A 115343-nucleotide genomic window follows, 5' to 3' on the forward strand; every position below is an offset into this window, starting at 1 on the left:
CTAAATGCACTATTTTGTAATTCAAATCCGCAAACACTCATAGCGCCTTGGGTATTGCCATGATATGAGTTTTTAGCAGCTATTATTTCACTTCTACCAGTATATCTTTTAGCTAGCTTTAAGGCACCTTCAGTTGCTTCTGTCCCAGAATTAGTAAGGTATACTGTTTCTAATGGTTTAGGTAAATTTTTAGCGAGTAACTTTGCAAGATTAACTTGTGGCTGTTGAATAAACTCTCCATACACCATAACATGTGTATATTTTTCAACTTGCTCTTTTATTGCTTGTATTATTTTAGGATGGTTGTGCCCTAATGTATTTGCTGAAACACCAGCTATAAAATCTAAATATGATTTGCCATTAGTATCATATATAAAGCTTTCATTGGCATGGGATATTTCAATGGCCAATGGATGATTGGAAGTTTGTGCTTGATATTTAAAGAAATCTTCTTTCAATTTTTTTCTAAATCTTTCTTTTTAGTTGTTATTATTTTATGAATAAAAATGTCTTCTTTTGTTAAAGGTTGCTCATCTTCTCTCCACTTAAATCCTTTAAATAATTTTTCATTGGGATTTAATTTTTCAAATTCAGAAGGAGGATACGTTTTACCTTCAATCATGTCGTAGTATTCAATAAAACTAAATTCGTTATTTTCTAATCCTATAAAAATATTTTTGCTACATTTTTTCTTGTCAATACCTATAAGTTTTTGATTTTCATCTCTTAGAAATAAAATAGATTCACTATTTCCAATAACTTTTAAGGATTTCAAATCGTTGTTTTTAAATTTACCATACATATATTTACCCTTTAATTGACTAAAGCCGCTAGAATCTTTTTTAATCATAAATGCATTGTTTAAAATTTTTAAAGAGTCAAGTTTCTCAGTTTTTAAGTTCGAGATTAAATAAATAGTATCGCCTGTTATTTGATTACCTTCAGCCCATAAAATAGGATTTTTAAATAATTTAGTAATTCCTAATTTTTCATTTGAAACCAGAGAGTCACATTTCCCTTGCAAATCTGATTTAAAAAATTTAACACGATTAAAAGTTCTTATAATACGGTCATTAACTTTGCCTGTAACCATAATTGTATCTCCATGAATATAAAGTGAATCTTTTTCCATTTTAGAAATTGCCACAGCTCTTTTTGTTATGAATAGAGAATCTTTTAGTTTGAAAATCTCAGCGTAACCTCCTTTAATTACGGTATTGTTTACAGTATCAACAACTTTTATGTTTCCTGTTGCAGAAGCAAAATCAATATTTTTATCGTAGTATAAGCTATCTCCTTTGATTGTTCTATCTCCATAAAAAATCTTTGATTTTTTTAAAAAATAGGAAATGTTTGTTTTTGAATTATGATGCCCTCTTTCAGTATAAATAGAGTTTTCTTCACTTGTAATGGTTGATGGGCCATACAGTTCGGCAATACCTGTATCGGTATAATAATCTAAATGATTTGAGACTAGTTTACTATCCTTATTAACAACATCAACATCAGTAAAAGCCTGAAATTTATTAGTTTTCAAATAATAATTACCAATTTTACTTGTTAAAACGTTGGTGGTATCTTTAATTGTGCCTCCACTTTTATAAAATAAATGTTGGAGAATTCTATCAAACCTTAGCGTATCAGTTCTTAACTCCATAAATTCATCTTTTAAAAATACATTTCCCCAAGAGGTCGCTATTTTTTTATTACCATCATAATCAGTGTATTTACTATATTGAATTATAGTATCACCTTGATTGATGATTACATTCCCCATTGCTTTTATTAATTTTTGTTCTTGATAAATGTAAGCTTTATCACAGCGCAATGTTGCGCCTTCATGTTCAATAAAAACGTTCCCTAACGATATTGTAGCTCCAGGAAATTCAGGTTTAACAAATGTATTATCAGCATGTATAATTTTAATTTTTTTTGACTGGGAATATGCAATAATACTAGATAGTATAAAAAATATATGTAGTAATTTTTTCAAACTTTTTTTTATTTGTTACAAAACTAATGAAAAAGTAATAAGGGAAGTTATAAAAGTGAGTTAAAAAAAACGTCATTATAAAGTGAGGAAAAGATAAAAAAAACTGTTTAACTACAGTAATATTGTTTCATCTTATTTATAATGACGCTTTGCCATCTTATTGTTTATCTTATAATCGTTTGTTTTCTGTCAGGGCCAACAGAAACAATTTTAACAGGAACTTTTACAAAATCTTCTATAAATTGAATATATTCAATCAATTCTTTTGGTAGGGTATTAGCAGTAGTCATAGATGTTATATCCTCTTTCCATCCTTTAAATTCTTTGTATATTGGAGTTACATTATGTTTTTCAATATTGTAAGGAAAGTGCTTAATGTTGTTTCCCTTGTAGTTATATGAAGTACAAATTTTTAGCTTTTCAAAGCCAGAGAGCACATCTCCTTTCATCATCATTAATTGAGTAACGCCATTAATTTCAACGGCATATTTTAAAGCAACCAAATCTAGCCAGCCACACCTACGAGGGCGACCTGTTGTAGCACCAAATTCATGACCAATTTTTGCCATGTTTTTTCCATCTTCATCAAATAATTCTGTAGGGAAAGGACCAGAGCCTACACGTGTAACATAAGCTTTAAAAATACCAAATACTTCACCAATTTTATTAGGGGCAACACCTAAACCTGTACAGGCACCTGCAGCAGTTGTGGTTGAAGATGTTACAAAAGGGTAAGTACCAAAATCAATATCTAAAAGTGAGCCTTGAGCACCTTCAGCTAATATAGTTTTTTTATTTCTTATAGCATTATTTAGATATTCCTCACTATCAATAAAAGTTAATTGTTTTAAAACTTTTATTGCTTCAAAGAATTCAGTTTCAAGTTCATTTAAATCATATTGAATATCAACATCAAAGAAATTTAACATTTTAAGATGTTTCTTTGCTAATAATTGGTATTTTTCTTTCCAATTATCCAATTCTAGGTCACCAACTCTTATGCCATTTCTACCAGTTTTGTCCATATATGTTGGACCAATACCTTTTAAAGTAGATCCAATTTTTGCTTTACCCTTAGCAGTTTCACTAGCTGCATCGAGTAGGCGGTGTGTTGGTAAAATTAAATGTGCTTTTCTAGATATGAGTAATTTATTTTTAAAATCTAGCTTAAATGAAGATAGATTGTCTAATTCTTTTTTGAAAATAACAGGATCAATTACAACACCATTACCAACAATATTTATCGCATTTTTATGAAAAATACCTGAAGGAATAGTGTGTAAAACATGTTTATGACCGTTAAATATTAAGGTGTGTCCGGCATTTGGACCGCCTTGAAATCTAGCAATAATATCATAATTAGAGGTAAGAACATCAACAATTTTACCCTTTCCTTCATCTCCCCATTGTAGTCCTAATAATAAGTTTACATTCATTTTACTTAATGTGTTAGTTGTTTTTTGTTTTTTTTGTTCCGTAGAAATAAAGGGAATGGTTGTGAATATCAATATTAAAAGTTTCTTCTATTGTTTTTTTAATTATTTGAATTCTAGGATCACAAAATTCCAGCACTTCGTGTGTATCTGTTAAAATAATATGGTCATGTTGTTTATCGAAGTACGATTTTTCATAATGTGCTTGGTTTTGTCCAAATTGATGTTTTCTAACGAGTCCAGAATCTAGAAGTAATTCTATGGTATTGTATAGTGTTGCTCTACTTACTCTATAATTTTTATTTTTCATTTGAATATAAAGAGATTCTATATCAAAGTGATGATCTAAATCATAAATTTCTTGTAGAATAGCAAATCTTTCAGGAGTTTTTCTATGGCTGTTTTCTTCTAAAAATTTAATAAAAACATTTTTAACAATTTTTTGATTTTCAATACTCATAAAAATAATATTTGAGTTGCCAGTCTATTGTAGCAAAGTTAATTTTTATTTTTTAATATAGTAAATGTCACTTGTATATTTATTAACTTTAATTGTGAATAAAATTAATGTTTATAAATTCTTTTAACAGTATCAATTCCTTCAATTTTCTTTATGCTATCACTTAATTTTTGAAGTTGAGATTGATTTTGAACACTTACTGTTATATCACCTTCAAAAATACCATCATGACCTGAAATATTTAATCCATGAATATTAACATTCATGTTTTTTGAGATAATTTGAGTTATTTCGTTGACCATACCTACGTGATCTGCTCCATAAATTTTCAAAATTGCTTTAAATTCTTGTTTGGTTGAGTCAATCCATTTAGCCTTAATTATTCTATAGGCGTAATTAGATTGCAAGCTTATAGCATTTGGACAATCTTTTTTATGTATTTTAATTCCATCGTTTATGGTAATAAATCCAAATACTTTATCACCAGGAATAGGGCTACAGCACGGAGATGTTTTATAATCTAATTGTTCTTCTTCTTTCCCAAAAACTAAGGAGTCATATTTGTCAATAATTTCTTCATTATCAATAGTTGCAGATTTATTAGGGTTACGTTTTATCCTATTTTTAAAGAAACTAACAAAAGCATTGTTACGTTTGGAAATAAAATCTTTAAGTTGATTATTGTCAATAGAACCATTACCCATTCTATAAAATAAATCTAAGCTTGTTTTTAATTTAAAATAGCTTACTAATTCGTTTATAACTTTTTCGGATAGTTTAATTTTTAAATGTCGAAGTTTTCGAGTTAAAACTTCTTTACCTTCTTCAGCAATTTTCTTCTGATCTTCTTTTAATATATTTTTTATACGAGTTCTAGCCCTAGCTGTAACAACAAAATCTAACCAACCAATATTTGGTTTTTGATTTTTGGATGTTATAATTTCAACTTGGTCTCCACTTTTTAATTGATGACTAATTGGCTTTAATTTCCCATTAATTTTTGCACCCCTACAATGCATTCCAACTTGTGTGTGAATTGCAAAAGCAAAATCCAACGCAGTTGCATTTTTAGGCAGTGCTTTTAAGTCTCCATCAGGTGTAAAAACAAAAATTTCTTTTGCATACAAATTTAATTTGAAATCTTCAACAAAATCAATAGCATTTCCATCAGGATTTTCAAGACTTTCTTTAATTCTGTTTAGCCAATCATCTAAACCACTATCCCGTTCATTCTGATTTTTATATTTGTAATGAGCAGCATACCCCTTTTCTGCAATTTCATTCATTCTTTCCGATCGAATTTGTACCTCAACCCATTTTCCTTTTGGTCCCATAACAGTAATATGGAGTGATTCATAACCAGTAGACTTGGGCTGGCTAATCCAATCTCTTAACCTACTAGGGTTAGGAATGAAATTATCGGTTACAATAGAATAAATTTTCCAAGCATCAAATTTTTCATTCTTTAATGTTGATTGATAAATTATTCTAATCGCAAATTTGTCGTAAATTTCATCATAAGTAACTCCTTGCGTAAGCATTTTTTTTCGAATAGAGTAAATGGACTTTCTTCTACCTTTTATATAATATTTAAAGCCTTCTTTGTCTAATGATTCTTTAATAATATTTGAAAAAGATTCAATGTACTTATTTTGTTCTTCAGTACTTTGTGTAATTTTTTCGGCAATATCATTATAAACTTCAGGTTCAGTATATTTTAGTCCAAGGTTTTCAAGTTCAGATTTAATGTTGTAAAGCCCAAGTCTATGCGCAAGAGGAGCGTAAATATACAGGGTTTCTGAAGCTATTTTTATTTGTTTATCAGCAGGCATTGCATCCATAGTTTGCATATTGTGTAACCTGTCTGCAATTTTTATTAAAATAACACGTACATCATCACTTAAAGTCAATAGCATTTTCCTAAAATTCTCAGCTTGAATAGATGAGTTTTTATCTTTCTTTAAGTGAGAAATTTTGGTTAATCCATTTACAATTCTTGCAACATTTTCACCAAATAAACGTTCAATATCCTCAATGGTATATTCAGTATCTTCAACAACATCATGTAATAATGCGGCAATAATTGAAGTAGTGTCTAAACCAATTTCGTATGCAACAATTTTGGCTACAGCAATAGGGTGAAATATATAAGGCTCACCAGTTTTTCTGCGTTGGTTACTGTGAGCTTCAAGAGAAATATCAAATGCTTTACGGATCTCTTTTTTATCAGCACTAGTAAAAGTTTGATAAGCTCCTTTTAGCAAATCTTTATATCTCCTCGCTATTTCCTTATTTTCTTCTTCTGAACTTAAGTTATATGCCATAGTTTAAAAATAGTATTTTAAAATTGACTTTCAAATAGAAAAGTTTATTTTTTTAAGTTTAAAATTCGTTGTAGTAACGTTGGGTGAGAATAATGAATTTTTACATACAAATTGCTAGGAGTTAAATTACTTAGACTGTTTTTCGATATTTTTTTTAACGATGAAATTAAATATTCTGGATTGAAATTTTCTTTTGCATAATTATCAGCTTGATATTCAAATTTTCTAGATAAAGCATTCATAAGTAAATTAGCTATTTCAGAGATAGGGCTGTATAAAATTACAAAAGCTATTAATCCAATATGAAAACTTGGAGTTTGAACATTCAATGCTTGAGATAGGGTTAAATTACCAACTAATAGAGATAAAATATATAGAGTTAAACCTGTTATACTAATTGATAAAATTAGGTTGTATATAATGTGTTTTCTTTTGTAATGTCCTACTTCGTGAGCTAAAACGGCAACAATCTCGTTTGTGTCTAAATCATTTATAAGAGTGTCAAATAATGTAATTCGTTTTTGTGAACCAAATCCCGAAAAATAGGCATTTGCTTTTGTTGAGCGTTTTGAACCATCTATCACAAAAATATTATCTAATTTGAATCCTATTTTTTTTGCAAAATTTTCAATAGCATTTTTTAATTCTCCTTCTTCAAGAGGTTTTTGTTTATTAAAAATAGGAACTACTAATTTGGAATAAAATAAATTTATAAAAATGGTAAAAATTGTAATTACACCCCAAGTATAAATCCAAAAATTTGTAGTTGTTAGTTCATAAAACCAAGTAATAAGAGATATTAATCCTCCTCCAATAATTAACAGCATAAACCATCCTTTAAATTTATCGAATACAAATGTTTTAATTGAAGTTTTATTAAATCCAAATTTATCTTCAATTACAAATGTTTTGTAATATGAAAAAGGAATCGCTAAAATGTCACTTGCAAAAAAAATAATTCCAAAAAAAACTAAGGTAATTACTATGGTATTGTTAGACACGCTCCTTGCTAGTTCGTCAACAAATTTAAATCCATCTAGAAAAAAAAACAATAATGTAGTTAAAACGGAGAATAGACTAGAAATTAGTGAAAATTGATAATTTTCTTTTTTATACTTTTGAGATTTTAAATATTCACGTTCGTTATAAATTCCTTTTAATTCTTCAGGAATGGGATCATTAAAATGCTTTGAATTTTGAGCATTAATATAGGTATCAAATAGAAATTTAATTAGAATGATAGCTATTAAAATATAAAATAGTATTTGTGGATTCATGAAGTGTATATTATAAATTTCGTTGTCTTACGGCTTCAAAGATAATAATTGCGGCACTAACTGATACATTCATTGAATCAATAGCTCCACGCATTGGAATTAGTATATTTTGCGTGCTATTTTGAAGCCATTCATTAGAGAGGCCTGTTGATTCAGTACCAACAACTATTGCTGATGCTTTTTTGTAATTTATAGTTTGATATGCTACAGAAGCGGTTAAAGCAGCACTATATATATGTATGTTATTTTCTTTCAAAAAAGATATAATTTCTGAAGTTGTTCCTGTAGCAATGGTTGTGGTAAATACGCAACCAACACTTGAGCGAATTATATTTGGATTGTAAATGTCTGTTTTTGGATTAGCAATAAAAACGGCATCAACTCCAGCAGCATCTGCAGTGCGTAAAAGTGCTCCAATATTTCCTGGCTTTTCAGGAGCTTCTGCGATTAAAATTAAAGGATTTTCACTTTTTAATTGAATAGAACTTAAAGATAAATTTTTACTTTTTGCAATAGCTAAAACACCTTCGGTAGAATCTCTTATGGCTAATTTTTTATAGATATCTTTAGAAATTTCAATAATTTCAATAGTTGAATTTACGTTGTTTAATAATTTTTCAATTTCTTTATTGTTACTAACTGACGAAGCAATTAAAATTGTTTTAATTTGATAGTCTCCACGAATAGCCAAAGCAATTTCGCGAAATCCCTCAATTAAAAAAGTATTTGTTTTTTTTCTAAGACGAGATTTTTCTTTTAACTGAACAAGTTCTTTAATGTATGAATTTTGTGGACTTGTTATTTGTTTATACATACTTAATTAAATAAGGTGACAAAGATACAAATAATTAAAATTTTAAATAAAGTAGGTCTTCTAAAAAGTAATTTTTAGGCGATTTTTTTTTGAATATTTATCATCCAATTTTTCATATTGATTATTCATCTAAAATTGCAATAAGAAAAAAGTAAACTCTCTATAGAGTGTTAAATTATACTTTTTAAGGTTATACGCCATTGCAATTAGCACTATTCCTATGTTTACTTTACCATACGGATAGGACTTTTTGCGTTGCGTCCGTTATTTAAACAATAGTTGTTTACTAATTCATCGTAAATAAAATAAAATAAATATTAGTGTCCGATAAACATTTTTAAAAGCAGGATTTCCATTTTGGATTTCCTGCTTTATTTATATCTTGATTTTTACTACAAAATTGAGATATGAACAAAAGTACACACTTTAGCGGAACTCCCATAATTAAACAAATTTTAAAGTATATCCCACAAGAAGATATTACTCGGACAGCCAAAACCTATAATAGCGACAGATATTATAAAAAGTTCAAAACCTACGACCATTTAGTCACGATGCTATATGCCACAATGAGCGGAGTATCCTCACTTAGAGAGTTGTCGACCGTTTTATTAGCCTGTGAAGGACGTATCAGTCATTTAAACCTAAAACATTTTCCAAAACGAAGTACATTATCAGATGCCAACAGGAAGAGAACCAGTGAAGTCTTTGGCGCAATTTATTCAAAACTATTGCAACGCTATGCTCCGTTTTTATCGGACAGCAGTCCATTAAAACCAACAATAAAGAATTTAAAAATTGTAGATTCTACCACAATCAGCCTATTTAGTGATATTTTAAAAGGAGTTGGTCGTAATCCTCTTAATGGCAAAAAGAAAGGAGGTATCAAGATGCACACAATGATAAATGCTTTGGAAGATGTACCTTGTCTGATACGTTTTAGCAGTGCTGCTACTCACGACCACACCTTTTTAAAAGAGTTAAATTTAGAGAAAGATTCTTTTGTAGTTTTTGATAAAGCATACAATGATTATCTCCAATATTTAGAGTGGACTTTAAATGATATTTACTTTGTAACTCGCCAAAAAGACAATGCTGTCTATAAAAGCATTAAAGAATTTGATTTAGCAGACAAAACAAGTGATGCAGTGCTAAAAGATGAACTTATATTGATAAAAAAAGACGATACATCTATTCAAATAAGAAGAGTTGCTTATTGGGATGCTACACAAGAAAAAGTGTATGAGTTTATCACCAATAATGTAGAAATATCTCCAGACCAAGTAGCCGATATATACAAACACAGATGGCAGATTGAAACAATGTTTAAAAGACTTAAGCAGAACTTCCCTCTTAAATATTTTCTTGGAGATAATCAAAATGCAATAGAAATTCAGATATGGTCAGCATTAATTATTCAACTCATTATACTAGTTATTCAACGAAAAATCAAACGGAAATGGGCATATTCAAATATGATTTCTGTGATGAGATTTCATCTGATGACCTACATTGATCTGTTTAAATTTCTCGAAAATCCAAACAAACAATGGTGGGAACTAACATCTAAACCTCCAGATATACAACTGCAACTTTTTAAGTAAGACACCTTGCTAAATCAAAAAGAAAAATATAAAGCGTATTTATTGGGATCAAAGATGGGTTTAATTAAAATTCGTAGTTTTATCGGACACTAATGTAAAATAAAATAAAATCAATTCATTGATTTTTCTAAGAAGATTATCTTTCGGTACAATTAAATCCTATAAATCAGAATACGCACTTAATTGAATTTTTTACTACTGGAATAACATACTTAGGGATTTGTTAATCAATATAAAATAGGTAAAAAAAGGAGTGAAAATAATACGGTTATCACTCCTTTTTATTCAACTTTTTAAGATGCTTTTCAGTTCACTTCTTTTCAGACAGCCTCTTTTTAGTAGGTAATTTACGATTCCAAAAAGAGTGTGACTTAAAAATTATTTTTTCTTATCAGATCTCATCAAGAGAAAAAGCGCCACCACTAATCCCAAAAATATCAAAAACATAAAGGCAGCACCAATGATACCCCAATTCCAATTAAATAATGCTATGCTGTTTATTAAATTCATAATATAAAAGTTTTAAAACAAATATAACGAGTAGGTTAGACTTTTTTTATGATATCTATCATTCTTTAACTTTTGTTACAATAAACGAAATAAAACAACTACTTTTGCAGCTTCTAAAAAATAAGAAAATGCAATCTATCAGAAACATAGCAATTATAGCCCACGTAGACCATGGGAAAACTACTTTGGTTGATAAAATTATTGATCAAGCTCATATATTAGATGAGCGTAAGGTTAGAACAGATTTATTATTAGATAATAATGATTTGGAACGAGAACGTGGTATTACTATTCTATCTAAAAATGTTTCAATCATTTATAAAGGTGTAAAAATTAATATTATAGATACACCAGGTCACGCAGATTTTGGAGGAGAAGTAGAGCGAGTATTAAAAATGGCTGACGGAGTATTATTATTAGTTGATGCATTTGAAGGCCCAATGCCTCAAACTCGTTTTGTTTTAGGTAAAGCATTAGAATTAGGATTAAAACCCATTGTTGTTATAAATAAAGTAGATAAACAGAACTGTACTCCAGATATTGTTCATGAAAAAGTATTTGATTTAATGTTCGCTTTGGATGCAACAGAAGATCAATTAGAGTTTGATACTATTTATGGTTCTGCTAAACAGGGTTGGATGAGTACTGATTGGAAAAATGAAACAGATAACATAGTTCCTTTATTAGATTCAATTTTAAAAAACATACCTGAAGCTCCATACTATGAAGGAACTCCTCAAATGCAAATTACATCGTTAGATTTCACATCTTTTGTTGGACGTATTGCTATTGGACGTGTTTTTAGAGGTGATTTGGTTGAAGGTAAAGATTATATGTTATGCAAATCTGATGGAAGTTTTAAAAAAGTTAGAATTAAGGAATTACATACTTTTGAAGGATTAGGTAAAGACAGGGCAACTAAAGTTAGAAGTGGAGATATTTGCGCTATAACTGGGATTGAAGGATTTGAAATTGGAGATACTATTGCTGATTTAGAAAATCCAGAGGTGCTAAAAAGACTAAAAGTGGATGAACCTACAATGAGTATGTTGTTCACAATTAACAACTCTCCTTTTTATGGTAAAGAAGGTAAATATGTAACTTCTAGACATTTAAGAGAAAGGTTGTACAAAGAGACTGAAAAAAATCTCGCTTTGAGAGTTGAAGATACAGACTATGAAGATAAGTTTAATGTTTTTGGTCGTGGAATTTTACATCTATCGGTTTTAATTGAAACAATGCGTAGAGAAGGCTATGAATTACAAGTGGGAAGACCTCAAGTAATTATGAAGGAAATAGATGGCGTTAAATGTGAACCTTATGAAACATTGGTTATTAATGTTCCTGAAGCTTTAGCTAGTAAAGCAATTAACTTAGTTACTATTAGAAAAGGTGATATGTTAGTTATGGAACCAAAAGGAGATATGCAACATTTAGAGTTTGATATTCCTTCGCGTGGTTTAATAGGCTTACGTAACAAAATATTGACAGCAACTCAAGGTGAAGCAATTATAAATCATAGGTTACGTGGATTCGACACTTATAAAGGAGAAATTTCAACTTCTAATAATGGAGCTTTAATCTCTGGAGATACTGGTAAAGCAACCGCTTATTCTATTGATAAATTAGGTGATAGAGGTATTTTCTTTATAGATATTAATCAAGAAATTTACAAAGGACAAGTTGTTGGAGAAAATAATAGACAAGATGATATGTCTATTAATTTAACAAAAGGTAAAAAATTAACAAACGTTCGTAAATCAGGTACAGATACGGCTGTTAATATTGCTCCTAAAAAAGAATTTTCATTAGAAGAATGTATGGAATACATTAAAGATGATGAATATTTGGAAGTTACGCCTTTGAGCTTACGTATGCGTAAAATTTCATACAGATAAATTAAGTAACAATATAAAAAGTTAAAACGCTTCCATTATTTTGGAGGCGTTTTTTTATACAATAATATATAGTTTTGGTTGTAATAAATGTTACTATGTGTGGTAACTTTTATTACAACCTTTTAATTTTTTGGGAATGACTTTTGCTTTTCATTAAAAGTACAAAAGAAATGTAAAAAACTAAAAAAATGAAAAAATTAACTTTATTGGTATTGGCATTAACAGCTTTAATAAGTTGTTCAGATGATGAGAATGATGTAATTACTGAATCAACAACTTTATCTCAGCTAGAAATAGATGACTTGTTATTTTTAAGAGAAGAAGAAAAATTAGCAAGAGACGTTTATCTATTTTCATACGACAAGTATGGAGAAACTATATTTAATAGTATAGCTCAGAGCGAACAACAACATATGAATAGTGTGTTAACATTATTAAATACCTATGGAATTGCTGATCCTGCATCTTCTGAAAGAGGTGTTTTTACAAACCAAGCTTTACAAAGTTTATATGCTGATCTTACTAATCAATCAAATATATCATTTTTAGAAGCTTTAAAAGTAGGTGCAACAATTGAAGATTTAGATCTTAATGATATACATGAAGATGAATCTAACACAACAAAAGAAGCTATTTTAGATGTGTATGAAAAATTGAGTTGTGGTTCTAGAAATCATTTAAGAAGTTACATAAATCAACTTGTTTTAAATGGAGAAAACTATGTTCCACAATTTATTTCATTAGCTGAGTTTACAGAGGTAATTAATAGTGAAAGTGAAAGATGTGGTTATTAAATAAATGTATATTTGTATCAATTAAATAAAAATATATGAAAATAAATAATTTGGCAGTATTAATGCTTACATCAATAGCTTTATTAAGCTGTAACACAACAAAAAAAGAGGAGAAAAAGTTAGAAAATAAAGTTATTTCCAAAGAAATAACAGAAGGATACACTTTATTAAAAAATAATTGCTATGCTTGTCACTCTGTAATTAGTAAATCTCATGATGAAATTATAGCTCCTCCAATGGTAGCTGTTAAAAGAAGATATAAAATGGCATATAATTCAAAAGAAGATTTTGTTAAAGCAATGGTGTCTTGGGCAATTGATCCTAAAGAAGAAAAGGCTTTAATGCGGGGTGCTGTTAGTCAATTTAAAGTAATGCCTAAGCAATTATTTAAAAAAGAGGATTTAACAAAAATAGCTGAGTATATTTACGATAATGAAATTGAACAACCAGCCTGGTTTGAAAGTCATTTTAAAACTATGCACCCTAATGGTATGGGAAGTAAAAAAGGAATGAGAATGAATAATTAATTTACATTTTCAAAAATTTTAGAATAAAAAAGGTCTGAATTTAAATTTTGACCTTTTTCTATTTACATTATATCATAAAATATTTAGTGATGGTGGTGATGATTTCCATCACAGTTACATCCAGACTTGTCATGTGAAATAGGGGACACAGCTTCTAATGTGCCATTAATTAATTTATGAATAGCCTTATCTGGATCTGTTTCTTCAATTTTATAACAAGCTACATTATGATTTGCTAGTTTTTGAATAGCTCCATTTCCAATACCTCTTGTTAGTAATATATCAACATCAAAAAGAACACTACCTTTAGTATTGCCATGAAAAACATTGTGTAAAGACTCTTCTTTAGGTAGTTTTAGTAATTTTTTATGTTCTATAATATTATTATTAATTGTGTAGATCAAAAAATTTGTACACCTTCCAGCGTGTTCAAAAACTGTTTTTCTATTTTGTGCAGTAACAGCTACAATTGTTTTCATTTCTAATAATTTTAGTACAAATCTAGTTTTAATACTTAAATTAATTTGCAACCAAAGTTACTGCAAAATGAATTGTCAGATACTAAAAATCTGATATCAAATGTGCTATTTTAAATGAATAGATTGATACTTATTAACAATTTAAGATTTTATTTTTTTAAAAGCGTTATTTTTTTATTCTCATTAAAATTAATACAGTCATATCTAATTTTTTGAATAAAAACAAATTTAAAAATTACTGTAACCCTTTGAAAATAAGGGTGTATGTAAATTAAATATTGAAATAACAATATTCAATTATATTTTATTTTACGTAAATAACACCTATATAAATGGTTAAAAGTTGAAATTAATTCAAAGTTTTTAACAAAAAAATTTGTTTGTTTTAATAATTGTATATACATTTGACGTATATACGATAGTAGTATAGATAATTGTTGTCCCCCACAAGTTGAATAAAAATGATAAAAAGGATGAGTTAAACTTACCTGAATTTACAATTGAAAATATATTGCAAACAGGTAACTGGATGAATGAAAATTTTTCAGATCATTTAAAACAATACGCTTTATCGATTCAACAATACAAAGTTTTACGTTCTTTAAAAGATTTAAATGGAAAACCTACCGACCTTTTAACTTTGCAGTCTCAAATGGTTAGTAAAAATAGCAATACTACACGTTTGGTTGAAAAATTAAGATTAAAAGGGTTAATCACAAGGCTGCAAAATGAAGAGAATAGGAGGAAAGTAGATATTAATATTACTGAGCTAGGTTTAAATTTATTAGATGAAATAGCTCCAGCTCAATTAAAATTTGAAAAGAGCATTGTAGGTAATTTGTCAAAAAAAGAAATTTTAAGTCTTAATACATTATTAGAAAAAATTAGGAATAAATAAATCAACCCAAGATAAAAGGTTATTTTTTAATTCAAATATTTAACCCCTAAATATTTTGTTTGAAAATAGCTTACAATTAGAATAGTAAGAATGAATAATTAGTAAGAGATTATGAAAAAGTAAATCAACCCTTAGAGGTAGTCACACTGTAGTCACATACTTATAAAGCAGTCCGAAAAGTGCTTTAATAATGTTAGATGGTTAGTAAGAACTTTGTTTCTACCTCTTTTTTTAAAATTAAATTAGTATAAAAAGAATAGATTAACCCAAACGAGCCAAAACCCCAATTTATGATACCAATTGTTATCACTATCACCATGGCTATTATGTTCTATAATAGCAAGTTTCAAAATAGAAAGAACATTTCTAAACGTTTGAAACATTTATATGCAATAATTTTAGCTGATTTAAGCAATTTTTCAAGTGAAAAATTAGCTGAACCTATGTGCATAGTTAAAAGCAGTCGCAGCATAATTATCAAACCACACCATTCCCACAACGGTTAGTAAGAAGGTAATAGTTGCGACTGTATTTTAAATGTATAACCCCTAAAACCCCAAACTAGCATGAAAACAATTCATTTTAAACTAGTATTAATTATTATAATTAGTAGTACTGTACTAGCCTCGTGTGCTAAAGAAGATGATGGTATTTATTTTAATGAAGTAAATGAAATTAAGGTTTCTTATTCAAAGATAGAGTTAGAAATACTAGACTTAGTAAATAAACACAGAAATTCAATAGGATTAGAGTCTTTAAATAAACTTGATGTAATTTCATCTGTAGCACGAAGCCACACATCTTATATGGTTGAAACTGGAAATGTTAATCATTTTAACTTTTCAAAAAGGCAAGAAAATTTGGTAGTTAATGCAAATGCAAAAACCGTTGGCGAGAATGTAGCATATGGATTTAATTCATCACAAGGTGTTGTAGAAGCATGGTTAAAAAGTGAAAGCCATAGAGCTTTAATAGAGAGTGATAGTTATACTCACTTTGGAATTTCTACAGAAAAAAATGCAGATGGAAGAAATTATTTTACACAAATGTTTATAAAACGTTAATTAAAAAATATAAATCATGATTTTAATTGAAAATACACCTATAAGAATTAAAAAATCAAATTTGTATATAAAATCAAAGAGTAAAATATACATAAATACATTAGTTCCATACTTTGAGTTTAAAAATAAAATTGGAAGAATTATTAAGGCTAAAAATAATTGTATCTGCTTATAAAGTAGAGAAACTGTTGTCCCCATTATAGTTACAATAAAAAAACAGTTGCAAAAAATCTTTTTGTAATTGTCGTCCCCACAACGGTAGTGTAATAAGATTCTTTATTTACAACTGTTTTTATGTAACACAAGTATATTAATTAAAACAGCCGCAATATTTTGAAAAAAACTGTCGTCCCCACGATAATTTTTTAAACTCAATCAATCACGACTGTAAGTTTTTTAGCCGTATTATTACAAACATGGTTAAAAAACAAAACATTCTTGAACTTTTTAGGTTTCGTAAATGTAAAATATAACATTCATAAATCCAACTATTTTTAATTGTAAATATTTAAACATTTCAACAACTTATTAAAGAAATATTCTTTAAATAGTAATTAGTTTATATTTAATTGTTAATATTGTTTTGATGCATAAAAAAATATTCTCTTTCCAATTAACTATAACTAAAGATGTAATAGATGTTTTAAACCATGTAAACAATGTTTATTATTTGCAATGGGTACAAAATGCTGCTCAAAAGCATTGGGATTTGTTAAGCACCTCAGATTTAAATAATAAGTATGTTTGGATTGTTTTAAGGCATGAGATTGACTATTTATATGCTGTAAAGTTAAATGATGAGATAACAATAAATACTTGGATAGAAAATATTTACGGTGTTAAATCTGAACGTATTGTTGAAATTAAAAAAGGAAATAAACTTGTTGCCAAAGCAAAAACTACTTGGTGTTTATTAGATAAAAAAACTATGAAACCTATTCGAATTCCTTCAGAAATAATAAAACTATTTAAAGCTGTTTAAGTATAACTTTATATTAAAAAAATCTTTTAGTTGTTTTTTTCTTCTATCCATTTTGAAAAATACTTTGTACTATTTAAAGTATGATGCATTAATATTGTTCCTGTAAAATTATTTAGCCTGTGTTCTATAATTTGTTTTTGGAGAAAGTTAATTTTGTTAATAAGCTTCTTACCATATTTATTTTTTGAATAGCATTTATGAAGTATTTTAATCCCATTTTGTTGTGAATTTCTCCATATTAATTCATCGTTATATAATTTAACAGATTTTAAGGCAAAATCTGCAGGGTCATTTGTTATAAAACCATTCCATGGTAAATTATTATGCATAGCTTCTGCACCAATTGTGGTAGTAATACTTGGAGTTCCATACTTCATTGAATCAATTAACTTACCTTTTAATCCTGCGCCAAATTGAAGAGGAGCAATACAAACCCTAGCATTTGTAAAAACTTTTTCAATACTTTCAGCCCATCCTTTTATTAAAAATCCATCTTTAATACTATGTAGTTGTTGTATTTTTTGAGTTGAATAGGCTCCGTATATGTATAATTTAGTACCGGGCAAATCTTTTCTTATCAATGGCCAAATATTAGTTTTTAGGTACATAACTGAGTCTAAATTTGGAGCGTGTTTAAAGTTTCCTATTGCAATAAAATTTTCTCTTTCAGTAAAAGACGGATATGAGTTGGGTAAAACTACTTTTTGAAGAAGAAAAGGAACATAATGTAAAAGAGATTTGTCAACGCCAAAAAAACGCTTCAGTAATTTAATTTCATATTTTGAAATAATAAGTGTTAAATCGCACCTGAAAATACTTGCAATTTCACGCTTAGTTATATCATTTTTCAATAAATTTTCAGAGATAGGAATCTTTTTTTTATAAGCCATTTGTCTTGCATTTCGTAAAAAATGTAGATCCTCTGTATCTAAAATTCTAAGCGCATTAGGACAATTTTCAGCAACTCTCCATCCAAATTGCTCTTCTGTTAAATAACGATCAAACAATACCAATGTAGGGTTTAACTGTTTTATTAATTCATCAAAACTACTGTTGTTTAGCTCAATATCAAATGTTTGAATATTTAATTTATTCAGGTTAAATGATTTATTTGTTTTAGAAGCAGCGCAAACGAAAGTTATGTTGTACTTATTATCTTGAAATAATTCAATAAGTTGTAACATTCTTGAGCCTGCAGCTGTGGTGTTAGGTTCGGGCCATACAAATCCAATAATTAATAGGTTCTTCATAAGAAGTAAAAATAATAAAGTTATGCTACAATATAGGAGTTTACACAAAGTGATTAGATACTGTAATTTATGAATTTAAATTTTATCTTTGTACAAAGATGTTATTAAATGCCAGATTATAAATTTATAGAATATTTAGAACAGTTTGTTACTAATGACAGAAAAGAGTTGTTTAAGAAAGTAATAAATAACAGAACACGCCATTTTACGGTTGCCATTGAAGATATTTATCAGCCACATAATGCTAGTGCAGTAGTTAGAAGTTGTGAAATATTTGGAATTCAAGATGTACATGTTATTGAAAATAAATACAAATTTTATGCTTCAAATCAGGTAGCAAAAGGAGCTCAAAAATGGCTTGATTTTAAATTTTATAAAGAAAAAGATATAAATAACACACTTGAATGTATTAATAATTTACGAGAGAAAGGATATAAAATTATAGCAACCACACCACATAATGATTCGTGTGTTTTACAAGATTTTGATGTTACTGAAAAATCAGTTTTCTTCTTTGGAGTAGAGAAAGAAGGACTTTCAAAAGATGTGTTGGAAAATGCAGATGGATTTTTAAAAATACCAATGGTTGGTTTTACTGAGAGCTTAAATATTTCGGTTGCTGCAGCAATAATTTTACAACGTATGAATGAAAAATTAAAAGCATCTAACGTAAAATGGCAGCTTAATGAACTAGAAAAAAGTGAATTATATTTAGAATGGCTCGAAAAATCAATTAAAAGTATCAAAAAAATAAGAGAACATTATTATTCTAAAATTATTCAACAGTAATTTTTTCAATAAAAGCAACTGAATCACACCTTTTAACTGTTAGCATAATATTTTTTAAATTATTACGCCCTTGAATATTGTATTGCATACAAGAATCTAATTTAAGTTTATTCCATATATCAACATTTCCATTTTTTAAAATTTGATTTATTGTTGAGGAATCTATTTTTTTTGAATGGATTATTTGTAGTACTTCTGGAGAAAAGATTTGTGGTTTTCTTCGAATACTTTTTAAAACTCTAGCATTGGGTAAATAATCAAATTCTACATTTTTTTTATTAAGAAAAAAATAGACAAGCATAATTCCCAAAAAGAAGCCAATAATATAATAGGGTAAACGTTGTTTAACAGTCATTTTACAAAAACAATAAATTAATATCTCTAAATGGTAAATTAAACCAATCGGCAACAGTTCTATTGGTTAAAATTCCGTGGTAAAAGTACATACCTTTTTGCAAACTTTTGTCTAAACGGGCAGCATTTTCAAAACCTCCTTCTTCTGCAATACTTAATAAATAAGGTGTAAAAATATTACTTATTGATACTGAGGCTGTTCTGGAATATCTGGAAGGGATATTTGGCACACAATAATGAATAACGCCATGTTTCATAAATGTAGGCTTTTTATGGGTTGTAACTTCAGAAGTATCAAAACAACCACCTCTATCAATACTTACATCAACAATTACAGATCCATTTTTCATTTGCTGAACCATTTCTTCAGAAACTATAACAGGAGACCTAGATTTACCTCTTAAAGCCCCAATGGCAACATCACAACGCATTAATGCCTTTTGTAAAGTTTTTGGTTGAATTGTAGAAGTATAAATTGACCGTCCTAAATTACGTTGTAAACATCGCAATTTAGTTATTGAATTATCGAAAACTTTTACATTTGCACCTAAACCAATTGCAGATCGTGCAGCAAATTCACCTACAGTACCAGCACCTAAAATAACAACTTCAGTGGGAGGAACACCACTAATATTTCCCAATAACAATCCGTTACCTTCATTATCATTACTCATTATTTCTGAAGCAATTAAAATTGAAGCTGTACCTGCAATTTCACTCAATGATTTTACAATTGAATAAACACCTTGATCATCTCTAATATAATCAAAAGCAACAGCGGTAATTCTTTTACTAGCAATTGCTTCAAAGTATTTTTTTGTTTGAGTTTTTAGCTGTAAAGCTGAAAATAAAGTACTCTGTGGGTTTATTAGTTTAATTTCATCTAATGAAGGTGGCTCAACTTTTAAAATGATATTGCACTCAAAAGCTTCTTTAACATCATAAGAAATTTTGGCTCCAGCTTCTGAATATTCACTATCAGAAAAGTTTGAACCATCACCAGCGCCGGTTTCAATTATAAAATTATGTCCATGCATTGTTAATGCGGCAACAGCATCAGGTGTTAAGCAAACTCTTTTTTCTTGGTAATGTGTTTCCTTAGGGATACCAATAATAAGTTTTCCTTTTTGTTTTTGAATTTCTAAAGTTTCTTCTTGAGGAAGTAGTTCCTGTTTGCTAAATGGAGAGGTTGCTTTTTTACTCATTATTTTTAAGTTCAATGGTTCGTTGCTGGTTGTTTTTTTTAGTAATTGAAATAGTTACCGACTTTAAAGGTAATAAATTTTCAACTTTATTAGGCCATTCAATCAAACACCAATTATCACTGTAAAAATATTCTTCTATTCCAATATCTAATGCTTCTTCTTCAGTTTCAATTCTATAAAAATCAAAATGAAACACTTTTTTATTTTGAGTTGTATGGTACTCATTTACTAATGAAAAAGTAGGAGAGCTAACTGTATCAATAACTCCAAGTTGTTTAGCAATTTCTTTAATAAGCGTTGTTTTTCCAACACCCATTTTTCCATAAAAAAGCAATATTTTATGGTTGGATAATTTTATAATTTCTTCAGAAATTTTGGGTAATTGTTTTAGCGAGTAATTTTTAAACATATAATAGAATTTAATACTAACTTCAGGTCATTTTTAAAAAAAATTGATTGTTATTTATAGCAGAATTTTTAAATATAATATCTCAATATTAGGACAATTTGACTGCGCTCAATGTGACAACTTTATAAAATTCTCTAACAATGTACTTTTATTTAGGTACAAATATAGCACAAGGAATTATCATTTCCTCTAAAGAAATTCCTCCGTGTTGATATGTGTTTTTGTAATACTTAACAAAATGGTTGAAATTATTTGGATACGCAAAAAATAAATCTTCTTTGGCAAATATAAAGGAGCTATTTATAGAGATAGAAGGTAACCCAATTTCTTTAGGGTTTTTAACTGCAAAAACTTCTTTGTCTTCATAAGATAAACTTCGGCCAGTTTTATAGCGTAAATTGGAACTTATATTTTTATCTCCAATTACTTTTGAAGGAGTTTTAGTATTTATGGTTCCGTGGTCTGTGGTTATAATTAATTTTAAACCTAAATTTTGTGCTTTTTGAATTATTTCAAGCAAAGGAGAATTTTTAAACCAACTATTACTTAATGATCTGTATGCTTTGTCATCACTAGCCAATTCTTTAATAACTTCCATTTCAGTTTTAGCATGTGAAAGCATATCAACAAAATTATAAACAATAACTGTTAAGTCATTTTCTTTTATTGAATTAAAATTGTCAGCCAATTGTTTTCCAGATTTTAAATTAGTTATTTTATAATAGGCCAGTTTTAGATTTTCTCTAAGCCTGTTTAATTGTGCTCTTAAAAAATCTTCTTCGTGTAAATTTTTACCACCTTCATCAGTATCATTTTTCCAATAATTAGGATGTTTTTGCTCCATTTCTAGAGGCATTAACCCTGAGAAAATAGCATTACGAGCATATTGAGTTGCTGTTGGTAAAATACTGAAATAAGAGATTTCTTCTTCTTTTTTATAATATTTTGTAATAGTTTGTTCTAGTATGTAAAATTGATCATAGCGTAAATTATCAATTATAACCAATAAGGTTCCCTTAGATTTTTTTACTTCTGGAAGTATTACATTTTTAAATAATGTATTCGATAAAATAGGCTCATGGTCATCATTATAAATCCAATCGGCATAATTTTTCTTTATAAATTTAAAAAAAAGGGTATTTGCCTCTTGTTTTTGACTTTCAAGTATTTCAATCATACCAGAATCGCTAATATTTTCTAATTCTAATTCCCAATAAACAAGTTTTTTATAAATATCAATCCATTCTGAATAGGAATTAACCATAGCTAAATCCATTGCTATTTTTCTAAATTCTTGTTGGTAATTTGATGTGGTTTTTTCAGAAATTAGCCTAGAATGATCTAAATTTTTCTTTAGACTTAATAATATTTGGTGTGGATTAACGGGCTTAATTAAATAATCGGCTATTTTATTACCAATAGCATCATCCATAATGTATTCTTCCTCACTTTTGGTAATCATAACTACGGGTATGTTTGGCCGTTTACTTTTAATTTTAACCAATGTTTCTAAACCACTTAAACCGGGCATATTTTCGTCTAAAAAAATAATATCATAATTATTTTCATCACACATATCAATAGCATCTGCACCATTATTACAAGTTGAAACGGTATAGCCCTTTTTTTCTAGAAAAAGAATGTGTGGTTTTAAAATATCTATCTCATCATCTACCCAAAGGATGTTTATATTGCTCATATTGTTATCTTTGTTGTAATATTATAAAAATAATTATTTTGATCGAAATTAAAACGAACAAACTTAAAATATTAAACGATCCAATTTACGGTTTTATTACCATTCCAAATACATTAATTTGCGATTTAATAGATCACCCTTATTTTCAACGTTTAAGGCGAATTTCACAAATGGGTTTATCCTATTTAGTGTATCCAGGTGCACATCATACAAGGTTTCACCATGCAATAGGAAGTATGCATTTAATGCAAAAGGCTGTGAGAATTTTAAAATTTAAAGGAATAAATATAACTACTGAAGAAGCAAATGCGCTCTATATTGCTATTTTGTTACATGATATTGGTCATGGTGCTTTTTCGCATGCATTGGAAAACAATATTGTTTCAGGAATAAACCATGAATTAATTTCTTTAAAATTTATGGAAGCCTTAAATAAAGAATTTCAAGGAAAACTTTCATTAGCAATTACAATTTTTAAGGGGAATTATCATCGTAATTTTTTGTATCAATTGATTTCAAGTCAGTTAGATATGGATAGGTTAGACTATTTAAATAGGGATAGTTTTTATACAGGTGTAGCCGAAGGAAATATAAGTTCAGAACGTTTAATTACGATGCTAAATGTTAAAAATGATAATTTAGTAGTTGAAGAAAAAGGAATTTATTCAGTAGAAAAATTTATTGTTGCTCGTAGGCTAATGTATTGGCAAGTTTATTTACACAAAACAGGGTTAGTTGCTGAAAAATTATTAGGAAAAATTTTAAAACGAGCTAAAGAATTAACATTACAAGGCAAAAAATTACCTGCTAGTAAAGCATTTCTGTATTTTTTAAAACGAGATACAGAACTTGAAGAATTTACAGATGAAGCGTTAAAAACTTTTGCGAAATTAGATGATTATGATGTTTTTTCAGCTATAAAAGAATGGATTTCTTGTAATGATTTTATAATTTCAACATTGTCAGAAAGTTTGATAAACAGAAAATTACCTAAGGTAATTCTTCAAAAAGAACCATTTGCTGAAAATCAAATTGAAATTATAAAAAAACAAGTTAAAGAAGCTTTTGATTTGAGTGACAAAGAATTAGATTATTTTGTTTACACCGGTAAAATCCAAAATCAAGCTTATGATGCAACAAAAAATAATATCCAAATACTGTATAAGAAAGGAGTAATAAAAGATGTTACAGAAGCATCAGATCACTTAAATTTGCAAGCATTATCAAATCCAGTAATTAAGTACTATATCTGCTATCCTAAGAAATAGGTAGTCGCCATTTTTTTTTTTACTTTTGCAACTCATGAAATTTACAGCAAATCAAATAGCCGAAATATTAGAAGGTGAAATAGAAGGAAACGAAAATGTTGAAGTATTTAAACTTTCGAAGATTGAAGAAGGTGAAAAAGGCTCTTTAACTTTTTTATCAAATCCAAAATACACACCGCATATATACTCTACAGAAGCTTCTATAACTATAGTAAATAAAGATTTTATTGCAGAGAAAGAAGTAAAAACTACACTTATTAAAGTGTTGAATCCTTATGAGGCTTTTTCAAAACTATTAGAAGTTTATAGTGAGGTTAAATTAAACAAATCAGGTATAGAGTCGCCTTCTTTTATTAGTAAATCGGCATCTATAGGTAAAAATATATATCTAGGGGCTTTTGCTTACATAAGTGATAATGTAATAATAGGGAACGATGTTAAAATTTATCCGAATGTTCATATAGGAGAAAATGTTGTAATTGAGTCGAATACAACCATATTCACTGGCGCAAAAATTTACTCAGAAACTATCATTGGAAAAAATTGTGCAATTCATTCAGGAAGCATTGTTGGTGCTGACGGATTTGGATTCGCACCAAATTCAAAAGGTACATTTAGCAAAATACCTCAAATAGGAAATGTTATTATTGAAGATAATGTAGATATTGGAGCTTTAACAACAATAGATAGGGCAACATTAGGGTCAACTATCATTAGAAAAGGAGTGAAATTAGATAATCAAATTCAGGTAGCACATAATGTTGAAATTGGCGAAAATACCGTAATTGCAGCTCAAACAGGTATCGCTGGTTCAGTTAAAATAGGTGAAAACTGCATGATTGGCGGTCAAGTAGGTATAGCAGGACATTTAGTTATTGGTAATAATGTACGTATACAAGCTCAAACAGGTGTAGGTAGAAATATCAATGATAACGAAATAATTCAAGGGTCACCTGCACTTAATTATTCAGATTATTTTAAATCGTATGTTTACTTTAAAAAACTTCCTGAATTGGTAGCAACGATAAATTTATTAGAAAAGGAAATAAAAGCTTTAAAAGAGAAATAATGAGTAACAAACAAAAAACAATCAAAAATGAGGTAACACTTACAGGTGTTGGTTTGCATACAGGCAATAAAGTTACTTTAACTTTTAAACCAGCTCCTGTAAACCATGGATATGCTTTTGTAAGGATAGACTTAGAAGGAGAGCCTATAATTGAGGCTAGTGCAGAATATGTTGTAAATACTCAAAGAGGTACTAATTTAGAAAAAAGAGGTGTTTTTGTTAATACTTCTGAACATGTTTTGGCTGCTGTTGTAGCAATGGACATTGATAATATTAAAATTGAAATTAGTGCAGCGGAACCTCCAATAATGGATGGTTCATCGAAATATTTTGTAGAAGCACTCGATAAGGCAGAAGTTATTGAACAAGAAGCCGAAAGAGAAGAGTACGTTGTAAAGGAAGTTATTTCGTATAAAGATGAGGAAACGGGAAGTGAAATTATCTTAATGCCCTCTGAAAAATATCAGATAACAGCAATGGTAGATTTTGGCACTAAAGTTTTAGGAACTCAAAATGCAACCCTAAATTCACTTTCAGATTTTAAACATGAAATTGCAAATGCAAGAACATTTAGCTTTCTACATGAACTAGAAACATTGCTTGATAATAATTTAATTAAAGGAGGAGATTTAAATAATGCGATAATATACGTAGATAAAGAAATCTCTAGACAAACAATGTTAAAATTAAAAAAAGCTTTTAAGAAAGAAAATTTAGCAGTTAAACCAAACGGTATACTAGACAACCTTACATTGCGTTGGGCTAATGAAGCTGCTCGTCATAAATTATTAGATGTTATTGGAGATTTAGCGTTGGTTGGTACAAGAATAAAAGGTAAAGTAATAGCGAATAAACCAGGTCATTTAGTAAATACAGTTTTTGCAAAAAAGTTACAAAAAATTATTAAACACGAAAAAAGAAATAGTGTACCCGAATTTGATTTAAACGAGCCTCCGTTAATGGATATTCATAAAATAATGAGTATTCTTCCTCATAGGCCTCCTTTTTTGTTAATTGATAGAATTTTAGAATTATCAGATAAGCATGTTATTGGAATGAAAAATGTAACTATGAATGAGGCTTTTTTTGTAGGGCATTTTCCAAACGCACCAGTTATGCCGGGGGTTTTACAAGTTGAAGCTATGGCACAATGCGGAGGTATTTTGGTATTGAGCTCAGTACCAGATCCTGAAAATTACTTAACATATTTTATGAAAATGGATAAAGTTAAGTTTAAACGTAAAGTATTACCAGGAGACACTTTAATTTTTAAAGCAGAACTTATTACACCAATTAGAAGAGGTATTTGTCATATGCAAGCATGCGGTTATGCAAATGGAAAATTAGTAGTAGAAGCAGAGTTAATGGCTCAAATAGCAAAAAAATCAAAAGAATAATGAATCAACCGTTGGCTTATATACACCCAGGAGCAAAGATAGCAACAAATGTAGTAGTAGAGCCCTTTACTACTATTTATAACAATGTAACAATTGGTGCAGGAACTTGGATTGGTTCTAACGTAACCATTATGGAAGGAGCGAGAATAGGAAAAAATTGTAGAATTTTCCCCGGTGCAGTTATTTCTGCAATTCCTCAAGATTTAAAATTTGATGGAGAAGATTCTTTAGCAATTATAGGTGATAATACTACTATTAGAGAATGTGTAACAGTAAATAGAGGAACAAAAGTATTAGGGAAAACCCAAATTGGTGATAATTGTTTAATTATGGCAACTTCACATATTGCCCATGATTGTATTGTTGGGAATAACTGTATACTGGCAAATGGATCAATAATTGCAGGGCATGTAACCATAGGAGATTATGCAATATTAAGTGGTTTAGTGGCTGTTCATCAATTTATTCATATAGGAGATCATTCATTAGTATCAGGAGGGTCATTAGTTAGAAAAGATGTACCTCCATATACCAAAGCAGGTAAAGAACCTATTTCATTTATAGGTATTAATTCTATTGGCTTAAGAAGAAGAGGTTTTGAAACGCAAAAAATTAGAGAAATTCAAAATATTTTTAGAATTTTATATCAAAAAAATCACAATACAACTCAAGCACTCGAAAAAATTGAAGCTGATATGGAAGCAACAAAAGAAAGAGATCAAATCATACTTTTCATTAAAAATTCTCAAAGAGGGATTATGAAAGGTTATATAGGAGGTTAATATTTATAAACTAGGTTAGATAATTCTACTTAGACTAAAACTTAAAATAAAAATGGCAACAACATCAGACATAAGAAATGGTTTGTGTATAAAACACAATAATGATATTTTTAAAGTAGTAGAATTTTTACATGTAAAACCAGGTAAAGGGCCTGCATTTGTTAGAACTAAATTAAAAAGCTTAACATCTGGTAAAGTGTTAGAAAATACATTTCCAGCTGGAAGAAAAATAGAGGATATAAGAGTTGAAACTAGAAAGTACCAATTTTTATATCCAGAAGGAGACACTTTTCACTTTATGAATACAGACGATTACAACCAAATAACATTAGAAAAAGAAACTCTTGATGCTCCAGATTTGTTAAAAGAAGGAGAAATAGTAACTATAATTTTTAATACAGAAGATAGTATGCCTTTATCTGTAGATATGCCAGCAAGTGTTATTTTAGAAATTACACATACTGAGCCTGGAGTAAAGGGCAATACAGCAACAAACGCAACAAAACCAGCAACCGTTGAAACAGGAGCAAAAATAAATGTTCCTTTATTTATTAACGAAGGTGATAAAGTTAAAGTTGATACTTCAAAAGGATCTTATTTAGAACGTGTTAAAGAATAATTAATTCTGCTTAATTAGTATCATGAAAAATTTAAAATCTGTTGAAGAAATAAATAAGACAGAACAGGAATATTGGGATGAAAATAAGTTAGAGAGAACAAAAATAAAGAAAATTAGGAGACATGCTTTTTTTTATTCTTATAAAAGAGAAAATAGAATATTAAATGATATTATTAAGACTTTTCATAATAAAGAAATACTTGAAATAGGTTCTTATACTTGGGCAAGTTGGATAAAAAATGGGGTAATACCAAAAAAACTTTCCTGTATAAATATTTCTGAAGTAGAATTGAATAAAGGAATTTCTCAAGCTAAAAATGTTTTATTTGATATTAATTTTCAATTGATGGATGCAAATAATTTAACTTTTCCTGATGAGTCATTTGATATTGTGTTTGGAGGTGCAATACTACATCATTTAAATATTGATAAATCAATTAAACATATTCATAGAGTATTAAAACCCAATGGTTATATCTTGTTTCTGGAACCCCTTAACATTAATCCAATCTATAAGATTTACAGAAAATTGAATCCAAAAGAAAGGACTCCAGATGAGCATGCTTTAGTGTCTAAAGACTTTAAACTAATAAAAAATAAATTTACTTTTAATCATCACTTTTTTGATTTTTTTAGTGTGGTTTTTGGATATTTATCATTGCAAATTTTTGGAGATAAAAAATACGATAATTGGTTAAATAAGACTGGGTATAACTTAGATGTTTTGATATCTAAAATTCCTATGTTATATTTCTTATTTGCACGTGTAATAATTTATGGTAAAAAAAAATAATGAATCATGAAATTTCCTCGAGGACATAGTTTAAAAGAAATTGCTCAGTTAATTGATGCAAAGTTTGTAGGACCTTCAGATTTTCCAGTTTTTGGTTGTAATGAAATTCATGTAGTTGAAGAAGGAGATATTGTTTTTGTAGATCATCCTAAATATTACGATAAAGCTCTACAATCAAAAGCTTCAGTAATATTAATTAATAAAAAAGTAAAATGCCCGCAAGGCAAGGCTTTATTAATAGCAAAAGACCCATTTACGTGTTTCAATAAATTAACAAAACATTTTAATCCTTTTGAGCCTTCAAATTCTTCAATTTCAAAAACTGCAATTATTGGAAAAAATACTATCGTACAACCAAATGTGTTTATTGGTAATAATGTTGAAATTGGGGAAAACTGTGTTATACATCCAAATGTAACAATTTATGATAATTGTATTATAGGAAATAATGTTACTATTCATGCCGGAAGTATTATAGGAGCAGATGCCTTTTATTATAAAAAAAGACAAGCAGGTTATGATAAGTTAATTTCTGGAGGAAGTGTACTGATAGAAGATAATGTAGATATTGGAGCTCTATGCACAATTGACAGAGGAGTTTCAGCAATTACAACAATTAAAAAAGGTACAAAATTAGATAATCAAGTACAAATAGGTCACGATACTATTATTGGTGAAAAATGTTTAATAGCATCACAAACAGGTGTTGCAGGCTGTGTTATTATAGAAGATGATGTTATTTTATGGGGACAAGTAGGAACAAACAGCGGAATTACTATTGGAAAAGGCGCAATTGTACTTGGACAAACGGGAGTTACCAAGTCTGTAAAAGGTGGTAAAACCTACTTCGGAACACCAATTGAAGAATCAAGAAAAAAGTTAAAAGAAATAATAGAAATTAAACAATTGATAAAAAATCAAAAAAAGTAATTTTTCTTTTATTCAGAACCTAGAAAAAATTACTTTTGTACTAGTTAATACATTAATAAAAAAATATACTTCAATGAGTGTTTTAGTTAATAAAAATTCAAATATAATCGTACAAGGTTTTACAGGAGGTGAAGGAACATTTCATGCAACCCAAATGATAGATTATGGAACCAATGTTGTGGGTGGTGTTACTCCTGGAAAAGGAGGGCAAACTCACTTAGGGAAACCTGTTTTTAATACCGTACAAGATGCGGTTGATAAAGTTGCAGCAGATACTTCAATAATTTTTGTACCACCCGCATTTGCAGGAGATGCTATTATGGAAGCAGCAGCCGCGGGAATTAAAGTAATTATTTGTATTACAGAAGGAATTCCAATTGCAGATATGGTAAAAGTAAAAGCCTATATTGATAATAAAGAGTGTAGATTGGTAGGCCCAAACTGCCCTGGAGTAATTACACCTGAAGAAGCTAAAGTTGGAATTATGCCTGGATTTATCTTTAAAAAAGGAAATGTAGGAATAGTTTCTAAGTCGGGAACTCTTACTTATGAGGCCGCAGACCAAGTTGTAAAAAACGGTTATGGTATTTCTACTGCAATTGGTATTGGAGGAGATCCTATTATTGGAACTACAACAAAAGATGCTATAGAATTGTTTATGAATGATGATGAAACAGAAGCCATTGTAATGATTGGTGAAATTGGAGGACAATTAGAAGCTGAAGCTGCAAGATGGATAAAAGAAACTGGAAATAAAAAACCTGTAATAGGTTTTATTGCTGGGCAAACAGCTCCAAAAGGAAGAACAATGGGACATGCAGGTGCAATTGTTGGAGGAAAAGATGATACAGCACAAGCAAAAATGGCTATTTTAAAAGAAAATGGTATTCATGTAGTTGAATCTCCTGCTAAAATAGGAGAAAAAGTTGCTGAAATATTAGGTTAATAAAAATCTTAACTTTTATTTAAAAAGCTTCCTATATGGAAGCTTTTTTTATACAAATGTGTATATTTGGTTTATCAAAAAATTAATAATAATTAGTATATGAAACTTTTAGAAAATAAAACAGCAATAATTACAGGAGCAACAAGAGGTATAGGAAAAGGAATTGCTGTTGTATTTGCAAAACAAGGAGCTAATATAGCTTTCACATTTAATGCTTCTATTGAAGCGGCCAAAGAACTTGAAAAAGAATTAGAATCTTATGGTATAAAAGCTAAAGGATACCAATCTAATGCCGCTAATTTTGACGCTGCACAAGAGTTAGCATCTAATGTATTGAAAGAATTTGGAACTATTGATATTTTAATTAACAATGCAGGTATAACTAAAGATAATCTTTTAATGCGTATTTCAGAAGATGATTTTGATACCGTTATTGAAGTTAATTTAAAATCGGTTTTTAATTTAACAAAAGCTGTTATTAGACCAATGATGAAACAGCGTAAAGGTTCAATTATAAATATGAGTTCTGTAGTAGGGCTAAAAGGAAATGCAGGTCAGGCAAATTATGCAGCATCAAAGGCAGGTATTATTGGGTTTTCAAAATCAATTGCATTAGAGTTAGGGTCAAGAAATATAAGAAGTAATGTAATTGCACCGGGATTTATTGAAACTGAAATGACTGCAAATTTACCTGAAGATACTGTAAAAGAATGGAGAAATGCAATTCCTTTAAAACGAGGAGGAACACCTGAAGACGTGGCAAATGCCTGTGTGTTTTTAGCATCAGATATGAGTGCTTATATTACTGGGCAAACACTAAGTGTTGATGGGGGAATGCTAACATAAATAAAAAGTATTGAAAACAGCAACAATAGTATTCATAATTTTAGCAGTTTTTGCAGCTTTATTTATTGCTAGTTTTCAATATTTATTTCAAAATAAAGAAAAAAGCCAATTAAATTATTGGCTTTTCTTTATTCGGTTTCTAAGTGTTTTATCAATCTTAATTTTAATAATAAATCCTCAAATTGAAAAAGAGAAACTTGTAATTGTTAAACCAAACTTAATAGTAGCTATTGATAATTCAAGTTCAATTGAGTATAAATCTCAAAATAAAAAAGTTAAAAATACAATAGAATTTTTAAAAAAAAATAAAGCGATAAATAACAAATTTTCAGTTAATTACTATAGTTTCGGAAGTAATTTAGCTGTTTTAGACTCTTTAAATTTTAAAAAAAACCAAACCAATTTATCACTGCCGTTTCAAGAATTTTCTAAATTATACAAAACAGGAACCAATCCTATTATTCTTATTACTGATGGGAATCAAACAACTGGGAGTGGAATTGAATTTATAGATTATAAAAGTCCAGTTTTTCCATTAATTGTTGGTGATACTACAACCTTTAAAGATATTGCAATAAAGCAATTAAACGTTAATAAATTTACAAATATCAATCATAAATTTCCAGTTGAATTATTTATAAATTATTTAGGAAAAGAAAACATTTCAAAAAATATTAATGTTTATCACAAAGGGAAAAAAGTTTACTCAAAAAAACTCCATTTTTTTGAGTCTGAGACTTCAAAAATAGCATCTTTCTTCTTAACGGCATCAATTAAAGGTACTCAATATTATACTGTTAAAATTGAAGAACTTGATGATGAGCAGAATACGCTTAATAATATGAAAACATTTAGTATAAATGTTATTGAAGAAAAATCTAAAATTTTAATTTTAACATCAATTATTCACCCTGATTTAGGAATGTTTAAAAAATCTATAGAACGCAATAAACAACGATCTGTGAAAATATCTAAAATTACTAATTTTAAGGGTAATATAAATGAATATCAGTTAGTTATATTGTATCAGCCAACCAATGATTTTGGAAAAATATTTAATGCTGTTAACTCTAATAAAATGAATTATTTGATAGTTTCAGGGTTAAGTACAGATTGGAATTTTTTAAATAAAATTCAATCAAACTTTCATAAAGAATCTATACCACAATTAGAAAATTACTATCCTATTTTTAATACAAGTTATGCTGGTTTTTTGAGTAATGATATTGGTTTTTTAGATTTCCCTCCTTTAGAAGATAGTTTTGGCGATATTACATTTTTTATGCCCTTTAACTCTTTATTATATCAAAAAGTAGGAGGTGTTAATACAAGAAACCCATTACTTGCAACTTTTGAAAATGGCAAGCAACGGATGGCAATTCTAACAGGTGAAAATATATGGCGTTGGAGAATGAGTAGTTATGCTTTAAATAACACATTTGAAATATTTGATGGGTTTATTTCAAATTTAACTCAATATTTAGCTTCAAATGAGCAAACTAAAAGATTAAATATTATAAGTAAGTCTATTTACTATACAAATGAAACGGTTACAATATCAGCAAGTTATTTAGATAAAAATTTTAACTTTGATAATAGAGCTAAACTTTGGTTGACGGTTTCCAATAAAAAAAGTGGTTTTTTAAAGAAAATACCATTTGCTAAATTCGATAGCAGATTTACAATTTATTTATCAAATATACCTGCAGGTGAATATAGTTACGTAGTTTCTGTAGAAAACCAAAAATCTTCAGTATCAGGACTCTTTAAAATACTACCTTTTGAAATTGAACAACAATATACAAATGCCAATAGCAAAGAATTAAAAATACTTGCGAATAATACGAATGGAAAAGTTTTTTACAATAACCAAGTAACTGAACTTGTAGCATATTTAAAATCTGATTCTCAGTTTAAAAAAATTCAGAAAACTGAAATTGTAAAAAAATCTTTGATTGACTGGAAGTGGGTTTTAGGTTTAATTATACTTTTACTGAGTATAGAGTGGTTTGCACGTAAATATTATGGAATGGTTTAAGGATACTATAAAGGTTAACTATTAGTAAATAAAATTTTATTATCATATTTTCTAGCCTAAATAAAAATAATGTAAAATATTTGCAAATATTGATTGTATTAAATTTGTTAAGTATTAATGAATAAAACCATTGTCTTCATATTATCATTTACCATTCTAATTCAAAGTTTTAACTTTCAATTAGAAGATATTACCAAGATGCCAGCTTTAGTACATCATATTGCTGATCATTTTAAGAGTGGAGATACTTTTATGGATTTTATTTCAATGCATTATGGGAGCCAGTTTGAAACTCATAAAAACAAACATAAAGAACATCAAAATTTACCACTTAAAAAATATTTGTTAGACCTACATTTTCAGGTTTATATTTCTGTAGCTATAAAAAATTTAGTATTAAATTCTTTTGAAGAAATCTATCTAGAAAAGAAAATATGTAATTATACAGAGCCTTTTTCAAGCTCATTCTCAACTGAAATTTTCCAACCGCCAAAGCATACATAATTCTATTATTATTTTACTATCAAGAAAGTCATACCATTGATTTTCAGCACTATAAATTATAATTAATTAAATTATGTTACAAAAAATTATTAAGCTAAGTATTAGCAATAAACTTATTATACTATTAATAACAGCTGCCATTTTTGGATTTGGAATATTTTCTCTTACACAAATACCTATTGGTGCTGTACCTGATATAACTAACAATCAAGTACAGGTTATAACAACATCACGTAACCTATCAACTCAAGACGTTGAGCAGTTTATTACATATCCTGTAGAGTTAGAAATGGCAAATTTACCTGGAGTAAAAGAAATACGTTCTGTATCAAAATTTGGGTTATCTGTAGTTACCATTGTTTTTGATGACGATTTAGGAACGTATTTACCAAGACAATTGATAGCTGAAAAAATAAAAACAGCTGCAGAAAAGATTCCTGAGGGCTTTGGAACTCCAGAAATGGGACCAATTACAACTGGATTAGGAGAAATTTATCAATATATTTTGGATACAAAACCAGGATATAAAAATAAATATTCTCCAATGGAACTTAGAACTATCCAAGACTGGATAGTTAAAAGGCAACTTTCAGGAATTCCAGGAGTTGTTGAAGTAAATACTTGGGGTGGCTTTTTAAAACAATATGAGGTTGCTTTAAACCCCGAAAAACTAAAATCAATGAATATTGAGATTACTCAAATTATTGATGCTTTAGAAAAAAATAATAGTATTGCTGGTGGTGGCTATATAGAAAAAAGTAATGAAAGTTACTTCGTTAGAGGGGAAGGAATGATAAAATCTCTCGAAGATATTAGAACTATTGTAGTTAAGAACGTTGAGGGAATCCCTATTTTAATACAAGATGTTGCTGAAGTTAAGTTTGGCTTTGCAAATAGATTTGGCGCCATTACAGGTAATGGAGAAGGAGAAAAAGTATTGGGACAAGTAATGATGCTTAAAGATGGAGATTCAAATAGAGTTATTGAAGCAGTTAAGCAACGTGTGGCTGAAATTCAAAAAACATTACCTGAAGGTATTTATATAAATGGTTTTTTAGAAAGAAGTGAACTAATTGGGAAAACTACTTTTACCATTGCCGAAAATCTAATTTTAGGGGTTATTATTGTAATATTTGTAGTCATCTTACTTTTAGGTAGTTTTAGATCTGGTTTAGTTGTCGCTTCTGTAATTCCTTTGTCGTTATTATTTACTCTCTCTATGATGTATATTTTTGGAGTAGATGCTAATTTAATGAGTTTAGGCGCTATAGATTTTGGAATTATTATAGACGGGGCTGTTATTATTGTAGAGTTTATTGCCTTTAAAATTACTAGTAATAGAACTGAGTTGATGAAGCTATCAAAAAATGATAGACAAGATAGTATTGATAAAATAACTTATGATAGTAGTTCAAAAATGATGACTTCAGCTGTTTTTGGACAACTTATTATATTAATTGTATTTATACCAATTTTATCACTGAGTGGCGTTGAAGGGAAAATGTTTAAACCCATGGCTATGGCTTTTAGTTTTGCATTAATTGGAGCTATGTTTTTATGTTTTACGTATGTACCTGTTATTGCATCTATCTTTTTAAAACCCGAAAAAGTAACAAAAAATAACATTTCAAAACGTTTAATGTCTTTCTTTTTAAGTTTATACGAACCAACAATTAAATGGGCATTAAACCATAAAAACACTGTAATTATTTCATCTGTAGCATTATTAATAGCAACAGGTATTCTTTTTAGTAGAATGGGAGGAGAGTTTATACCAACACTAGACGAAGGAGATTTTGTAATTCAACCTGTTTTAAAAACAGGAACTTCATTAACAAGAACTGTAGAAATTACAACACAGATAGAACAAATTTTATTAGATAATTTCCCTGAAGTAGCTCAAGTAGTTTCACGTATTGGTGCTGCTGAAGTACCTACAGATCCTATGTCAATGGAGGAAAGTGATGTAATTATTAAATTAAAACCAAAAGGAGAATGGGTTTCTGCAAATACAAAAGATGAATTAGCAGATAAGTTTAAAGAAAAACTTTCAATAATTCCTGGAGTTGATTTTGAATTTACACAACCTATAGAAATGCGTTTTAATGAGTTAATTACAGGTGTTAGAGCCGATGTTGCAATTAAGATATTTGGTGAAGACTTAACTGTTTTGGCAAGTAAAGCAACTGAAATTAAACAAAAAATAGCAAATGTTGAAGGAGCATCCGATATTATAGTTGAAAAAATTGACGGTTTACCTCAAATGACTGTTTCTTATGATAGAAAAAAAGTATCTCGGTACGGTTTAAATATCAAAGATTTAAATCAGGTAATTTCAATGGCTTTTGCAGGAGAAACTTTAGGGAGTGTTTTTGAGGGAGAGCGTAGGTTTGATTTAGTTGTAAGAATGCAATCGGGTTATAGAAAAAACATAGATGGACTTAAAAATTTATATGTTGATGCTCCTTCAGGAAATAAAATACCACTTCATGAATTGGCAACAATTGCATATACAAAAGGACCAGCAAAAATATCTAGAGACAATACTAAAAGGCGTATTGTTATAGGGGTTAATGTTAGAAATAGGGATATGGAATCAGTAGTTGAAGACATCCAAAAAATAATAGAAAAAGAAGTGAAATTACCTGTTGGTTACACCGTTTCTTATGGAGGACAGTTTGAAAATTTAAATAGCGCCAAAGCACGATTAATAATTGCACTTCCAATAGCGTTATTTCTAATTTTTATTCTATTACACTTTGCATTTAAATCTATAAAAGAAGCTCTTATGGTATTCTCTGCAATTCCTTTGTCAGCTGTAGGAGGCGTACTTTTCCTTTGGATAAGAGATTTGCCTTTTAGTATTTCTGCGGGTGTAGGGTTTATAGCATTATTTGGTATTGCTGTTTTAAATGGAATAGTACTTATTGAGCATTTAAAAGAATTGAAAAAAAGAGGAATGGATGATATAAATGAACGCATATTATTAGGAACAAAAGAGCGTTTAAGACCCGTTATATTAACTGCAGCAGCAGCAGCTTTAGGTTTTTTACCTATGGCAATATCTACAAATGCCGGAGCTGAGGTTCAAAGACCATTGGCTACGGTGGTTATTGGTGGTTTGGTAACTGCAACAATTTTAACCTTGGTAGTGCTACCTGTTTTATATGCTATTTTTGACACCAAAGAATTTAAAATTAAGAGAAAAAATAAATTTAAAATGACCATATTTTCTTTACTTATTTTGAGTCCAATAATTGCTTTTTCACAAGAAAAACCAATAACTTTAAGTGAAGCTATTTCTTTGGCTGTTAATAATAATAAGCAGCTTAATATTAAGAAATTAGAAGTTAATAAAGATAAAAAATTGGTTAATGGAGCTTTTGAAATTGATAAAACGAGATTGTACTATACTTATGATGAAACTAATTTAGGGGTTAATGGTAAACCATTTGAAACTTTTGGCATTGATCAAACAATTGAATTTCCAACAGTATACTTTGCGAAAAAGAAAGTAGCTAAAATAAACGCTAATTTATCGGATTTAAACTATAATATAGCGAAAGAAAACCTAATAAAAGAAGTATCTAAATCATATTATAAAATTGTTTATTTAAATCAAAAGAAGAAATATTTAGCTCATATAGATAGTTTATATAAAAACTTTTCAATAGCAGCAAAGCGAAAATTTGAATTGGGAGAATCTAGTTATTTGGAAATGATTATTTCACAGTCAAAACACAAGCAATTTGAGGTACAGTACAATCAACTTCAAAATGATATAAATATAGCTTATGAAAGTTTTAACTTATTGCTTCAAACAAATAGAGTAACCAGAGTAAAAAATATTGGCGTAGCAAAAGTTAAATTAAAGTATTTAAATTTAAGCTCTCATTTGGTTAATAGATATTATTCAGAAAACTCAAGATTATTTAATGCTAAAAAAGGATTAGAAAAGCAACAATTATTACCCGATTTACAATTTAATTATTTTAATAGTAAAGATTTAGTCGCAAATACATCTGTAAACAGTTTTCAGGCAGGAATTACGATACCATTGTTCTTCTTGGGAAAATCATCAAAAATTAATGCTGCCAAAATACAGGAGGATATTTCTAATGAAATGGCAATAGATTCAAGCCTGAAGCTAGCATCTAAATATGAGCGCTTATTAGAAGAACTTAATAAAAATGAATCACAGTTAAATTATTACCAAGATAACGGAAAAAAAATGGCGTCTGAAATTTTAAAAACGGCCATACTAAGCTATAGAAATGGGGAAATAGATTTTTTTCAATACATACAAAGCATTGAAACTGCAAGTAAAATTGAGATGGATTATTTAAACATTTTAAATGCATATAATCAAATTGTTTTAGAAATAAATTATTTAAACTTATAAAAATGAAAAATCACATATTAAAAATAGCATTCCTTTTTTTTATAATTAGTACAGTTTCTTGTAAAAATTCAAAAACTGAAGAAATACCTGTTGATATTATAAAAAAAGATAATAGCCTTGTTGAAATTACTTCCTCTCAGTTTGAAAATTCAAAAATGGAATTAGGGAAAATTTCAAAGCAACTTTTTACAGAAACTATTAAAACAAATGGATATATAGATGTGCCTCCAGCAAACCGTGCAAAAGTAAGTGCTATAATTGGAGGATATGTTAAGAAATCTCCGTTACTAGTTGGTGATAGGGTAACCAAAGGACAATTATTATTAACTATTGAGAACCCAGATTTTATTGAAATACAACAAAATTATTTAGAAATTTCTGAGAAATTAACCTATCTAAAATCTGAATATAATAGGCAAAAAATCTTATTTGATGAAAACATCACTTCGAAAAAAAACTATTTAAAAGCAGAAAGTGATTATAAAAGTTCTGTAGCTTTACTTAACGGATTGGCCGCAAAGTTGAAAATGATTAATATCAACCCCTTAAGTGTAAAAGCGGGTAAAATAACATCAATAGTGCCAATTTACGCTCCAATAAGTGGAAGTGTAACCGCTGTTTATACAAATGTAGGAGAATTTATGAATGCATCAGATGTTTTGTTGGAAATAATAAATAACGAACATAAACACCTTGAGTTAATTGTATTTGAAAAAGAAATTTTAAAAATTAGAGAAAAACAGCCAATTTTATTTAAAATTCCTGAGTCTTCTTCAGAAAAATATAAAGCTAAAGTTTTCTTAGTTGGAAAATCAATTGATAAAAATAGAACAGTTAGGGTGCATGGACACCTAGAAAACGAAGATGTACCTTTTATAGTAGGTATGTTTGTTGAAGCGAAGATTATTACCAACTCTGTTGAAAAACAAGCATTACCTATTGAAACTGTTCTTGAAAAAGATGGCGAATATTTTGTTTTGGTGTTGAGAGAAAAAAATAATGAAACATATAAATTTGAAAAAATAAAAGTTGAAATTGGAGAAAAAAATGAAGATTGGATTGAAATATTAGACAATAACTTAGAAAATATACAAATTTTAACAAAAGGAGCTTTTTTACCATTGGAGAAAGGTTAAACTGTTTATTGTTACTAAATAGTATTTAAAATTAAATTTAATGAATTCTATTTTGTATTTTTGGCTAAATCTAAAAAAACTAAAAATGAGCGATAACGGACAGTTAAAATTACCAAAATCAATAATGCCTATCATTATATTAGTGATAGTTGTTATAATATTTTTATCAAAGTCTACAATTACCATTGATTCAGGAGAAGTAGGAGTTTTATATAAAACTTTTGGAGGCGGAGTTGTTACAGATGAAGCACCTTTGGGAGAAGGCTTTCATATAGTTGCACCTTGGAATAAAGTTTTTGTATACAATGTAAGACAGCAAGAATTGTTTGAAAGAGAGATGTCTGTATTATCTTCAAATGGACTTGAAATTAAATTAGATGCTTCTGTATTATATCAACCTACAGCAGCTACAGTTGGATTTTTACATCAAACAAGAGGTTCAGATTATTTAAATAGTGTAATTATACCTGCAATTAGATCAGCAACAAGAAGTGTTGTTGGTAGATATACACCAGAACAATTATATTCAACAAAAAGAGATGCGATACAGGCAGAAATTTTTGAAGAAACAAAAAAAATTATTGAACCTCAATATATACAACTAAATTCAGTTTTAGTGAGAGATGTAACACTTCCTCCTACAATCAAAACAGCAATTGAACGTAAACTAAAGCAAGAACAAGAATCTTTAGAGTATGAATTTAGATTGGTAACAGCATCAAAAGAAGCTGAAAAAGTACGTATTGAAGCACAAGGAAAAGCAGATGCTAACCGTATTTTAAGTGCATCACTTAACGATAAAATTTTACGTGATAAAGGTATTGAAGCTACTATAAAATTAGCTGAATCTCCTAATAGTAAAGTTATTGTTATAGGTTCAGGAAAAGGTGGTTTACCTATTATTTTAGGAAATCAATAATAATTTATAGTTAACTTTTAAAAAAGACCGTCTGAAAATATTTTCAGACGGTCTTTTTTATTGCCTGAATTAAGTTATGAGCGATATTTGTAACGTGACTTGAAGCATTTTGGGTAGCATCTTCAATAGTTACACCTAAATCTAGAATTGCATGAATAGATGAAGGGTTTAAATTTTCTTGAACTAATTCTTTATCTTTAATAACTCCTGAAATAATAGAAAAGGGGATGTTATTTTGAGTAGCAATAACACTAATACCTTTAATTACTTTTCCTTCAAGAGTTTGTTTATCAACACTTCCTTCTCCTGTAATTATTAAATCTATTTTAGAGTTTAAATGCTTTTTGAATTTGGTTTGCTCTATCATAAAATCAATTCCTGATTTTATATTGGCATTTAAAAAACATACTGCGCCAGCACCCAATCCACCTGCAGCTCCAGCTCCAGCTCCTTCAATGGTATTCACAGATTTACCGAAGTGATTTTTAACTTGTTTACTGAAATTTAGCAAGCCTAAATCTAGCATTTCAATTTCTTCAGCAGAAGCTCCTTTTTGACTTCCGTAGGCAAAAGCAGCTCCATTTTTGCCATACAATGGGTTTTTAACATCACAAACAACGGTAAAGTTAATGTTGGTCAAATCAAAAAGTATATTTTCTTTTTTTATTTTGGTTATATTTATTAATTCTTTTCCTATTGGAGTAATTAATTCATTTTTGGTGTTGTAAAACTCATAACCTAAGGCTGTAGCCATACCAATACCAGCATCGTTTGTAGCACTTCCTCCAATAAAAAGCACAATATTTTTAAAACCCTTTTCCAGTGCATCTAAAATTAATTGTCCTGTACCAATAGTTGAAGTATAATAACAATTTTGCTGATGTTTTTCTAATAATTGGAGTCCGGAAGCACTAGACATTTCAATAAAAGCGGTATCACTTGATACATTGTAATTTGCAGCAATATACTTGAACAAAGGGTTTTTTACAAGTACAGAAATGGTCTCTAATTTAAAATAGTTTTGTAAAATATCTAATGTACCTTCACCGCCATCGGCAAGAGGGTGTTTAATGGTTTCAATTGTAGAATCAAATTTTTTAATACCTTTTTCAACTGCATCACAAACATCTTGTGCAGAAAGGGAACCTTTAAATTTATCAGGAGCAATAATAATTTTCATTTATGTTGTTATTTTTCTTTAAACCAAGCATAATTGTGTGGCTCAATTTTCCAAGTATTTTCTACTAACTCTTCATTATTTAATAAATCAACTGCATTTTTTGCTAAAGCATTTATTTTAATCAATGTATTGCTAAAGTTAAAAACTGTGTAAATAATTTCTTTATTGAACTGTCTTTTTATGACAAATATTTTATGGTTTTCAAGATTAAAGTATTCCGCTTTACCAAACGGATTAAAGGCCTTTTCATTGGTTCTAACCTTTAAGAGTTTTTTATAAGAAGTGTAAACTTTATTTCTTAAGCCTCCAAAAATTTTAAGTTCTTTAGAAATTTCTTCAAAAATAAGTTTTTCTCTGTTTATTCTTCTTTTAATACCCGATTCTTCAACGCCTTTATAATAATTACGGGAGCCAACTAACGAATGAAAATAAATACCTGGCACACCAGGCATTGCAAGCATAACAGCTTGTGTAAGTAACATTTTGCGTATAATGGTTTCTTCATTATCACTTTCGGTACTCAATAAATCCATATAGTTGCAATTCAATTCATAAGGAGATTGGGTACCGTCTTCGTTGTTTTTGTACCCAACTTGTCCGCCACGTTTTTCAGCATGATGTGCTAATTCATTTATTTCTTCACTAGAAATAATATTTTGAAGCGGTCGCATACCTATACCATCATGACTGGCGGTGAAATTGAAAAAACACACTTTATTACTTGGAAGTTCTAATGAGTTTGCCCATTTAGAAAGTACTTTTGTATTTCCTTTTATAATTGAATAAACTAATAAAGGAGCTAAGGTAAAATTATATACCAAATCAGCTTCATCTTGTCCATTTCCAAAATAGGAAATATTTTCTTTATGCGGAACGTTAGTTTCTGTAATAAGAAAAACGTTGTTTGTTAATGTCTTAATTATCTGTTTATACAATTTAATAATTGTATGAGTTTCAGTTAAATGAATACAAGATGTTCCAATTTTTTTCCATAAAAAAGCAATAGCATCCAATCGTATAAATTTTGCATTTTTTGAAGCATAGAATAACAAAACATCTAAAACTGCAATAAAAACTTCGGGTGCTGCATAATTTAAATCTACCTGATCTTCACTAAAAGTAGTCCATATATGCTTTTCAACTCCATGTGTATTTTTAAAAGGTGTTAATAGCGGTAAAGCTCTAGGACGAACTACCATAGATAGGTTTTCATTTGGGGTAACAGCTAAAAAAAAATCTTTATATTCACTATCTTCGGCTAAAAATGATTTGAACCATTGTGAAGATTTAGACATGTGATTTACTACTGCATCAAACATTAAATTACTACGATTAGATAGGTTTGAAATATCATTCCAACTCCCTAAATTTGAATCTACTTCAAAATAATCTGTAACAGAAAATCCATCATCTGATGTGTATGGAAAAAATGGTAAAATGTGTGTAGTATTAATTTCAGGTAAACAAAATTCATCCACAAACTGTTTTAATGTTTGCAAATGAGTTTGACCTTGTTTTTGTACATTATCTCCATAGGTAATTAGAATCACGTCCTTTTCATTTAAAGGATTATTTGTCGCATTAATTTTTGTCCTATATTTTTCAATTAATTGTTCTATATGCTTGTAAACCCAATTAGAACGATCTCCGTAAAGGTCTTTTAGGGAGTTAATTATAGTTGCTTTATTTAAAGGTTTTGTCATAAATATTGATAAAACAGATTGTTATAAATACAGATTAATAGTATTAATAATTAGATTTGAGATTAAATATACCCTAAAATTGTTGGTAAATAGAGACTAAATATTAAGATGACAATAAAGAATATAAGTAAAATTAAAACTTCTTTTGATAACACATCTTCTCGCTTTATTATGAAATTAATAGTGAAACTTTCTTTGGTTTTTGATTTGTAAATTTCGCTAAATAATAAAGCAAGCACTATAGTAATTACAAAACCTGTAAGATTAAACCATATCCAAAAGATGTTTTCAAAATTGAATTTGATTAAAAGGTTAATAACAACACCACCAACAATACCTACATTCATACCTATATGGTTTACTCTTTTCACTAAAATAGCCAATACAAATGTTGCTAAAATTGGCCCATAAAATTGAGATGAAATGATATTAATAAGTTCAATTACAGTTCCTTGAGTTCCTCCAAATAAATATGCTGCGGCAATACATACAATACCCCAAAAAATTACTGATAATTTGGAATATTTCATATAGTTAGCTTCACTTAATTTTTTTGAACCCCTATTAAAAAAATCCTCGATACTAACAGCACCCAAAGAGTTAATAGTTGAACTTAACGAAGACATTGCTGCAGATAAAATACCAACTATTAAAATCCCTATTAACCCATGTGGTAAATATTTGGTTATAAAAACAGGAATCATTAAATCTGCTTTAATGCCATTTGTAAGAAATTGCTCAGGATAATGTAATCGTGTCATATCAGTAATTTCGGTAAGAAAATCAGGTGTTAATAGTACTAAAGCACCAATAATCAATCCCATTAAGCTGTATACCAGTACAATAGGAAAACGTAACAATCCATTTGCTAATAATAATTTTTTAATTGTTCCTTCATTTTTAGCAGACATTAACCGTTGTGCCTGTGTTTGATCAGTTCCGTAGTATGAAATATATAAAAATAAGCCACCCAAAACCATTGGCCAAAAACCAAATTCACCACCATCAAATCCGTAATTTGAAAATTCGATAACATTTAATCTTTGTGGGTCAAAACCAGTAAAATTACCATTATCTTGTAATAAGTTCCATCCGTAAATTAAACAAATAATTAAGCCTGTAAATAAAATAATCATTTGTATAGCATCTCCCCAAACAACAGCTTTCATTCCTCCTTGGTAGGAATATATTAAAGTAATAACACTTATAATTAAAATGGTCCAATGAAAGTTTATATTTAATACAGCTTGCAATATCATTGCAATAGTGTACACCATTACACCAGTTGCCAAAGATCTACTAATTTGAAAAACAACACTTAAAATAATACGGGTTGAAGTTGAAAAACGTCTTTCAACAAATTCATAAATACTAATAATATTTGCACGGTAGAGTGGTGGGATAATAATTAGCATTATTCCAATCATAGCCAATGGAACAGCGAATTCAAAAGTCAACCATTTCATTCCGCCATTTTGTGCCAACCCAACAAAAGCGGGAGCAGAAATAAAGCTAATTGCAGATAATTGTGTAGCCATTGTTGATAAACTTAATGGAAACCAACCCATATCTTGACCACCCAAAAAATAGTCTTTAGCATTTTTATTTTCTTTGAAAAAATAACCCAATCCTAAAAAGCCTACGGAATAAACGATAACAACTAAATAATCTAACCAATTCATATTACAGATTTTATGTGTTTATTAATTATTAATTAAATCTAAAAATAAAGCTGCACTCCATGAAAAATTATTTCCTCCACATCCTTTACTTTCTGTATTATAAACTGATTTTCTAGCGTCAAAATATTCATAAAAACCAACTTTATCAACTAATTCTATACTGTCTGACTTTATTCTTTGTGCAATTTCATTATATCCATAATCAAGTAATCCATAATATAGCATCCAATTTAAATTAATCCAAACAGGGCCTCTCCAATATTTTTTCGGGTTATAGCGCTCATTTGTTGGATCAAATGAAGCACATAAATACATGTCTTCTCCTCCAAATTTTGTAATCATTGTAGAAATAAGTTGAGCTGCTCTTTGCTTACTTGGTATGTTTGCAAATATAGGTACAAAAGAAGATGAACTTACTAAACGAATAGGTTTTTCATTTCTTAAATCGTAATGAACATAAGCTCCTAATTCATCATCATATAATTTGGTGTTAAATGATTTAACACCTTTGTTTGTCCATTTTAGAAGTTGCGTTATTTTATCTTCATTATTACCAATAATTTTGTACAAATTAATTAATGCATTATTAGATTTTATAAGTACTGCATTAAACAAGGGGTCTTGCACTAAAAAAGGAGATAATTCAGCAATTTTTGCATCATCGTAATTGTTTTCTTTAGCAATATCAATAATGTGTAGATAGTAATTGTATTCTTTTTTTGTAGGTCTTTCAGAAGGATCTACATGTGAAGTGTCCCTTCTTTCAAAATCGTAATCAGGTGAGTTCATTGTTTTCCATATATCATCCCAAACAGGGGAGTTATCTGTTCCAGATTCCCAGTTGTGATAAATATAAACAAGTCCTTCATTATTTATATCTCTATTCTTATAAAAGTAGGTGTGATTATCATAAACTTTATCGATATTTTTTTTTATAAAATCCAAAATATCTATTTTATCTTTTGCAATCTGATATATTTTTTCAAGAACAAAACCTGTAACAGGAGGTTGAGTCATTCCTGTCGACTTATATTCTGTTGAAGCATCTAGATGTAATTCTGCCATATGAAAATCGGGCCCTGGGAAATAAGAATTACTTTCATTATGGAAAATTATGTGTGGAATAAATCCGTTATTCCATTGAGCATTTAAAAGTGTTTCTATTTCACTTTTTGCTTTATTTATGTCATAATGAGCATATCCAATAGCTATAAATCCAGAATCCCAATACCATTGAAATGGATACAAACCTTTGCATGGCAATGTAAATCCTTTTTTTTCTTGGAAGTTAGAGTTCAAAATATTTTGAGCGGTATTTACTAGGCTAGATGTCATTGAGGTGATTTTAAAAAAAGGATACATTAATAAGTTACCTCATTAATGTACCCTAGTCATTAATTAACAAATATTAAAAATTAAATGTTGCAGTTAAGAATACTCTACGAGGTAAAATAGGTCTTCCAAAGAAAAACTCTTCTTCTACCTGCCCTACAGCTCTTGGATCTCCTTCTGTAACAGCATCACTATCAAGTGCATTAAAGACTGAAAACCCAAGTCTTAAAGTCTCATCATTTTCACCTAAATTCATGGAATAACCAGCACCTAATCTTAGTATACTAATAGCTTCTAATTCTATATTGTTATTATCTGCAGCAAATTTTTTGCCCGTATAGTTCATTGATAGCATTGTATCAAACTTGCTATTGTCATAATATAAACCTAAGCTCCCTAAAATATTAGGCTGTCTTGCTAACTTATTTCCTTCATCAGCAATTGTTGTACCGCCATTCACTAAATCTTCATTTATATTTTTGGTAATTTCATGGTTTTGATAAGTTGCTGAACCTCTAAAGTTTAAAACTTCAGTAAGTTTATAATCCCAAGTAGCTTCTAGGCCAAAAGTAGCTGTATTTTGCTCAGACCTAGTTTGATCAACTAAAGAACCGTTTACAATTGCTTGAGTTATTTTAATTCTATCTTTTAAACTAACATAATACATGGCTAAAGAACCGGTTAATTTATCATTACCAATTTTAGTACCTGCTTCAAATTGAATAATTTTTTCTGAATCATATTTACTACCAGTAACACCTGTTGCAATTGGAGTAAACCCTCTAAGTTGTGGAAAGAAAAATCCTTTTGAAAAGTTTGCATATAAGTTTACTACATCAGATAATTCATATAAACCTGCTAAAGATAAGGCCCAATCTGTTGCATTAACATCTGCAATAGTAAAGCCTCCATCTGCATATTTTACATTACTTAATGCTGATGTAATGTTAGCATCATTATAAACTGTAGATTCAACTATACTACCATTGCTAAAAGTACCTTTTGTATTTTCAATTCTAAACCCTACATCAAAACGCCATTTATCAAAAATCATTTCATCTGTAGCATAAAAAGCAGATTTGTTTTGAGATAAATACTTGTTAGATGTCATTCCTATTCTGTTATAAATACCTTGTTGTGAATAAATAACATTGTTACCGCTAGCATTAGTATAACTAAGATTTACTATTTGTGGGTTATTGTTAAATTCAGATAACACTCTAAATTGATAGTTAATATCTTCAGCTTCCGTACGTGATATAAAAGTACCTACTGTAATATTATGAGATCCATTATCTGTTTCAACTCTTTTTATTAAAGAAGCTTCACCTGAGTAATCTGTCATAGGGCGTAGTCTATCAATATGTAAATTGTCAATTACTAAATCTGAACCACTAATTTGTTCAGAAGAACCTTGGTATGTAGCAGAGTAACCTAAATTACCAGCATCTAAACCATTTACATAATCATTTAAGGAAATTGGGTTGCCTTGAGCACCGTTTCCTCCAATGTATAATGCAAAGCTGTGTTTGTAATTTGCGTATTTAATTTTTGATTTAAATTTTAAATTATTATCAAACCTGTAATTAAAATCTGCCATTAAATATCCGCCTTGTGTTGAAACTCCATCAGCGATAGGACTTTTATAAATACCACCAGGTGTATTAAAAGAAACGTTAGCTAATTGAGAAGGTAATAATTGATATACATCTTCTCCGTCATTACCTGCTAAACGAGATCTACTACCTCCTTCTAATGGTAATGGCATAAAGAACTGAGCGTTATCATTTATAAATTGTCCGTGAATTGTAAAAGACCCATTATCAAATTTCTTTTTAATGTTAGCTCTTAACTGAACACCTTTTGTTGGTAATCCCGTGTTAATTGGTCCTTCATCATATCTCATAAACCCTGTTAAGGCATAGTATGTGTTAGAATCTTCACCACCTAATTGGCCACCAGTATAAAAATCAGTTTTAATTCTTCCTTCGTTAGCCCACTCTACGTTAACAAGATTTTCAGGATTAGAATCACCTGTTTTACTTGTATAATTTATAATACCAGCTACTGAACCTGCACCATATAATACTGCAGCACCACCTCTTACAAATTCTACACCTTTAAAACCAACATCAGGTCTAGCGTATACATCGTGTGCAGAAGAGTTTAAGCCAAAAGTACTCATTAATGGCATTCCATCATATTGTAAAGGGTTAAAAACATACTGACCACCAGAAGGTAACCCTCTAACAAAAACATTTGTTGCAGTTTCACCACCACCACCTTCAGCAGTTATACCAGGTACACTTCTAATGATGTCTGCTTGGCTATTTGCAGATAATTTAATAATATCTTTTTGTTTGATAGAAGTAATTGATAAAGGAGATTGTTTTTGGGATCTTCTAGTAGATGTAGCTGTTAAAACAACATCTTCGAGGCTTTCAACACTTTCATTTAAGATAAAATCAACTGTTACAATTCCAGAAAAATTAATAGTTTTAGTTTGAGAAAAGTATCCCATAAATAAAGCTTTTAATTCATGTTCACCCGTTAATTGAGTTGTTATTTCATAGTTTCCGTCAAAATCAGTAGTAGTTCCAACATCAGTACCACTAATAATAATATTTACCCCAGGTATTGGACTTCCAGATTTATCAACAACAGTCCCTTTAACTGTTGTTTGAGAATAAGCAAAAGAACTTATTAATAATAAAAGTCCTAGTATAATTTTTTTCATAAGTATAAATAGTTAAAAATTAGTATTCTATTAATTATTCTGTAAATGAAAACATAAACTAGTTAATTTTGCATCAAATTTAGTCAAATATCTACGCAAACGTTTGCGGTAACGTTTGCAATTTAAAATTATAAGGTTAAGTTTGTACTCATAAACCAAAAATTTATAAAATGCCAAAGAAAAATTTAATTACACTAAAAAAAATTGCTCAAGATTTAGGGTTCTCAATTTCTACTGTTTCAAGAGCATTAAATGATCATCCAGACATTAGTATAAAAACGAAGGAGAAAATTAAGGCATTTGCGTCTAAATTTAACTATGTACCAAATTTATTTGCTAGAGGTTTTAGAACACATAAAACAAATATAATAGGGGTTATTGTCCCAAATATTTCGCATTACTTTACCTCAACTTTGCTTAAAGGTGTTTTAGAAGAGGCAGAAATTCATGGGTATAAAGTAATTATATCAGAATCTGTTAACAATATTACAAAGCAAACTGAAATGCTGCAAACAATGAACCAATTTGGCGTTGATGGAATCTTATTATCTTTAGCAAGGGAGACTAAAAATGTAGATACTATTCTAAATATACTTGAGCAAGTACCGCTAGTTTTGGTAGATAAAGTATCTACTAAAGTGCCTTGCACTCAGGTTGTTATAGATGATGAAGATGCAGCATTTAGAGCTGTTGAACATTTAATAAATACAGGAAAAAAACGTATTGCAATTATTAAAGAGACAGAAAGTTCTTTTACTTCTGAAAAAAGATATTTGGGTTATTTAAGAGCTTTAAGAACATATAATTTAGAAATTGATGATACTATTATTTTAAGCTCGGAAGACATTTCAATTCATCAGGCAAAAAGACTTGCAAATATTTTAATAAGTCTACAACATAAACCTGATGCCGTTTTTGCTATTACCGATGGAGCAGCTATTGGGGTCATAAAAGCATTGAAAAAAAATAAAATTAACATCCCAGAAGAAATTGCTGTTGTTGGATTTAGCAATTCTCTAAATTCAATTATTATAGAGCCTAAATTAACTACTATTGATCAACCAGGTAATAAAATTGGGTCTGTAGCTATGAAATACCTCATTAATGAAATTAACAATGAAAATAATATTTCTAATAAAACAGTTGTTATAAAAACGAATTTAATAGTTAGGGACTCATCATTTAAAATAAATAAGTAGTTATAAATAAGATTAAAAGTATTCTTATTGTTTATCAATTTTTTTTATGGTACTTCCCTTTTTTATAGCTTTGTAATTTTCATAACATAATAGTACAGCTTCAATTAACTGTAAATCGCTTGCAGACTTAATAAAGTAATCTGAATAATTACATTCATTTAATAAATCATTTAATTCTTGGGCATCCATATCTAAATACTCCATCATAATTTCTCTATTAAATTTACCTTCTAGCATTTCTCGCAAATTATCAGTGCTTCTAAGTTTTTTTAATTTTTTGAGCTGCTTCGGTTTTTTACCAAATAAATTGTACACAAAATCTATAGGACGAAATAAGGCATCAATAGGAGAGGTGTAATTTTTTCTACTTCTTGAGCCTACTTCGTATGTTTGGCGTAAGCCAACAATATGAATTCTAGAATATTTATCTTTTGGTACATTTTTGGCGTCAATTTCTAAAACACCAATAAGTTTATGTGATTTAACAACTACCTCTTTTAACTGCTCTGTTTTTTCATTCAATTCAATAACAAGCTCATTTCTTAGTAAATCATTTGTTATTTTTAACTTAATAGATTGGAAACCTAAATAAGAAATATAAAGAGTATCATTAGCTTTTGTTTCAATTTCAAAATATCCATTGTCATCAGTTACGGTTCCAATTACAGAATTTAAATTAAATAAATTGGCGCCAATTAAGGGTTTTTGGTTACTATTATTAACAACTTGTCCTCTTAATGAAGCAGTTAATCCAATAGTGTCAATAGGTTTAATAACGTTAGATTCTTGTGAAAACCCTTTAAGTGTTATTAAAAAAAAGGCTATATATAGTGTGTATTTATGCATATGCAATGATACTAATTAAAAAGGAAAAAATTGTTAAAGAAATACAAAAGAGGCAGTATTTTTTTATTTTAGTATTAACAATTTAAAAAGTATATTCTCTACACTTAAAAAAGAAGTGCACATAACAGGAGTCGAACCTGCACGAACTATTGTTCACCAGCCCCTCAAGCTGGCGCGTCTACCAATTCCGCCATATGTGCTTTATTAGATGTGAATTTAAATAAAAAAGTTAAGCTAGTAGCTCAACTTTTAATGCGAATAGGCTTGGGCTTACTTTGGCTACGCTCAACATAAACTTTTCGCTCATAAAATTTTTATTCCAAATGTGACCTGGCTGGGGCTCGAACCCAGGACCACCTCCTTAAAAGGGAGGTGCTCTACCAACTGAGCTACCAGGTCAATTCTCCTTTAGCAATTGCGAGTGCAAATATACTATCTAAACTTAAGAAAACAAGTTTTTTTATGTTGTTTTTTAAACGATATTTGTTTTCTAATTTGAAATACGTAAAAAGTAATTATGAAAATTGTTTTATTAGGATATATGGCAAGTGGAAAATCTGCCATAGGTAGTGTTTTAGCAAACAAATTAAAAATTCAGTTTATGGATTTAGATGCATATATTGAAGAAAAAGAACAATTATCTATTGCTACTATTTTTGAAAAGAAAGGTGAGATTTACTTTAGAAAAATAGAAGGTGACTATTTACTAGAATTACTTAATTTAAAAAAAGATATTGTACTTTCTGTAGGTGGAGGAACGCCTTGTTATGGTAGAAATATGAAGCTAATTGAAACAAATTCAATTTCATTTTATTTAAAAGCCTCCATTCAAACAATTTTTGAGCGACTTCAAAGTAATAAATCTCAAAGACCATTGGTTGCCTCTATTGATAAAGAAAACTTGAAAGAATATATAGCAAAACACTTATTTGAGAGAGTTGCTTTTTATGAAAAAGCTAAACACACTATATTGGTAGATAAAAAAAATATTTTTGAGATTGTAAATGAAATTAAGCGGCTACTCTAAAAAGGCATATGAATTTTTATTTTCAAATACTACTGAAACATGCTCTCCCATTGAAGTTGATAATGAAAGACCTTTAAAATCTGCTTTCACAGGATATTTTTTATGATTTCTATTAATTAATACAGCTGTGTTAAATTGTTTTAATGGAACTTCTAAAAAATGTTTAATTCCATATATTAAAGTAGTCCCAGAGTTTAGTACATCATCAACCAAAATTAATGATTTATTTTTATAATTATCAGTATCTATACTTGTTGTTATTTTTTTTAAAGGATTTTTTTTATCAATTATAACCTCACATAAAGTTACTTTTAATTTAGATATTGTTTTTAAAATAGTTGTTATTTTTTGCGCAAATACGTATCCATTCCCATTTATTCCAGCAATTATAATTTCATTTTCATTATAATTATTTTCATAAATTTGATATGCTATTCTCCTAGTTTTATTTTGAATTTGCTCGTTTGTTAGAATAATAGAACCGTTCATTTTAAAATTATTTTTTTTCAAAGATAAAAAACAATTCTCTACCAAATCTCGGTTTAATAGAATTATAACATTTGTCAAGTGTTTTTATAGTAAAAAAAGGTGAAAATAGTTGCGAATATTTTTTTAAACTGCCACCATAAGGAGGTCCTTCTTTAGAAAATTCAACATCAAAAAATAAGCCAATTAATTTTCCGTTATGCGATAGTAAATCATGTGTTTTATGTACATATTTTTCTCTATGAGTAGGGTGTAAAGAAGAAAAAAAAGTTTGCTCTATAATTAAATCATATTTTTTTTGATGATTGAAGAAATTTTTTTGGATTAGATTCGTTTTAGGAAAGGAGGGAACCCTCTTTTTAAAATTATTTAACGGTTGTGTTGCAATATCAATTACATCTACATTTTGGAAGCCTTTTTTATGCAAATATTCCGCTTCATAACTATTGCCTGCTCCAGGAATTAAAATTTGCAAGTTTATAGTATTCAGTTGGTCAATATATTCTTTAATAGGGGGTGAAATATAACCAATATCCCAACCTGTTTTATTGCTATTGTATAAGTCTTCCCAATAACTTCTATCTAAAGCTGTTTTATTCATTTTGTAATTCATCTAAATTTCTTCTATCTTTTTTAGTAGGTCTTCCTGCTCCTTTCTTTCTGTAATAATCTTTAGAATATTTTAACAGTTCAAATTTTTCAAATTCTTCAGCAGGGGTAATATCTTTTCTGTATAAGTCAACAAGTTTAGCTCCAACACGATTAGTGGGAATATCTAGAACTTCTAATTTATAATTAATTTGATTTTTTCTAATTGTAATTTTTTCCTGATTGAATATTGCTTTTGAAGGCTTAACACTTTCACCATTTACTTTAACATGTCCCTTTCTGCAAGCTTCTGTAGCAATATTTCTAGTTTTGTAATAACGTACACACCATAAATATTTATCAATTCTCATATAATTAAGTTAAAATTCCTCTTTCTCTTTTGTCAAAGATAGAGAAAATAGTATCTTGCGCACCTAAAAATTAGACTGAATGAAATTAAAAAATTTATTTTTTATACTAGCTTTGGGTTTTGTAATTTTTTCTTGTAAAAAAGACGATTCAACAGATGTTGTATTTGATGCAGCTGCACAATCTTTACTTGATGATGAAGCCTTAATTGAATATTTACAAACACATTATTTAAATGATGTTGATGGAGGTATTTGGACTATCACAAATAATGAAACACCACTGATGGGGCAAGTTGAAACTCAAAATATTACTAAAAATGATATTTCATATAAATTATATTACTTAAAAGAAAATGAAGGCGCTACAGTTTCTCCTTCACGAGCAGATTCTGTACTAACAACATATACTGGTATGCTATTAGACAGTACTGTTTTTGATTCTAGATCATCATTAACTTGGTTGTCTCTAACAAAAGTGATTGATGGTTGGAGTTATGGATTTACAAATTTTAAAGGAGGAGATAAGATTGTAAATGAAGATGAATCTTTTTATTTTGAAAATTCAGGCAAGGGTATTTTGTTTATTCCTTCAGGTCTTGCTTATGGTAATATTGGTCAGATTGTAATCCCTGCAAACTCGCCACTTGTTTTTCAAATTACTTTAGAAGATGTTAACCAGTCTGATGATGATAATGATAGTATTTTATCTATTTTAGAGGATATAGATCAAGATGGTGATGTTAAAAATGATGACTCAGATGGTGATTTGATTCCTGATTATTTAGACATTGATGATGATAACGATGGTATTTTAACGAGAGATGAAGATCCAAATGGTGATGGAAATCCCTTAAATGATGATACGGATAACGATGGTATACCAGATTATTTAGATACAGATAATTAAATAGCGAATTTTAATTTATAAAAAAAACCTTCTCAAAAAAGAAGGTTTTTTTTATAAATTAATTTGAAGGTTATTTCTTTTTATTTGATAAACGGTACGATAAGCTGAAAATAATTTGCTCAGGTCTAGAATCTAACGTAAAAGTATCACCAGCATTTGTCCAGCTGGCTTCATTACTACTTAATCCTCTTTCATACCTAACATCAATTCCTAATTTACCCAATTCAATAGAGGCGCCAATATTTACTCCAACAGTAAAATCATTTTTTATGGACTGAAACTCTAGCCCTTTTAAATCATTGTTTAAGATGTATTGGAATGCAGGGCCTGCAAATATATTTAAAGGGCCAATTAATTTTAAGCCAACCAATACAGGAACATCTAATTTGGATAATTTATAATCTTCTGTATTTCCTGTATTTAAAACATACTCACTTGTTGTTTTGGTATAAACCAATTCAGGACGTAAATAAATAGGCCCTAAGTCTAATTTACCATAAAATCCAATATTGAAACCAGATTTTCCTTTACCTTCATTTTTGTAAATATTTGTTACTTCAGATGTAAATTCTTTATACTCACCGTTTGAGTTATAGCTTAAACCTCCTTTGATTCCAAATTCACTTTGTGCATTTGCATAAAACAACGTTGATAAAAATACAACAGTTAATAAAATAATTCTTTTGTTCATAAGATTAAAATTTAGGGTTTACAATATTCTTTAAACGCAATAATGATATCATTATTTTCTTGAGATTGCTTTTTTAGCTGCTAAAACAATATCATTGTCCGTTAAGCCATATTTTTTCATGAGTTGTTCTGGGGTTCCAGACTCTCCAAAACTGTCATTTACGGCAACAAATTCTTGAGGCACAGGATTGTTTTTAGCTAAAACACGCGAAACACTTTCACCTAAACCTCCTAAAATATTGTGTTCTTCAGCTGTTACAATACAACTTGTTTTAGCAATTGATTTTAGTATTGCTTCTTCATCTAACGGTTTAATGGTATGTATATTAATTACTTCAGCACTAACACCCATAGCTTCTAATTTTTCTGAAGCTTGTAAAGCTTCCCATACTAAATGACCCGTAGCAATAATTGTAACGTCATTACCCTCAGTTAGTTGAATTGCTTTTCCAATTTCAAATTTTTCATTTTCAGGCATAAACACAGGTACTTTTGGTCTGCCAAAACGTAAATAAACAGGGCCAACATGTTCTGCAATTGCCAATGTAGCTGCTTTAGTTTGGTTATAATCACAGGTATTAATAACGGTCATTCCCGGCAACATTTTCATTAAGCCAATATCTTCTAAAATTTGGTGAGTTGCTCCATCTTCGCCTAATGTTAAACCTGCATGTGATGCACATACTTTTACATTTTTATTGGAATAAGCAATAGATTGTCTAATTTGATCATAAACTCTACCAGTTGAAAAATTTGCAAATGTTCCTGTGAAAGGAATTTTACCTCCTATAGTTAAACCTGCAGCAATTCCCATCATATTAGCCTCAGCAATTCCAATTTGGAAAAATCTTTTAGGATGATTTTCAATAAATTTTTCCATTTTTAATGAACCTACTAAATCGGCACAAAGCGCTACAACATTCTCGTTTGTATCTCCTAACTCAGCTAATCCTGCTCCAAAACCAGATCTGGTATCTTTTTTTTCTGTATACGTGTATTTTTTCATCTTTATTATTTATTAAAAATCCTTCAAAAATAAGGATATTAATGATACGAAACTATATTTTTAGCAATTCTTCATACAATTTATGTACAGGTAATCCCATAACATTAAAATAGCTCCCTTCAATTTTTGTAACACCAATAAAACCAATCCATTCTTGTATTCCGTAAGCACCTGCTTTATCAAAAGGTTTATATTTTTCAACATAATAACTAATTTCATCGCTGGTTAATTGTTTAAAATAAACAATGGTAGTATCAAAAAAAACTTTTTGTACTTCTGTTGATTTAATGCAAACCGACGTAATTACTTTATGATGAGTTCCCGATAATTTTTGCAACATTTCAATTGCTTGTTTTTTGTTTTTAGGCTTTTCTAAAGCACTGTTTTTATACCATACAATTGTATCAGAAGTAACTACAAATTCATTTTTATTTATTTCACCTTCGAAAGCTTCGGCTTTGAGTATCGCTAAATAATTGGTTATTTCTTCTTCTTTTAAGTTCAAAGGGTAATTTTCTTCAATTTCTTTTATTTTGATTGAAAAATCAATTCCCAATTTTTTAAATAACTCTTGTCTTCTAGGTGAAGATGAAGCCAATACAATGTGTTTATCTTTAAATTTATTAAAAATCATTTTTTAGGTATTAAATGAAAAAAACAGAAGTGAATTGATTCCTAAAAACATAATTATTTTTAGAAGTATGCTAATTTTTTTATAATTTTTTATTGAGGTTGCATAAAACAACTTTAATGCAATATAGAGTAAAGGAATGAAAGTAAAAAGTAACAAATACAACACTGTGAATTTATATATTGAGGCATAATTTATAATTATAAATAATAATATTATAATAGGGATTATACATAAAATTAATGCAGTTTGTTTAGCTCTTTTTTTACCAATTAAAATAGGTAATGTATTCATTTTTAGGTTGTAATCTCCTTTTACATCTTCAATATCTTTAATAATTTCTCTTATTGTATTTAAGAAAAAAGCAAAAAGAGATAGTATTAAAATAGCGTTTGTAACTAATTGTTGTTCATTACTTTGAATGGTTTTGTTAACATCAAATACAACTAAAATTAAAAAGCTACATGCAACTAAAAAAGAGACAACAATATTACCTATTAACGGTTTTGATTTTAACTTTTTAGCATAGTAGTAGAGTAGTAGTGAAGCTCCAATAAAAATTAGTGAATATGTTGGTTTTTCTATATTTAAAGATAAAGCGACACCTAAAATAATTCCGCAGGTATTTAAAATTAAATAGAATTGCTTTGCTTGTTCAACTGAAAAGTATTTTGTAATAATAACTTTAGAAGGCTTATTAATTAAATCTGTTTTTATGTCGTAAATATCATTAATAATATATCCAGCAGCAGTAATTAATAATACTGAAATAATTAAAACAATAAATTGAATTGGAGAAAGGTTTAGAGAAATATTAAAAGAATTAAAGACCAAAAATCTTATTAAAAGTAATGTGTATAGTATTAATAGTAAGTTTTTCCAACGTATTAATTTTAAAAAGGCTATAAACTTCATTAGTGTTAATTAAAGTTCTTTTTAATTCTATCTAAGCTAATTTTGCTTTCACGATCTTTAATGGCTTCTCGTTTATCATAATTCTTTTTACCTTTACATAGTGCAATATCTAATTTAGCCCAGCCTTTTTCGGTTAAAAATAATCTTAATGGAATAATTGTTAATCCAACATTTTGAACTTCTTTCTGTAATTTTTTAAGTTCTCCTTTGTTTAATAAAAGTTTTCGTTCACTTTTAGGCTTATGGTTGTATGAGTGTCCGTATAAATATTCTTCAATAAACATATTTATAACAAATAATTCTCCTTGTTCATTAAATTCACAAAAACTCTCTGTAATACGTGCCTTACTTTCTCTAATTGATTTAATTTCAGTACCTGTAAGTTGAATTCCTGCCGTATACCTATCAAGTATTTCATATTCAAAACGGGCTTTTTTATTTTGTATATTAATTTTCTTCTGCATGCTACAAATGTACTATAATTTATAATGAATTTATATAGGATTTAAAGGTCTTTTAATATGATTTTTATCATAATATTTTAACATAAAATATAATATTTTTGTAAAACTAATAAACTATAAATATGAAAAAATTACTTTTAAGTTTTATTGCAGTAGCAACAATTTCAATTAGCATGACTGCACAAGAGAATAGTGATAATTTTAAAAAATGGCAAGTTAGGCTTAGGGTAATCACAGTTATTCCATATGAAAGCGCCACGATTGAAACTATTGGAGGAGATGTTGAAATTTCTACAGCTGTAGTTCCAGAATTAGACTTTACCTATTTTTTTAACAAAAATTGGGCGGCTGAATTAATTTTGGGAACAACAAATCATGATGTAAAAGCAGTAGCAACCTCAGTAGGGGATATTGAACTAGGTGATGTTTGGTTGTTGCCACCAACATTAACATTACAATATCACTTTGATACAGAGGTGGTTAGGCCTTATTTAGGCGCGGGTTTAAATTACACTATATTTTATAGTGCTAACGAAGGACCAACCGCAGATGATGTTACTTATGACAACTCCGTTGGATTTGCATTTCAAGGTGGATTTGATTATGATTTAAATGAAAAATGGTTTTTAAATTTAGATGTAAAATACATTTTATTATCAACCAATGTTACAGTAGATGCAACAACTGCTTTAGGAGCTACAGTAGGTGCTGATGTAGATATCAATCCATTAATTATTGGATTTGGTATTGGAATGAAATTTTAAGATAAAATTATTTAGATAAATTTTAAAAAGTCACTTTCTTAAGTGGCTTTTTTTATTATTCAATTTTCAATAAAATGGTTGTTTTCTGTCCATTTATAATAGTAACAATATATAGATTTGAATTGTTTGAATCATCTATATTAGCATATTTTTCTTCTTCTATTATTTTATTTACAAATTGTGGTGTTGTATTACTATGCCCAACTACTAAAACTGTTTTTCCCGTTGTTTTTAATTTAAATTTTTCATTGTATAAATTTTTTGGGTTATAGTATTGAATTTCTAAATTTTTACAGTTAGCCGTTGGTTTAGCTGTTTGTTTAGTTCTGTTGTAATTTGTTGAATAAATTAAATCAAAAGGAATATTTTTAAAAACCACACTCCACTTTTTCGCCCTTTTTCTTCCCTTTTCAGTTAGATTAGGGTCTTTATTTAAATTATTGGTTCTATCTTTTTCTGCATGTCTTATTAGGTAATAAGTAGTGACTTCACCTTTTTTTTCTTGAGATTTAGCGGCTGATAAGTTTATTATAATTAGTAATAAGAAGAAATAATATTTCATATATAAATTTTAGTATTTTGGTGAAATATAAAAAAACTCCTTCAATTATAAGGAGTTTTATGATGATAAATAAAATTATAAGTTACTTAAAACTATTTTTATAAAATTGATTTTTAATAGAATCTAGCCTTTTAAGATACTGCTTAAGTTGTTTTTCTTGAAGCTTAAAATTATCATTAAAAAAATGATCTGTATAAAAATCATTCATTTTAAATAAGTCGTCATTAAAAAAATTATTAAATAATATTGAATCAATATTTTGAGAGTTATTATTTAAATCTAATTTTAAATTATCAAATAATTTTTTTTGTAACAAACTGTCATTTTTAAGGGTAGAATACACATACGTATAAGAAGAATCTACACGAATTAAATTTCCATTTTCATCATACTCTTTATGAACAACAATGTTTGTTTTTGGTTTAACGGCTTCATTATTTCCCTTATTTTTATCAGTGTTGGTTTGAGCATTACAACTAGAAATAGTAAGCAGAAGCATTAATAATAAACTAATTTTTTTCATAACTAAAGGTTTAAATTTAAAATAAAGAAGAGGCTGTCTGAAAAGCAATTATACTTGTCATTTTGAACAAAGTTAAAAATATCAACATCTTGATATGTAAGTGTTTAACCTCAAGGAGATTCTTCATTTACATTCAGAATGACACTTTTTAGACAGCCTCTTCCAAGTTATTTAATTTCAATTAATTTAGCAGGTACAGGTTTAGCTTCTTCTCGCTTTGGTACAGTAATAATTAATTCGCCATTTTTGTAGCTGGCAGTAATTTTTTCGCTATTTACAACGTTTTTTGGCAAATTAAAACTTCTTTCAAATGATTGATAACTATATTCTTTACGAGTATATTTATCATTTTTTTCTTCGTTTTCTATTTCTTTTTCTGATGAAATTGTTAGGATGTTATTTTCTAAATTAATTTTAAAATCTTTTTTATCCATACCAGGAACTGCTACTTCAACTTTAAATTCATCATCATTTTCTTTGATGTTAACAGCAGGTAAAGTAGTGTTGGTATTAGAAAAATTTGATAAAGACCAATCTCTAAAAAAATCATCAAAAATAGATGGCATTACAGGAATACCGTTGCTTTTTACTAACATATCTTTCAATTTTTAAGTTAAACATCTAATTTAAATTTCTTTTTACATTAAGTGTATTTACAAAATAAATACCAAAATAGAAACACTGTCAATTTTTCATTATTTATGTCATTTTGGCTACTGACTGTCAGTTGCTTAACAAAAAAAAACTCCTTTTAGATTTCTCTAAAAGGAGTTCTCATTAATCAATATATTTTACTTATTTCTAAATACTATTTTTCCGTCAAAGGCATCAATTAAAATTGTACTTGATGCTGTTATTTTACCAGCTAAAATTTCTTTAGATAATTCATTTAATATATCTCTTTGAATCACTCTTTTAACGGGTCTTGCACCAAATTGAGGGTCAAATCCTTTTTCAATAAGTTCATTAACAGCTTCATCAGTATAACTGAGGTGTATATCTTTTTTAATTAGTATTTTAATTAAGTTATTTAATTGCAATTTAACAATTTCACCTATTTCTCCTTTATTTAGAGGTGTAAACATTATTATTTCGTCTATTCTGTTTAAAAATTCAGGTCTAATTGATTGTTTTAATAAATTAACAACCTCTATTTTGGTTTCTTTAGTTATTAATGCACGTTTAGACATGTCAATATTTTCAAATTTTTCTTGAATAATACCTGCCCCCATATTCGAAGTCATAATAATAATTGTATTCTTAAAATCTGCCACTCTTCCTTTATTGTCTGTTAATCTTCCTTCATCTAAAACTTGCAATAAAATATTAAATGTGTCAGGATGTGCTTTCTCAATTTCATCGAGTAAAATAACAGAATATGGTTTTCTACGTACAGCCTCGGTAAGTTGTCCTCCTTCATCATAACCAACATATCCTGGAGGAGCACCAACTAACCTACTTACAGCATGCCGTTCTTGATACTCACTCATATCAATTCTGGTTAATGAATTTTCATTATCAAATAAATATTCGGCTAATGCTTTTGCAAGTTCGGTTTTACCTACTCCTGTAGTTCCTAAAAACAGAAATGTTCCAATAGGTCTTTTCTCATCTTGTAATCCAGCTCTTGAACGTCTAACGGCGTCAGCTACTGCTTGGATAGCTTCATTTTGGCCAACAACTCTTTCATGTAATTCTTCCTCAAGGTGTAATAATTTTTCACGATCACTTTGTAGCATTTTGCTTACAGGTATTCCTGTCCATTTTGCCACAACTTCGGCAATATCATCACGTGTAACCTCTTCTTTAATTAAAGCTGAATCTTGATTTTGAATTAATTGTTGTTGAAGTTCATCTAAGCGTTCTTGCTCTTGTTTTACTTTCCCATATCTAATCTCAGCCACTTTTCCATAATCCCCTTCACGTTCGGCACGTTCGGCTTCAAGTTTATAATTTTCTATTGCTTCTTTAGAAGCCTGTATATTTTCAATTACTTCTTTTTCACTTTTCCATTTCGCATTAATTTCATTACGTTCTTCTTTTAAATTAGCGACCTCTTTTTTAAGGAAATCTAATTTCTTTTCATCTTTTTCACGTTTAATAGCTTCAATTTCTATTTCTAACTGCATAATTTTTCTATCCAAAACATCTAATTCTTCAGGTTTTGAATTTATTTCCATTCTAATTTTTGCAGCAGCTTCATCCATTAAATCAATTGCTTTATCAGGTAAAAAACGATTTGTAATATAGCGTTGAGAAAATTCTACAGCAGCGATTATAGCATCATCTTTAATTTGTACTTTATGATGATTTTCATATTTATCTTTAATACCTCTTAAGATTGATATAGCACTTTCAGTATCAGGCTCATCCACTTGAACTCTTTGAAAACGACGCTCTAAGGCTTTATCTTTCTCAAAATATTTTTGATATTCATCAAGCGTTGTAGCTCCAATTGCTCTTAGTTCACCTCTTGCCAATGCAGGTTTTAAAATATTTGCGGCATCCATTGCTCCTTGCCCGCCACCAGCACCAACCAATGTGTGTATTTCGTCAATAAATAAAATAATTTCTCCATTAGCAGAAGTTACTTCTTTGATAACGGATTTTAATCTTTCTTCAAACTCGCCTTTATATTTAGCTCCTGCAATAAGAGCTCCCATATCTAAAGAGTAAATTTGCTTATCTTTTAAATTTTCAGGGATATCACCTTTTACAATTCTATGAGCTAAGCCTTCTGCAATAGCTGTTTTTCCAGTTCCAGGCTCACCAACTAACATTGGATTGTTTTTGGTTCTTCGTGATAAAATTTGTAAAATTCTTCTTATTTCTTCATCTCGTCCAATTACTGGATCTAATTTTCCTTCTTTAGCTAATTGATTAAGGTTTTTAGCATATTTGTTTAATGAGTTGTAGGTTTCTTCTGCACTTTGAGAAGTTACTTTACTACCTTTTCTCAATTCTTGAATAGCAGTTATTAAATCTTTTTCAGAAACTCCTTGATCTTTTAAAATTTGAGATGTAGTATCCTTGGTTTTTAGAATTGCCAATATTAAATGCTCAATAGATACATATTCATCTTTCATTTTTTTAGCTTCAGTCTCAGCTATATTTAACATTTTTGAGGCATTTCTTGAAAGCATAATGTCTCCTCCAGTAACTTTTGCATAGCTTTCAATTGTTTTGTCTATCAAACTTTTTAACAGCTCTATATTTACTCCTAGTTTATTTAAAATAAATGGAATTACATTTTCATCTACTTCAAAAATTCCTTTTAAAATATGTGAATTTTCTATTTGTTGATGCTCATTACTTTGCGCAATTTGTTGTGCTTGTTGTATGGCTTCTTGTGATTTTATAGTAAATTTATTTAAGTTCATAATATTTAATTTTTTTGTGTTTATATTTGACACTTCAAAGAATATTCCAAGATACAAAATTAAATTATTCTTGTCATTCTGTCTTTATTTTATGAGTTTAACGACATTTTGTCTTTATTTTGGTAGTTATGGATTAATTTTGGCTAAAAGAAAAATAATATAAATGGGGTTATTTAGCAATTTTCTTAAAGGAAGTGAGGAAAATAAAAATTCAGTAGAAGTACAATGGGTATTATTAACTGAAAAAAGTCAAATAGAAGAAATTATTTTAAAGTCAACTACAAAACCTGCTTTAATATTTAAGCATAGTACCAGATGTGGTGTTAGTAGAATGGCTCTTAAGAACTTTGAAAGAGGTTTTGATATAGCAAAAACGGATTTAACGCTATATTTTTTGGATATTCTAAAATACAGAGAGTTATCAAATGAAATTTCTGATAAGTTTGGAGTTCATCATCAATCTCCACAAATTTTACTTATAAAAAATAAATCTGTGATTTACCATGATTCTCACTATCAAATAAGTATTGAAACAGTAAAAGGGGCTTTATTAAAATAATGCAACCTTATATAAAAAGCTAAGTTTAAAATTATTTTAAATTTATTGGAGGTAATATTTTACCAGAGCATTTCCCAAAACCTATTTTAACGTTATCATTTTCACAAGAACCTTGTAAAATAACAGTATCTCCATCATTAAAGAAAGTTCGTTTAGTACCGTCTTTTAATATTATGGGCTCTTTACCTGCCCAAGTTAATTCTAACATAGAGCCAAAGCTATTTTTAGTAGCACCCGAAATAGTACCACTACCAATCATATCACCAGTTCTAATGTTACAGCCATTTATTGTATGGTGAGCCAGTTGTTGTGACATAGACCAATATAAATATCTAAAATTAGATTTACTTAATAGGTTTAAATCTCCGTTTTCTGTTTTTAAGATAGCTTCTAGTTTAATATCGTAAGTACTATCCTTTCTTTCTTGTTGTAAATAGGGTAGTGGTGTTATTTCTTGTTTTGGACTTTCACATCTAAAAGGTTCTAAAGCATCCATTGTTACTATCCAAGGAGATATTGTTGAAGCAAAGTTTTTTCCAAGAAATGGGCCTAGAGGAACATATTCCCATTTTTGAATATCACGAGCGCTCCAATCATTAAATAAAACCATTCCAAAAATATATTCCCAAGCTTCATCAACAGCTATAGATTCACCTAAATTATTTGCAGCAGTTGTTATAAAAGCTGTTTCAAGTTCCATATCTACTCTTTTTGAAGAACCAAAAACAGGTGTTGTTTCTCCTATTGGTAGTGTTTGTCCATAAGGTCTGTGAATTGGTGTTCCAGAAACAACAATAGATGATGAACGACCGTGATAAGCTACGGGCATATGTAACCAGTTTGGCATTAAGGCATTTTCTTTTCCTCTAAACATCATACCTACATTAGTAGCATGTTCTTTACTAGAGTAAAAGTCTGTATAATCCCCAACATCAATAGGTAATAACATTTCAACATCATTCATATCAAAAATAATAATATCTCTATGCTTTTTATTCTCTCTCAAACTTGAATTTTCTGCATCAAATACATCTGCAATTCTATTGCGTACCAATCTCCAAGTTTTTCTTCCATCAGCAATAAAATCATTTAAAGAATCTTGCATAAACATATCATCTGTAAGAGGTATACCATCGAAATAACCTAATTGGTGAAAAGCACCTAAGTCAATAGCATATTCACCAATTCTAGTTCCAATGGTTATAATATCCTCTTTGGTTAAAAAAACACCAAAAGGTATATTTTGAATAGGGAAATCTGTATCTTTATTTACATGTAACCAAGATTTTCTGTCTGGATTATTGGCTGTTATTTGCATATAGGTAAATTTATTTTCAATTATTAAATATTCTTATCAAATATATGAGTTTCTTGTTAATTGCGAAATGAAATTGCTATTTTTGCGAATAATTTAACTTTTAAAATTTTATATGTAATGCAACGTGACCAAGTAATATTTGATTTAATAGCGGAAGAAAGAGATAGACAAACGAATGGTTTAGAATTAATTGCTTCAGAAAACTTTGTGAGTAACCAGGTTATGGAAGCGGCAGGTTCTATTTTAACCAATAAATATGCAGAAGGATACCCTAATAAACGTTATTACGGAGGTTGTGAAGTAGTTGACATTATTGAACAAATTGCTATTGATAGAGCAAAAGAGCTTTTTGGAGCTGAATATGTTAATGTACAACCTCACTCTGGTTCCCAAGCAAATGCAGCAGTTTACCAAGCAGTTTTAAATCCGGGTGATAAAATTTTAGGGTTTGATTTGTCTCACGGTGGACATTTAACTCATGGTTCACCAGTTAATTTTTCGGGCAAATTGTATAAAACTTCATTTTATGGCGTTGAGAAGGAAACAGGGATATTAAATTATGATAAAATCCAAGAAACTGCAGAAAGAGAAAAACCTAATTTAATAATTGCGGGTGCTTCTGCTTATTCAAGAGATATTGATTTTGAGAAATTTAGAAAAATTGCAGATTCAGTTGGAGCACTATTATTGGCTGATATTTCTCACCCAGCAGGTTTAATAGCAAAAGGTATTTTAAATGATCCTATTCCTCATTGTCATTTTGTTACTACTACTACTCATAAAACATTGAGAGGTCCTAGAGGTGGGATGATAATGATAGGAACCGATTTTGACAATCCTTTTGGTTTGAAATTAAAAAGTGGAAAACTTAAAAAAATGTCAACACTCATAAATTCAGCCGTATTTCCAGGAAATCAAGGAGGACCGTTAGAGCATATAATTGCAGCAAAGGCTATCGCTTTTGGGGAGGCATTGACAGATGATTTTTTACATTATCAAATTCAGGTAAAGAAAAATGCAGCTGCTATGGCAGAAGCTTTTGTAAAAAAAGGATATGATATTATTTCTGGAGGCACAGATAATCATATGATGCTAATTGATTTACGCAATAAAAATATTAGCGGAAAAGATGCTGAAAATGCATTGGTTAAAGCAGATATTACTGTAAATAAAAATATGGTTCCTTTTGATGATAAATCTCCTTTTGTTACCTCGGGAATTCGAATAGGTTCGGCAGCAATTACAACACGAGGTCTTAAAGAAAATGATATGAAAAATGTGGTTGACTTAATTGATGAAGTAATTTTAAATTTTGAAAATCAGGAAATTATTGAAAAAGTAGCCCATAAAGTAAACAATATGATGGCAAATAAACCGCTATTTAATAAGTAAATTATCCATTTATTATGTTGTATAACCTAAAATCCTGCTTTTGCAGGATTTTTTTTAAATTAACTTTTTGAATAATAAACTATCAATATTATTGATACTTAAATTTAAAAAATCAATTTATTTTATAGCTAATAATTGCTTTTATGATGTATCTTTGATGTAGAAATAATCTAAAACATATAAATATGGAAACACAACAAGAATTTACGTCAATGCCAAGAATTGGAGATAAAGCTCCTGAATTTAAAGCAGTAACAACACAAGGAGATATAAATTTCCCTAGTGATTACAACGGAGGATGGTCAATATTATTTAGTCATCCAGCAGATTTTACACCTGTTTGTACTTCAGAATTTATAACTTTTGCCTCTTTAGAAGATAAATTTAAGGAAGCTAACTGTAGCTTAATAGGTTTGTCAATTGATGGTTTATACAGTCATATTGCTTGGTTGCGTTCAATTAAAGAAAAAATTGAATATAAAGGAATGAAAAATGTAGATGTTAAATTTCCTTTAATTGAAGATATTACTATGGAAATTGCTAAAAAATATGGTATGCTTCAACCTAATGAAGATTCTACCAAAGCTGTAAGAGCGGTATTTTTTGTAGATCCAAAAGGAATTATACGAACAATCATTTACTATCCGTTAAGTTTAGGTAGAAATTTTGATGAATTGTACAGAGTTTTAATTGCATTACAAGCAGCAGACGCTTTTGATATTGCAACACCAGCAGATTGGAGACCAGGAGATGATGTAATTATTGGACCTGCAGGTTCATGTGGAACAGCAAAAGATAGAATGGAAGGTAAAGAAGATATGGATTGTAAAGATTGGTATTTCTGCACCAAAAAAATTAGTAAAGAAGAAATTTTAAGTAAAGTTTTAAAAAAGTAATTTTTTAAAAATAAAATTTTTAAAAATAAACGGCCTTGTTAATTTGTTTAAACAAGGTCGTTCTTATTTTTTAGCTTTATTCATTTGCCCTATCTAAAATATTTTGAGGTAATGATTTTTTGTTTTAGCCCCTAATTTTTTAAGGTTTTCAATTTTTTTAATCATGTTTCCTCTCCCAGACGAAAGTTTATTCATAGCATTCTGATAGCTTTCTTGTGATGAATTTAGAGCTTTCCCTATTTTTATTAAATCCTGCACAAAACCTTCAAATTTATCATATAGCAATCCGCTCTCTTTAGCAATTTCCATTACATTTCTTTTTTGATCTTCCTGTTTCCAAATTGAAGCTACAGTGCTTAAAGTAGCTAATAATGTTGAAGTAGATACTAATACTACATTTCTGTCTAAAGCTTCTAAATATATTTTATTCTCTTCATGCAAAGCAATTAGTAATGCAGGTTCTATAGGTACAAACATTAAAACGTAATCAGGAGTATTTATACCGTATAAATTGGTGTAATTTTTTTCTCCTAATTCTTTAAAATGCTTTCTAATACTTATCAAATGATTTTTTAAAGCTATTTTTTGATTTACATCATCTTCAGCATTAAAATAATTTTCATAAGCTGTTAGCGAAACTTTTGAATCAATAATAAGTTGTTTATTATCAGGTAAATTAATAATAAAATCGGGTTTTTTTAATAAATCATTATCATCTCTGAAGCCTCCCTGAGTTGTAAAGTGCAATCCTTTAGTTAAGCCCGCTTTCTCTAATAATACTTCTAGTTGTATTTCGCCCCAATCGCCTTGAGTTTTAGATTCTCCTTTTAGGGCATTTGTTAAATTAATGGCATCTTGACTCATTTGTTGATTTAGCGATTCAAGAGATTTTATTTTTTGAATTAGAGCTGAATTTCGCTGTATATCTTCCTTGTTTATATCTTCTACTTTTTTCTCAAATGTTTGAATTTTTGCTTGAAGAGGCTCTAAAATATTTTTGATGTTTTCTTTATTTTGTAGCGTAAACTTTGAAGATTTTTCTTCTAATATTCTATTCGCTAGAATTTCAAAATCTTTTGTGAATTTTTCTTGAAGTTTTTCAACTTCAGCTTTGTTTTCTTGTAATTTTTCTTCTAAATATTTCAATTCCGACAGTTTATCTGCAAGTTTTAAGTCTAGTGCGTGTTTTTCATTGTTTAAATTAACTTTATCGTCATTTAACTTATTGATTGTACTTATGTTATCTTCTTTATCTTCAAGTAAAAGTTTATTTTTAATTTCCAATTCAGAAATTCGTTTTTCATAAGAACTTTTTGAGAGTAACTTGCCTATAAAAAACCCAATTATGAGACCTAAAATTAAAACACCAATAATATATTGTTCCATGGCTTAATTAAAGGTTATAAGTTGATAGCCGTTTGATTGATACTCTATCAATGCAGTTAAAGCTGAAAGCGCGAGTTTTACTTGGGTAGATTTTTCATTTATTTGGTATTTATGTGCAATATAAGACTGTCCGCAAACAAATAACTCTACATCGGCTTTTTCTAATGCTTCAATTAATGCTGTGTTTGGGTTACTAACTTTAAAATGTTTTTGATAGGAGCTATCATTAAGTGCATTCTTGGTAGCTGATCCGTGCAAAACCAATACAACCTTCATGTTTTTTAATGGTACACCTTGTTGAGCGTGCATATTTAAGTAACGAGCAACAGTATTCAGTAAAGGATTAACGTTATTTTCTTTAGATTTATCGGTATAAATATCAAAAATTACTTTATATACTTTGTCTGTTTTAAGTAATAATTCTGGACTTTCAATTTGAAATACTTTGCCATAGTTTTCAATAATTGGACCCATTTTTGTTTGAGTATTTTGAGCATTTATTTTTGTTAGACTTAACAATAGCATTAAAAGCATTATTTTTTTCATAAGTGGATTTTTAAAATTTTAATAGTTTATAAAAGTAAGATTTTTATATTTGCTGAAATAACTTGAAGTTTAAAAATAAAAACGGAGTTATTAACAATTATATGAAAACACTTACACGATTTATTTTATACACTATTTTAGGTTGGAAAACGGTTGGGAAGTTCCAAAAAGATATAAAAAAATGCGTTATTCTTGGCGCTCCACATACGCATTGGCTAGATTTCCCTCTTGGAATTGCTATTAAATTTGCTGAAGAAGTACCAGCAAACTATATAGGTAAAGCATCATTATTTAAGCCTCCTTTTGGTTTTATTTTTAGGTGGCTAGGAGGAACACCAATTGATAGGAGTACAAGTAATAACAAAGTGGATGCTATTGTAAATATTTTCAATAGTCGTGAAAAATTTATTTTGGCAATGTCTCCAGAAGGCACTCGAAAAAAAATAACTAAATGGAAAACAGGGTTTTATTACATAGCTAAAGGAGCCAATGTGCCCGTTGTTATGATAACCTTTGATTTTGAAAATAAACAAGTTAAAGTTTCAAACCCATATTACCTAACCGGTAATAGAGAAGAAGATTTTAACTTTATTTATAACTTTTACAGAGGTGTAAAAGGTAAAATTCCAGAAAATTTTAATTTGTAATTACCCTTTATAAAATGGCAATTTAACAACTACTGCCGGCAATGCTTTTTTACGAACTTGAATAAAGATTTTTGAGTCGCGTTTTGCAAATTCTTTTGGTACATATCCCATACCAATTCCTTTCTTAAGAGAAGGGCTCATTGTTCCTGACGTTACAACTCCAATTTTTTCACCTGTTTCATCAACAATATGATACCCATGACGTGGAATTCCTTTTTCAATTAACTCAAATGCTACCAATTTACGTGTAACACCTTCTTCTTTTTGTTTTTTCAATGCCTCTGCATTTACAAAATCTTTGGTAAACTTAGTAATCCAACCCAACCCAGCTTCAATAGGAGAGGTAGTATCATCAATATCATTTCCGTATAAACAAAACCCCATTTCTAAACGCAATGTATCACGTGCTGCCAATCCAATTGGTTTAATTCCAAAATCACTACCTGCCTTAAAAATAGCCTTCCAAATTTGTTCAGCATCTTTATTGCTGAAATATATTTCAAAACCACCAGAGCCTGTATAGCCTGTTGCTGATATAATTACATTATTAACTCCTGCAAAAGTGTCAATTTTAAATGTATAATATTTCATAGTTGACAAATTGATATCTGTTAACGATTGTAAGGCTTCTGCAGCCTTTGGGCCTTGAACTGCCAACAATGAAATATCATTTGATTTATTAATCATTTCAACACCTAAATCGTTGTGTTGTGAAATCCAGTTCCAATCTTTTTCAATATTTGAAGCATTTACAACTAATAAATACTCTTCACTGTTTATTCTATACACTAGTAAATCATCAACAATACCGCCGTCAAAGTTCGGTAAGCAGCTATATTGTACTTTGCCATCAATAAGTACTGAAGCATCATTAGATGTTACTTTTTGTATCAAAGCAAGTGCATTTTCACCTCTTAAATAAAATTCACCCATATGTGATACGTCAAAAACACCAACATTATTTCTAACGGTTTGGTGTTCAATATTAATACCTTCATATTGTACAGGCATATTATAGCCAGCAAATGGCACCATTTTAGCTCCTAAAGATTCGTGAATATGTGTTAAAGCAGTATTTTTCATTGAATTAAATTTTTGCATAACAAAAGTACTAAATATTCAATAATTGAATTGGTAGTATTTTACCTTTTTATCAACTAATTTTATAGGTAATTAAAAGGAGTCGTTGCGACGCGGTAATTTATTACTTTGTAGTTCTAATATAAGAGATTGCCGCGCTATTGCTCGCAATGACGGTTCAATTCATGAGATTGCTTCATTTCACGCCATTGCGAGGAGCGGTAGCGACGAAGCAATCTGTTACTATTGTTTCGTCATTGCGAAGGAGGTACGACTGAAGTAATCTATTTAAAAGATTTTTTATATTTACTATTTGCATATTAATGTTTAAATGATTAGAACCTTGCTTATTTCTTTTTTATATATTTGAACCTAATATTTATAACAATCCAATTATTTATGAAGTTTTTTAAGTTATTCTTTTCGTTATTTTGTTTGTATCTCTCAATAAGTTTCGCTCAAAATAATGATTTGCCACAAGATTTTTTAACTCCGGAATTTCATAAAGATAGACGAGAACAACTACGAGCTTTATTGCCAAAAAATAGTGTAGCTGTGTTTTTTTCAGCTGCGGTGAGAAACAGGGCAAATGACGTAGATTATATATACCATCAGGATTCTAATTTTTATTATTTATCAGGTTATAAAGAGCCAAATAGTTTATTAATGATTTTTAAAAATGAACAAACCATTGATGGAAAAACATTTAATGAAGTTTTATTTGTACAAGAACGGAATGAGTACGCAGAAATGTGGACAGGGAAAAGACTTGGTGTTGAAGGGGTACAAGATAATTTGGGATTTCGAGTAGTTTACAATGGAAAAGACTTCAAAAGTTATAACATTGATTTTTCCAAGTTTGATACCATTATTTTTGAGAACTTTAAAAATGACGTAAGAAATACAAATGATGCTGCAGATTTATTTGATTTAATTAAAACATTTAAAGAAAAAATATCATTTGATTTAATGAATTTGGAAAGTTTAACGAATGACAAAATAGATAATAAAGCAAAAAAAAGAATTGACACAAAAATACTTCAAAACCTTATGGCTTCAATGCGGGAAGTTAAAACCATAGAAGAATTAAAATTACTAAAAAAAGCAATTAATATTTCAGCAATTGGTCAAATTGAAATAATGAAGGCAATGAAACCTAATATGTCTGAAACTGAAGCTCAAGGTGTACATGAATTTGTATATAAAAAATATGGTGCTGAGTATGAAGGATACCCTTCAATAGTAGGATCAGGAGATAATGGCTGCATTTTACATTATATAGAAAATAGTAAAACTACCATTGGTAATAATAATTTAGTTTTGATGGATTTAGGAGCTGAATATCATGGGTATACAGCAGATGTTACACGTACCATCCCATCAAATGGTAAATTTACCACCGAACAAAGATTAATTTACGATTTAGTTTACAAAGCTCAAGAGGCTGGTATTGCTCAAGCAAAAGTTGGTAATAAATTTAGTACAACTACTACTGTTGCCCGTAAAGTAATTAATAAAGGTTTAGCTGATTTAGGCATTATAGCATCAGAAAAATCATATCACAGTTACTTCCCCCATGGTGCAACGCACCACATTGGTTTAGATGTTCACGATTTAACGAATTATGGGAAGTTTAAAGAAAATATGGTAATTACCGTTGAGCCAGGAATTTATATACCAAAAGGAAGTGCTTGTGATAAAAGGTGGTGGGGTATTGCCGTAAGAATTGAAGATGATATTCTGATAACAAAAAAAGGCCCAATAATTTTATCAGCAATGGCACCTAGAAAATCTGAAGATATTGAGAAAATGATGAAATTACCAAGTGTTTTAGATAATTTTAACTTACCAAAGTTAGATTGATTTGTTAATAAAACAAATTTTTGTTAAAAATGACACTATCCTAAAAATTATGATATGTCTTCTGTTTTTTTGGACGCATCATTTTTTATTTCTATGAACTTAACAAAAAATGTTTCAATTCTTCATATTTTGAGATTTTTATAGAAACTTTCTCTTTTTCAATTACTTCTTTAATTTGAGTTGGCAGTTTAATAGTTTCATTAATAACAGGTTCAACAACATCTAAAAATTTAACAGGATGTGCTGTTTCTAAAAATATTCCCTGAACGTTGCTTTTTGTTAAATATTTTTTCAAACCTAGATACCCAACAGCACCATGTGGGTCAGCAATATAATTGTATTTTTGTTTTAATTCTTTCATAGCTTCACGTGTTTCATTATCTGTAAAAGAATAGGAGGATAGGTGTTTTTTCAATGTTGAAATATCATTATTGTATATTTCTAAAATACGTATAAAATTGCTTGGATTACCTACATCCATTGCGTTAGAGATGGTTTGTTTTGATAATTTTGGTATGTATTTACCAGTTTTTAAGTAATTAGTAACAATATCATTCACATTCGTTGAAGCAATAAATTGTTTTACAGGTAGTCCTAATTGTTGTGCCATCATACCAGCGCAAATATTTCCAAAGTTTCCACTAGGAATAGAAAAAATAAGGTTTTTCTCTTTGTTTTTTAATTGTTTATAAGCAAAAAAGAAATAAAACATTTGAGGTAACCAGCGAGCTACATTTATAGAGTTTGCTGAAGTTAAATTTTTATTTGAAATTATTTCCTCATCTAAAAAAGCTCTTTTCACCATTGCTTGGCAATCATCAAAAGTACCATTAACTTCCAACGCTGTTATATTTTGGCCTAGTGTTGTTAACTGTTTTTCTTGCACATTACTAACTTTCCCACTTGGATATAAAATTACAACGTTAACACCTTTAACTCCCAAAAAACCACTAGCAACCGCCCCTCCAGTGTCTCCAGATGTAGCTACCAAAACAGTAACTTTTGTAGTGTTTTCTTGTTTGTTGAAAAAAGCCAAACAACGTGCCATAAAACGGGCTCCTACATCTTTAAATGCCATTGTTGGGCCATGAAACAATTCTAATGTAGCGATATTATCATTAATTTTGACAATGGGGAAATCAAAATTAATAGTCTCAGAAACTATTTTTTTTAGCGCTATTTCTGGAATTTCATCACCAACAAACTGTTTAATGACCTCAAAAGCAATTTCTTCATTAGAAAAACAGTCTATCTGATTAAAAAAATCTTTAGGTAAAGGAGTAATTTTTTTCGGGAAATACAATCCTTTATCTGGAGCTAATCCCTTTATTACCGCATCTTTAAATGATACATTTGGTGCTTTTTTATTTAAACTATAGTACTGCATATTTTTATTATTTTTATTTGTCATTCCTGCAAAGGCAGGAATCTGTAACTTAGAAGTTCAATTCAAAAAATCCCCAGTCAAGCTTAGGATGACAACTTTAATTCAATTTTGTTTGTCATTCTGAACGTGTTTCAGAATCTCACCATACGAATCACTAGTTTATATGAGAACCTGAAACAAGTTCAGGTTGATGTAAATTTCTTGATTTCATAATTATTTTAAAATTTTAATTCCTTCTTTATTCACTTTAGATATGTGTATATCATAATCAATACCAACCTTATTATAAACTAATTTCATTGCTTCTGCTACTTTTAAGGCTGTTTCTTTCCCCTTACTTAAAGCGAAAATTGAAGGGCCTGATCCTGAAATACCACACCCTAAAGCACCTGCTGTTAAAGACTGTTGCTTAACAAGGTTAAAAGCAGGAATTAAAATTGAACGAATTGGTTCCACAATATGGTCTTCTAAAGAGCGACCTATTAAATCGTAGTCTTCAGTATATAAACCACTTATTAATCCGCCAACATTTCCCCATTGTTTAATAGCATCTTTTAAAGTAACAGTTGTTTTTAAAATATTTCGAGCATCAGAGGTTTTAACTTCAATTTGAGGGTGGATAATTGTGGCGTATAATTCTTTAGGAGTGTGAATACGAATAATATCTAATGGCTTATAACTTCTAACCAATGTAAAACCTCCAAAAAGGGCAGGAGCTACATTATCTGCATGTGCTACACCAGAAGCTAAACGTTCCCCTTCCATAGCAAAACGCACTAAATCTAAATTGCTAAAAGGTTGCTCTAGTAATTTGTTAATAGCCCAAACGGCACCTGCAGAACTTGCTGCGCTGCTTCCAATGCCACTTCCGGGTTTTATTTTTTTAGTTATTTCAATTTCAAATCCAAATTCACAATCAATTTCATCTAGCAAGGCTAATGCGGCCACACCAGCAACATTATTATGTGTTTCTAAAGGTAGTTTTTGACCAATTATTTTTGTAATTCGAATACCTTTTTGCGTTACTTTTTTAATAATCATTTCATCTCCAACAGTATCAAGTGCTAAGCCTAATACGTCAAATCCACAAGAAACATTCGCTATGGTTGCTGGGGTAAATATTTTAATTTCGTTCATAATTATTAATTATTTCCAATTCTAATAATATCTGCAAATAATCCTGAAGCAGTTACGTCTGCACCAGCACCAGCACCTTTAATAATAAGTGGTTGCTGCTTGTATCTTTCTGTGAAAAAAAGCACAATATTATCACTTCCTTCTAAATTATAAAAAGGATGATTAGGCGCAATTTCATTTAAACCAACTTTTGCATTCCCATTGTTCAACTCGGCAACATATTTTAATCTGCAATTATTAGTTACTGCTTTATCTCTGATTTTATTAAAATGAGTTGCTTCATTTTTTAAGGTATCCATAAAATCTTCAACTGAATCAGTATTTAGGGACGATTTTGGCAAAAAAGATTCATTTTTAATATCTTCTAATTCCAATTTCATTCCACTTTCACGAGCTAAAATTAGTATTTTTCGCATTACATCTACACCACTTAAATCTATTCTTGGGTCAGGCTCTGTGAAACCCTCAACACCAGCTTGTTTAACCACTTCAAAAAATGAAGTATTAGCATTGAAATTATTAAATATAAAGTTTAAACTACCAGATAAAACAGCTTGTATTTTAGTTACTTTATCTCCTGAAGCTATCAAGTTTTTAAGTGTGTCAATTATTGGTAAACCTGCACCAACATTTGTTTCATATAAAAAAGGAGCATTGTATGCTCGTGATAATTTTTTTAGGTTCAAATAGTTTGAATAATTTGAGGAACATGCAATTTTATTACAAGTAACAACAGCAACACTTTCTTTTAAATAATTAGCATATAAATTAGCAATATTTTTATTGGCTGTATTGTCAACAAAAATACTATTTCTATAATTCAGTTCAATTATTTTAGTATGAAATAAACTCATATCTAAATTTTCTGCATTTTCTAGAGGTGTCTTCCAATTCTCTAAATCAATACCATCCTCATTAAATAACATTTTTTTAGAATTTGTAATTGCAATTATTCTAATTTGAATTCTTAAGTTATCTACCAAATATTGTTGCTGGTTTTTAATTTGATTAAGCAATTTGCTACCTACATTACCAACTCCAACTACAAACAGGTTTAATTGTTTTACTTGATTTTCAAAAAAGGTAGAGTGTAATGTGTTTAAAGCTTTTTTAACATCTTTATGTGCAATTACAGCTGAAATATTTTTTTCTGATGCACCTTGGGCAATAGCTCTAATGTTTACATTATTTTTCCCTAGTGTACTAAACATTTTACCACTTATACCTTGATGACTTTTCATACTGTCACCAACTAAAGCAATAATGGCATTATTTTTCTCAACATGCAAAGGCTTTACTTTGTGCTGTTGTATTTCATAAACAAATTCTTCATCAATTATTAATTTTGCCTTTTCAGTATCAATATTATCAATGGCAATACATATAGAATGCTCTGATGATGCTTGAGTTATTAGAGATATGTTAATTTTTTCTTGAGAAAGTGCACCAAATAAACGTTTAGAAATACCAGGAATACCAATCATTCCACTGCCTTCTAAGGTAATAAGTGCCATGTTTTCAATATGACTAATTCCTTTTATTGGATTTTTATTTGTAGATATTTTGGTAATTAAAGTCCCTTCTTCTTTAGGGTTGAATGTATTTTTTATTACAATTGGAATTTCTTTTTCTAGTACAGGTTGTATCGTTGGAGGGTAGAGTACTTTTGCTCCAAAATGAGACAACTCCATGGCTTCTTGGTATGAAATATTTTTTATTGGAAATGCCTGCTTTACAAATTTAGGATTGGCTGTAAACATACCACTAACATCTGTCCAAATTTCTAGAATTTCAGCATTTGTTGCTGCAGTAATAATTGCAGCGGTATAATCTGATCCTCCACGTCCTAAAGTTGAAGTTTCACCTTTGTTTGTAGCAGCAATAAATCCGGGTAAAATAACTATCTTATTTTTACTTTGTGTAAAAAAATCTTCAATAGCTGTATTTGTTTTCTTAAATTTAACAGTTGCATTTGAGAAATTTTCATCAGTAAATATCAACTCTTTAGTGTTTTTTAAAGAAACATCAAGATTGTTATTTTTCATTGCTTCAGCAATAATATATGATGAAAGTAATTCTCCAAAACTTACTATTTTATCAGCTGTTTTGTTAGAGAGTTCATTAATTAAAAAAACACCTTCAAGTATATCTTCTAATTTATTTAGCATTTTTTTTACGGTTCCTAAAATACTACTTTGACTATTTATGGATATTAATTCTCTAACAATTTGTAAATGGCGTTCTTCAATATCTTGTAATTTTTCTAAATAAAATTTATTATTGGCACAAGCCAAATCACCAGCTTCTAAAAGTAAGTTTGTAACTCCACCAAATGCAGATACAATAACTGCTATTTTAGATTTTTTAGCACTTTTTTTTACAATATGGATTACTTTATTTATATTTTCAGAGGAAGCTACTGATGAACCTCCAAATTTTAATACTTTCATTTGTATTAATTTTTTATCTTAATTTAAATTTTTATTAATTGATATTCCTTGTTTCAATATCTTTTGAAAACGAATATATAACGGACGGATGATATAAATAAAATGATAACCCTAAAGGGTAATTGTAATTGTAGTAGCCATAACAAAACGACGCAAAGATGTTGCGTTTTTAGTTAATTGATATGATTTTATAATTTGCATAAGGCAAAAGTAACTATTTTTTTAATTACACGAAGATTTTATCAAACTTTTGTTGTTTTCTTTATTGAATGCTTTATTAATTGTTTAATTGATAGTATTTCGATATGTTTTTTATGAATATTTAAATATAGAATAATTTTTTATACATTGTTTAGTTTAAGTTAATAATAACTTGATTTTTAAGTAAATCATCAAAGGTTTCTTGTTTTCTTATCAAATAGTCTTTGCCATTATAAAGTAAAACTTCGGCAGGTTTGTAGCGAGAATTATAATTAGAAGCCATAGAAAAACAATAGGCACCCGCATTGTTAAAACATAAAATATCACCTTCTTTAATTTCGCTAATTCTTCTGTTAGATCCAAAAGTATCTGTTTCACAAATATAACCTACAACAGAGTAATAGCGTTCACGTCCTTTAGGGTTTGATATGTTGTGAATATGATGATATGAATCGTACATCATTGGGCGAATTAAGTGGTTAAATCCAGAATCTACACTAGCAAAAACATTTGATGTTGTTTGTTTAACTACGTTTACATTTGCTAAAAACACACCCGATTCACTTACTAAGAATTTACCAGGCTCAAACATTAAAGTCAATTTTTTACCGTATTCTTTACAGAACAGATTGAATCTTTTAGATAGTTTTTCTCCTAATTCTTCAATATTTGTTGAAATATCTCCTTCTTTATAAGGTACTTTAAACCCACTTCCAAAATCTATAAAATCTAAGTTTTTAAATTCAGTAGCAGTATTAAAAAGTATTTCTGTAGCAGCAATAAATACATCAATATCTAAAATATCAGAGCCAGTGTGCATATGAAGACCATTAATATGCATTCCTGTGTTTTTAACAACACGCATTATGAGTGGAACCTGATGAACTGAAATCCCAAATTTAGAATCTATATGACCTACTGAAATTTTATGATTCCCACCGGCCATAATATGTGGGTTTATACGTACACAAACAGGAATATTAGGGTGCTTGTTTCCAAACTGTTCTAAAATGGAAATATTATCAATGTTTATTTGAACACCTAATTTTGAAACTTCTTCAATTTCTTCTAAAGAAACACCATTTGGTGTAAATATAATATTCTCTGGTGAAAAACCAGCTTTAATACCTAGTTGAACTTCTTGAATAGAAACAGTATCAATTCCAGATTTTAATTTTTTGAAAAGCTTTAAAATATTAATATTTGAATTTGCTTTTACGGCATAATTTAATTTTAAGTTTTTTACTGTTGAAAAAGCATTTGTAATACGGTTGTATTGTGATATGATTTTTTCAGCATCATAAACATATAATGGGCTTCCATATTTATGAATAAGTGAAACTAAGGTTTTATTTTCCATTCATTTATTTTTTTGAAGTCTCAAATGTATAAAACAAATTCAGGTTTTTAAATATAATTCTATAAAATTACAATATCTAACAAATTGTTAAATAAAAAAACTCTCGTTAAAGAGAGTTTTTAAAAAAAATATCAAAAATAGCTTACTTAGCTCTTTCAGTAGTAATTTGTGCAATTTTAACAATTACATCAGTCGCCAATTGCATAGATTCAACGGCTACATATTCATATCTTCCGTGAAAATTATGACCTCCAGCAAAAATATTTGGACAAGGTAAACCCTTGTATGATAACTGAGAACCATCGGTACCACCTCTAATTGCTTTAATTAGTGGCTTAATACCAAGTTGTTTCATAGCTTCTTCAGCAATATCAACAATATGCATCACAGGTTCTATTTTTTCACGCATATTGAAATACTGATCTTTAATCTCAACTTCTACAGTAGTACTCCCTATTTTTTTATTTAAATCATCAGCTACTTTTTGAAAGGTTTCTTTACGTTCTTGGAATAACTTTAAATCGTGATCTCTAATAATATATTGAAGTTCGGTTTTTTCAACTTCACCCTTCATAGCATATAGGTGATAAAAACCTTCGTAACCTTCCGTTTTTTCGGGAACTTCATCTTTTGGTAGTGCTGCAATAAAATCGTTAGCGATTAACATAGAGTTAATCATTTTTCCTTTCGCATAGCCAGGATGCACAATTTTACCATTAATTGTAACTTTTGCTCCAGCAGCATTAAAATTTTCGTATTCTAATTCTCCAACTTGACTTCCATCCATTGTGTAGGCCCAATCTGCACCAAATTTTTTAACATCAAACATTCCTGCTCCTTTACCCACCTCTTCATCTGGAGTAAAAGCTACTCTAATTTTACCATGTTTAATTTCAGGGTGCTTAATTAAATATTCCATGGCTGTTACTATTTCAGCAATTCCAGCTTTATCATCGGCCCCTAATAGGGTAGTGCCGTCAGTGGTTATTAATGTTTTTCCTTTGTATAGTAGTAAATCTTCAAAATAACTTGGAGAAAGAATAATATTTTTTTCTTTATTTAAAATAATGTCTTCACCATTGTAATTGGGATGAAATTGAGGGTTTACGTTAGTGCCTGAATAATCTGGACTAGTATCAATATGTGAGATAAAACCAATGGTTGGAACTTTGAAATCTACATTTGAAGGTAGTGTAGCCATTACATAACAATTATCATCTAATGTTACATTTTGCATCCCAATTTCTTGCAGTTCATCAACTAAAATACGTGCTAAATCCCATTGTTTTTCAGTACTTGGAAATGCTGAATTTTCAGGGTCTGACTGAGTGTCTATAGTAATATACTTAACGAATCGATCTGTTATATTTTGCATTTTTTTATATTTTTATCAAAAGTAAGAATAAGACAAAGGTTTTACAATCTAATTGTCATAAATTATTGTAAAAATTCTACTTTTTCTATAAGTGAAATAGTTTCGCAAATACGCTCATTTATATCAGTATCTCCATAAATTTCAGAATAAACGTTAAAATAGGTGTTTTCTGAACGTTTGGTAGTTAAATTAAATTGATGATAACTAAATCCGTTTTTCACTCCCTTTGCAACATACCAGTAGGTTGGTTTAGATTGGTATGGTTGATTTCCAGAGTCAATTATTTGTAAATTATTTTTTTTTAAGATGGAATCAACTCTCCTATAAAAAAGGGAATCAATATTTAATATTCCCGTACTAAATGAAGCAACTAGTATTAACGATTTTGTAAGTTGTTTTGTAGTGTCAGCAGTAAATATTTCAGATTCAAAATTGTTATAATATAATTTTGTTTTCCAGTTAGTTATTATATCTAATTTAAAGTTTTTCTTAAAGTCGTATACTGATAAGGTTTTTTCTGATTTATTAACCGGACAATTGTATTTTTTGCTTAATTCAGATGGATTATTACAACTAATAAGTTGTGCACAGAATACAATTAAAATAATTTTTCTTTTCATTTTTAAAAATTAAGAATATTCATTTTTGCAATTTTATTGTTTCCTGAAAGCCAAGCTGTTTTTCTTGAGACAAATCTAATGGCATAAAAACCTTTGTCACTAATTTTCTCCCAATTTCTTCCTGAATTTTTAGAATAAAATATACCGTTGGTTGATACCGCAACAACTTCTTTCCCCTGTGTGTTTGGTATGTATTGTACACAACTTACGTATTTGGGTGCTTTATTTTCTGATACCAACTCCCACGTTTTACCTCCATCAAAAGTAAGTGCTTTATTTGCGTAATTTCCAAATTTATCTGTATAATCTCCGCCACAAATAATGCCTTGTTTTTCATTATAGAAATCTACGGAGTAAATGCCTGTTGTACTTTTCCCTTGAATGATGGGTGTGTTATAAACTTCCCATGTTAAACCCATGTCTGGTGTGTGAAAAATACGTGATTTTAAGCCACCAGTTACTATCCAAGCTTTTTTACCAATAATAGCAATATTAGTGTTACTTGCAGCAAAAGCAGCTTCTCCTTTATTAACTTTGGGTAAAAAATCACAATTTATTTTATTCCAAGTGTTTCCTCCATCACGTGTGATTAATATGGATAAACAATCATCTGTTGGGTCACCAATTGCAATTCCATTTATACTATCGAAGAATTTTATGCAGTCGTAAAAAACTTTTTCATGCTCTTCTTTATATACAACAACTGCTTTATTATTCTTCACTTTATAAAGTAGTGCTGGGTTCCCAATGCTTAGTGCATATATTCCTTTATTGGTGTATGCCAATGACCTAAAGTGAGGTACAATAGTATCTGTAACTATTTTTTTAACGACTTTAAATTTACCTGAATTGGTAATTATACCAATGTCGCCTATAGATCCAGCATACACAATAGATGAGTCATTTATAATTTCAATAGCCCTAATGCTACTACTGTCTAATTTAATATTTTTTATTGAAATTTTAATAGTTTCTCTAGCTTTGTATTCTTTTTTACAGGTGCTAAAAAAGATTAAAATTAAGAAGAGTAATACTTTGTTTTTCATATTACTAACAAATATAATTAAAATAAAAGTATGATGTAAAACAAAAAGAGGCTGTCTAAAAAGTGTCATTCTGAATGTAAATGAAGAATCTCCTTGAAATTAAACACCTATATATCAAGATGTTGAGATTTTTCACTTTGTTCAAAATGACAAGTATAATTGCTTTTCAGACAGCCTCTTTTAAAATTTGGGTTTTATTAATAAATTATTTATTGATAAAAAAATCGTCACTAATATACATTTCTTTTTCAAATCTAGTTTCAAGTTCAAGCACATCAAATTTTTCTAGATTATTGTATTTAAATGTACTTACATTTTTTGAAGTAAGTCCCCTAATATCATCAAGTGCTGCTTTAAGTACTACTTCATTTTCATCTCCAAAAGGTAAAATAGCATTCCAAAACTGATATTCTTTCACTTCAATATCAGGTGTAAATCCTTGTGTGTAATCACTTTCACCATTCTTGTTATATATTTGAAAAACAATAGGTTGCATAGCATTTAGGTGGGTTGTTTTTGCTGAAGATTGACTCAGAAAATCTGTAGCAGGAGAGTCGTACAACGTAATTGAACCAACATTTTTACCATAAGTAGTGGTGCCAATTACTTTAACAGGAATATACGATTTTAAACCATTGATAATCATTTCACTTGCTGAAGCTGTACTACCTGAAGTTAAAACATACAATTTTGAAATATCACTTAATCGGTTTATAGCCTCTTCAGTTGTTTTATTACCATTTACATCGTAAACATTCAATGTATTTTGAAAGTTATAAGAACTATTTTGATTGCTATGTTTTGGGTTAAATTTTAAAGTTGCGAATATATCCGTATTTGCGTTGCTGTATATCATACTTGCCAAGTAAGCAGACGACAAAACAGATCCTCCGCCATTTAACCTTAAATCTAAAATTAGTTCATTTACTCCTTCACCTTTAAAATAGCTAAAAGCAGCGTTTAATTCATCGTTATATGAAGATCTAAACCCATTGTAAACTAAATATCCAACTTTTCTACCGTTAATATCATTAAAAACTTTTTTTAAGTAAATAGGGTTGTCAGAAACTTCAACTGCCGTAATTGTTTTATCTTCAATAGGGGTAAGTACACCTCCATTTTCAGAAACAAAAGATAACGTAATTGTTTCATTTGAAAGTTTGCTAACAGTATTGCTGTAATTACTTTCATTTAAAACGATACCGTCAATGGCATTTATAATATCTCCTCTTTTTATTCCTGCAATAGCTGCAGGCGAGTTAAGAGCCACATACCTAACATAAAATATAATATCATTATTGTCATTTATCAATACAGCTTGTAATCGAAATCCAAATGATAATGAAATTCCTTGAAATGATTTCTGTAGTTCAATATAGTCTTCAACAAACCATGAAAACCTATCCGTATTTCCTTTATCAAATAACAGGCTTTCAAATAAGGTTTCTGGATCTGCAAATCCATCCAAATAATTAGTATAACTCTCTTGGTTATCATCTTTAGAATCTGCTAAATTTGGCACATTTGCTTGCCAGTTGTACCATGAATTCATTCCTTTCCATACAAAATCTTGAATTTCAATGTTTTGAGGAATAGGTATAACAATATCATCTTTTTTGCTGCAACTAACTGATATAGCAATAATTAACAGTGTAGCTGCTATAAAATTGGGGATTCTTTTCATTTTTTAAAATTTATCTTTTTATGATTATAAGTCGCAATATATTAATTTTTATTACAAAATTTAGGACTCCTGTTACAAAAACGTAACTTGCTCGTCATAATTGTAACAGCATCAAAAAAAATGTTGTTAAACCAAACTTTAAAATGAAGCAGTCTGAGTTTTTAAAAACGGTAATGCCTTTTAAAGATAAAGTTTTTCGAGTGGCGAAAAGACTTTTGGTATCTACAGAAGAAGCAGAAGACGCTACTCAGGAACTTTTTTTTAAGTTATGGAAAAACAAATCGAAATTAAAAGACTATAAAAGTATTGAGGCATTTGCTATGACAATGACTAAAAATTATTGTTTTGATCGTTTAAAATCAAAGCAAGCTAATAATTTAAAATTAATACATAGTAACTATAAAGAGAATGGAACGTCTTTAAATAGACAAATAGAACTAAATGATAGTGTAAGTAAGGTTCATGAATTAATACAGAATTTGCCTGAGCAACAAAAATTAATAATACAACTCAGAGATATTGAACAATATGAATTTGAAGAAATTGCGGAAATGTTAAATTTAAAGCCAACAGCAATTAGAGTTTCATTATCTAGAGCACGAAAAACAATAAGAGAACAATTAATAAAACAACATAATTATGGAATTAGCTAACATAGAAAGGTTGTTAGAAAAATATCTAAATGCAGAAACCACATTAAATGAAGAAAAGGAGTTAAAAAACTACTTTTCTGGAGATAATGTAGCACCACATTTAGAAGAATACCGAGTATTATTCGAATATTTTTCAACTAGTAAAAATGAGCGCTTTACAAAAACCATCCAATTAAACAGTAAAAAGAAGCATTGGAAATGGCTTTCGGTAGCAGCCTCAATAATATTGCTGGTAAGCGTTTATACTGGTTATGAAAAAAATCAGGAAAGAAAAGCTGAAAAAATATACAAAGAAACTCAATTTGCTCTTGAAATACTTGCTTCTAACCTAAACAAAGGAACAGTTGCAGTGGCCCAATTGAAAGAGTTTGAAAAAGCAAAAAATAAAATTTTTAAACAACCTAAATGAAACAAAAAATGAAAAAAATAATAACACTAATTGCTCTTGTAATTTTACCTTTTGTAAATTATGCACAGAGTTCAATTTTCGATAAATTTGAAGATATGGATGATGTATCATCTGTAATTGTAAATAAAGAAGCCTTTAAAATGGCTAGTAAATTTGGAGGAAATAGCCCTGAAGCAAAAGAATATGTGGATATGGTTAAAAATTTAGAATCGTTAAAAGTATTTAGCACAGAAAGTGTTGAAATTGCAAAACAAATGAGCAATATTGTATCTAAATATTTAAAATCTGCAAAATTGACTGAATTAATGCGTATTAAAGATGATGAAGCTCATGTAAAAATTTATATACGACAAGGAAAAGATGAAAATCACGTAAGTGAATTGTTAATGTTTGTGAGTAACTTAAAAAATAAATCGAATCAAGAAGCTGTGATACTTTCATTGACTGGAGAGATTGATTTAAACAAAATTTCAGAGTTAACAAATAATTATATTCCAGAAAGTGGTAAAAAACTTAAAAAACAATAAAATGAAATTATTTATAAAAATAACGGGATTTATAGTAGTAGCCTTTTTAATAATTTCATGTGATACCAACCCTTCACTTCAAAAATATTATGTTAACAGTAAAGAAAATAACGAGTTTATTTCTATTGATTTACCATCGAGTATTTTAGAACTAAAAGATAACAATATTTCTGAAGATATTAAAAACACCTTGTCAACAATAAAAAAAGTTAATTTTTTAGCATTGCAGTTAAGTGATACAAATAAAGAATTGTACACCTCTGAAAAACAGAAAGTTAAAGATATTCTTAAAAATCCAAAATACAAACAGCTAGTTCGTATGAAGATGGGTAAAACGAGTATTTTAGTTAATTTATTAGGTGAGGAAGATGCTATTGACGAGGTTATTGTTTTTGCTTCAGATAATGAAAAAGGGTTTGCAATAGTTAGAGTTTTAGGAGAAAATATGAATCCGTCAAATATTTTAAAACTAACACAGGAAATAAAAATGGATGGAGATTCTGAGCAATTGAAACAACTTGGAGGATTGCTAAGTAGCCTTAAATAACCTTTTTTAAATACAAAAACACAAGCCATACTATGAAAAGTATGGCTTTTTAACAGCCCATTAACTCTTGAAAGCAATTAAAATAGTATTTTTGAAATCTTAAAATAAATAATTACGAATGAAAAATTTATTACTTACACTAATTTTGTTGTTTTCAGTACTCTTAACCGCTCAAGAAAAAGAATACAGAGGAGAAAGAGAAAAAATTAATGATTTAGTACATACAAAACTAAAAGTAAATTTTAATTTTGAAAAAAGTCAAATGAATGGAGAAGCTTGGATTACGTTAAGCCCTCATTTTTACCCAACAAATAAGCTGGTTTTAGATGCAAAGTCTTTTAAAATTTATGAAGTAAAAATTAATAACAGGAATGCTCCATATAATTATTCGAATGATGAATTAACAATAGAGTTGGGTAAAACATATAAAAAAGAAGAAAATTACACTGTTTATATAAAGTATACAGCAAAGCCTGAAGAAGTTAGACAAAAGGGAAGTAATACTATTAAAGAAGCTAAAGGATTGTATTTTATTGATCCAAAAGATGAAGACCCTGAAAAGCCAACTCAAATTTGGACACAAGGCGAAACTGAGTCAAGCAGTTGTTGGTTTCCTACTATAGACTCACCTAACCAAAAAACTACAGAAGAGATTTATATGACGGTTCCAAACAAATTTGTAACACTATCAAACGGAGAATTAATAAGCCAAACCTCAAATGCTGATGGTACAAGAACCGATTATTGGAAAATGGATAAAAAACATGCTCCATACTTGTTTTTTATGGGAGTAGGAGAATTTAGTATTGTAAAAGATACCTGGAATGGTATTGAAGTAAATTATTATGTTGAAAAGGAATATGAATCTGTTGCTAAAGATATTTTTGGAAAAACTCCTGAAATGATGACGTTTTTTTCAACAATTACAGGAGTGCCATATCAATGGAATAAATATAGCCAAATAGTTGTTAGAGATTATGTAAGTGGAGCAATGGAAAATACGACTGCAGTTGTACATGGAGAAGCAGCACAACAAAAAAAAGGACAATTAATTGATGAAAATATTTGGGAAGAAACTATTGCCCATGAATTATTTCACCATTGGTTTGGTGACTTAGTAACTGCTGAAAGCTGGTCAAATTTAACAGTAAATGAATCTTTTGCCACTTATAGTGTTTATTTGTGGTATGAACATAAATACGGAAAAGATAAAGCAAATGCTCATATGTATAATGATGTACAAACGTATTTACAAAGTCAAAGTGAAGATAAAAAACTAGTCAGATTCTATTATGAAAATAGAGAAGATATGTTTGATACTGTTAGTTATCATAAAGGGAATGCAATACTACATATGTTGCGTGATGTTTTAGGGGATGAAGCCTTTTTTGCAGGGATGAAAAACTACTTAATTGAGCATAAATTTGGGACCGCAGAAGCACAAGAGCTCCGTTTATCTTTTGAAGAAGTTAGTGGAAAAGATTTAAATTGGTTTTTTAACCAATGGTATTATGGAGATGGCCACATAAGGTTAAGTGTAACGTATGATTACAATACCATAATCAATACTGTGACGGTTAACATTAATCAGCAAGGGAAAACATTTAAATTTCCTCTAAGTATTGATATTTATGAAGGAAATAGTAAAACTAGGCATAACGTTTGGGTAGATAAAACTAGAAATTCATTTACATTTCCTTTTAATAAACTCCCTAAACTAATTAATATAGATGCTAAACATGTGCTTTTAGCTGAAATAGATGATAAAAAAACGTTAGATAACTATATATTTCAATATAAAAACGCGTCACATTATTTAGATAGGAGGTATGCTTTAGAAGAAATTGCCAAACACCAAGATAATAAAGAAGCATTTAATACTCTAATCAAAGCTATGAATGATTCGTACTATGAAATAAGAATTTTGGCACTAGAGAGTGTAGATTTGTTTCAGAAATATTATAAAAAGGAAGCGATTTCAAAAATTGAAAATTTGGCAAAATTTGATAAAAAAACTTTGGTAAGAGCCGCTGCAATAGAAGTTTTAGGTAAATTAGTTGAAGTAAAGTATAAGTCTCTTTTTGAAAAAGGGATGAATAGTAAATCATACGCTATCTTAGGAAAATCATTATTTTCTTTATATCAAATAGATAGAGAAACCACATTGAAAAAAATTAATACCTTAAATAGTGATACTGAAAAACTTTTAGCTGAGGCAATTACCAATATTTATATTAATGAAAAAGATAAAACAAAATTACCTTTTATAGCAAACCATGTGTTAAGCGGTATGTTTTTATCTAACAATAAAAGAGTGCAACAGCTTTATTCTGAAGCGTTTAAATGGATTTCAGAAAGTGACAATAAAGAAGCAATAATAAACCTTACAAATGATTTTGTAAAATTAGGTAAACTGTATAAAAAATTCAATTTTGATAAAATGGCAATTAATATGCTGAATCAGTTGGTTTATACACAACAGCAATCTAGCAATGAGAATAAAGAAGAATTGATATTAATTTTAAAAACAGGTATGGCTAAATTAATTGAATAATTTACCTGTATAAATTTTACTTTTTTAAGTTCAACTGGTTTTTATAAGATTTGTGTAATTCTGTTTTTGACTAAAACATTCAGATAACTAACTCAATTTCTTTAATTGTTCAACCCCCAATTAATCGAGCGTTGTTTATAATAATTAGGATAATACCAATCAAGGTTTAAATTGAAAATCATTTAATTAATTTTTTCTTCTATTATTTACAATATTGAGAGTAATTTATAACAACCCAAAACCGGTAGAAGGTTGTTTTAGGAAATGAAATTTTTAAAAGTGCCATTTTTATAAAAAATAACGATTCGTTCAATTTCATCTTCTTTTTTAGCATCAGTTACACTCTCAGTACCTAATTTTTTTGTTTGTGTACTGCCACCATCAGTCAAAGATAGGGGAGTGTATTTGTTGTTCGTTATTGTTTGTTTGGGAAATTCTCCAATACCATTTAGTAACCAATATAATTCTACCTCGGGAAATGTTTTTAAAATTTTAAGCACAAATTCTAAACTGGGTTTATTTCTTCCAGATAAAATATGTGAAATACTCGATCGCTGTATTTCCATTTTTTCTGCTAGTAGGGATGCCGATATTTCGTAATAATCTATAATTATTTTAAGCCGTTTTGCAAATTCTTCAACGTTTACCATTGTAATAAAATTAATATTACAAATGTAACATATCTCTAAGTAAGAAACAAAAAATAAATTTAAACGAGTAATAAACCCTGACTAAACCTACAATAATCACTTCAAATAATACTAACTAATGTATTAATTAACAAGACTTTAAAATTAGTATATAGATTTTTCTTATTTCATTTATCTAAATGGTTCACATACTTAAATAAAAGCAAGTAAAATGTTTACAATTGTATATTTTTGAATAGGTAATCTTGTATACAATTGTAAACATTTGATTATTTACATTTGTAACATGGATTTTATGAGTGTAAATAAGTTAGAACGTTGGTATAATTTAAATTTTGAAAAAAGATTAAAAGGTAGAAGAATTTTGTTTGTAGATATTGATCCTTTAATCTTAAGTTTATCCTCAAAATTTAAAAAAGAAATTTTAGGCTATTCAGAAAATAATATCCCAATTTATAAAATAAGCGTTGGCACTGGTAAAGTGAAGATTCTTACTTGGTCTCAAATGCATGGAAATGAAAGTACAGGAACTAAGGCTTTATTTGATTTGTTTCATTTTTTTGAAGATGATTCTGTTGAAATTAAAAAAATAACCGAATTAATCCTTTCTAATTGTACGCTTGAATTTATAGTTTTATTAAATCCAGATGGCGCCATTCAATTTACTCGAGAAAACGCCATTAAAATAGATTTGAATAGAGATGCTGTAGCTCAAAAGGCGATTGAAAGTAGGTTATTAAGAAGTACGTTAGAAAATTTGAACCCTAAATTTTGTTTTAATTTACATGACCAGCGTTCTATTTTTAATGTTAAAGGATCTCAAAACCCGGCAACTATTTCTTTCCTAGCACCTTCAGAAGACATTCAAAGGACGTTAACAACCGGCAGAAAGCAAACTATGAGTGTTATTGTTGCCATGAATAGCTTTCTACAGCAAATAATTCCGAATCATATTGGTAGATACACCGATGAATTCTATCCAACTGCTACCGGAGATAATTTTCAAAAATTAGGACACAATACAATCTTAATTGAAGCAGGGCATTTTAAAAATGATTACGAAAGAGATATTACCAGAAAATTCAATTTTTATGCATTATTAAAAGGATTGTTTTATATAGCAACCTCTAAAAATTACATTAATTATAAACCTTATTTCAATATTCCAAATAATGAAAAGAAGTTTCTTGATATCATTTATAAAAATGTCACAATTAAAGAGAATAACATTGAACACACGAAAGATATAGGTATTCAATACAGGTTTAAAGTAGAAAATAACAAGTTAATACGGTACAAGCATATTGAAAAAACAGGAGATTTAACAAATTACTACACTTATAACTATGTAAATAAAGAAAATTTAAAATTAAAGGATTTAAAATTGTCAAATTCGTAAATAATTTGTCGTTTTATCGTTTTTTTTTAATAAATTTGCTGAATAAATATATTTTTTTTTAACATAAACAGATTATGAAGAAATTTATTCTAGACGAAATTGATCATCAAATTTTAGATATTTTAATTGAAAATGCCAGAACTCCTTTTACGGATATTGCTAAAAAATTAGTTGTATCTGCAGGAACCATCCATGTTAGGGTGAAAAAAATGGAAGATGAAGGAATTATTAAAGGTTCAACACTAACATTAAATTATGAAAAAATGGGTTATTCATTTATTTCACATGTTGGTATTTATTTAGACAGAACTTCAAAAACAAAACAAGTTATTAGAGACTTAAAGAAAATACCAAATGTAACAATAGCCTATATTACTGCTGGTAAATACAATATTTTTTGTAAAATAAGAGCGAGAGATACAACTCATGCAAAGGAAATAATTTTTGAAATGGACGATATAGATGGTGTTTCAAGAACTGAAACTATGATTTCTTTAGAAGAAAGTATCAACGATAAAAAACGTTTAATGCACTCTATATTTGGAGAGTTGTAATATTTATAGAATTAACTTTAAAATATACCTTATCATTTTTTTTTGATAAGGTATATTTTGTTTTAGAACAATAGTGTACATTTAAATTTATTTTATATTTAATGAGAACAGACAATACTATTCCAACGCCAATTATTTACAATCGAAAGCATTTTAGTGATGTTGAATTGTTAGACCTATACAAAGCACTTTTAAAACCTCGTTTAATTGAGGAAAAAATGCTCATTTTATTACGTCAGGGTAAAATTTCAAAATGGTTTTCAGGAATTGGACAAGAAGCCATATCGGTTGGTGTTACAACAGCACTAAATGAGCAAGATTATATATTACCAATGCATCGAAATTTAGGTGTGTTAACATCTAGAGATGTTCCATTGCATAAACTTTTCTCACAATGGCAAGGTAAAAAAAAGGGATATACGAAAGGTAGAGACAGATCTTTTCATTTTGGTGTGTTAGCACATAAAATTATTGGTATGATTTCTCATTTAGGTCCGCAATTAGGTGTTGCCAATGGTATAGCTTTAGCAAATATTCTTAAAAACGAAGCTGGTATTGCTGTTGTTTTTTCAGGAGATGGAGGTACAAGCGAAGGAGATTTTCATGAAGCTTTAAATGTAGCTGCCGTTTGGGATTTACCAGTATTGTTTTGTGTAGAAAATAATGGATATGGTCTTTCAACGCCTTCAAGTCAACAGTTTAAATGTGAAAACATTGCAGATAAAGGGATAGGATATGGAATGGAGAGTCATATTATAAATGGAAATAATATTTTAGAAGTTTATTCCAAAGTAAAAGAAATTGCTGAAGATGTTAGAAAAAAACCAAGACCTGTACTTTTAGAGTTTAAAACATTTAGAATGCGTGGGCATGAAGAAGCTAGTGGTACAAAATACGTTCCTCAAGAATTATTGAATGAATGGTCTTTAAAAGATCCTGTAGAAAATTTTGTTGCTTTTTTAAAAAAGGAAATGATTTTAACTATAGAAAACGAACTGCAAATTAAAGATAAATTTACAAAAGAACTTAATGAACATTTAAAAATTGCTTTTGATGAAAAAGAAACTTCATCTACAGTTGAAAAGGAATTAGCAGATGTTTATAAGAAAACGAATTATGTAGAAATAAAACCACAACTAGAAACTACAAATATTCGTTTTATTGATGCTATTTCACAAGGACTAAAACAAAGTATGGAACGCTTTGGGGATATGGTAATAATGGGGCAAGATATTGCTGAATATGGAGGTGTTTTTAAAATTACTGAAGGGTTTTTAGAAAAATTTGGAGCAAATAGAGTTAGAAATACACCAATTTGTGAATCAAGTATTATTGAGGCTGCTTACGGACTTTCGATTTGCGGAATTAAATCTGTTGTTGAATTACAATTTTCTGATTTTGTAACCTCAGGATTCAATCCCATTATTAATTTATTAGCCAAATCACACTATCGCTGGAATCAAAATTCGGATATTGTTTTACGTATGCCTTGTGGTGCTGGAGTAGGAGCAGGCCCTTTCCACAGTCAAACAAATGAAGCTTGGTTTACCAAAACCCCTGGCTTAAAGGTTGTTTATCCTGCATTCCCTTATGATGCTAAAGGATTGTTAGCAACTTCAATAGAAGATGAAAACCCCGTACTGTTTTTTGAACATAAAGCACTGTATAGGTCTGTTTACCAAGAAGTTCCAGATAGTTATTACACCATTCCTTTAGGGAAAGCTACTCTTTTGAACGAAGGAAATGATATAAGTATTATAACCTATGGCGCTGGAGTGCATTGGGCTTTAAACGAAGTGAAAAAACATCAAATTTCAGCAGATATAATAGATTTAAGAACTTTACAACCACTTGATACAGAAACGATTTATAAATCTGTAAAGAAAACAGGTAAGGCATTAATTTTACAAGAAGACACCCTTTTTGGAGGAATTGCTTCGGATATTTCAGCTTTAATTACTGAAAATTGCTTTAAATATTTAGATGCTCCAATTAAACGTGTGGGGAGTTTAGAAACCCCAATACCATTTGCTAAAAACTTGGAAGATATGTTTTTACCTAAAAATCGTTTGTATGCTAACATTGTTGAATTGCTAAATTATTAGTAAAATAAATTTCATATCTGATTTTTATCATTAATTATTACTTATTTAAGTAATAACTTTCATCTCAAGAGTTATTTTAAATAATACTTTATTTAAATGTATTTATTAAATTTGAGTATTTATAAGTTCATTTATTAAAATTAATAGCCATGAAGAAAAAGGCACTATTGATTGAAGATGATAAAAATATTAGGGAAACTACATCCAAAATATTAGAACTTGCAAATTACAGGGTTAAAACAGCCGAAAACGGATTTTTAGGAGTACAATTGGCAAAATCTTTTTTACCAGATATATTGATATGTGATATTTCAATGCCTGAATTAGACGGGTTTGGAGTTTTGCAAATAATATCTAAAATACCTCATTTAATAAGTATTCCCTTTGTTTTTTTAACTACAAAAAAAACGACTTATACTGATTTGCGCAAAGGAATGGAGTTAGGGGCTGATGATTTTTTAAGAAAACCTTTTGAAGAATCTGAGTTATTGAGAGTAATTGAAAGCAGGTTAAAAAGGGCAGAGGCATTTAAAAATAAGAATGAAGGCCTAATTACTGAAATTGAACATGTTGAACCCCACGAAAAACATGAGCAGCATATTCAAAATATGATTCAGTTTTTAGAGCAAAAAAAATATATAATTATGAAAAAGGAGCGTCAATTTATTGCAAAGGAAATTTAAGTAATCACGTTTTTTTTATAAAAAAAGGAGAAGTAAAAACGTACAAAATTAACAATGAAGGTAAAGAATTTGTTACGGGGTATTTTACAAAAAATCAATATTTTGGCTATTCTTCATTTATAAAAGGTTTGGCTCATTTTGAAAATTCTAAAGCAATTACAACTACTCAATTGTATAAAATCACTAAAAATGAAATAATTGAAATCACAAAAAATAATCCTTCTATTATATATGAATTTATAGATTTATTAGCTAGTAATTTAATTGATGTAAAAGAGCAATTAATACTTTTAGCTTATGGTAGCGTTCGAAAAAAAACAGCGATTACTTTACTCAAATTAGCAACTACCAATTTTGTAAATTCTGAAAATAAAATCACTATTTCACGCAGTAATTTGGCTAAATCAATAGGAATTGCTAAGGAAACTTTAATAAGGACTTTACATGATTTTAAAGTGGAAAAACTGATTGAAATAGAACCCAAAAGTATTAAGCTTATCAATAAAAAAAAGCTACTTAAAATACAGTAAATCAATATTTAAATTGATAACAATCATTTTTTACAATGATGGCTATCATTGCCATTTTAGCATTTATAAACTAACTTGTAGTGTGTAATAAAAAGATGGAGGTTTAATTTTTAAAATATAGTTTATCATGTCACTTATTAAATTTAACAGACGTTTTCCTTTATTTGATCAAATGCTACCTGATATTTTAGATACAGATAGGCTTTTAAATGAAGATTTGATTTTAGAAGATAATTGGGTACCAGCAATTAATGTTAAGGAAAACAAAAACGACTTCGAAATTGAAGTTGCAGCACCTGGTTTTTCAAAAAAAGATTTTGAAGTAACCATTACCGATGATATTTTAACAATAGCAGCGGAAAACAAAAATAGTGTAGAAGATAAAGATGAAGAATACTCTCGACAAGAGTTTTATTTTAACTCTTTTAAAAGATCTTTTACATTACCAAAGAGTATAGATTTTAGTAAGAAGATTAAGGCTAAATATGACAATGGTGTTCTAAGGGTTCATTTAGAGAAATTGGAGATTTTAAAAAGTGAAGAACACAAAAAAGTGATAGAAATAAGCTAATCTTCTTTTTTTGAGCCCGAGAGATATGTAATTATTTCTCGGACTCTTAATCAATTTAAAAACAACTAAAATGAAACAAGTAATTCCAAAACAAAAAGTGGCTACATTTAAACACAGTATAGATTATTTGCATAGTAAATCAAAACAATGGATTTCTGAAATTAAATTTATTAAAGTTGAGCAAAATTTTCTCAAAGAGTTACTAGCAGAACATATTATTGGTTTGTGTGATTCCAATAATTTTACAAAAGCAAAATTATTTTTAAATGGTATCAATCACGAAAAAAAATTAGGAGATGAATTAATTAATTCAATTAAAGAACACAATATTAATTTAGCATTATTAATTGAAAAAGTTTATTTAAAAAAAGAAGATACCATTAGAGAAAAACATGAGCTTTTAAAAAAAGAAGTGAAAAATTATATTGAAAATTTTAAATATATTAAAGAACAAGTATTTGAACTTATATTACTTATAATGAAAAAAGAAAAACAACAAAAATTGTTAGCAAAATAGGTGTGTAAATACAAATACTTTAATCGTTTTCAAATTTTAGTTCTTTCAAATTTTGTAGAGTAAATAAACAATAAATATGCTATTTATTGGCCATTAACGAGGTGGCTGGTGAAATAGCTTGGGGATATTTATTATTTGGACAGTTAAAGATATTGAATTTTTTGATTTGGGGTAAAATTGATTCTACATTTTGACTGTTGTTTATACAAAATTTTGAAGTATGAAGTATTCAGAACTAAAGTTTGAAAACGATTTTTATGTTTTCAAATAATCCCAATGAAATATTTTAAAAACAGATAGCCAATCAGAAGAAAATTGGGCTTTTACGGTTATTTTTTTGTCAGAAATAGGGTGTATAAAACTTATTAAATAAGCATGTAAAAATAAATTGCAACAGTTAAATTTCTGTTCAAACATTCTATTATGAAATCTATCTCCATATTTAGAATCTCCAATAATAGGGTTACTTATTTTGTTCATGTGAATTCGAAGCTGATGCATTCTACCAGTAGAAGGTGTAAGTTTTACCAAACTATATCTTGAAACTTCATAAGGATGAACCGGAATTTCTATTGATTTTGTAAAAATAGGTTCCAAAAAAGTTGTTGCTTCCTTGTAAGATTGAGTATCAGGATTTTTAACAGGAGAGTCAATAATTCTAGATTTAGTTACAAAGCCTCTTACAATTGCTATGTATACCTTTTCTATTTGATTAGAATTAAAGAGTTTTTGGAAAATAGCAACATTTTCTTGTTGTTTAGCCAAAATTAAAGTTCCTGAAGTTTTTCTATCTAAACGGTGAACAGGATAAAGAGTAATACCCATTTGTTGTTTTAGAATTTCTAACAAAGTAGCATCTTTAATATTACGAGCGTAATAAGAGTTATGAACTAAAATGTTATTGGGTTTATTTACAATTATAATAAATTTATCTTCAAAAATAATTTCTAGCTGCATAGTACAAATATATGTGTTGAAATGGATAGGGCAATGGTTTTTTAACTAAAACCTAAATAAAAATAAGTACATTTATGCGACCTAAAATGTTTTAGTTATTATGAAGTTTATGACCGCAATAGATTTTCAAAGAAAATGTATTGTAAAAATGTATGTAATACTTTTTACCTGCTTAACTTTTACAAATGTAAGTTCACAAAATACTAATTTTAAATCAGCTGGTGATGCTCTTTTGGTTGTATTACCTTTAAGTGCATTTGCAGCCACAATAATTAACAACGATAAAATTGGCAGAAAACAGTTTTATAAAGGATTTGCTATTAATTTTGCTACAACAACAATACTTAAATTAGCGATTGTTAAAAAAAGACCCGATGGAAGTGATTTTAATTCTTTTCCTTCAGGGCATACTTCAATAACTTTTCAAAGTGCTTCTTATTTGCAAAGAAGATATGGGTTTCAATATGGAATTCCTGCTTATATTTTAGCTAGCCTTACAGCGTATTCTAGAATAAAATCTAATAAACATGATTTATTGGATGTAGTTGGTGGAGCTTTTATTGGTATTGGAAGCACTTATTTATTTACTACATCGTATCAAAAAAAACATATGGAATTAACTTTTAGTAGTGGCAAGGGTAGTAATTATTTACTTGGATTTAATTTTACATTTTAATTGCTAGTATTTTTAAAGTTAGGGGTTTAGAATACCCTATTTAACATAATATAAATTATAATACAAACATAGTAATTTCTGTATAGACGTATTTCAGGCTATTTATACATAATAAGAGGAGGCTGTCTGAAAAGCAATTATACTTGTCATTTTGAACAAAGTGAAAAATCTCAACATCTTGATATATAAATGTTTAATTTCAAGGAGATTCTTCATTTACATTCAGAATGACACTTTTTAGACAGCCTCCGGCTTATTATGTTAAAAGAAATTACGGCTTTGAAGTTCACATTTCTATTTGATAGCTATAATTGCATATTATGTTAAATATCCCAGGAACATTCTATTTCTATACGATATTCAGTACTTGGGTTAAGAAAATTTCAAATACACGATTCTCAGTGTACAGTAATTTAGTAAACCATTTGTAGCTATAATTTGCCATTATGTTAAATTACTCATCTAATTTCTATTTTATTTATTAGGTATTCGTGATGTGCTTCGCAGTTGCCGCTGCCAACCACTTTATTGTTTTTTAAAACCAAATTGTTAACTCAATTTATTTTACACACAATTTGCAGCCGCTTGCCAACGCCAAAAAAAGCAATCCTTTTAGTTTCATAATTTTGTTTTGAATATTACTGAATATTCTCGTTTAAAAAGTTTTCAGGTTGTTCTCGTTAAGTTGGTGCAACAGTTTAAAATTTTTGAAATCGACTTATTAGGAGATTCACGAACACTATTGTAAATTTTTAAAATAAATAATGCTGTGAGTAAAATAAAAATTTCTAAACACTTGCTTAAATTTCGTTTCTAAAAGAACTTTCTTTCATTATGCTTATCTTTTTTCCTTGATACGGCATAAATTTTAAAGATTAAGAATCTTTGAAATTTTGAGCGAGTTGGAGCGCTGGAAAACAAAAAAATCAAGGCTGCATATAACTTTGGAAACAATTACGGCTTACTCGCCTATTGTTTTAGCCAAAGTTTTATGAGGCCGTTTTTAAAAATAATTTATAGATTCATTATTAATCTCATCTATAACAAAAAACAAATTCTCAAATATTTTGAAAATTTCCGGTTCATTTAAAACCTTAATTTTATCTGCAAAATCAGCTTTATTACCTGTTATTTCAAATATACCATTAATATCTAATTCGGTCAACATATTATTTTCTTCTAAAAAACTCACTGGAAAATAGTGCTCAATTTCAAAGAATTTAAATTCTTGTTTCCTTTGATTATAAATTTCCATACCTGTAGGTATAGGTATTATAATAGCATAAATATTTTTCGTTTTATGCTTTTTTACAACCCCTTGCTTAAATATCTGATATTCACTTTCTTTAAGCCCGTTAAACTCTTGATAACCTGAAGAATCATTATCATAAATACCAATTATTATTTTATCTTTATACTTACCTGAATCAATATCTTCAGAGATTTTGTCTAATAATTTAGTCAGTTCATGCGTGCCTCCACCATCTTTTTTGTTTTTTATTTCACACGAAAAAATGTATAATATCCAATTGTTCTCATCAATGATAATCTTATCACTAATATTAGGATGTAAATCAAAAAACTCTAATACAATTATGAAAATAGAAAAAGAAGTTATATTCAACGTAAACAAAGCAAAAGTTTGGGAATTGCTAACAAACCCATCAATAACTAAACAATATATGTTTGGATGTGAAGTATTGTCTAATTGGGAAGTCGGTAATACTATTCTTTGGAAAGGCTATACCGAAGAAGGGAAAGAAGTTATTTATGTAAAAGGAGAAATAATTGAATGTAAAAAAGGAGATAAAGTAACTTTCACAATGTTTGATCCAAACATGGAAATTGAGGATATTCCCGAAAATTATCTCAACCTAACTTACGAGTTGATAGAAATAAATAATAAAACACTATTACGATTAACTCAAGGTAACTTTGCTACAGTAACACAAGGAAAAAAAAGATACGAAGAATCTTTAAAAGGCTGGGAAATGGTGATACCAATAATGAAGCAAATAGTTGAGCATTAAAAATCTATATTATAGTATTAATAGTATGTCCTGCTTATTTAAAAATAAGCCTGATACTCTTTTTCAATAAGAGTTTCACTCAAATTTATATTTGCTATAAGTTCCGATTCAATACATAAACCTGCACTGATGGTTCCAAATTGCATGCATTTCTTTGTGTCATATCCTTTTGAAAACCCATAGAGAAATCCAGAAAAGAAAGCATCTCCAGCTCCATTTGTGTTTTTCATTACGTAATTATTAATAATGGGGACTTCTACCCATTCACCCTTGTGTGTATAAGCAGTTGCACCACCTTTTCCGTGAGTGCAAACTACTAATTTCTTACCCTTTGTGACTTGTTGTATCATGAATGGCTTATAATCGGGTAAATTATCTGAGCTTAAAAAAATATAATCAGACGCATCAATAAAATCTTGATGGTAACTATTTTTCCCATCATAATCGTGTAAGTCTGTCCAAATTTCTTTATTCAATTGTTTACAAATTGGCAATAGATTTCTAGAATAATTTGAAATGTTAATCACGACATAATCAGCATTAGTTATATATTTTTGAAATTTTTGATAATCTATTTTTGGTTCATCAGTACTTGGATTTATAAAAATAGAGATACGTTCTCCTCTACTATTCATAATATTTAGATGTCTTTCTGTTCCATTAAGGTCAACGTCAGAAATAAAGTGTAGGTTTGGTTCTTGTAAAAATGATCGAACTTTTTCACCGTATATATCATTACCAATTAACGAATGGAATATAGTTTTAAAACCTAATTTTGAAAGTGTTAATGTTTTTCCTGCACCTGTATTTCCAATAGTTTCGTTAAAGTGACAATGATGAATGGTTTGTGGAATTACTTGTGGGAATTCATCTAAAGCAATGACTGAATTATAAGATGCTCCTCCCGAAATAAATATACTTTTCATTAGTTGCTTAGTTTAATAATTAACGCTTTATTGGCTTTTAAATTGACAGTTTTTAAGGAAGAAAGTTTAGTGTTTGTTATAATGTCCATTCCTGAAGTATACCCAACTAAAGATTCCTTATAACGCTCTAAACTATATTTATTAATATCATTTTTGCTGTTATTGATGATAACCATGGTACTTTCAGTAACTGTATATCTAAAATACACATAAATATTTTCTATAGGTTGAAAATGTTTCAATTTTCCAGTATGAATTTCTTTTGCATTTTTTCTCCAATGTAAAATCGTACTTATATAATTGTAAGTATCATTTTCTTGAATCGTTCTTCCCTTTTTAGTAAAGGCATTTCTTTTGTCAGATTTCCAACCTCCTGGAAAATCTTTTCGTAATTGCCCATCAGGTTTATCACCATCAAATAACAACTCATCTCCATAATACAATTGAGGAATCCCTCTTGTTGTTAAAATAAATGCCATACTTAATTTTAGTTTGTCAACATCTTCATTTAACAGTGTAAACAATCGACCAACATCGTGGTTTCCATTAAAAATCTTATTATTAAATGCGTCACCATACAAAAAATCTTCTGCCAATGTTTCGTAAATTTTATAGATATTGTTTTCTTCTCCGAATGCTTTAAGCATTGAATAATATAGAGGGTAATCGCATACACTATTTACATAAGAATTATACCCGTCATTATTTACACCTCCATTATTCCAATATGATAATGAGGATGCTTTTGCTTCCCAAGTTTCTGCAACAATGTAAAAATTTGGGAATTCCGTTTTAATTGTTTGTATCCATTTTGCCATTACTTTTTTATCAGGATAAGGGTATGTGTCCATTCTAATCCCGTCTAAATTAGAATATTCAATCCACCAAATAGAATTTTGAATTAAATAAGTTGCTAAAAATAAATTATCCAAATTTAAATCTGGTAAGTTAGTATCAAACCAACCTCTTGTAAATAGATTATAATCACTTTTTGAAACATGAGGATCAGATGCAGCAATATTGGTAAAGTTACTTCGAGTAAATGTTTCCCATTGATTTAACCAATTTTCAGATGGTAAATCATTCATCCACCAATGACCAGAGCCACAATGATTAAATACTTGATCCATAATTATTTTCATCCCTTTTTGATGAGATAAATCTACCAAATCTTTAAAATCTTTATTCCCTCCAAAGCGACTATCTGTTTTGTAGAAGTCTGAAATTCCGTAACCATGATATGAGTATTTTGGTTGGTCATTTTCTAAAAATGGATTTAGCCATAAAGTCGTTATACCTAAATTTTGAATATAATCTAAATGATTAATTATTCCTTTTATATCTCCACCATGTCTTCCATCTTTATTAGAACGATCAATTTTTTCAAGTGTATCGTCAGTAGAATCATTTGTAGGATCTCCGTTAGAAAAACGATCTGGTGTGATAAGATATATGACATCTGAAGCATTAACAGTTTGATTACTATTATTTCTTTCTTTTTTTGATTTTAAATCATACTTATAAACTAATTCTTTTCCATTATTAGAAGTGAAAATAATGTCAAACACACCTTCTTTTGTGTTATTTAAAATTGTCAAGTCTATAAATAAATAATTGTTGCTTTCTAATTTTGTCACACTATTTATCGTAACCCCATCATAAGTAATAATCGGTTTTGTTTCGCTAATATTTTCTCCATAAACTAAAAGTTGCAACTTGGTGTTTTCCATTCCAATCCACCAATTTGGTGGTTCTACTCTATTTAATGTAATGTTTTGAGCATTTATAAATTGAGTTAAAAAAAATAGTAATACGCAAATAATTGGAGTTCTAAATACAATACTCATTTTGGTGAATTTTTAAATTATAATATGTCAATATTACTAACAGAAATGTTGTGAAACAAACCAATTATATAGATAACCTTTTGCTTATACTAAACGACTTCTTAAGTTGAATTGAAGTGAGTATTAATGTAATGACATTAAAAAATAAATTATACTAGCGAACTTGTTTTTATATAAAATTACTAGTTGTATGTATTTAATTAGTGGTTATTTAAATTATATTTTACATTTTTGTAAAATAATTTTCACAATAATGAAGTCTCCTATTTTAGGCAAAAAAATAATTACAAATCAAATAGTTAAGCACATACTATACTGGTTTATATTTATATGCTTTTTTACACTGATTTGGGGAACTTATGACAACGACTATTTTAGAAACTTTATGATTCAAGTGTTTAGTCTTCCTTCTAGATTAATCTTGGTATATGTGACATTATATTTTTTGTTCCCTAATTTTTTACTTCAAAAGGAATATGGAAAGTTTCTTTTATTTTACCTATTTTTATTAATTATTGTTACACTTTTTATTCAGAGAGTGTTGTATTTTTATATTATTCAGCCAACATATTTACAAGATTTTAAGAGTGGTAATTTCTTTGCTATTACAGAAGTTATGAATACTCTTTTAGACATTAACATTGCTGCAATTATTCCATTTGGATATGTGTTTTTTAAAAATTGGAAAAAGACAAATCAAAGAACCATTGAACTCGAAAATAAACAATTAGAATATCTGAGTGGAGATAAATTTATTTATTTAAAAGTTGAAAAGTCACTTCAAAAAATTTTTATAAAAGACATTGTTTTTATCGAAAGCCTTAAAAATTATATAAGAGTAAAAACAACCGAAAGAGAAATTATTACTCATAAAAGTATCACATCTATACAAGAATCTCTGCCAAAAGAAAAATTCTTACGAGTTCATAGATCTTATATTATTAATCTTGATTTTATTGATTCTTTTTCTCCTAGTAAATTAAATTTAAAAGGAATTACAATTCCAATAGGTAGAAAACATAAAGATGAAGTAAAAAATACTTTAGGTTATTTTTAGATATTTATATAATTAACCATTCCACACACATTCCACTACTCTCCTATCGTCGCTTCGTAAAAAGAGTGTTCCATTATATTTTTAAAGAAACTTTTAGAAAGAAAAAATCAAAGAAGATTTTTGTTGTATAAAGCTTTTTGCCCAAGCAAAGTAACATAACGCAGAACATTATAATACAAACATAGTAATTTCTGTATAGACGTATTTCAGGCTATTTATACATAATAAGAGGAGGCTGTCTGAAAAGCAATTATACTTGTCATTTTGAACAAAGTGAAAAATCTCAACATCTTGATATATAAATGTTTAATTTCAAGGAGATTCTTCATTTACATTCAGAATGACACTTTTTAGACAGCCTCCGGCTTATTATGTTAAAAGAAATTACGGCTTTGAAGTTCACATTTCTATTTGATAGTTATAATTGAATATTATGTTAAATATCCCAGAAGCCTTTCGTTTCTATACGATATTCTGTACTTGGGTTAAGAAAATTTCAAATACACGATTCTCAGTGTACAGTAATTTAGTAAACCATTTGTAGCTATAATTTGCCATTATGTTAAATTACTCATCTAATTTCTATTTTATTTATTAGGTATTCGTGATGTGCTTCGCAGTTGCCACTGCCAAACGCTCGATTGTTTATTTAAAACAAAATTGCTAATGCAATTATTTTTAAACCACAATTTCCAGCCGCTTGCCAACGCCAAAATAAAAGCTAACTTTTAGATGTTATTGAAATTCTCATATTCGAGGAAATCTTCGTTGTAATTTTTTTCACGAGCTTCTCGTAAGCTTTCCACAAGAGTATAAAATTTTCCAACCGCATTTTCCTTGCTTAAAATTTCTATACACTTGTTAGATTTGTATTTCAATTTATATTTTTTTTATTTTTCATTATCTTTTGTCTTGAAACAAAAGAAACAAAAATTCAAGGCTGCATATAATTTTGGAAACAATTAACGCCTCAATCGCTATATTTTAGGAAACATTGGAACTGGTTAACATTATTTTGAAATCCCTTGTATAATAATAACTCTTAAGAAACAGCATTACTAAACCCCTAAAATATGTACGCTCACTCGCCTATTGTTTTAGCCAAAGTTTTATGAGGCCGTTAAAAAAAGAAATTAATCAATTTAAGAAACACTGTAAATATTATTTTAAGGTAATTTTATTGTTTAATTGGAAGAAAATTCAATTTTAAATCTACAGTATCTGGTTTAACAATAAAAATTTTCACGTGTTTATATTTACCTTTCAAAATATTAGTTAGTTTTCTGTAAAATTCAGGTTTTTCCAATTTCATTTTATAACCTATGTATATTTCTTCAATACAATTTATATTAAATTTTAAGTTTCTCTCATTATTAATTATACTAGGCGATATAAATCTATATTCTTTTTCATAACTCCAATTTTTATATTTAATTGAAGTTCTATAAAAAAACTTGACTACTTCAAGAATATGTCTTTTATCTTTATCACTAAAATCATTAGATTTCTTTAATTCATCTTTTATTTTATTCAAACTTTCAAAGTTGATCAGATTTTGGATATTCTTCTCATATATCACTTTTGAAAAGAAAATATTTCTATTTTTATTTTTTAATTTTTCAGTGTCAATTTTTAAACAGAAACCTTTATAATTATTAGCGTAATTTCCCCACATTGGTGAAATATTTCTTATTTGACTGAAGCAACAAACACCCATGCTATTTACATCTGAACTAAGTTTAGAATATGGCAAATTATTAAGGCAATCAAATGGGTCATTGAAATCTTTTGGGTGTGATAGATAAAAGTAGTTTTTTGCTAATGATTCTAGGTTATGTTTCTCATTGTTAAAGTATTTATAAATATATTTTGGATTTAGCTCCTCTTTTATATCTCGGTTTTTTTTATGTCTAATATGTGAAATATCTTTAAAATCAAAACTAGTGACTAGTTCATACTTCTCTGTATAAAGTTTAGTGGTTAATAATTTAATTTTGTCTTTTTCCAATAATATAATTTTTAAAATTAGATTTCTTGAACAGACCCATTATATTGCGAAGATATAGAATATTCAGCTTCATCATCATCTGGTAATTTAAAAATTATTGAACCTACAGCCTTAATTTTTGGTACTAGGTCCGGATAACAAAATCTATTTGTACCTGAAGTATCACTAAAATTTGATTTCCTTATCAAATAATCATCTTCAAAAACATGAAAATTAAAATCATCCTGATCAATTAAAATGAGATGTCTTGGTCCCCAATAAGGTTCAATAGGTACCTTAGTAAGGTTAATAACTTCCATATTCATTAACCATAAAATAGAATTAATATCAAAATTCTCTATTTTCTCAGGGTTATCTATTTCAGAAATACTTATTTTTCTAAATGAATTAATTTTAAGACGAAATTTATATAATTTATCGGAATATAGATATTCACAGTGCAACCACGCGCCACTACTTATAGCATCTTTAATTGGTACCATTTTTATAATATAATTTGATTAATTTCTTGTAAATCATTAATATACTCATCACAAAACCAAGACCACCGTTCACATTTTTTTTCAAATGATAAATTTTTAATTGGGTTTGGTACAAACATTATTTTAAAGTCATCATTATTTATAACAAGAGCAATATAATAGTCTTCTCCATAATTATGTGCACTAGAATATTCATTATTTGAAATTTTAAAAGGTTCTATAAAAGAGTTTACACTTTTAACTTCTATATAAATTCTTTTCCCATTATGCAACATCATTTCCAAATCATAACCTAGATTAGCTTCTGTTACATCCTTTACAGATAAGGCAACATTTAATGCTTTCAAATATTCTTGTGCATTTTTCTCAGTACTTCTCCATTTTTTTATTGTAGGTGGTATTTTAAAAGTAGAAGTATTATTTAATATTTCATTTGTATACGTTGGTGCTTTTATCTCATTTTTATTAACGCTCACTATTCCAATAGATTGGCTAGTTTCAATTCCAAACTTTTTAAAAAACATTGTTGCATCAGCAGAATCAACATTGTTATTCAGGTAATTAATAAATTCTTTTTCTAATTCATTTGTACTCGTAATTTGATTTGCACTTAAAATGCCATTCTGTGTAGGAAATAAACTCAAATTTTTCAATTTTTCAGTTGTAGTACTATCTAAATCATATCTATATTGAGCAATAATCTTTGAATAGATTTGTGCATATCCCATTACAGTCAAGGTTACTGAATTTATGCGTTCTATTGTATCGTAAGTATTTAGGATTTTTGTATTAATTAACTTCAAAAAAGTAAATATTTCAGGGTAAGTTGATATTAAATTTTTACTAATTGAAGTTATCCCATTTTTACAAATATTCTCATAATCTTCAAAATTTAACCAATCAGGTTTAATTCTTATTGAATTAATATTATTTTGTAATGCATTATCTAAAGACTTAAACAAAAGTTTTTTAAATCGGCTTGATTCAGAAGTTTGAACGTTTATAAAAGGTGTGAAAAACCCTTGTTTTGAAAGGTCTCCATTCAAAATATCTTTAATGGATTTTACTATAATTTTTACTGCATTATTATAAGACTGTACAGATAACTCATCCATATCAACAGATTTACGTGAAGGATCAGTCGTATAATCACCATTTATTTTAATAAATGCACCTGAAAACTCATTAGTTGGCGTAAATGAATGTATAACAGATTCGTCATTTAAAGCAGGAATTATAATTCCATTTTCAATTTTAAAAGCTACCAAATCTGTTTTGTTATTTTCTAAATGTTGTATTTTCCATTCATCAACAAATTCGCCTTCAATTAGCTTTACATTACCAACATTATTATCATCATTCTTTTTAACAAAAATATTTCTATGTATATTTTTATAATTAATATGAATTTCGTTTAAATTTTTTAAAAACAATAAAGAACTTCTATCTAAACTGTCTAACTCATTTCTAGAAATTTCTTCTATTACGTTACTGAAAATAAATACAGTATTATAATTATATTCTCCAATGATTTCAGAAACTTCATTTTCTAATTCAGTATCTTTTTGGTCAAAAATATGAGGTATTCGTATTAATGGAACGTCTAATACATTATTAAGAGCTTTAATTGTTTTACTTCTTTCGAAACTAAATTTAAATTCGCCACTTAATATGTTAACTGTGTTTGCAATATTCACAACTGATTTAAAACCAATACCTCTATAACCTATTGTTTGTCCACCTCTTTGTTTATTTGATGAACCACTTCTACATAGTGCTTCAACATCATTTTTAGTAAATGGTTTTCCGTTATTAGCAACAATAAATCCATTTTTAAAACTATGGATTCCAAATTTTGTAGCTTCAGCATCATCAGCATTTTGAATCAATTCAATAAGAGCCCTTGTTTTATAACTTTCGGCTATATATTGTTCAACTTTTGCTAAGTCCTTAAATAATTTTGGTGCAGCTTTAGCTTCTAAAAGGAATTCTTCTCTTAAATTTTGTATTGACATTCTCAATTGCAATTTTACACTTCAAATATAAGTAATTATTTTAGTTCAATATTCATTACATATCACAAAAGGTAATAAAGTATAGTGAGTTAGTAACTCACTATGAAAGAAAAGATAATCCAGATATCAAGTACATTTTTATAAAATGAAATTATAGAGTTTGATTTGGTATTGAAATTTATTAAAAGTAATTTTATAACGGATATAATAAGTAAGCAAACATAAGAACGCATCAAAAGAAAGAAAGAAAGAAAGAAAGAAAGAAAGAAAGAAAGAAAAGATTAAGCTATGGAAGAAAATCTACTAAATTTTACAGAAGAAGAAAAAGATAAACCTATCTTTCGATTTCTGTCTGTAAATAGACTTTTTCAATTATTTGAAACTCACAAGAATTTTTTGGTGAGTCCTAAACTATGGTAAGATCCGTTTGAAAATCATATTATAAGTTCTGTGATTGATTTAAAAATGAAGGATGAAAAAGAAACGAGTATTGGATTTAGAGATAATATTTTTGCACAATGTTGGACACAAACTGAAGAAAACGATGCAATGTGGAGAATTTAATCTCCAAATAAAAATGGAGTGAGAATAACAACTACCCCAAGAAAATTATTAAACTCTCTCTATTCTATTTCAGGAGACGAAAGTGGTTATAGTTGTTATTTAGGAAAAGTTAAATATCTCTCTACAAATAAATTAAAAGATTTTCTAAATGAAAATATAGATAATTGGATTTATTTTAATCCAAGTGGTGAAGGTTAAATGCAATCATTATTATTTATAAAGAGATGCATTTAACCACGAAAATGAAGTGAGATTACTGTTCAATGGTAGATTTAAAAGAGATAGAAACCCAAACTTATATCAATATCTTTTATACCCATTAGAATTAATTGATGAAATTGTATTTGATCCAAGAATTGAGTATTCTGAATTTAAAAGACATAAGAAAAATCTAAAACAATTTAGGTTTAACAAAAGGATTGTAAAATCAACATTATATGACATCCCAGATTTCAATATTAAAGGTCGTTTTATATAAAATAGAAAGAAATTCCTAATCCTGATGTATACCTTGACCAATAAACTTTAATTCCAATTTTATTTTTATGTTTAAATATTAAGGAATAAAAGTAATAAATTATTAATGAGTGTTTTCATTTAATTAATTATTTTTTGTCTTTAATTTTCCATTCCACACACATTACACTTCCCTCCTTTCGTCAGTCAGCTTAATAAGTGTTTACTCGCAACTCTTTTATTTTAATAAATAGGAGCTCGAGAATGGCAAGTAGCTCTATTTACTTTACAGAAGAAAATTTTTAGAATTAAATAATAAGAAAATGAAGTAATCTAAACTTTGCTTTTACAAAGTAACTTACTTTTTAATAATTTTGGAGGTAGCTTTTATAGCTGCCTTTTTTTATCCCTAAACCTTGAATAAATAACAAGTTTTTTCTTGGTATTGATAAAATAAACACCTGTTAAAAGAATTATTGCTGCAACAATAGTTTGAGTTGTAATTTGTTCTTTTAAAAAATACCACCCTAACCCAGTTGCTATAATAGGATTTACATAGGTTGAAGTTGCTACTTTTTCAGGTGATACTACTTTTAATAAATAGTTGAATGATGTAAATGCTACAATACTTCCAAAAATAATAAGTAATATTAATGAATATTGCACTTTAAAACTCCAATCCATTGGTAAAGACCAAGTTTCTCCAAACAAATAACTATTAAGCATTAACATAAAGCCTCCCATTAGCATTTGGTATCCTGTATTCACAAAATAATTTGAAGGAAGATCGGCTTTTCCTACAAATAAACTGCCGTAGCCCCAACTAATCATACAAGTAAAAATCATGAGTACTCCCAATACAGAGTCTTCGCTAGTTAAAAGTTGCTTTTGGGAAACCAATAAATAAATACCAATGACACCTAAAATTACACCAACAACAGACATTGCTTGTATTTTTTTACCTTCAAAAATTCTCATTAATATAAGAACAACTAACGGTTGTGCTGAAATTTCTAAGGCAGCAAAACTACTATCTACATATTTTAGAGCCCACACCACTAATCCATTTCCCAAAGTTAAAAACAGAAAGCCAGCAATAGTTGTATTTAACAATTGTTTTTTTGTAATTGTTAATTTTACACCTGAAATTAAAGCAATTATAAATATTAAAATACCTGCACTTATAAAACGTACAGAGGCTAACATAAATGGTGGAAGTTCCGTTACAGCAATTTTATTAAGCAAATATGTCGATCCCCAAATTACATAAATTGAGAAAAATGAAATAATAATAAGTAAGGGATTTCGTGATTTATCCATCTTGGATTTAACTATTTTATTTTAGGAAATCTAGTATTTAATTATTCTTCTGGCGGTCTACCATGAATAACTTCAAAATCTCTATCAAAATTATCTCGTAAATACAAACGAAGCTTTGTTCTATAATCTTCTTTTAACCAAGTCACAAAATTATGTGTACTTCTGCAAATACATTTTGTATAACGTTCTATTCTGTAATCAATATCATCTCCTAATTTTTTTGATAGTTCAAAAGCATCATACACATCTTCACTATTCTCAATACATATTTTTGCATGTTGTTTTAAGGAACGTTCTAGTACAACCTTTGAGGATTCACCTTTACTCACAGATTCAATATACATTTTTTTAATATCAAAATAAACTTCTTGTGATTTTGAGAATTCCTTCCTTAACTCAGAGGGCATTTCATATTTAAAATTACTTTCAAGTTCTTCATCACTTAAAATTTTATCTAAATAATAATTTGGTGATTTAAATATTTGTTGCCAATCTAAATCTGCTCCCCAAGGTCCAAAACGATGCATATTATTACCTAAATCTATTACTGTAAAAGTAGCTTTGTTTTTTAAAATACGAGATCCTCTACCAATCATTTGATAATACAACCCTAAAGATTTTGTTGCCCTATTTAAAATAATAGTATTTACTGTTGGTTCATCAAAACCTGTGGTTAATATGCTTACAGAGGTTAATATGGCATGTGGTGTGTCCTTAAACCATTTTAACACCATTTTCCTGTCTTTTTTACTGTATGTATTGTCTAAATGGGCAATAGGGTAACCAGCGGCTTTAAATGATTGATAAACTTGAATTGAAGTATTAATGCCATTGTTAAAAATTAGTGTTTTCTTTCCTTTTGAATGCAATTCGTATGCATTTACTAATTTACCTAACATTTCATTATTTGTGTATAAATCTTCAGAAGATTTTACAGTGTAATCTCCATTGGCTCCAACTTCTAAAGAAGTTAATCCAACGTTGTATGAAAATATTTCGGCACGAGCTAAAAATTCGTTTTCAATTAAAGATTCTATTGTTTCACCTACAATTAGTTCATTGTAATTATCCTTCATTGGAAGTTTAATATTGGAACTCAAAGGTGTTGCAGTTACTCCTAAAATAAATGATTTTGAGAAAAAATCGAATAATTTGGTGAATGAATTGTAATGTGCTTCATCAATTATAACCAACCCAATATCTGAAATATCAAATTTATCATCATTTAACCTATTGTTTAAGGTTTCAACCATTGCTACAAAACAGCTGTAATTATTTTGGTCATCTAAATTTGCTTTGCTATCAACTACTTTATTTGTTACCTCAAATTCAGTAAGCATATTTGATGTTTGCTTACATAATTCAATCCTGTGAGTTAATACCAGTGCTTTTTTCTTATGATGTTTTAAGTATTGGCGAACTAATTCTGAGAAAATAACTGTTTTACCTCCACCTGTTGGTAATTGATATAATAAATGGTAATCATCCGGAGCTTCATCAAAGCTTTTGAAAATTTTGCTAATTGCAGCTTTCTGATAACTGTAAAGGTCTTTTCCAACTTTTCTCTCTTCTAATTCTAACGTTTTTTCGGACACACTAATTAGTTTTTGGTAAGTTGCAAAAGTACTGCCTTTATTAGGTTTTAAACAACTATTTATCAGTAAACTTTACAAATAATTTGATAATTAGCTGATTTACAAGTGTTTGTTTAATTTTTAAATTATAAAAAACAAGTAAAAAGCAGGGGTATTATTAACTTGCACAACAACTTAACTTAGAAACATCTTTACCAAAAGTAATGGCTGCTAATTTAATACCTTCACTTAAAGTTAAATACGGATAAAAACTTTCGGCTAAATCTTTTACGGTTATTCCAAATTTGATTGCCATGCTTAGTTGCTGAATGAGTTCGCCGCCTTCTGGTGCAATAATACGCGCACCAATAAGCTTATCGGTTTCGGTATTTCTAATTAACTTTATAAAACCTCTAGTATCTTGAGCTGCTAATGCTCTTGGAACGTCTTTAAGTTCTAATTTTGAAACTTCAAATGGAATATTATTAGCTTCGGCTTGGAGTTCATCCATTCCTGCACCAGCAACTTGAGGGTCTGTAAATACTACCCAAGGTAATGAATTGTAATCTATTGTTTTAAGATCTCCTGTAAAAGCATTTGTTACCGCTGTATTGCCTTCGGCAGCAGCTGTGTAAACAAAAGAAGGCGTGTTTGCAACGTCACCAGCAGCATATATATTAGATAAATTAGTTTCCATTTTATTATTTACAATAATATGACCGCTTTTATCAAGGTTTAGATTGGTATTTTCAAGCCCTAATTTAGAAGTATTGGGTTTTGTTCCTGTGGCAACCAAAATTTTTCCTTTTTCTATGAATTCAGTAAATGAACCATCAGGGCATTTACAATGAATAATGGTATTAGCGCCTCTTTTTTCAAATTTTATAACGCGGAAATTTGGAAGAACTTCAATGCCTTCGCTTTTCATTTGTGTTTCTAATACATCAGTAATATCTTTTGTTTGGCTGCGTAAGGGTCTATCAGTAAATTCTATTATTCTTACTTTAACTCCCAGTCTGTTGTAAGCCATTGCGATTTCTAATCCTATATAACCTGCGCCCATAATGGTGAGACTTTCTGGTTTTTCTTCTAAATCAAATAATGATACATTGGTTAAATAATTAACTTCATTTAAGCCTTCAATATTTGGAATATTTGTAGTTGCCCCAGTTGCAATGATAAATTTTACAGCTTTATAGGTGTCTTTTTGGTCAACTAGTATGGTTTTTTCATCCAAAAACTGAGCCCATCCATTAATCATAGTTAAGTTTTTAAAATCGCTTACAACATCTATGTATTTTTTTTGTTGAAGAGTGGCAACCAATTGTTTTTTATCCTTAATTATTTGAGTAAAATCAATATCTGCACCTCTAGGTTTTACACCTTTAAAATTAGAGTGAGTAGCGTGGTAAGCTGTTTCAGCTGCACGTATTAAATTTTTTGAAGGCACACAGCCTACATTTACACAAGTTCCACCAAAGTTTAAACCACTATTGACCATTAAAGTAGTTAGTCCTAAACTTTCGGCTTTTATGGCGGCTGAAAAAGCTGCAGAACCCCCACCAATAATTATTAAATCGAAATGATTTGAATTTGATTCGGTTTCAACTTTATAATGTCCTGTTTTTTCAATTTCTTGAATGATATTTTCTTTTGAAACAAGTTTTTCATCAAAGCTAAAATTACCTTCGCCTTTTTGATAATTTACTTCATTATGACTAATACCATTTAGCGAGGCTACATTTTTTTTAATGCCGTTAGCACAGCCATCACAGGTCATTCCAGTTATTTTTAAAGAAATAATTTTCATTTTTTTTAACTATTTTATGGGTTTAGTTTTAATTACCTTATAACCTGTTGAATTTATTGCTTTTTCAATTTCTTCAATAGAAGTCTTCGTTTTGTCAAACTCTATGGTGGTATTACTATTGTTGTATGAGGTTTTTATATCTAAAACACCGTTTAATTCATTAACTGTATGATTTACATGCTCTTCACAAGAGGAGCAAGTCATTCCCTTAATGTCAACATTTATTTTTTGAATATATGCTTCGTTGCTAACAATGACATTTTTTTTATTTTCAGGATAAAATATTTTTGAATAGTTTGGAAATGCTAGCATAATTATAGAAAAAACGGTTACTAATCCTAAAAATAATTTAGATTTAATAAATGTAGGTTTCTTGTCTGTTTCACAATCACAATCTAACTCTTTTTTAGGTTTAAGTTGTTGATACCAGGCAAAACCTAAAACTAAAATGGTAATACCAATTAAATAAGGTCTAAAAGGCTCCATCCAAGAAAAAGTTGCAGCAAAACCACTAGTGCCTGCTAATAATGCAAGTACTGGTGTAATACAGCAAAGTGAAGCAGTTAGAGCTGTTAAAAGACTGAGCCCTAAAAGGCTGTTTGATTTTGGGTTGTTGTTTGTATTTTTATTTTTCATGAGATAGTAATTTAAATGGTTACAGCAATCTCTTCAGAGACTAAATCTAGAATATGGTTCACAATTATTTTTTTGGCAGGAGTAATAGAATAATAAATGGTTTGTTTATCTCTCAAGGTTTCTACAATACCTACATCTTTTAATTTTCTTAAATGTTGAGAAATAGCAGGAACACTCATTTGTAAAATATCGGCCAAATCACAAACACAAAATTGTTCCTGTTTTATTAGCCAAATCAATTTAAGCCTTACACCATTACCAATTAAACCAACAATATTGCTAAGCTGATTAAATTCAGTAGCATTATTTTTTAGCAGATATTCATATTGATCAATTTTATATTGATCTTTCTTTTCACGTATACAAGAAATAACTTTCATATTTGTTATAATTTTGAGCAAATATATAATTATATTCTTATTTAAGCAAACGCTTAAATAGTTTTGTGAAACTTTAACATAAAAAGAATTAATATGCTCAACATAAAAGTTATTGTTATTTAGACTTCTGAAAAAAGTACTATTATTAAATTATTGCCAGCTTCACCCTTCTCCTAATCATTTTTAATGATTAAATTTGACAAACAAGAAATAGATGAGATTAACAGTTTATAAAATTTACTTTCTGCTTTTTTTTATTTTGTTGTTAGGTTGTTCAAAAAAACCATTAACAAAATTATCACTTTCAGTCCACCAAGTAGCTACAGCACCAGAACCGGTGACTAATAATGCTGTGAGCGCAGCTTTTATTAAAGGTATACCTTATATTTTTAGTTTTGGAGGATTAGATAGTACAAAATTATATTCGGGTATTAACCAACGTAATTATAGGTATAATGTTAAAAATAATACTTGGTTACAATTACCAAATTTACCAGATACCCTTGGTAAAATTGCTTCAGCAGCAACTTTAATAAAAGATACTATTTACATCA

General features: G+C 28.7%; 105 protein-coding genes and 2 tRNA genes (2 of these 107 cut by a window edge). 49 read left to right on the forward strand and 58 right to left on the reverse strand.

Annotation, left to right across the window (positions count from 1 at the left end; translation table 11 throughout):
- The 7 genes from Lupro_RS01550 to Lupro_RS01580 form a co-directional block, all read right to left on the reverse strand.
- Positions 1-458, reverse strand: the start of a protein-coding gene (locus Lupro_RS01550) for an aspartate aminotransferase family protein (protein ID WP_068205736.1). The gene continues 730 nt to the left of window position 1, outside the view; 458 of the gene's 1188 nt are visible here — the first part of the coding sequence; the start codon lies at positions 456-458; its stop codon lies off the left edge, out of view.
- The gene (locus Lupro_RS01555) at positions 455-1993 is read right to left on the reverse strand and encodes an OstA-like protein (RefSeq protein WP_082703836.1); all 1539 of its coding nucleotides are present in this window, start codon (positions 1991-1993) and stop codon (positions 455-457) included. The genes Lupro_RS01550 and Lupro_RS01555 overlap by 4 nt, the downstream gene beginning before the upstream one ends.
- 164 nt (positions 1994-2157) lie before the next feature.
- Positions 2158-3429, reverse strand: coding sequence for an adenylosuccinate synthase (locus tag Lupro_RS01560; protein ID WP_068211329.1), 1272 nt, complete (start codon positions 3427-3429; stop codon positions 2158-2160).
- Between the two features lie 13 nt (positions 3430-3442).
- A complete protein-coding gene (locus Lupro_RS01565; RefSeq protein ID WP_068205737.1) occupies positions 3443-3886 on the reverse strand; it encodes a Fur family transcriptional regulator in 444 nt (147 codons plus the stop codon).
- A gap of 104 nt (positions 3887-3990) precedes the next feature.
- On the reverse strand, positions 3991-6210 hold the full coding sequence (locus Lupro_RS01570) for a RelA/SpoT family protein (RefSeq protein ID WP_068205738.1): 2220 nt from the start codon (positions 6208-6210) through the stop codon (positions 3991-3993).
- Positions 6211-6254: 44 nt separating this feature from the next.
- Positions 6255-7487, reverse strand: coding sequence for a M48 family metallopeptidase (locus Lupro_RS01575; protein ID WP_068205739.1), 1233 nt, complete (start codon positions 7485-7487; stop codon positions 6255-6257).
- A gap of 10 nt (positions 7488-7497) precedes the next feature.
- Positions 7498-8301 (reverse strand): TrmH family RNA methyltransferase, encoded by an 804-nt coding sequence (locus Lupro_RS01580; RefSeq protein ID WP_068205740.1) that lies wholly within the window; start codon positions 8299-8301, stop codon positions 7498-7500.
- 407 nt (positions 8302-8708) lie between these two features.
- Here Lupro_RS01580 and Lupro_RS01585 point away from each other — a divergent pair, with 407 nt between their 5' ends.
- The 4 genes from Lupro_RS01585 to Lupro_RS01600 all read left to right on the forward strand — a co-directional run bounded on the left by Lupro_RS01585 (position 8709) and on the right by Lupro_RS01600 (position 13634).
- On the forward strand, positions 8709-9905 hold the full coding sequence (locus Lupro_RS01585; protein ID WP_068205741.1) for an IS4 family transposase: 1197 nt from the start codon (positions 8709-8711) through the stop codon (positions 9903-9905).
- Between the two features lie 638 nt (positions 9906-10543).
- A complete protein-coding gene (typA, locus tag Lupro_RS01590) occupies positions 10544-12313 on the forward strand; it encodes a translational GTPase TypA (protein ID WP_068205742.1) in 1770 nt (589 codons plus the stop codon).
- A 188-nt stretch (positions 12314-12501) separates the two neighbouring features.
- Entirely contained in the window at positions 12502-13107 is a 606-nt protein-coding gene (locus Lupro_RS01595; RefSeq protein ID WP_068205743.1) for a DUF2202 domain-containing protein, read from the forward strand.
- 35 nt (positions 13108-13142) lie between these two features.
- A complete protein-coding gene (locus Lupro_RS01600) occupies positions 13143-13634 on the forward strand; it encodes a c-type cytochrome (RefSeq protein ID WP_068205744.1) in 492 nt (163 codons plus the stop codon).
- Positions 13635-13717: 83 nt separating this feature from the next.
- Here the strand turns inward: Lupro_RS01600 and Lupro_RS01605 are convergent, their stop codons facing one another.
- Positions 13718-14113 carry a NifB/NifX family molybdenum-iron cluster-binding protein gene (locus Lupro_RS01605; protein ID WP_144439089.1) on the reverse strand — a complete coding sequence of 132 codons (396 nt, stop codon included), beginning with the start codon at positions 14111-14113 and terminating at the stop codon, positions 13718-13720.
- Between the two features lie 451 nt (positions 14114-14564).
- On the opposite strand from Lupro_RS01605, the gene Lupro_RS01610 reads away from it, so the two are divergent.
- The 3 genes from Lupro_RS01610 (at position 14565) to Lupro_RS01625 (ending at position 17057) form a co-directional block, all read left to right on the forward strand.
- On the forward strand, positions 14565-15011 hold the full coding sequence (locus Lupro_RS01610) for a MarR family winged helix-turn-helix transcriptional regulator (protein ID WP_068205746.1): 447 nt from the start codon (positions 14565-14567) through the stop codon (positions 15009-15011).
- Positions 15012-15577: 566 nt separating this feature from the next.
- Complete coding sequence (locus Lupro_RS01615) at positions 15578-16075, forward strand: CAP domain-containing protein (protein ID WP_068205747.1); 498 nt, start codon at positions 15578-15580, stop codon at positions 16073-16075.
- Between the two features lie 586 nt (positions 16076-16661).
- Complete coding sequence (locus tag Lupro_RS01625; RefSeq protein WP_068205749.1) at positions 16662-17057, forward strand: acyl-CoA thioesterase; 396 nt, start codon at positions 16662-16664, stop codon at positions 17055-17057.
- A 26-nt stretch (positions 17058-17083) separates the two neighbouring features.
- Here the strand turns inward: Lupro_RS01625 and Lupro_RS01630 are convergent, their stop codons facing one another.
- Positions 17084-18307 (reverse strand): glycosyltransferase, encoded by a 1224-nt coding sequence (locus Lupro_RS01630; protein WP_068205750.1) that lies wholly within the window; start codon positions 18305-18307, stop codon positions 17084-17086.
- A gap of 108 nt (positions 18308-18415) precedes the next feature.
- Between Lupro_RS01630 and Lupro_RS01635 the strand changes: the two genes are divergently transcribed.
- A complete protein-coding gene (locus tag Lupro_RS01635; RefSeq protein WP_068205751.1) occupies positions 18416-19096 on the forward strand; it encodes a TrmH family RNA methyltransferase in 681 nt (226 codons plus the stop codon).
- Here Lupro_RS01635 and Lupro_RS01640 read toward each other — a convergent pair.
- The 4 genes from Lupro_RS01640 to porX form a co-directional block, all read right to left on the reverse strand.
- Complete coding sequence (locus Lupro_RS01640) at positions 19083-19451, reverse strand: hypothetical protein (protein WP_068205752.1); 369 nt, start codon at positions 19449-19451, stop codon at positions 19083-19085. The genes Lupro_RS01635 and Lupro_RS01640 overlap by 14 nt on opposite strands.
- 1 nt (position 19452) lies before the next feature.
- Positions 19453-20655, reverse strand: coding sequence for an alanine dehydrogenase (locus Lupro_RS01645; RefSeq protein ID WP_068205753.1), 1203 nt, complete (start codon positions 20653-20655; stop codon positions 19453-19455).
- Entirely contained in the window at positions 20648-21064 is a 417-nt protein-coding gene (gene tsaE / locus Lupro_RS01650; RefSeq protein ID WP_068205754.1) for a tRNA (adenosine(37)-N6)-threonylcarbamoyltransferase complex ATPase subunit type 1 TsaE, read from the reverse strand. The genes Lupro_RS01645 and tsaE overlap by 8 nt, the downstream gene beginning before the upstream one ends.
- A 148-nt stretch (positions 21065-21212) precedes the next feature.
- On the reverse strand, positions 21213-22763 hold the full coding sequence (gene porX, locus Lupro_RS01655) for a T9SS response regulator signal transducer PorX (RefSeq protein ID WP_068205755.1): 1551 nt from the start codon (positions 22761-22763) through the stop codon (positions 21213-21215).
- A gap of 47 nt (positions 22764-22810) precedes the next feature.
- Between porX and Lupro_RS01660 the strand changes: the two genes are divergently transcribed.
- The 14 genes from Lupro_RS01660 to Lupro_RS01725 all read left to right on the forward strand — a co-directional run bounded on the left by Lupro_RS01660 (position 22811) and on the right by Lupro_RS01725 (position 40412).
- Positions 22811-24031, forward strand: coding sequence for an HD domain-containing protein (locus Lupro_RS01660; protein WP_068211333.1), 1221 nt, complete (start codon positions 22811-22813; stop codon positions 24029-24031).
- 34 nt (positions 24032-24065) lie between these two features.
- Entirely contained in the window at positions 24066-25100 is a 1035-nt protein-coding gene (lpxD, locus tag Lupro_RS01665) for a UDP-3-O-(3-hydroxymyristoyl)glucosamine N-acyltransferase (protein ID WP_068205756.1), read from the forward strand.
- Complete coding sequence (locus Lupro_RS01670) at positions 25100-26497, forward strand: bifunctional UDP-3-O-[3-hydroxymyristoyl] N-acetylglucosamine deacetylase/3-hydroxyacyl-ACP dehydratase (RefSeq protein WP_068205757.1); 1398 nt, start codon at positions 25100-25102, stop codon at positions 26495-26497. Before lpxD ends, Lupro_RS01670 begins: the two co-directional genes overlap by 1 nt.
- On the forward strand, positions 26497-27279 hold the full coding sequence (gene lpxA, locus Lupro_RS01675; RefSeq protein WP_068205758.1) for an acyl-ACP--UDP-N-acetylglucosamine O-acyltransferase: 783 nt from the start codon (positions 26497-26499) through the stop codon (positions 27277-27279). The genes Lupro_RS01670 and lpxA overlap by 1 nt, the downstream gene beginning before the upstream one ends.
- 52 nt (positions 27280-27331) lie before the next feature.
- On the forward strand, positions 27332-27898 hold the full coding sequence (efp, locus tag Lupro_RS01680) for an elongation factor P (RefSeq protein WP_068205759.1): 567 nt from the start codon (positions 27332-27334) through the stop codon (positions 27896-27898).
- Between the two features lie 22 nt (positions 27899-27920).
- Complete coding sequence (locus tag Lupro_RS01685) at positions 27921-28691, forward strand: class I SAM-dependent methyltransferase (RefSeq protein WP_068205760.1); 771 nt, start codon at positions 27921-27923, stop codon at positions 28689-28691.
- Positions 28692-28697: 6 nt separating this feature from the next.
- Positions 28698-29621 carry a UDP-3-O-(3-hydroxymyristoyl)glucosamine N-acyltransferase gene (locus tag Lupro_RS01690; RefSeq protein ID WP_068205761.1) on the forward strand — a complete coding sequence of 308 codons (924 nt, stop codon included), beginning with the start codon at positions 28698-28700 and terminating at the stop codon, positions 29619-29621.
- A gap of 73 nt (positions 29622-29694) precedes the next feature.
- Positions 29695-30567: a succinate--CoA ligase subunit alpha gene (gene sucD, locus Lupro_RS01695; RefSeq protein WP_068205762.1), complete on the forward strand. Its 873-nt coding sequence runs from the start codon at positions 29695-29697 to the stop codon at positions 30565-30567.
- 99 nt (positions 30568-30666) lie between these two features.
- Positions 30667-31413, forward strand: a complete 747-nt coding sequence (gene fabG / locus Lupro_RS01700) for a 3-oxoacyl-[acyl-carrier-protein] reductase (RefSeq protein WP_068205763.1) — start codon at positions 30667-30669, stop codon at positions 31411-31413.
- A gap of 10 nt (positions 31414-31423) precedes the next feature.
- On the forward strand, positions 31424-33451 hold the full coding sequence (locus tag Lupro_RS01705; RefSeq protein ID WP_068205764.1) for a vWA domain-containing protein: 2028 nt from the start codon (positions 31424-31426) through the stop codon (positions 33449-33451).
- 117 nt (positions 33452-33568) lie between these two features.
- Complete coding sequence (locus Lupro_RS01710; protein WP_068205765.1) at positions 33569-33955, forward strand: hypothetical protein; 387 nt, start codon at positions 33569-33571, stop codon at positions 33953-33955.
- A 73-nt stretch (positions 33956-34028) separates the two neighbouring features.
- Positions 34029-38357, forward strand: a complete 4329-nt coding sequence (locus Lupro_RS01715) for a CusA/CzcA family heavy metal efflux RND transporter (RefSeq protein ID WP_068205766.1) — start codon at positions 34029-34031, stop codon at positions 38355-38357.
- A 2-nt stretch (positions 38358-38359) separates the two neighbouring features.
- The gene (locus tag Lupro_RS01720) at positions 38360-39493 is read left to right on the forward strand and encodes an efflux RND transporter periplasmic adaptor subunit (protein WP_068205767.1); all 1134 of its coding nucleotides are present in this window, start codon (positions 38360-38362) and stop codon (positions 39491-39493) included.
- 85 nt (positions 39494-39578) lie between these two features.
- A complete protein-coding gene (locus tag Lupro_RS01725) occupies positions 39579-40412 on the forward strand; it encodes a prohibitin family protein (protein WP_068211336.1) in 834 nt (277 codons plus the stop codon).
- A gap of 43 nt (positions 40413-40455) precedes the next feature.
- Here Lupro_RS01725 and Lupro_RS01730 read toward each other — a convergent pair whose 3' ends face one another.
- From Lupro_RS01730 to Lupro_RS01750, 5 genes are all read right to left on the reverse strand, one after another.
- The gene (locus Lupro_RS01730; RefSeq protein WP_068205768.1) at positions 40456-41592 is read right to left on the reverse strand and encodes a glycerate kinase; all 1137 of its coding nucleotides are present in this window, start codon (positions 41590-41592) and stop codon (positions 40456-40458) included.
- Between the two features lie 8 nt (positions 41593-41600).
- Entirely contained in the window at positions 41601-43295 is a 1695-nt protein-coding gene (locus Lupro_RS01735) for a sugar phosphorylase (protein WP_068205769.1), read from the reverse strand.
- A 62-nt stretch (positions 43296-43357) separates the two neighbouring features.
- Entirely contained in the window at positions 43358-44977 is a 1620-nt protein-coding gene (locus Lupro_RS01740; protein WP_068205770.1) for a sodium:solute symporter family transporter, read from the reverse strand.
- A 21-nt stretch (positions 44978-44998) separates the two neighbouring features.
- Entirely contained in the window at positions 44999-46312 is a 1314-nt protein-coding gene (locus Lupro_RS01745) for an MGH1-like glycoside hydrolase domain-containing protein (protein WP_068205771.1), read from the reverse strand.
- A gap of 73 nt (positions 46313-46385) precedes the next feature.
- Positions 46386-49046, reverse strand: a complete 2661-nt coding sequence (locus tag Lupro_RS01750; RefSeq protein WP_068205772.1) for a TonB-dependent receptor domain-containing protein — start codon at positions 49044-49046, stop codon at positions 46386-46388.
- Between the two features lie 170 nt (positions 49047-49216).
- Between Lupro_RS01750 and Lupro_RS01755 the strand changes: the two genes are divergently transcribed.
- Positions 49217-50245 (forward strand): LacI family DNA-binding transcriptional regulator, encoded by a 1029-nt coding sequence (locus Lupro_RS01755; RefSeq protein ID WP_068205773.1) that lies wholly within the window; start codon positions 49217-49219, stop codon positions 50243-50245.
- Positions 50246-50269: 24 nt separating this feature from the next.
- Here the strand turns inward: Lupro_RS01755 and Lupro_RS01760 are convergent, their stop codons facing one another.
- The 3 genes from Lupro_RS01760 to Lupro_RS01770 form a co-directional block, all read right to left on the reverse strand.
- Positions 50270-51091 carry a carboxypeptidase-like regulatory domain-containing protein gene (locus Lupro_RS01760; RefSeq protein WP_068205774.1) on the reverse strand — a complete coding sequence of 274 codons (822 nt, stop codon included), beginning with the start codon at positions 51089-51091 and terminating at the stop codon, positions 50270-50272.
- Between the two features lie 116 nt (positions 51092-51207).
- A tRNA-Leu gene (locus Lupro_RS01765) sits at positions 51208-51291 on the reverse strand.
- A 126-nt stretch (positions 51292-51417) separates the two neighbouring features.
- Positions 51418-51490, reverse strand: a tRNA-Lys gene (locus Lupro_RS01770).
- Positions 51491-51608: 118 nt separating this feature from the next.
- On the opposite strand from Lupro_RS01770, the gene Lupro_RS01775 reads away from it, so the two are divergent.
- Positions 51609-52118, forward strand: coding sequence for a shikimate kinase (locus tag Lupro_RS01775; RefSeq protein ID WP_068205775.1), 510 nt, complete (start codon positions 51609-51611; stop codon positions 52116-52118).
- Here the strand turns inward: Lupro_RS01775 and Lupro_RS01780 are convergent.
- From Lupro_RS01780 to Lupro_RS01790, 3 genes are read right to left on the reverse strand one after another with little or no spacing between them, the layout of a single operon-like run.
- Positions 52110-52607, reverse strand: a complete 498-nt coding sequence (locus tag Lupro_RS01780) for a phosphoribosyltransferase domain-containing protein (protein WP_068211339.1) — start codon at positions 52605-52607, stop codon at positions 52110-52112. The two genes, Lupro_RS01775 and Lupro_RS01780, sit on opposite strands and share 9 nt — an antisense overlap.
- 7 nt (positions 52608-52614) lie before the next feature.
- Positions 52615-53205 carry a class I SAM-dependent methyltransferase gene (locus Lupro_RS01785; RefSeq protein WP_068205776.1) on the reverse strand — a complete coding sequence of 197 codons (591 nt, stop codon included), beginning with the start codon at positions 53203-53205 and terminating at the stop codon, positions 52615-52617.
- Entirely contained in the window at positions 53198-53563 is a 366-nt protein-coding gene (locus tag Lupro_RS01790; protein WP_068205777.1) for an RNA-binding S4 domain-containing protein, read from the reverse strand. The genes Lupro_RS01785 and Lupro_RS01790 overlap by 8 nt, the downstream gene beginning before the upstream one ends.
- A 79-nt stretch (positions 53564-53642) precedes the next feature.
- On the opposite strand from Lupro_RS01790, the gene Lupro_RS01795 reads away from it, so the two are divergent.
- Complete coding sequence (locus Lupro_RS01795) at positions 53643-54470, forward strand: FKBP-type peptidyl-prolyl cis-trans isomerase (protein WP_068205778.1); 828 nt, start codon at positions 53643-53645, stop codon at positions 54468-54470.
- A gap of 70 nt (positions 54471-54540) precedes the next feature.
- On the opposite strand, the gene Lupro_RS01800 is transcribed toward Lupro_RS01795, so the two are convergent.
- The 5 genes from Lupro_RS01800 to smpB are packed head-to-tail and all read right to left on the reverse strand — an operon-like array spanning position 54541 to position 58176.
- Positions 54541-55161 carry an outer membrane beta-barrel protein gene (locus tag Lupro_RS01800; protein WP_068205779.1) on the reverse strand — a complete coding sequence of 207 codons (621 nt, stop codon included), beginning with the start codon at positions 55159-55161 and terminating at the stop codon, positions 54541-54543.
- A gap of 51 nt (positions 55162-55212) precedes the next feature.
- Positions 55213-56166, reverse strand: coding sequence for a transketolase family protein (locus Lupro_RS01805; protein ID WP_068205780.1), 954 nt, complete (start codon positions 56164-56166; stop codon positions 55213-55215).
- 52 nt (positions 56167-56218) lie between these two features.
- Positions 56219-56800, reverse strand: a complete 582-nt coding sequence (locus tag Lupro_RS01810; protein WP_068205781.1) for a Maf family nucleotide pyrophosphatase — start codon at positions 56798-56800, stop codon at positions 56219-56221.
- 3 nt (positions 56801-56803) lie between these two features.
- Positions 56804-57712 (reverse strand): geranylgeranylglycerol-phosphate geranylgeranyltransferase, encoded by a 909-nt coding sequence (locus Lupro_RS01815; protein WP_068205782.1) that lies wholly within the window; start codon positions 57710-57712, stop codon positions 56804-56806.
- A 5-nt stretch (positions 57713-57717) separates the two neighbouring features.
- Positions 57718-58176 carry an SsrA-binding protein SmpB gene (gene smpB, locus Lupro_RS01820; protein WP_068205783.1) on the reverse strand — a complete coding sequence of 153 codons (459 nt, stop codon included), beginning with the start codon at positions 58174-58176 and terminating at the stop codon, positions 57718-57720.
- A gap of 122 nt (positions 58177-58298) precedes the next feature.
- Here smpB and Lupro_RS01825 point away from each other — a divergent pair, with 122 nt between their 5' ends.
- On the forward strand, positions 58299-58940 hold the full coding sequence (locus Lupro_RS01825) for an OmpW/AlkL family protein (protein ID WP_068205784.1): 642 nt from the start codon (positions 58299-58301) through the stop codon (positions 58938-58940).
- Positions 58941-58995: 55 nt separating this feature from the next.
- On the opposite strand, the gene Lupro_RS01830 is transcribed toward Lupro_RS01825, so the two are convergent.
- The 4 genes from Lupro_RS01830 to clpB form a co-directional block, all read right to left on the reverse strand.
- Positions 58996-59502 carry a SixA phosphatase family protein gene (locus Lupro_RS01830; RefSeq protein ID WP_068205785.1) on the reverse strand — a complete coding sequence of 169 codons (507 nt, stop codon included), beginning with the start codon at positions 59500-59502 and terminating at the stop codon, positions 58996-58998.
- Between the two features lie 82 nt (positions 59503-59584).
- On the reverse strand, positions 59585-60025 hold the full coding sequence (locus Lupro_RS01835) for a hypothetical protein (protein ID WP_068205786.1): 441 nt from the start codon (positions 60023-60025) through the stop codon (positions 59585-59587).
- 167 nt (positions 60026-60192) lie between these two features.
- Positions 60193-60621 carry an Hsp20/alpha crystallin family protein gene (locus tag Lupro_RS01840; RefSeq protein ID WP_068205787.1) on the reverse strand — a complete coding sequence of 143 codons (429 nt, stop codon included), beginning with the start codon at positions 60619-60621 and terminating at the stop codon, positions 60193-60195.
- A gap of 195 nt (positions 60622-60816) precedes the next feature.
- Positions 60817-63405 carry an ATP-dependent chaperone ClpB gene (gene clpB, locus Lupro_RS01845; protein ID WP_068211342.1) on the reverse strand — a complete coding sequence of 863 codons (2589 nt, stop codon included), beginning with the start codon at positions 63403-63405 and terminating at the stop codon, positions 60817-60819.
- A gap of 163 nt (positions 63406-63568) precedes the next feature.
- On the opposite strand from clpB, the gene ytxJ reads away from it, so the two are divergent.
- Positions 63569-63964 (forward strand): bacillithiol system redox-active protein YtxJ, encoded by a 396-nt coding sequence (ytxJ, locus tag Lupro_RS01850; RefSeq protein WP_068205788.1) that lies wholly within the window; start codon positions 63569-63571, stop codon positions 63962-63964.
- Positions 63965-63995: 31 nt separating this feature from the next.
- On the opposite strand, the gene fahA is transcribed toward ytxJ, so the two are convergent.
- Complete coding sequence (fahA, locus tag Lupro_RS01855) at positions 63996-65282, reverse strand: fumarylacetoacetase (RefSeq protein WP_068205789.1); 1287 nt, start codon at positions 65280-65282, stop codon at positions 63996-63998.
- Between the two features lie 117 nt (positions 65283-65399).
- On the opposite strand from fahA, the gene glyA reads away from it, so the two are divergent.
- Together glyA and Lupro_RS01865 are read left to right on the forward strand one after the other, a co-directional pair.
- The gene (glyA, locus tag Lupro_RS01860; RefSeq protein ID WP_068205790.1) at positions 65400-66674 is read left to right on the forward strand and encodes a serine hydroxymethyltransferase; all 1275 of its coding nucleotides are present in this window, start codon (positions 65400-65402) and stop codon (positions 66672-66674) included.
- A gap of 185 nt (positions 66675-66859) precedes the next feature.
- The gene (locus Lupro_RS01865; RefSeq protein WP_068205791.1) at positions 66860-67570 is read left to right on the forward strand and encodes a peroxiredoxin; all 711 of its coding nucleotides are present in this window, start codon (positions 66860-66862) and stop codon (positions 67568-67570) included.
- A 93-nt stretch (positions 67571-67663) separates the two neighbouring features.
- Here Lupro_RS01865 and Lupro_RS01870 read toward each other — a convergent pair whose 3' ends face one another.
- A complete protein-coding gene (locus Lupro_RS01870; protein ID WP_227807463.1) occupies positions 67664-68956 on the reverse strand; it encodes a DNA recombination protein RmuC in 1293 nt (430 codons plus the stop codon).
- 3 nt (positions 68957-68959) lie between these two features.
- On the reverse strand, positions 68960-69502 hold the full coding sequence (locus Lupro_RS01875; RefSeq protein ID WP_068205792.1) for a DsrE family protein: 543 nt from the start codon (positions 69500-69502) through the stop codon (positions 68960-68962).
- A gap of 101 nt (positions 69503-69603) precedes the next feature.
- On the opposite strand from Lupro_RS01875, the gene Lupro_RS01880 reads away from it, so the two are divergent.
- Positions 69604-70149 (forward strand): 1-acyl-sn-glycerol-3-phosphate acyltransferase, encoded by a 546-nt coding sequence (locus Lupro_RS01880; RefSeq protein ID WP_068211345.1) that lies wholly within the window; start codon positions 69604-69606, stop codon positions 70147-70149.
- Here the strand turns inward: Lupro_RS01880 and gcvT are convergent, their stop codons facing one another.
- Positions 70150-71232, reverse strand: a complete 1083-nt coding sequence (gene gcvT, locus Lupro_RS01885; RefSeq protein WP_068211348.1) for a glycine cleavage system aminomethyltransferase GcvT — start codon at positions 71230-71232, stop codon at positions 70150-70152.
- A 396-nt stretch (positions 71233-71628) separates the two neighbouring features.
- Here gcvT and Lupro_RS01890 point away from each other — a divergent pair, with 396 nt between their 5' ends.
- Complete coding sequence (locus Lupro_RS01890; RefSeq protein WP_068205793.1) at positions 71629-73092, forward strand: aminopeptidase P N-terminal domain-containing protein; 1464 nt, start codon at positions 71629-71631, stop codon at positions 73090-73092.
- A gap of 91 nt (positions 73093-73183) precedes the next feature.
- On the opposite strand, the gene thrC is transcribed toward Lupro_RS01890, so the two are convergent.
- The 8 genes from thrC to Lupro_RS01930 all read right to left on the reverse strand — a co-directional run bounded on the left by thrC (position 73184) and on the right by Lupro_RS01930 (position 84352).
- Complete coding sequence (gene thrC, locus Lupro_RS01895) at positions 73184-74479, reverse strand: threonine synthase (RefSeq protein WP_068211350.1); 1296 nt, start codon at positions 74477-74479, stop codon at positions 73184-73186.
- Between the two features lie 213 nt (positions 74480-74692).
- Positions 74693-75616, reverse strand: coding sequence for a homoserine kinase (locus Lupro_RS01900; RefSeq protein WP_068205794.1), 924 nt, complete (start codon positions 75614-75616; stop codon positions 74693-74695).
- A 5-nt stretch (positions 75617-75621) separates the two neighbouring features.
- Entirely contained in the window at positions 75622-78066 is a 2445-nt protein-coding gene (gene thrA / locus Lupro_RS01905; protein ID WP_068205795.1) for a bifunctional aspartate kinase/homoserine dehydrogenase I, read from the reverse strand.
- A gap of 352 nt (positions 78067-78418) precedes the next feature.
- The gene (gene lysA / locus Lupro_RS01910; protein WP_068205796.1) at positions 78419-79627 is read right to left on the reverse strand and encodes a diaminopimelate decarboxylase; all 1209 of its coding nucleotides are present in this window, start codon (positions 79625-79627) and stop codon (positions 78419-78421) included.
- A gap of 142 nt (positions 79628-79769) precedes the next feature.
- Positions 79770-81002 (reverse strand): peptidase T, encoded by a 1233-nt coding sequence (gene pepT / locus Lupro_RS01915; RefSeq protein WP_068205797.1) that lies wholly within the window; start codon positions 81000-81002, stop codon positions 79770-79772.
- A 62-nt stretch (positions 81003-81064) separates the two neighbouring features.
- Positions 81065-81622: a hypothetical protein gene (locus Lupro_RS01920; protein WP_068205798.1), complete on the reverse strand. Its 558-nt coding sequence runs from the start codon at positions 81620-81622 to the stop codon at positions 81065-81067.
- 2 nt (positions 81623-81624) lie between these two features.
- On the reverse strand, positions 81625-82668 hold the full coding sequence (locus tag Lupro_RS01925; RefSeq protein WP_068211353.1) for a WD40/YVTN/BNR-like repeat-containing protein: 1044 nt from the start codon (positions 82666-82668) through the stop codon (positions 81625-81627).
- Between the two features lie 205 nt (positions 82669-82873).
- Positions 82874-84352, reverse strand: a complete 1479-nt coding sequence (locus Lupro_RS01930) for a S41 family peptidase (protein WP_068205799.1) — start codon at positions 84350-84352, stop codon at positions 82874-82876.
- Positions 84353-84495: 143 nt separating this feature from the next.
- On the opposite strand from Lupro_RS01930, the gene Lupro_RS01935 reads away from it, so the two are divergent.
- The 5 genes from Lupro_RS01935 to Lupro_RS01955 all read left to right on the forward strand — a co-directional run bounded on the left by Lupro_RS01935 (position 84496) and on the right by Lupro_RS01955 (position 89042).
- Entirely contained in the window at positions 84496-85005 is a 510-nt protein-coding gene (locus Lupro_RS01935) for an RNA polymerase sigma factor (RefSeq protein ID WP_068205800.1), read from the forward strand.
- Positions 84992-85414: a hypothetical protein gene (locus tag Lupro_RS01940; RefSeq protein ID WP_068205801.1), complete on the forward strand. Its 423-nt coding sequence runs from the start codon at positions 84992-84994 to the stop codon at positions 85412-85414. Before Lupro_RS01935 ends, Lupro_RS01940 begins: the two co-directional genes overlap by 14 nt.
- Before the next feature lie 8 nt (positions 85415-85422).
- Positions 85423-85941: a DUF4252 domain-containing protein gene (locus Lupro_RS01945; RefSeq protein WP_068211356.1), complete on the forward strand. Its 519-nt coding sequence runs from the start codon at positions 85423-85425 to the stop codon at positions 85939-85941.
- 1 nt (position 85942) lies between these two features.
- Entirely contained in the window at positions 85943-86488 is a 546-nt protein-coding gene (locus Lupro_RS01950; protein WP_144439090.1) for a DUF4252 domain-containing protein, read from the forward strand.
- Between the two features lie 118 nt (positions 86489-86606).
- Positions 86607-89042 carry a M1 family metallopeptidase gene (locus Lupro_RS01955; protein ID WP_068205803.1) on the forward strand — a complete coding sequence of 812 codons (2436 nt, stop codon included), beginning with the start codon at positions 86607-86609 and terminating at the stop codon, positions 89040-89042.
- Positions 89043-89299: 257 nt separating this feature from the next.
- Here the strand turns inward: Lupro_RS01955 and Lupro_RS01960 are convergent, their stop codons facing one another.
- Positions 89300-89692, reverse strand: a complete 393-nt coding sequence (locus Lupro_RS01960) for a helix-turn-helix domain-containing protein (RefSeq protein WP_068205804.1) — start codon at positions 89690-89692, stop codon at positions 89300-89302.
- 295 nt (positions 89693-89987) lie between these two features.
- Here Lupro_RS01960 and Lupro_RS01965 point away from each other — a divergent pair, with 295 nt between their 5' ends.
- The 7 genes from Lupro_RS01965 to Lupro_RS01995 all read left to right on the forward strand — a co-directional run bounded on the left by Lupro_RS01965 (position 89988) and on the right by Lupro_RS01995 (position 96051).
- A complete protein-coding gene (locus Lupro_RS01965; RefSeq protein ID WP_227807464.1) occupies positions 89988-91091 on the forward strand; it encodes a M14 family zinc carboxypeptidase in 1104 nt (367 codons plus the stop codon).
- A gap of 74 nt (positions 91092-91165) precedes the next feature.
- Positions 91166-91645 (forward strand): Lrp/AsnC family transcriptional regulator, encoded by a 480-nt coding sequence (locus tag Lupro_RS01970; RefSeq protein ID WP_068205806.1) that lies wholly within the window; start codon positions 91166-91168, stop codon positions 91643-91645.
- Between the two features lie 101 nt (positions 91646-91746).
- Complete coding sequence (locus Lupro_RS01975) at positions 91747-93750, forward strand: alpha-ketoacid dehydrogenase subunit alpha/beta (RefSeq protein WP_082703837.1); 2004 nt, start codon at positions 91747-91749, stop codon at positions 93748-93750.
- A 149-nt stretch (positions 93751-93899) separates the two neighbouring features.
- Positions 93900-94433, forward strand: a complete 534-nt coding sequence (locus Lupro_RS01980) for a response regulator transcription factor (RefSeq protein ID WP_068205807.1) — start codon at positions 93900-93902, stop codon at positions 94431-94433.
- A gap of 17 nt (positions 94434-94450) precedes the next feature.
- Positions 94451-94963 carry a Crp/Fnr family transcriptional regulator gene (locus Lupro_RS13625; RefSeq protein ID WP_237049958.1) on the forward strand — a complete coding sequence of 171 codons (513 nt, stop codon included), beginning with the start codon at positions 94451-94453 and terminating at the stop codon, positions 94961-94963.
- 127 nt (positions 94964-95090) lie between these two features.
- The gene (locus tag Lupro_RS01990) at positions 95091-95534 is read left to right on the forward strand and encodes an Hsp20/alpha crystallin family protein (RefSeq protein WP_068205809.1); all 444 of its coding nucleotides are present in this window, start codon (positions 95091-95093) and stop codon (positions 95532-95534) included.
- 70 nt (positions 95535-95604) lie between these two features.
- Complete coding sequence (locus tag Lupro_RS01995; protein ID WP_068205810.1) at positions 95605-96051, forward strand: hypothetical protein; 447 nt, start codon at positions 95605-95607, stop codon at positions 96049-96051.
- A 255-nt stretch (positions 96052-96306) separates the two neighbouring features.
- Here the strand turns inward: Lupro_RS01995 and Lupro_RS02000 are convergent, their stop codons facing one another.
- A complete protein-coding gene (locus Lupro_RS02000) occupies positions 96307-97008 on the reverse strand; it encodes a pseudouridine synthase (RefSeq protein ID WP_068205811.1) in 702 nt (233 codons plus the stop codon).
- A gap of 100 nt (positions 97009-97108) precedes the next feature.
- On the opposite strand from Lupro_RS02000, the gene Lupro_RS02005 reads away from it, so the two are divergent.
- Positions 97109-97684, forward strand: a complete 576-nt coding sequence (locus Lupro_RS02005; protein ID WP_227807465.1) for a phosphatase PAP2 family protein — start codon at positions 97109-97111, stop codon at positions 97682-97684.
- A gap of 1003 nt (positions 97685-98687) precedes the next feature.
- Here Lupro_RS02005 and Lupro_RS13495 read toward each other — a convergent pair.
- The gene (locus tag Lupro_RS13495; RefSeq protein ID WP_068205812.1) at positions 98688-99308 is read right to left on the reverse strand and encodes a hypothetical protein; all 621 of its coding nucleotides are present in this window, start codon (positions 99306-99308) and stop codon (positions 98688-98690) included.
- Here Lupro_RS13495 and Lupro_RS02015 point away from each other — a divergent pair.
- Positions 99280-99714 (forward strand): SRPBCC domain-containing protein, encoded by a 435-nt coding sequence (locus tag Lupro_RS02015; RefSeq protein ID WP_068205813.1) that lies wholly within the window; start codon positions 99280-99282, stop codon positions 99712-99714. The two genes, Lupro_RS13495 and Lupro_RS02015, sit on opposite strands and share 29 nt — an antisense overlap.
- A gap of 38 nt (positions 99715-99752) precedes the next feature.
- Here the strand turns inward: Lupro_RS02015 and Lupro_RS02020 are convergent, their stop codons facing one another.
- Together Lupro_RS02020 and Lupro_RS02025 are read right to left on the reverse strand one after the other, a co-directional pair.
- Complete coding sequence (locus Lupro_RS02020; protein WP_068205815.1) at positions 99753-100640, reverse strand: carbohydrate kinase family protein; 888 nt, start codon at positions 100638-100640, stop codon at positions 99753-99755.
- Complete coding sequence (locus Lupro_RS02025; RefSeq protein ID WP_068205817.1) at positions 100640-102487, reverse strand: glycoside hydrolase family 13 protein; 1848 nt, start codon at positions 102485-102487, stop codon at positions 100640-100642. The genes Lupro_RS02020 and Lupro_RS02025 overlap by 1 nt, the downstream gene beginning before the upstream one ends.
- A gap of 430 nt (positions 102488-102917) precedes the next feature.
- On the opposite strand from Lupro_RS02025, the gene Lupro_RS02030 reads away from it, so the two are divergent.
- Positions 102918-103544 (forward strand): LytR/AlgR family response regulator transcription factor, encoded by a 627-nt coding sequence (locus Lupro_RS02030; RefSeq protein ID WP_158499543.1) that lies wholly within the window; start codon positions 102918-102920, stop codon positions 103542-103544.
- A 1177-nt stretch (positions 103545-104721) separates the two neighbouring features.
- Here the strand turns inward: Lupro_RS02030 and Lupro_RS02035 are convergent.
- The 3 genes from Lupro_RS02035 to Lupro_RS02045 are packed head-to-tail and all read right to left on the reverse strand — an operon-like array spanning position 104722 to position 108049.
- Complete coding sequence (locus Lupro_RS02035; RefSeq protein WP_068205821.1) at positions 104722-105552, reverse strand: DUF2971 domain-containing protein; 831 nt, start codon at positions 105550-105552, stop codon at positions 104722-104724.
- Positions 105553-105569: 17 nt separating this feature from the next.
- Positions 105570-106034 (reverse strand): hypothetical protein, encoded by a 465-nt coding sequence (locus tag Lupro_RS02040; protein WP_068205823.1) that lies wholly within the window; start codon positions 106032-106034, stop codon positions 105570-105572.
- A gap of 2 nt (positions 106035-106036) precedes the next feature.
- Complete coding sequence (locus Lupro_RS02045; protein ID WP_068205826.1) at positions 106037-108049, reverse strand: protein NO VEIN domain-containing protein; 2013 nt, start codon at positions 108047-108049, stop codon at positions 106037-106039.
- A 582-nt stretch (positions 108050-108631) separates the two neighbouring features.
- On the opposite strand from Lupro_RS02045, the gene Lupro_RS02050 reads away from it, so the two are divergent.
- Together Lupro_RS02050 and Lupro_RS13415 are read left to right on the forward strand one after the other, a co-directional pair.
- Entirely contained in the window at positions 108632-108811 is a 180-nt protein-coding gene (locus Lupro_RS02050; protein WP_068205828.1) for a hypothetical protein, read from the forward strand.
- 49 nt (positions 108812-108860) lie between these two features.
- Positions 108861-109091, forward strand: a complete 231-nt coding sequence (locus Lupro_RS13415) for a hypothetical protein (protein WP_144439093.1) — start codon at positions 108861-108863, stop codon at positions 109089-109091.
- 365 nt (positions 109092-109456) lie between these two features.
- Here Lupro_RS13415 and Lupro_RS02055 read toward each other — a convergent pair whose 3' ends face one another.
- From Lupro_RS02055 to Lupro_RS02075, 5 genes are all read right to left on the reverse strand, one after another.
- A complete protein-coding gene (locus tag Lupro_RS02055; protein ID WP_068205830.1) occupies positions 109457-110389 on the reverse strand; it encodes an EamA family transporter in 933 nt (310 codons plus the stop codon).
- Positions 110390-110430: 41 nt separating this feature from the next.
- Positions 110431-111990: a DEAD/DEAH box helicase gene (locus tag Lupro_RS02060; RefSeq protein WP_082703841.1), complete on the reverse strand. Its 1560-nt coding sequence runs from the start codon at positions 111988-111990 to the stop codon at positions 110431-110433.
- A gap of 151 nt (positions 111991-112141) precedes the next feature.
- The gene (merA, locus tag Lupro_RS02065) at positions 112142-113773 is read right to left on the reverse strand and encodes a mercury(II) reductase (protein WP_068205834.1); all 1632 of its coding nucleotides are present in this window, start codon (positions 113771-113773) and stop codon (positions 112142-112144) included.
- Between the two features lie 9 nt (positions 113774-113782).
- Positions 113783-114409, reverse strand: a complete 627-nt coding sequence (gene merTP / locus Lupro_RS02070) for a mercuric transport protein MerTP (RefSeq protein ID WP_068205837.1) — start codon at positions 114407-114409, stop codon at positions 113783-113785.
- A gap of 11 nt (positions 114410-114420) precedes the next feature.
- Positions 114421-114789 (reverse strand): ArsR/SmtB family transcription factor, encoded by a 369-nt coding sequence (locus Lupro_RS02075; protein WP_068205839.1) that lies wholly within the window; start codon positions 114787-114789, stop codon positions 114421-114423.
- 214 nt (positions 114790-115003) lie between these two features.
- Between Lupro_RS02075 and Lupro_RS02080 the strand changes: the two genes are divergently transcribed.
- Positions 115004-115343, forward strand: the start of a protein-coding gene (locus tag Lupro_RS02080; protein ID WP_068205841.1) for a Kelch repeat-containing protein. It continues 770 nt past the right edge of the window; the window shows 340 of its 1110 coding nt (coding positions 1-340); the start codon lies at positions 115004-115006; its stop codon lies beyond the right edge, outside the window.

Origin of the sequence: Lutibacter profundi (assembly GCF_001543325.1) — a bacterium.
Lineage (GTDB): Bacteria > Bacteroidota > Bacteroidia > Flavobacteriales > Flavobacteriaceae > Lutibacter > Lutibacter profundi.

Coding starts and splice junctions, on each gene's coding strand:
- Lupro_RS01560 (WP_068211329.1), bottom strand. CDS start 3,429: ATGAATGTAAACTTATTATTAGGACTACAATGGGGAGATGAAGGAAAG.
- Lupro_RS01565 (WP_068205737.1), bottom strand. CDS start 3,886: ATGAGTATTGAAAATCAAAAAATTGTTAAAAATGTTTTTATTAAATTT.
- Lupro_RS01570 (WP_068205738.1), bottom strand. CDS start 6,210: ATGGCATATAACTTAAGTTCAGAAGAAGAAAATAAGGAAATAGCGAGG.
- Lupro_RS01575 (WP_068205739.1), bottom strand. CDS start 7,487: ATGAATCCACAAATACTATTTTATATTTTAATAGCTATCATTCTAATT.
- Lupro_RS01580 (WP_068205740.1), bottom strand. CDS start 8,301: ATGTATAAACAAATAACAAGTCCACAAAATTCATACATTAAAGAACTT.
- Lupro_RS01585 (WP_068205741.1), top strand. CDS start 8,709: ATGAACAAAAGTACACACTTTAGCGGAACTCCCATAATTAAACAAATT.
- typA (WP_068205742.1), top strand. CDS start 10,544: ATGCAATCTATCAGAAACATAGCAATTATAGCCCACGTAGACCATGGG.
- Lupro_RS01595 (WP_068205743.1), top strand. CDS start 12,502: ATGAAAAAATTAACTTTATTGGTATTGGCATTAACAGCTTTAATAAGT.
- Lupro_RS01600 (WP_068205744.1), top strand. CDS start 13,143: ATGAAAATAAATAATTTGGCAGTATTAATGCTTACATCAATAGCTTTA.
- Lupro_RS01605 (WP_144439089.1), bottom strand. CDS start 14,113: ATGAAAACAATTGTAGCTGTTACTGCACAAAATAGAAAAACAGTTTTT.
- Lupro_RS01615 (WP_068205747.1), top strand. CDS start 15,578: ATGAAAACAATTCATTTTAAACTAGTATTAATTATTATAATTAGTAGT.
- Lupro_RS01625 (WP_068205749.1), top strand. CDS start 16,662: ATGCATAAAAAAATATTCTCTTTCCAATTAACTATAACTAAAGATGTA.
- Lupro_RS01630 (WP_068205750.1), bottom strand. CDS start 18,307: ATGAAGAACCTATTAATTATTGGATTTGTATGGCCCGAACCTAACACC.
- Lupro_RS01635 (WP_068205751.1), top strand. CDS start 18,416: ATGCCAGATTATAAATTTATAGAATATTTAGAACAGTTTGTTACTAAT.
- Lupro_RS01640 (WP_068205752.1), bottom strand. CDS start 19,451: ATGACTGTTAAACAACGTTTACCCTATTATATTATTGGCTTCTTTTTG.
- Lupro_RS01645 (WP_068205753.1), bottom strand. CDS start 20,655: ATGAGTAAAAAAGCAACCTCTCCATTTAGCAAACAGGAACTACTTCCT.
- tsaE (WP_068205754.1), bottom strand. CDS start 21,064: ATGTTTAAAAATTACTCGCTAAAACAATTACCCAAAATTTCTGAAGAA.
- porX (WP_068205755.1), bottom strand. CDS start 22,763: ATGAGCAATATAAACATCCTTTGGGTAGATGATGAGATAGATATTTTA.
- lpxD (WP_068205756.1), top strand. CDS start 24,066: ATGAAATTTACAGCAAATCAAATAGCCGAAATATTAGAAGGTGAAATA.
- Lupro_RS01670 (WP_068205757.1), top strand. CDS start 25,100: ATGAGTAACAAACAAAAAACAATCAAAAATGAGGTAACACTTACAGGT.
- lpxA (WP_068205758.1), top strand. CDS start 26,497: ATGAATCAACCGTTGGCTTATATACACCCAGGAGCAAAGATAGCAACA.
- efp (WP_068205759.1), top strand. CDS start 27,332: ATGGCAACAACATCAGACATAAGAAATGGTTTGTGTATAAAACACAAT.
- Lupro_RS01685 (WP_068205760.1), top strand. CDS start 27,921: ATGAAAAATTTAAAATCTGTTGAAGAAATAAATAAGACAGAACAGGAA.
- Lupro_RS01690 (WP_068205761.1), top strand. CDS start 28,698: ATGAAATTTCCTCGAGGACATAGTTTAAAAGAAATTGCTCAGTTAATT.
- sucD (WP_068205762.1), top strand. CDS start 29,695: ATGAGTGTTTTAGTTAATAAAAATTCAAATATAATCGTACAAGGTTTT.
- fabG (WP_068205763.1), top strand. CDS start 30,667: ATGAAACTTTTAGAAAATAAAACAGCAATAATTACAGGAGCAACAAGA.
- Lupro_RS01710 (WP_068205765.1), top strand. CDS start 33,569: ATGAATAAAACCATTGTCTTCATATTATCATTTACCATTCTAATTCAA.
- Lupro_RS01715 (WP_068205766.1), top strand. CDS start 34,029: ATGTTACAAAAAATTATTAAGCTAAGTATTAGCAATAAACTTATTATA.
- Lupro_RS01720 (WP_068205767.1), top strand. CDS start 38,360: ATGAAAAATCACATATTAAAAATAGCATTCCTTTTTTTTATAATTAGT.
- Lupro_RS01725 (WP_068211336.1), top strand. CDS start 39,579: ATGAGCGATAACGGACAGTTAAAATTACCAAAATCAATAATGCCTATC.
- Lupro_RS01730 (WP_068205768.1), bottom strand. CDS start 41,592: ATGAAAATTATTATTGCTCCTGATAAATTTAAAGGTTCCCTTTCTGCA.
- Lupro_RS01735 (WP_068205769.1), bottom strand. CDS start 43,295: ATGACAAAACCTTTAAATAAAGCAACTATAATTAACTCCCTAAAAGAC.
- Lupro_RS01740 (WP_068205770.1), bottom strand. CDS start 44,977: ATGAATTGGTTAGATTATTTAGTTGTTATCGTTTATTCCGTAGGCTTT.
- Lupro_RS01745 (WP_068205771.1), bottom strand. CDS start 46,312: ATGACATCTAGCCTAGTAAATACCGCTCAAAATATTTTGAACTCTAAC.
- Lupro_RS01750 (WP_068205772.1), bottom strand. CDS start 49,046: ATGAAAAAAATTATACTAGGACTTTTATTATTAATAAGTTCTTTTGCT.
- Lupro_RS01755 (WP_068205773.1), top strand. CDS start 49,217: ATGCCAAAGAAAAATTTAATTACACTAAAAAAAATTGCTCAAGATTTA.
- Lupro_RS01760 (WP_068205774.1), bottom strand. CDS start 51,091: ATGCATAAATACACACTATATATAGCCTTTTTTTTAATAACACTTAAA.
- Lupro_RS01775 (WP_068205775.1), top strand. CDS start 51,609: ATGAAAATTGTTTTATTAGGATATATGGCAAGTGGAAAATCTGCCATA.
- Lupro_RS01780 (WP_068211339.1), bottom strand. CDS start 52,607: ATGAACGGTTCTATTATTCTAACAAACGAGCAAATTCAAAATAAAACT.
- Lupro_RS01785 (WP_068205776.1), bottom strand. CDS start 53,205: ATGAATAAAACAGCTTTAGATAGAAGTTATTGGGAAGACTTATACAAT.
- Lupro_RS01790 (WP_068205777.1), bottom strand. CDS start 53,563: ATGAGAATTGATAAATATTTATGGTGTGTACGTTATTACAAAACTAGA.
- Lupro_RS01795 (WP_068205778.1), top strand. CDS start 53,643: ATGAAATTAAAAAATTTATTTTTTATACTAGCTTTGGGTTTTGTAATT.
- Lupro_RS01800 (WP_068205779.1), bottom strand. CDS start 55,161: ATGAACAAAAGAATTATTTTATTAACTGTTGTATTTTTATCAACGTTG.
- Lupro_RS01805 (WP_068205780.1), bottom strand. CDS start 56,166: ATGAAAAAATACACGTATACAGAAAAAAAAGATACCAGATCTGGTTTT.
- Lupro_RS01810 (WP_068205781.1), bottom strand. CDS start 56,800: ATGATTTTTAATAAATTTAAAGATAAACACATTGTATTGGCTTCATCT.
- Lupro_RS01815 (WP_068205782.1), bottom strand. CDS start 57,712: ATGAAGTTTATAGCCTTTTTAAAATTAATACGTTGGAAAAACTTACTA.
- smpB (WP_068205783.1), bottom strand. CDS start 58,176: ATGCAGAAGAAAATTAATATACAAAATAAAAAAGCCCGTTTTGAATAT.
- Lupro_RS01825 (WP_068205784.1), top strand. CDS start 58,299: ATGAAAAAATTACTTTTAAGTTTTATTGCAGTAGCAACAATTTCAATT.
- Lupro_RS01830 (WP_068205785.1), bottom strand. CDS start 59,502: ATGAAATATTATTTCTTCTTATTACTAATTATAATAAACTTATCAGCC.
- Lupro_RS01835 (WP_068205786.1), bottom strand. CDS start 60,025: ATGAAAAAAATTAGTTTATTATTAATGCTTCTGCTTACTATTTCTAGT.
- Lupro_RS01840 (WP_068205787.1), bottom strand. CDS start 60,621: ATGTTAGTAAAAAGCAACGGTATTCCTGTAATGCCATCTATTTTTGAT.
- clpB (WP_068211342.1), bottom strand. CDS start 63,405: ATGAACTTAAATAAATTTACTATAAAATCACAAGAAGCCATACAACAA.
- ytxJ (WP_068205788.1), top strand. CDS start 63,569: ATGGGGTTATTTAGCAATTTTCTTAAAGGAAGTGAGGAAAATAAAAAT.
- fahA (WP_068205789.1), bottom strand. CDS start 65,282: ATGCAAATAACAGCCAATAATCCAGACAGAAAATCTTGGTTACATGTA.
- glyA (WP_068205790.1), top strand. CDS start 65,400: ATGCAACGTGACCAAGTAATATTTGATTTAATAGCGGAAGAAAGAGAT.
- Lupro_RS01865 (WP_068205791.1), top strand. CDS start 66,860: ATGGAAACACAACAAGAATTTACGTCAATGCCAAGAATTGGAGATAAA.
- Lupro_RS01870 (WP_227807463.1), bottom strand. CDS start 68,956: ATGGAACAATATATTATTGGTGTTTTAATTTTAGGTCTCATAATTGGG.
- Lupro_RS01875 (WP_068205792.1), bottom strand. CDS start 69,502: ATGAAAAAAATAATGCTTTTAATGCTATTGTTAAGTCTAACAAAAATA.
- Lupro_RS01880 (WP_068211345.1), top strand. CDS start 69,604: ATGAAAACACTTACACGATTTATTTTATACACTATTTTAGGTTGGAAA.
- gcvT (WP_068211348.1), bottom strand. CDS start 71,232: ATGAAAAATACTGCTTTAACACATATTCACGAATCTTTAGGAGCTAAA.
- Lupro_RS01890 (WP_068205793.1), top strand. CDS start 71,629: ATGAAGTTTTTTAAGTTATTCTTTTCGTTATTTTGTTTGTATCTCTCA.
- thrC (WP_068211350.1), bottom strand. CDS start 74,479: ATGCAGTACTATAGTTTAAATAAAAAAGCACCAAATGTATCATTTAAA.
- Lupro_RS01900 (WP_068205794.1), bottom strand. CDS start 75,616: ATGAACGAAATTAAAATATTTACCCCAGCAACCATAGCGAATGTTTCT.
- thrA (WP_068205795.1), bottom strand. CDS start 78,066: ATGAAAGTATTAAAATTTGGAGGTTCATCAGTAGCTTCCTCTGAAAAT.
- lysA (WP_068205796.1), bottom strand. CDS start 79,627: ATGGAAAATAAAACCTTAGTTTCACTTATTCATAAATATGGAAGCCCA.
- pepT (WP_068205797.1), bottom strand. CDS start 81,002: ATGCAAAATATAACAGATCGATTCGTTAAGTATATTACTATAGACACT.
- Lupro_RS01920 (WP_068205798.1), bottom strand. CDS start 81,622: ATGAAAAGAAAAATTATTTTAATTGTATTCTGTGCACAACTTATTAGT.
- Lupro_RS01925 (WP_068211353.1), bottom strand. CDS start 82,668: ATGAAAAACAAAGTATTACTCTTCTTAATTTTAATCTTTTTTAGCACC.
- Lupro_RS01930 (WP_068205799.1), bottom strand. CDS start 84,352: ATGAAAAGAATCCCCAATTTTATAGCAGCTACACTGTTAATTATTGCT.
- Lupro_RS01935 (WP_068205800.1), top strand. CDS start 84,496: ATGAAGCAGTCTGAGTTTTTAAAAACGGTAATGCCTTTTAAAGATAAA.
- Lupro_RS01940 (WP_068205801.1), top strand. CDS start 84,992: ATGGAATTAGCTAACATAGAAAGGTTGTTAGAAAAATATCTAAATGCA.
- Lupro_RS01945 (WP_068211356.1), top strand. CDS start 85,423: ATGAAAAAAATAATAACACTAATTGCTCTTGTAATTTTACCTTTTGTA.
- Lupro_RS01950 (WP_144439090.1), top strand. CDS start 85,943: ATGAAATTATTTATAAAAATAACGGGATTTATAGTAGTAGCCTTTTTA.
- Lupro_RS01955 (WP_068205803.1), top strand. CDS start 86,607: ATGAAAAATTTATTACTTACACTAATTTTGTTGTTTTCAGTACTCTTA.
- Lupro_RS01960 (WP_068205804.1), bottom strand. CDS start 89,692: ATGGTAAACGTTGAAGAATTTGCAAAACGGCTTAAAATAATTATAGAT.
- Lupro_RS01965 (WP_227807464.1), top strand. CDS start 89,988: ATGAGTGTAAATAAGTTAGAACGTTGGTATAATTTAAATTTTGAAAAA.
- Lupro_RS01970 (WP_068205806.1), top strand. CDS start 91,166: ATGAAGAAATTTATTCTAGACGAAATTGATCATCAAATTTTAGATATT.
- Lupro_RS01975 (WP_082703837.1), top strand. CDS start 91,747: ATGAGAACAGACAATACTATTCCAACGCCAATTATTTACAATCGAAAG.
- Lupro_RS01980 (WP_068205807.1), top strand. CDS start 93,900: ATGAAGAAAAAGGCACTATTGATTGAAGATGATAAAAATATTAGGGAA.
- Lupro_RS01990 (WP_068205809.1), top strand. CDS start 95,091: ATGTCACTTATTAAATTTAACAGACGTTTTCCTTTATTTGATCAAATG.
- Lupro_RS01995 (WP_068205810.1), top strand. CDS start 95,605: ATGAAACAAGTAATTCCAAAACAAAAAGTGGCTACATTTAAACACAGT.
- Lupro_RS02000 (WP_068205811.1), bottom strand. CDS start 97,008: ATGCAGCTAGAAATTATTTTTGAAGATAAATTTATTATAATTGTAAAT.
- Lupro_RS02005 (WP_227807465.1), top strand. CDS start 97,109: ATGAAGTTTATGACCGCAATAGATTTTCAAAGAAAATGTATTGTAAAA.
- Lupro_RS02015 (WP_068205813.1), top strand. CDS start 99,280: ATGAAAATAGAAAAAGAAGTTATATTCAACGTAAACAAAGCAAAAGTT.
- Lupro_RS02020 (WP_068205815.1), bottom strand. CDS start 100,640: ATGAAAAGTATATTTATTTCGGGAGGAGCATCTTATAATTCAGTCATT.
- Lupro_RS02025 (WP_068205817.1), bottom strand. CDS start 102,487: ATGAGTATTGTATTTAGAACTCCAATTATTTGCGTATTACTATTTTTT.
- Lupro_RS02040 (WP_068205823.1), bottom strand. CDS start 106,034: ATGGTACCAATTAAAGATGCTATAAGTAGTGGCGCGTGGTTGCACTGT.
- Lupro_RS02045 (WP_068205826.1), bottom strand. CDS start 108,049: ATGTCAATACAAAATTTAAGAGAAGAATTCCTTTTAGAAGCTAAAGCT.
- Lupro_RS02055 (WP_068205830.1), bottom strand. CDS start 110,389: ATGGATAAATCACGAAATCCCTTACTTATTATTATTTCATTTTTCTCA.
- merA (WP_068205834.1), bottom strand. CDS start 113,773: ATGAAAATTATTTCTTTAAAAATAACTGGAATGACCTGTGATGGCTGT.
- merTP (WP_068205837.1), bottom strand. CDS start 114,409: ATGAAAAATAAAAATACAAACAACAACCCAAAATCAAACAGCCTTTTA.
- Lupro_RS02075 (WP_068205839.1), bottom strand. CDS start 114,789: ATGAAAGTTATTTCTTGTATACGTGAAAAGAAAGATCAATATAAAATT.